This is a genomic window from Cytobacillus citreus (assembly GCF_018343665.1).
In the GTDB taxonomy this organism is placed as follows: Bacteria; Bacillota; Bacilli; order Bacillales; family Cytobacillaceae; genus Cytobacillus; species Cytobacillus citreus.
On the sequence record NZ_JAGYPM010000003.1, the window covers coordinates 796,539 to 911,881 of the forward strand.

General features: G+C 36.5%; 99 protein-coding genes and 1 other annotated feature (1 of these 100 only partly in view). Of the genes, 17 read left to right on the plus strand and 82 right to left on the minus strand.

Going from position 1 to position 115,343, the window contains the following annotated elements; genetic code table 11:
• Positions 1-14: 14 nt before the first annotated feature.
• A complete protein-coding gene (locus KHA94_RS15495) occupies positions 15-695 on the minus strand; it encodes a metal-dependent hydrolase (protein WP_213103020.1) in 681 nt (226 codons plus the stop codon).
• Positions 696-856: 161 nt separating this feature from the next.
• Here KHA94_RS15495 and KHA94_RS15500 point away from each other — a divergent pair, with 161 nt between their 5' ends.
• Complete coding sequence (locus tag KHA94_RS15500) at positions 857-1,954, plus strand: M24 family metallopeptidase (RefSeq protein ID WP_213103021.1); 1,098 nt, start codon at positions 857-859, stop codon at positions 1,952-1,954.
• A gap of 229 nt (positions 1,955-2,183) precedes the next feature.
• Here the strand turns inward: KHA94_RS15500 and KHA94_RS15505 are convergent, their stop codons facing one another.
• A complete protein-coding gene (locus KHA94_RS15505; protein WP_213103022.1) occupies positions 2,184-2,360 on the minus strand; it encodes a hypothetical protein in 177 nt (58 codons plus the stop codon).
• Between the two features lie 110 nt (positions 2,361-2,470).
• Between KHA94_RS15505 and KHA94_RS15510 the strand changes: the two genes are divergently transcribed.
• A complete protein-coding gene (locus tag KHA94_RS15510; RefSeq protein WP_213103023.1) occupies positions 2,471-2,923 on the plus strand; it encodes a universal stress protein in 453 nt (150 codons plus the stop codon).
• A 67-nt stretch (positions 2,924-2,990) separates the two neighbouring features.
• On the opposite strand, the gene KHA94_RS15515 is transcribed toward KHA94_RS15510, so the two are convergent.
• The 22 genes from KHA94_RS15515 to pbp4b form a co-directional block, all read right to left on the minus strand.
• Positions 2,991-3,383: an NUDIX hydrolase gene (locus KHA94_RS15515; protein ID WP_476695934.1), complete on the minus strand. Its 393-nt coding sequence runs from the start codon at positions 3,381-3,383 to the stop codon at positions 2,991-2,993.
• A gap of 50 nt (positions 3,384-3,433) precedes the next feature.
• Complete coding sequence (locus tag KHA94_RS26540; RefSeq protein WP_338030783.1) at positions 3,434-3,625, minus strand: NUDIX hydrolase; 192 nt, start codon at positions 3,623-3,625, stop codon at positions 3,434-3,436.
• Between the two features lie 88 nt (positions 3,626-3,713).
• The gene (locus KHA94_RS15520; RefSeq protein ID WP_213103024.1) at positions 3,714-6,491 is read right to left on the minus strand and encodes an NHL repeat-containing protein; all 2,778 of its coding nucleotides are present in this window, start codon (positions 6,489-6,491) and stop codon (positions 3,714-3,716) included.
• Positions 6,492-6,637: 146 nt separating this feature from the next.
• Positions 6,638-8,251, minus strand: a complete 1,614-nt coding sequence (locus tag KHA94_RS15525; protein WP_249365511.1) for an extracellular solute-binding protein — start codon at positions 8,249-8,251, stop codon at positions 6,638-6,640.
• 58 nt (positions 8,252-8,309) lie between these two features.
• A complete protein-coding gene (locus KHA94_RS15530) occupies positions 8,310-9,182 on the minus strand; it encodes a carbohydrate ABC transporter permease (protein ID WP_213103026.1) in 873 nt (290 codons plus the stop codon).
• 20 nt (positions 9,183-9,202) lie between these two features.
• On the minus strand, positions 9,203-10,168 hold the full coding sequence (locus KHA94_RS15535; RefSeq protein WP_213103027.1) for an ABC transporter permease: 966 nt from the start codon (positions 10,166-10,168) through the stop codon (positions 9,203-9,205).
• A gap of 113 nt (positions 10,169-10,281) precedes the next feature.
• Positions 10,282-10,899, minus strand: a complete 618-nt coding sequence (locus KHA94_RS15540) for a YesL family protein (RefSeq protein WP_213103028.1) — start codon at positions 10,897-10,899, stop codon at positions 10,282-10,284.
• Between the two features lie 31 nt (positions 10,900-10,930).
• Positions 10,931-13,177: a heparinase II/III domain-containing protein gene (locus tag KHA94_RS15545; protein ID WP_213103029.1), complete on the minus strand. Its 2,247-nt coding sequence runs from the start codon at positions 13,175-13,177 to the stop codon at positions 10,931-10,933.
• Between the two features lie 23 nt (positions 13,178-13,200).
• Positions 13,201-14,631, minus strand: coding sequence for an extracellular solute-binding protein (locus KHA94_RS15550; protein WP_213103030.1), 1,431 nt, complete (start codon positions 14,629-14,631; stop codon positions 13,201-13,203).
• Between the two features lie 89 nt (positions 14,632-14,720).
• Positions 14,721-15,767, minus strand: a complete 1,047-nt coding sequence (locus KHA94_RS15555) for an alpha/beta hydrolase (RefSeq protein ID WP_249365512.1) — start codon at positions 15,765-15,767, stop codon at positions 14,721-14,723.
• 39 nt (positions 15,768-15,806) lie between these two features.
• The gene (locus KHA94_RS15560) at positions 15,807-17,645 is read right to left on the minus strand and encodes a ligand-binding sensor domain-containing protein (RefSeq protein WP_213103032.1); all 1,839 of its coding nucleotides are present in this window, start codon (positions 17,643-17,645) and stop codon (positions 15,807-15,809) included.
• Between the two features lie 41 nt (positions 17,646-17,686).
• Positions 17,687-18,913: a DegT/DnrJ/EryC1/StrS family aminotransferase gene (locus tag KHA94_RS15565; protein WP_213103269.1), complete on the minus strand. Its 1,227-nt coding sequence runs from the start codon at positions 18,911-18,913 to the stop codon at positions 17,687-17,689.
• Between the two features lie 18 nt (positions 18,914-18,931).
• Positions 18,932-20,599: a polysaccharide deacetylase family protein gene (locus KHA94_RS15570; RefSeq protein WP_213103033.1), complete on the minus strand. Its 1,668-nt coding sequence runs from the start codon at positions 20,597-20,599 to the stop codon at positions 18,932-18,934.
• A 354-nt stretch (positions 20,600-20,953) separates the two neighbouring features.
• Positions 20,954-21,184 carry a DUF2087 domain-containing protein gene (locus tag KHA94_RS15575; protein ID WP_213103034.1) on the minus strand — a complete coding sequence of 77 codons (231 nt, stop codon included), beginning with the start codon at positions 21,182-21,184 and terminating at the stop codon, positions 20,954-20,956.
• A gap of 118 nt (positions 21,185-21,302) precedes the next feature.
• Entirely contained in the window at positions 21,303-22,790 is a 1,488-nt protein-coding gene (locus tag KHA94_RS15580; RefSeq protein ID WP_213103035.1) for an amidase family protein, read from the minus strand.
• A 24-nt stretch (positions 22,791-22,814) separates the two neighbouring features.
• A complete protein-coding gene (locus KHA94_RS26680; RefSeq protein WP_213103036.1) occupies positions 22,815-22,922 on the minus strand; it encodes a hypothetical protein in 108 nt (35 codons plus the stop codon).
• Positions 22,923-22,924: 2 nt separating this feature from the next.
• Entirely contained in the window at positions 22,925-23,065 is a 141-nt protein-coding gene (locus KHA94_RS15590; RefSeq protein ID WP_213103037.1) for a hypothetical protein, read from the minus strand.
• A 50-nt stretch (positions 23,066-23,115) separates the two neighbouring features.
• A complete protein-coding gene (locus tag KHA94_RS15595) occupies positions 23,116-24,027 on the minus strand; it encodes a phosphotransferase family protein (protein ID WP_213103038.1) in 912 nt (303 codons plus the stop codon).
• Positions 24,028-24,158: 131 nt separating this feature from the next.
• The gene (locus KHA94_RS15600; protein ID WP_420828163.1) at positions 24,159-25,724 is read right to left on the minus strand and encodes a glycoside hydrolase family 10-like protein; all 1,566 of its coding nucleotides are present in this window, start codon (positions 25,722-25,724) and stop codon (positions 24,159-24,161) included.
• Positions 25,725-25,899: 175 nt separating this feature from the next.
• Positions 25,900-27,282: an argininosuccinate lyase gene (gene argH, locus KHA94_RS15605; protein ID WP_213103039.1), complete on the minus strand. Its 1,383-nt coding sequence runs from the start codon at positions 27,280-27,282 to the stop codon at positions 25,900-25,902.
• Positions 27,279-28,487, minus strand: a complete 1,209-nt coding sequence (locus tag KHA94_RS15610; RefSeq protein ID WP_213103040.1) for an argininosuccinate synthase — start codon at positions 28,485-28,487, stop codon at positions 27,279-27,281. Before KHA94_RS15610 ends, argH begins: the two co-directional genes overlap by 4 nt.
• Positions 28,488-28,685: 198 nt before the next feature.
• Positions 28,686-29,963 carry a penicillin binding protein PBP4B gene (pbp4b, locus tag KHA94_RS15615; protein ID WP_420828172.1) on the minus strand — a complete coding sequence of 426 codons (1,278 nt, stop codon included), beginning with the start codon at positions 29,961-29,963 and terminating at the stop codon, positions 28,686-28,688.
• Between the two features lie 408 nt (positions 29,964-30,371).
• Here pbp4b and KHA94_RS15620 point away from each other — a divergent pair, with 408 nt between their 5' ends.
• Positions 30,372-30,686 (plus strand): hypothetical protein, encoded by a 315-nt coding sequence (locus KHA94_RS15620; protein ID WP_213103042.1) that lies wholly within the window; start codon positions 30,372-30,374, stop codon positions 30,684-30,686.
• Between the two features lie 247 nt (positions 30,687-30,933).
• On the opposite strand, the gene KHA94_RS15625 is transcribed toward KHA94_RS15620, so the two are convergent.
• From KHA94_RS15625 to sppA, 9 genes are all read right to left on the minus strand, one after another.
• Positions 30,934-31,446, minus strand: coding sequence for a MogA/MoaB family molybdenum cofactor biosynthesis protein (locus tag KHA94_RS15625; protein WP_213103043.1), 513 nt, complete (start codon positions 31,444-31,446; stop codon positions 30,934-30,936).
• Positions 31,443-32,285, minus strand: a complete 843-nt coding sequence (locus KHA94_RS15630) for an EcsC family protein (RefSeq protein WP_213103044.1) — start codon at positions 32,283-32,285, stop codon at positions 31,443-31,445. Before KHA94_RS15630 ends, KHA94_RS15625 begins: the two co-directional genes overlap by 4 nt.
• A 184-nt stretch (positions 32,286-32,469) precedes the next feature.
• The gene (locus KHA94_RS15635; protein ID WP_213103045.1) at positions 32,470-33,657 is read right to left on the minus strand and encodes an acetate kinase; all 1,188 of its coding nucleotides are present in this window, start codon (positions 33,655-33,657) and stop codon (positions 32,470-32,472) included.
• A gap of 208 nt (positions 33,658-33,865) precedes the next feature.
• Positions 33,866-34,849, minus strand: a complete 984-nt coding sequence (locus KHA94_RS15640; protein WP_213103046.1) for a class I SAM-dependent methyltransferase — start codon at positions 34,847-34,849, stop codon at positions 33,866-33,868.
• Positions 34,850-35,066: 217 nt separating this feature from the next.
• Positions 35,067-35,567, minus strand: a complete 501-nt coding sequence (tpx, locus tag KHA94_RS15645) for a thiol peroxidase (RefSeq protein ID WP_213103047.1) — start codon at positions 35,565-35,567, stop codon at positions 35,067-35,069.
• Positions 35,568-35,740: 173 nt separating this feature from the next.
• A complete protein-coding gene (gene ytfJ, locus KHA94_RS15650) occupies positions 35,741-36,211 on the minus strand; it encodes a GerW family sporulation protein (RefSeq protein ID WP_213103048.1) in 471 nt (156 codons plus the stop codon).
• 18 nt (positions 36,212-36,229) lie between these two features.
• Positions 36,230-36,916 (minus strand): DUF2953 domain-containing protein, encoded by a 687-nt coding sequence (locus KHA94_RS15655; RefSeq protein WP_213103049.1) that lies wholly within the window; start codon positions 36,914-36,916, stop codon positions 36,230-36,232.
• A 92-nt stretch (positions 36,917-37,008) separates the two neighbouring features.
• Complete coding sequence (locus KHA94_RS15660; RefSeq protein WP_213103271.1) at positions 37,009-37,476, minus strand: RDD family protein; 468 nt, start codon at positions 37,474-37,476, stop codon at positions 37,009-37,011.
• A gap of 89 nt (positions 37,477-37,565) precedes the next feature.
• Complete coding sequence (gene sppA, locus KHA94_RS15665) at positions 37,566-38,576, minus strand: signal peptide peptidase SppA (RefSeq protein WP_213103050.1); 1,011 nt, start codon at positions 38,574-38,576, stop codon at positions 37,566-37,568.
• A gap of 220 nt (positions 38,577-38,796) precedes the next feature.
• On the opposite strand from sppA, the gene KHA94_RS15670 reads away from it, so the two are divergent.
• The gene (locus KHA94_RS15670) at positions 38,797-39,597 is read left to right on the plus strand and encodes an NAD kinase (protein ID WP_213103051.1); all 801 of its coding nucleotides are present in this window, start codon (positions 38,797-38,799) and stop codon (positions 39,595-39,597) included.
• 332 nt (positions 39,598-39,929) lie between these two features.
• Here KHA94_RS15670 and rarD read toward each other — a convergent pair whose 3' ends face one another.
• From rarD to KHA94_RS15700, 6 genes are all read right to left on the minus strand, one after another.
• Positions 39,930-40,862 carry an EamA family transporter RarD gene (gene rarD, locus KHA94_RS15675; protein ID WP_213103052.1) on the minus strand — a complete coding sequence of 311 codons (933 nt, stop codon included), beginning with the start codon at positions 40,860-40,862 and terminating at the stop codon, positions 39,930-39,932.
• Between the two features lie 112 nt (positions 40,863-40,974).
• On the minus strand, positions 40,975-42,585 hold the full coding sequence (locus tag KHA94_RS15680) for an amidohydrolase (protein ID WP_213103053.1): 1,611 nt from the start codon (positions 42,583-42,585) through the stop codon (positions 40,975-40,977).
• A 75-nt stretch (positions 42,586-42,660) separates the two neighbouring features.
• Positions 42,661-44,244: an acyl-CoA synthetase MbcS gene (mbcS, locus tag KHA94_RS15685; protein WP_213103272.1), complete on the minus strand. Its 1,584-nt coding sequence runs from the start codon at positions 44,242-44,244 to the stop codon at positions 42,661-42,663.
• 200 nt (positions 44,245-44,444) lie between these two features.
• Positions 44,445-44,645 carry an alpha/beta-type small acid-soluble spore protein gene (locus KHA94_RS15690; protein WP_213103054.1) on the minus strand — a complete coding sequence of 67 codons (201 nt, stop codon included), beginning with the start codon at positions 44,643-44,645 and terminating at the stop codon, positions 44,445-44,447.
• Positions 44,646-44,770: 125 nt separating this feature from the next.
• On the minus strand, positions 44,771-45,976 hold the full coding sequence (thiI, locus tag KHA94_RS15695) for a tRNA uracil 4-sulfurtransferase ThiI (protein WP_213103055.1): 1,206 nt from the start codon (positions 45,974-45,976) through the stop codon (positions 44,771-44,773).
• A gap of 1 nt (position 45,977) precedes the next feature.
• Positions 45,978-47,120 carry a cysteine desulfurase family protein gene (locus tag KHA94_RS15700; protein ID WP_213103056.1) on the minus strand — a complete coding sequence of 381 codons (1,143 nt, stop codon included), beginning with the start codon at positions 47,118-47,120 and terminating at the stop codon, positions 45,978-45,980.
• Between the two features lie 343 nt (positions 47,121-47,463).
• Here KHA94_RS15700 and brnQ point away from each other — a divergent pair, with 343 nt between their 5' ends.
• Complete coding sequence (brnQ, locus tag KHA94_RS15705; RefSeq protein WP_213103057.1) at positions 47,464-48,798, plus strand: branched-chain amino acid transport system II carrier protein; 1,335 nt, start codon at positions 47,464-47,466, stop codon at positions 48,796-48,798.
• Between the two features lie 230 nt (positions 48,799-49,028).
• Here the strand turns inward: brnQ and ezrA are convergent, their stop codons facing one another.
• Positions 49,029-50,717 (minus strand): septation ring formation regulator EzrA, encoded by a 1,689-nt coding sequence (gene ezrA, locus KHA94_RS15710; protein ID WP_213103058.1) that lies wholly within the window; start codon positions 50,715-50,717, stop codon positions 49,029-49,031.
• 236 nt (positions 50,718-50,953) lie between these two features.
• Between ezrA and hisJ the strand changes: the two genes are divergently transcribed.
• Positions 50,954-51,745 carry a histidinol-phosphatase HisJ gene (gene hisJ, locus KHA94_RS15715; RefSeq protein WP_213103059.1) on the plus strand — a complete coding sequence of 264 codons (792 nt, stop codon included), beginning with the start codon at positions 50,954-50,956 and terminating at the stop codon, positions 51,743-51,745.
• A 32-nt stretch (positions 51,746-51,777) separates the two neighbouring features.
• Here the strand turns inward: hisJ and refZ are convergent, their stop codons facing one another.
• Complete coding sequence (gene refZ, locus KHA94_RS15720; protein ID WP_213103060.1) at positions 51,778-52,410, minus strand: forespore capture DNA-binding protein RefZ; 633 nt, start codon at positions 52,408-52,410, stop codon at positions 51,778-51,780.
• Positions 52,411-52,562: 152 nt separating this feature from the next.
• On the opposite strand from refZ, the gene KHA94_RS15725 reads away from it, so the two are divergent.
• On the plus strand, positions 52,563-53,042 hold the full coding sequence (locus tag KHA94_RS15725; RefSeq protein ID WP_213103061.1) for a GAF domain-containing protein: 480 nt from the start codon (positions 52,563-52,565) through the stop codon (positions 53,040-53,042).
• A gap of 51 nt (positions 53,043-53,093) precedes the next feature.
• Here KHA94_RS15725 and megL read toward each other — a convergent pair whose 3' ends face one another.
• From megL to KHA94_RS15740, 3 genes are all read right to left on the minus strand, one after another.
• Positions 53,094-54,281, minus strand: a complete 1,188-nt coding sequence (gene megL, locus KHA94_RS15730; protein WP_213103062.1) for a methionine gamma-lyase — start codon at positions 54,279-54,281, stop codon at positions 53,094-53,096.
• A gap of 193 nt (positions 54,282-54,474) precedes the next feature.
• On the minus strand, positions 54,475-56,358 hold the full coding sequence (locus tag KHA94_RS15735; RefSeq protein ID WP_213103063.1) for a sensor domain-containing diguanylate cyclase: 1,884 nt from the start codon (positions 56,356-56,358) through the stop codon (positions 54,475-54,477).
• 80 nt (positions 56,359-56,438) lie between these two features.
• Positions 56,439-57,038, minus strand: a complete 600-nt coding sequence (locus KHA94_RS15740; protein ID WP_213103064.1) for a hypothetical protein — start codon at positions 57,036-57,038, stop codon at positions 56,439-56,441.
• Between the two features lie 545 nt (positions 57,039-57,583).
• Here KHA94_RS15740 and rpsD point away from each other — a divergent pair.
• On the plus strand, positions 57,584-58,186 hold the full coding sequence (rpsD, locus tag KHA94_RS15745) for a 30S ribosomal protein S4 (RefSeq protein WP_213103065.1): 603 nt from the start codon (positions 57,584-57,586) through the stop codon (positions 58,184-58,186).
• Positions 58,187-58,279: 93 nt separating this feature from the next.
• Here the strand turns inward: rpsD and tyrS are convergent, their stop codons facing one another.
• A complete protein-coding gene (gene tyrS / locus KHA94_RS15750) occupies positions 58,280-59,536 on the minus strand; it encodes a tyrosine--tRNA ligase (protein WP_213103066.1) in 1,257 nt (418 codons plus the stop codon).
• 156 nt (positions 59,537-59,692) lie between these two features.
• Positions 59,693-59,913, minus strand: a binding site (T-box leader).
• Positions 59,914-60,113: 200 nt separating this feature from the next.
• On the opposite strand from tyrS, the gene KHA94_RS15755 reads away from it, so the two are divergent.
• Positions 60,114-63,029: a transglycosylase domain-containing protein gene (locus KHA94_RS15755; RefSeq protein WP_213103067.1), complete on the plus strand. Its 2,916-nt coding sequence runs from the start codon at positions 60,114-60,116 to the stop codon at positions 63,027-63,029.
• A gap of 157 nt (positions 63,030-63,186) precedes the next feature.
• On the opposite strand, the gene acsA is transcribed toward KHA94_RS15755, so the two are convergent.
• Positions 63,187-64,905 (minus strand): acetate--CoA ligase, encoded by a 1,719-nt coding sequence (gene acsA, locus KHA94_RS15760; RefSeq protein WP_213103068.1) that lies wholly within the window; start codon positions 64,903-64,905, stop codon positions 63,187-63,189.
• Between the two features lie 356 nt (positions 64,906-65,261).
• On the opposite strand from acsA, the gene KHA94_RS15765 reads away from it, so the two are divergent.
• The 3 genes from KHA94_RS15765 to KHA94_RS15775 are packed head-to-tail and all read left to right on the plus strand — an operon-like array spanning position 65,262 to position 67,745.
• Complete coding sequence (locus KHA94_RS15765; protein ID WP_213103069.1) at positions 65,262-65,894, plus strand: GNAT family N-acetyltransferase; 633 nt, start codon at positions 65,262-65,264, stop codon at positions 65,892-65,894.
• A 34-nt stretch (positions 65,895-65,928) separates the two neighbouring features.
• Positions 65,929-66,576, plus strand: a complete 648-nt coding sequence (locus KHA94_RS15770) for an acetoin utilization AcuB family protein (protein ID WP_213103070.1) — start codon at positions 65,929-65,931, stop codon at positions 66,574-66,576.
• Positions 66,573-67,745 carry an acetoin utilization protein AcuC gene (locus KHA94_RS15775; RefSeq protein WP_213103071.1) on the plus strand — a complete coding sequence of 391 codons (1,173 nt, stop codon included), beginning with the start codon at positions 66,573-66,575 and terminating at the stop codon, positions 67,743-67,745. The genes KHA94_RS15770 and KHA94_RS15775 overlap by 4 nt, the downstream gene beginning before the upstream one ends.
• A 19-nt stretch (positions 67,746-67,764) precedes the next feature.
• Here KHA94_RS15775 and motS read toward each other — a convergent pair whose 3' ends face one another.
• The 4 genes from motS to KHA94_RS15795 all read right to left on the minus strand — a co-directional run bounded on the left by motS (position 67,765) and on the right by KHA94_RS15795 (position 71,938).
• Positions 67,765-68,535, minus strand: a complete 771-nt coding sequence (gene motS, locus KHA94_RS15780; protein WP_213103072.1) for a flagellar motor protein MotS — start codon at positions 68,533-68,535, stop codon at positions 67,765-67,767.
• Entirely contained in the window at positions 68,525-69,343 is an 819-nt protein-coding gene (gene motP / locus KHA94_RS15785; protein WP_213103073.1) for a flagellar motor protein MotP, read from the minus strand. Before motP ends, motS begins: the two co-directional genes overlap by 11 nt.
• A 292-nt stretch (positions 69,344-69,635) precedes the next feature.
• A complete protein-coding gene (gene ccpA / locus KHA94_RS15790; protein ID WP_213103074.1) occupies positions 69,636-70,634 on the minus strand; it encodes a catabolite control protein A in 999 nt (332 codons plus the stop codon).
• 230 nt (positions 70,635-70,864) lie between these two features.
• Entirely contained in the window at positions 70,865-71,938 is a 1,074-nt protein-coding gene (locus tag KHA94_RS15795; RefSeq protein WP_213103075.1) for a bifunctional 3-deoxy-7-phosphoheptulonate synthase/chorismate mutase, read from the minus strand.
• Between the two features lie 248 nt (positions 71,939-72,186).
• On the opposite strand from KHA94_RS15795, the gene KHA94_RS15800 reads away from it, so the two are divergent.
• On the plus strand, positions 72,187-74,355 hold the full coding sequence (locus KHA94_RS15800) for a cell division protein FtsA (RefSeq protein ID WP_213103076.1): 2,169 nt from the start codon (positions 72,187-72,189) through the stop codon (positions 74,353-74,355).
• 338 nt (positions 74,356-74,693) lie between these two features.
• On the opposite strand, the gene ytxJ is transcribed toward KHA94_RS15800, so the two are convergent.
• From ytxJ to KHA94_RS15815, 3 genes are all read right to left on the minus strand, one after another.
• Positions 74,694-75,017 carry a bacillithiol system redox-active protein YtxJ gene (gene ytxJ / locus KHA94_RS15805; RefSeq protein WP_213103077.1) on the minus strand — a complete coding sequence of 108 codons (324 nt, stop codon included), beginning with the start codon at positions 75,015-75,017 and terminating at the stop codon, positions 74,694-74,696.
• Between the two features lie 196 nt (positions 75,018-75,213).
• Complete coding sequence (locus KHA94_RS15810) at positions 75,214-75,681, minus strand: YtxH domain-containing protein (RefSeq protein WP_213103078.1); 468 nt, start codon at positions 75,679-75,681, stop codon at positions 75,214-75,216.
• Between the two features lie 16 nt (positions 75,682-75,697).
• Entirely contained in the window at positions 75,698-76,183 is a 486-nt protein-coding gene (locus KHA94_RS15815) for a DUF948 domain-containing protein (protein ID WP_420828173.1), read from the minus strand.
• 253 nt (positions 76,184-76,436) lie between these two features.
• On the opposite strand from KHA94_RS15815, the gene KHA94_RS15820 reads away from it, so the two are divergent.
• Positions 76,437-77,552, plus strand: coding sequence for an aminopeptidase (locus KHA94_RS15820; protein WP_213103080.1), 1,116 nt, complete (start codon positions 76,437-76,439; stop codon positions 77,550-77,552).
• Positions 77,553-77,948: 396 nt separating this feature from the next.
• On the opposite strand, the gene murC is transcribed toward KHA94_RS15820, so the two are convergent.
• The 8 genes from murC to KHA94_RS15860 all read right to left on the minus strand — a co-directional run bounded on the left by murC (position 77,949) and on the right by KHA94_RS15860 (position 88,080).
• Positions 77,949-79,250, minus strand: a complete 1,302-nt coding sequence (gene murC / locus KHA94_RS15825; protein WP_213103081.1) for a UDP-N-acetylmuramate--L-alanine ligase — start codon at positions 79,248-79,250, stop codon at positions 77,949-77,951.
• A gap of 506 nt (positions 79,251-79,756) precedes the next feature.
• Complete coding sequence (locus KHA94_RS15830; protein WP_213103082.1) at positions 79,757-80,854, minus strand: nicotinate phosphoribosyltransferase; 1,098 nt, start codon at positions 80,852-80,854, stop codon at positions 79,757-79,759.
• A 185-nt stretch (positions 80,855-81,039) separates the two neighbouring features.
• Positions 81,040-83,514: a DNA translocase FtsK gene (locus KHA94_RS15835; RefSeq protein ID WP_213103083.1), complete on the minus strand. Its 2,475-nt coding sequence runs from the start codon at positions 83,512-83,514 to the stop codon at positions 81,040-81,042.
• A gap of 602 nt (positions 83,515-84,116) precedes the next feature.
• The gene (locus tag KHA94_RS15840; protein WP_213103084.1) at positions 84,117-84,920 is read right to left on the minus strand and encodes a DUF1444 domain-containing protein; all 804 of its coding nucleotides are present in this window, start codon (positions 84,918-84,920) and stop codon (positions 84,117-84,119) included.
• Between the two features lie 101 nt (positions 84,921-85,021).
• Complete coding sequence (locus tag KHA94_RS15845) at positions 85,022-85,339, minus strand: thioredoxin family protein (protein ID WP_213103085.1); 318 nt, start codon at positions 85,337-85,339, stop codon at positions 85,022-85,024.
• Positions 85,340-85,774: 435 nt separating this feature from the next.
• Complete coding sequence (locus KHA94_RS15850) at positions 85,775-86,281, minus strand: hypothetical protein (RefSeq protein WP_213103086.1); 507 nt, start codon at positions 86,279-86,281, stop codon at positions 85,775-85,777.
• A gap of 138 nt (positions 86,282-86,419) precedes the next feature.
• Positions 86,420-86,929, minus strand: a complete 510-nt coding sequence (locus KHA94_RS15855) for a DUF84 family protein (RefSeq protein ID WP_213103087.1) — start codon at positions 86,927-86,929, stop codon at positions 86,420-86,422.
• Between the two features lie 77 nt (positions 86,930-87,006).
• Positions 87,007-88,080, minus strand: coding sequence for a M42 family metallopeptidase (locus KHA94_RS15860; protein ID WP_213103088.1), 1,074 nt, complete (start codon positions 88,078-88,080; stop codon positions 87,007-87,009).
• A gap of 454 nt (positions 88,081-88,534) precedes the next feature.
• Between KHA94_RS15860 and KHA94_RS15865 the strand changes: the two genes are divergently transcribed.
• Positions 88,535-88,849, plus strand: coding sequence for a hypothetical protein (locus KHA94_RS15865; RefSeq protein WP_213103089.1), 315 nt, complete (start codon positions 88,535-88,537; stop codon positions 88,847-88,849).
• A 270-nt stretch (positions 88,850-89,119) separates the two neighbouring features.
• On the opposite strand, the gene KHA94_RS15870 is transcribed toward KHA94_RS15865, so the two are convergent.
• The 7 genes from KHA94_RS15870 to KHA94_RS15900 all read right to left on the minus strand — a co-directional run bounded on the left by KHA94_RS15870 (position 89,120) and on the right by KHA94_RS15900 (position 97,328).
• The gene (locus KHA94_RS15870) at positions 89,120-90,550 is read right to left on the minus strand and encodes an NAD-dependent succinate-semialdehyde dehydrogenase (RefSeq protein ID WP_249365513.1); all 1,431 of its coding nucleotides are present in this window, start codon (positions 90,548-90,550) and stop codon (positions 89,120-89,122) included.
• 97 nt (positions 90,551-90,647) lie between these two features.
• Positions 90,648-92,021: a hypothetical protein gene (locus KHA94_RS15875; protein WP_213103091.1), complete on the minus strand. Its 1,374-nt coding sequence runs from the start codon at positions 92,019-92,021 to the stop codon at positions 90,648-90,650.
• Positions 92,022-92,071: 50 nt separating this feature from the next.
• Complete coding sequence (locus KHA94_RS15880; RefSeq protein WP_213103092.1) at positions 92,072-92,773, minus strand: alpha/beta fold hydrolase; 702 nt, start codon at positions 92,771-92,773, stop codon at positions 92,072-92,074.
• Positions 92,770-93,942, minus strand: a complete 1,173-nt coding sequence (locus KHA94_RS15885; protein ID WP_213103093.1) for an acyl-CoA dehydrogenase family protein — start codon at positions 93,940-93,942, stop codon at positions 92,770-92,772. Before KHA94_RS15885 ends, KHA94_RS15880 begins: the two co-directional genes overlap by 4 nt.
• Positions 93,939-95,516, minus strand: coding sequence for a long-chain-fatty-acid--CoA ligase (locus KHA94_RS15890; RefSeq protein WP_213103094.1), 1,578 nt, complete (start codon positions 95,514-95,516; stop codon positions 93,939-93,941). The genes KHA94_RS15885 and KHA94_RS15890 overlap by 4 nt, the downstream gene beginning before the upstream one ends.
• Positions 95,517-95,706: 190 nt before the next feature.
• Positions 95,707-96,549, minus strand: a complete 843-nt coding sequence (locus KHA94_RS15895) for a 3-hydroxyacyl-CoA dehydrogenase NAD-binding domain-containing protein (protein WP_213103095.1) — start codon at positions 96,547-96,549, stop codon at positions 95,707-95,709.
• 14 nt (positions 96,550-96,563) lie between these two features.
• Entirely contained in the window at positions 96,564-97,328 is a 765-nt protein-coding gene (locus KHA94_RS15900; protein ID WP_213103096.1) for an enoyl-CoA hydratase/isomerase family protein, read from the minus strand.
• Positions 97,329-97,611: 283 nt separating this feature from the next.
• On the opposite strand from KHA94_RS15900, the gene KHA94_RS15905 reads away from it, so the two are divergent.
• Positions 97,612-98,412, plus strand: coding sequence for a hypothetical protein (locus tag KHA94_RS15905; protein WP_213103097.1), 801 nt, complete (start codon positions 97,612-97,614; stop codon positions 98,410-98,412).
• A gap of 167 nt (positions 98,413-98,579) precedes the next feature.
• On the opposite strand, the gene KHA94_RS15910 is transcribed toward KHA94_RS15905, so the two are convergent.
• The 4 genes from KHA94_RS15910 to trmB all read right to left on the minus strand — a co-directional run bounded on the left by KHA94_RS15910 (position 98,580) and on the right by trmB (position 103,364).
• The gene (locus tag KHA94_RS15910; RefSeq protein WP_213103098.1) at positions 98,580-99,395 is read right to left on the minus strand and encodes an enoyl-CoA hydratase/isomerase family protein; all 816 of its coding nucleotides are present in this window, start codon (positions 99,393-99,395) and stop codon (positions 98,580-98,582) included.
• Positions 99,396-99,655: 260 nt separating this feature from the next.
• On the minus strand, positions 99,656-101,026 hold the full coding sequence (locus KHA94_RS15915; protein ID WP_213103099.1) for a sigma-54 interaction domain-containing protein: 1,371 nt from the start codon (positions 101,024-101,026) through the stop codon (positions 99,656-99,658).
• A 335-nt stretch (positions 101,027-101,361) separates the two neighbouring features.
• Entirely contained in the window at positions 101,362-102,408 is a 1,047-nt protein-coding gene (locus tag KHA94_RS15920; protein WP_213103100.1) for an enoyl-CoA hydratase/isomerase family protein, read from the minus strand.
• Between the two features lie 317 nt (positions 102,409-102,725).
• Positions 102,726-103,364: a tRNA (guanosine(46)-N7)-methyltransferase TrmB gene (trmB, locus tag KHA94_RS15925; protein ID WP_213103101.1), complete on the minus strand. Its 639-nt coding sequence runs from the start codon at positions 103,362-103,364 to the stop codon at positions 102,726-102,728.
• A gap of 295 nt (positions 103,365-103,659) precedes the next feature.
• Here trmB and KHA94_RS15930 point away from each other — a divergent pair, with 295 nt between their 5' ends.
• A complete protein-coding gene (locus KHA94_RS15930; RefSeq protein WP_213103102.1) occupies positions 103,660-103,938 on the plus strand; it encodes a YtzH-like family protein in 279 nt (92 codons plus the stop codon).
• Here the strand turns inward: KHA94_RS15930 and KHA94_RS15935 are convergent.
• The 10 genes from KHA94_RS15935 to KHA94_RS15980 all read right to left on the minus strand — a co-directional run.
• Entirely contained in the window at positions 103,935-104,714 is a 780-nt protein-coding gene (locus KHA94_RS15935; RefSeq protein ID WP_213103103.1) for a phosphotransferase family protein, read from the minus strand. The two genes, KHA94_RS15930 and KHA94_RS15935, sit on opposite strands and share 4 nt — an antisense overlap.
• A 481-nt stretch (positions 104,715-105,195) precedes the next feature.
• A complete protein-coding gene (pulA, locus tag KHA94_RS15940) occupies positions 105,196-107,349 on the minus strand; it encodes a type I pullulanase (protein ID WP_213103104.1) in 2,154 nt (717 codons plus the stop codon).
• A complete protein-coding gene (locus KHA94_RS15945) occupies positions 107,336-108,313 on the minus strand; it encodes a diacylglycerol/lipid kinase family protein (RefSeq protein WP_213103105.1) in 978 nt (325 codons plus the stop codon). Before KHA94_RS15945 ends, pulA begins: the two co-directional genes overlap by 14 nt.
• A 20-nt stretch (positions 108,314-108,333) precedes the next feature.
• Entirely contained in the window at positions 108,334-109,329 is a 996-nt protein-coding gene (locus KHA94_RS15950) for a nuclease-related domain-containing protein (RefSeq protein ID WP_213103106.1), read from the minus strand.
• Positions 109,330-109,433: 104 nt separating this feature from the next.
• On the minus strand, positions 109,434-110,006 hold the full coding sequence (gene thpR, locus KHA94_RS15955; RefSeq protein ID WP_213103107.1) for an RNA 2',3'-cyclic phosphodiesterase: 573 nt from the start codon (positions 110,004-110,006) through the stop codon (positions 109,434-109,436).
• A gap of 158 nt (positions 110,007-110,164) precedes the next feature.
• On the minus strand, positions 110,165-111,031 hold the full coding sequence (gene dat, locus KHA94_RS15960) for a D-amino-acid transaminase (protein ID WP_213103273.1): 867 nt from the start codon (positions 111,029-111,031) through the stop codon (positions 110,165-110,167).
• A 75-nt stretch (positions 111,032-111,106) separates the two neighbouring features.
• Positions 111,107-112,525 (minus strand): dipeptidase PepV, encoded by a 1,419-nt coding sequence (gene pepV / locus KHA94_RS15965; RefSeq protein ID WP_213103108.1) that lies wholly within the window; start codon positions 112,523-112,525, stop codon positions 111,107-111,109.
• 114 nt (positions 112,526-112,639) lie between these two features.
• Positions 112,640-113,830, minus strand: a complete 1,191-nt coding sequence (locus KHA94_RS15970; protein WP_213103109.1) for an ABC transporter permease — start codon at positions 113,828-113,830, stop codon at positions 112,640-112,642.
• Positions 113,823-114,536, minus strand: a complete 714-nt coding sequence (locus tag KHA94_RS15975) for an ABC transporter ATP-binding protein (RefSeq protein ID WP_213103110.1) — start codon at positions 114,534-114,536, stop codon at positions 113,823-113,825. The genes KHA94_RS15970 and KHA94_RS15975 overlap by 8 nt, the downstream gene beginning before the upstream one ends.
• Positions 114,537-114,644: 108 nt before the next feature.
• Positions 114,645-115,343, minus strand: partial view of a M48 family metallopeptidase gene (locus KHA94_RS15980; RefSeq protein WP_213103111.1) — the 3' portion only. 576 nt of this gene lie beyond the right edge of the window; 699 of the gene's 1,275 nt are visible here — the last part of the coding sequence; its start codon lies off the right edge, out of view; its stop codon occupies positions 114,645-114,647.

The window sequence follows — 115,343 nt, forward strand, 5'->3', positions numbered from 1 at the left end:
AGCTGCGCTTTGGATTATATTTGTATGAACTCTCCCGCCTCAAGAACATGGCCAACACCAGTATCAAGCATCTCAACAAATTTATGTGGGTCCTGCTTAATGGGTGGGAATGTATTATAATGAATGGGAACGATCCGTTTTGCGCATAACAGCTTAGCAGCATATGCAGCATCTTCTGGTCCCATTGTGAAATTATCACCAATCGGCAAAAACGCAAGATCAATAGGATGGCGATCTCCAATTAATTTCATATCAGAAAATAGGCCTGTATCACCAGCATGGTAGATGGTCTTATCCTCCAAAGTGATAAGAACTCCTGCAGGCATACCTAAATAGATAATTTGTTTGTTCTCATTAACTAATCCTGTTCCGTGAAAAGCAGGAGTTAACTTTACCTTCCCAAAATCAAACTGGTAAGCCCCTCCAATACTCATTCCATGTGTACGGACATCCTGCCAGCTTAAGTATGTGGCTAATTCAAAGTTGGAAATTACAAGTGCATTGTGTTTTTTCGCAAGTTCCACTGTATCCCCAAGATGGTCTCCATGACCATGAGTAACAATAATGACATCAGGCTTCACATCATCAACCTTTACATCCGTTAAAGTATTTCCAGTAATGAATGGATCAATTAGAATGGTCTTTCCTTGGGACTCAATTTTTACAAATGAATGACCATGATAGAATACTTTCATTTCAATTCCCCCTTCAGCTAATCATTATGTAGAATAGTTCAACGAAAGAATAATTTTTCCTTCTTCCTACTCACTTATACCATTTTTCACATTGTTCTAAAAGTTTACATTTGCTCATTTCATTGCTAATCTTTTTATATGAATATATAGGAGGTCCTATCATGAATACTAGATTGAGAAAGTTATCCGAGTGGATGAAGGAAAATGATGTACAATTTTGCTTTGTATCATCGCCTGAAAATGTTTTTTATCTAAGTGGTTTTTTAAGTGATCCTCATGAGCGACTTCTTGGTATAGCTGTTTTTCAAGAGGAAGAACCCTTCCTTGTTTGCCCTGCATTAGATAAGACTGATGCAAAAAATGCAGGCTGGAACAACGAAATTATCAGCTACACAGACATTGAAAACCCGTGGGAATTTATCCATAAAGAGATTGATAAACGATTGAAAAAGATTGAGAGAATTGCTGTTGAAAAAGAGCATATGAATGTTGAAAGATATGAAGTGCTTTCGCAAATGTTTAATGGAGTACAATTTATTTCAGCTGAAGAAAAATTAAGAAAGCTGCGCATGGTAAAGGATGAAAAGGAGCTAAGCATTATTCGCGAGGCTTGTGCATTAGCTGATTTTGCCATTGAAACTGGTTGTGCTGAAATAAAAGAAGGAAAAACAGAGCTTGAAGTTCTAGCTGCTGTCGAACTCGCTTTAAAGAAAAAAGGCGTTCGTGAAATGTCATTCTCTACTATGGTACTTACAGGAGCGAATGGTGCTTCTCCGCACGGTAATCCCGGAATGACAAAAATCAAAAAAGGCGACCTGGTTCTATTTGATTTAGGTGTTATCGTTGATGGGTATTGCTCTGACATTACGAGAACGGTTGCCTATGGAGACATTGATGATAAACAAAAAGAAATTTACGATACCGTTTTAAAGGCCCAGTTGGCTGCTGTTGAAGCATGTAAACCAGGTGTCTCATGTTCTGAAATTGACCTAACTGCTAGAAACATAATTGCAGGAGCTGGATACGGAGAATACTTCCCTCATCGTTTAGGTCATGGACTAGGCATTAGTGTACATGAGTTTCCTTCATTAACCGAAACAAATCCTCTATTGCTTGAAGAGGGTATGGTTTTTACAATTGAGCCTGGGATTTATGTACCTGATGTAGCAGGTGTTCGAATCGAGGATGATTTAGTGGTCACAGCAAACGGGGTTGAAATCTTGACAAAATTCCCGAAAGAGCTGCAAATTATTAAATAAATAGAAAAGCGGAAGCGCCTTGGTCACCCTAAGGCATAGCACAAGACGAGCCTCACGGAAAGGTGTTCTTTACCTTTCTGGGAGGCTTGGCTTGTGACCTCGAGGTCGACAAAAACGCGACGTCCTTGTCGCATTGTCGACACTAGTACGTCCTGTACGTCGGGGGTAGGAGCTGGAGCAAGACATATAGTAAGAAGCTGTCAATTTAGCATGACAGCTTCTTTTTTACTTAAAACTGTTGATTTTCTCCTTCAACAGGAGCATCATTTGAATCGAGATCAAAATTAGCATTTGATTGGTCGATTACGCCGCTATTATAAACATCCATAATTTGATCTGATACCTGGTTCATTCCTTCCTCATTAAGAAATAGATTTGATTGCTTTTTAGGATCACGTTTTTCCATCGCTAGACAGCTCCTTTTTATTATTTTTTCTCACTACTTTATTGTTCGATAATTTGCTACAGATATACACATTTTGGTATTGTATAATTAAGGTAAAGGAGGAGATATCTATGGGAATGAAATATTCAAACATTTTAGTAGCTGTAGATGGTTCAACTGAAGCAGAATGGGCTTTTAAAAAATCAATAGAAGTGGCTAAAAGAAATGATGCACGAATCACAATAGCACATATTATTGACACTCGTACTTTTGCAACTGTGGAAGCTTACGACCGAACAATCGCGGAAAGAGCTGATATGTTCGCAAGAGAATTAATGGAGAAATACAAAAATGAAGCATTGGAAGCAGGCGTTTCTAATGTTGAGTATGTAATCGATTACGGCTCACCTAAAATTAGAATTCCAAAGGACATCGCCAAAAAGCATTCCGTAGACTTGATTATTTGTGGAGCTACAGGAATGAACGCAGTAGAACGATTCCTAATTGGCAGCGTATCTGAAAACATTGTCCGATATGCTCCTTGTGATGTATTGGTTATTCGTACAAATAAAGAAGATGAATAATTTTAAGACACTCAGTTCTTATTAATATTATTGATTTTCAAATAGAAAAAATGATGCATGGAAAATATTATCCATGCATCATTTTTATTTCTTTTTTGATAAGTTTAATGATGGTTTCGTAATATGATATGTCATGTGGTACAAAGTCATTTTTATCAACATTTTTCTTTAACAAGGTATTCTCTCCAGATTTATTTATTTTGAACCCTTCGATAGTAATGACAGATTTTCCCCCTAACCAAAGCTGACAAAAATCAGTAAATTTCGCCCTTACAATTCCTGATACTTCTTCTTTTTGCAACCGAAAGTCAGCAAATGTTTTTTGACTTTTGAATAAAAAAACATGAGCAATTTCATTATCAATTAATTCAGCTTTAATCACACTATAATCAATGATTTCTAATGAAATTAAATCAGTAAACCCAACTTCAATCCCTAGCTCTTCCTTAATTTCCCGCACTCCGTCATAAATAGTTTCATGAGCTAATAAGTGGCCAGCTGCAGTAATATCTAATAGATTTGGATGATCTTTTTTTTGCTGCTTCTTATTTGTAAGTAAACATAATCGACTCCATCCTCACGACGAACAAACCAACAATGAAAGGTTTCATGCCAAAGCCCGAGTCTATGTACTTCTTCCCGAGCAGCCACACCAATTGGCTCTCTTCTTTGATTAAAAATTTTTAGCTTTTCTTTCTCCAATTTCTTCTCCTACTTCCGTTTTTCTTGAAGTTGTTTACACCAAAGGCTTTTTTATCAATAGTTAACATTCACATAGCTATAAAATAAACTACTTTTCAGGGAATGGTCCTATTACTTGTAACATTATTGGATTGGAAGTTACGGTTACTCCATTTAGAGTAACAGTTACGGCTATCAATGTGCGTCCAGGATGTTTTGCTACAATCGTTCCATCTTTATCAATTTCTGCAACTTTTGAATTACTTAACTTATACTCAATATCAGCACCAGATAATTCTTTAGTCGTCATTCCATTTTCTAATATGGCAGAAATATTAATTTTTGTTGTTTCAGTTGGCTTCAATTGGCTATCCTCAATTTCAGACTTAACCTCTTTAAGTTTTACAACAAGCTTCGGATCACTATATTTCATTAATTCACTGCCATATTTAAAATAGAAATTCCCAAAATCATCTTGCGCTAACTTCTCGACATTTCCTTCGAGTAGAACCTCTACTTCTTTTGTAGCAGCATCAATTTTTATAAACTTGCTTGTGTATGTCTTTTCTGCAACGTATCCAATAAAGATGGACCCATAGACATTTCCATCGGTTCCAATCATTAATCTTGGATTTGAATGGGCAAAATCTGCTGTTGGAAACTTATCATCACGATAAATAACTTCTTTTGTATTAGGGTCAAAAATAAACAATGTCCCGAGTGCCATTCCCCATATATTCCCATCAGGACCCCATACAAAACCTGATATAGCCTTTTTCCCCTCTACAGGTATTGTTTCAAATTCGATTATTCCTTTTTTTGTAACATAAATAGCGAGTTTTGCAGATGCACTGTCATCCATTGCACCAGTACCCAAAAAAAACTTTCCATCTTTGTATAATATTGTGTTAATGGAGTGCTCAGGAACAATATTTCGTTTTACATCGAATAGTCCAGTTATAGGATCATAAATGGTAAGAGCACCACCTGTTTTTCCCGCGATTGGGTATGTTCCAATATATAGTTTGTTTTCTTCTTCTACTCCAACCATCGCTACTGGGCGATCTTGTTCATTCCCGAGTTGAGCAAGGCGTGGAGGATTATAAGGTTCGCTTGGATCTGTTCTATTCCATGGTTTTGATGGATCATATTCAAATATTGAAGCTTTAGGATAAACACCAAAATACACTTTTCCATTTAAGATTCCATACCCTTCTACCTGACCAAGTGAAGGATATAAAGTGGTTTGATCCTGAGTTGGAGAGTAGACTCCTAATCCGCCTCCAGAAATGAAGCCTGAGCTGAGTATCTTACCATCTACACTTTTCCCAATATTGTGCAATTCAACAAATTGTGGAGGCAATGGAAGCTCTGGCGTTTCCAAGTAACCTGTTTCTAAGTTATAGTAGAAGGCCCTGCCGCTATTTCCTGCTAATCCAACCAATGTTACGCCAGGGAATTTCGGATCGTTTAACTCAACATATGCGAACGCAATGCCCGCTCCTTTCACATCAACGCCAAGTGATCCATATTCTCCTGAATTCACATCATACGCATACAATGACCATTGGTTTCCACCTTCTTGCTTTAGCTCGTAATAGGTATAAAAAACCCTTCCATCTGGGGAGACTGGTGAAAATCCTCTTGTGTTGTATTCGGAATTTTCTTTCACAATTAGTGTATTGTTTTCTGGCGTATAAACATACATAATCGGTCCGGGATCTACGCGTATAAATAATTTGCCTGCAGTGTATTTTAAGTCATAAACAGATGTTTTTCCTCCGAATCCTATTATGAGAGATTTTTCCCCCGTTGTTAGATTATATTTATATAATTTCGCAACATCAGCACCGCCAACATAAAGTGTATTGCGTTCCTCGTCAAACGCAAGAGCACGAACATGCGATTCTTTTGATGATGTCTTAAAAGTAGTCAATACCTTTGACTGATCAGTAACTGGGTCATATTCAAAAATGGATTGTGAATACCCTGTTCCCCCATAAACCTTACCGTCCTTTCCAGGTGTCAGTACCCAAATGACAGTATCTGTTGGAACTGGTTTTCCAATTGTACGCATGGACTCTGTATTTGGATCATATTGAAATAATGTACCGTTAGGTGTGCTCCCGATATAAACCTTTCCATCAGAGGCTACTGTTATTGCCCATGCTGCTATAGCATGACTGCCATCAAGTGCAACTAATGGCTCTTGATCATAAATTTGCTTCGTATGAACATCACTTACAATAAACTTAGCTGGATCTCCTTGAGCAACTGTATACATCACATCACGGCCGCTTTTATCTTTACCATAGTCGCCAGTCATAATTGTAAGACTAGTCGATTGGGGACCAAGATTTGTTATTTTCCCTGGAGCTTTAGAAAGCGTAATTTTTGCATCATCTGCATAATATACCCCTACTTTTTCAGCGGGAGAATAGAAAGCTACTTTAAAATAGGCAGCATTTTTTGGTGAAGCAGCTGCCAGTCTAACATCTTGCCAATTTTCATTTTCACTTACTTCATTATCAATTAATGAGCTAACAACTGATAACAATTTCCCATCCTGATCAAAAAAACGAAAATCAATCTTTCCGCCAGAACCAGATTTTTTTAAGACTTTAACATTTAGGATTACATTCTTAAATGAATCCACTTCCATTGGATTACTGATAACACCAAGTATATCTTCGGGTGATGCATCTTCAATCACAAGACTGCTTTTCCCTTCAAAAAATACCTCTTGATCGACCGATACCTTTGTTGACGCTCCATCTGGATGCCAGCCAGGTACACTGCCATTCTCATCTATTTCAAAACCCCCGTTTTGCAGTAGCACATTTAATACTTCCGAACTCGCATTTGAAGAGGTTAGATACTTTTTCATTTATATCCTCCTTTGAAAGGGTCAAATTTTTCCTATTTAAGCTGTTATATGTTATCTGTCAAAAAAGCGGATAGACGCTCTAATGATAATTTTTTTATGAAAATGAATAGAGGAGCTTGTAACCCCTCTATTCATATTTTGACTATTTATTTCCACTCTTTATCTACTTTACCTTTAGCTTTAATCCCTTCATTCATCTCTTTAATAATTTTATCTCCGCCGCGTTTTAAGTACTCTTGAACAAGTTTATCCCAATCAGAAATAGGTCTTTGCCCAGCAATCATTTTTGCTTGCTCATTTATTACAAATTGCATTAAATCTATACCCATTTCTTGTTCTGCTTTGGAAATAATTCCATTAGATGGGTTAACATAAAGCTTGTTTGATTCAAACATATTTTGTAAAGAATCGATCAGATTTTTCATTGGTTCAAGATTATAATCATCTGCATATCGAACTTTTGCACCCTCAGGTAAATGTCCACGGTTATCTAAGAAATAAGTGGAAGGGGCTAAACCAGCAGAAGAGAAATCTGGAACACGTACAGGAATTCCATCTTCCATATTGTAACCTGTACCCTCTTTACCCCAGAAGAAGTCAAAATCTGCATTTTGTGGATTCATTTGATCTTGTGTATAGAACTTTTTACCGAAATCGACTAACTCTAGAGCACGATAGATTTTCCCTTCATCGTCAGCCATTTTTGCATTTAATGCTAGAATACCAGAGTTACCTGTCCCCATCGTAAATCCAATCGAACCGTCTGGTGCTTCAAACGGAGGAATGGCAACTAACTCAGCCTCAGGGTTTATTTCAAGCAGTCCTTCTAAGTAAGGCTCAGACATACCAGCAACTCCTCCAATGAAAATTCCAGCTTTGCCAGAATAAAACTCAGCATTCGTATCCTGCCAATTTAGAACGGCAAAATCCTTTGTCATTGCTCCATTCGCATATAAATCCGCAAAAAAACTAATCAATTCTTTTCTTCCTTCAGAAATAATTCCTGGAATAAAGTCTCCATCTTCATTTTGATGATACCATGCATTAGTATCCCAATACGTACCCATATTGAAATCTGGATTAATATTCTCTCCAATTGCTAAGCCATAAGTATCTTTCTTTCCATTTTGATCTGGATCGTCATTTGTAAATGCAATGGCTACCTTCTTTAGCTCTTCATAGCTAGTTGGAATCTTTAAACCTAGATTATCTAACCAATCTTTACGAATAAATGGTGTAACAGGATAAATTTGTGTATATCGAGGAATCCCATAAATTTTTCCGTTAACTTTAAATGCATCATAAATATGCTCCGGAATATTACCTAAAGTTTCATAATGTTTTAGATAATCATCTAATGGAAGAAATGCTCCTTCTTCAGCCCATTGATAAAATCTAGCATCTTCTGCTGGGAAACCAATTAAGTCTGGCATCGATCCTGATGCAACAATAGCGGAAGATTTCTCCACATAATCCCCTTGAGGAATAATTTCAGGCTTGTAGTCAATATTGAATCTCTCATTAATTAAATCTAAGCCAGGGCTTGATGATGGCGGCGGATCTCCAAAACGAAACGTCATACCAGTAATCGTATATTTTGTAGAATGATCAAAAGGATCAATTGCCGTATTTTTCTCTGTTTCCTTATCCCCGTCTTTTTCTTTTTCATTATTACTAACTTCATTCGTCTTGGATGTACACGCAGCCAATAAAAGCGATAAAATCAACATCATAATTAACAAAATTTTACCCTTTTTCATCATTTTCCCCCCATTTTTCGTTTTAAGTGCTTACTTAAACCAATTGAATGAATATAACTCACCCTTTAACTGATCCAAGCATCACCCCTTTAGCAAAATGCTTTTGTAAGAATGGATATACAATCAAAATTGGTAAAGTTGCTATCAATATTGCGGCCATTTGAACCGTTACTGGGGGTGGCATCGCTTGAAGCATTTCATTAGCGCCCAAAGCTGCGTTTGGTTCATTCACAATGACTATTTGCCTTAAAATAACTTGTATTGGCCACTTTGCAGGATCACTTATATAAAGAACTCCCGTAAAGTAACTATTCCAATGCGTGACTGCATAAAACAGCCCAAAGGCTGCTAAAGCCGGCTTCGATAATGGCAGGATTATTTTTCTGAAAATTTGTATTTCGTTTGCTCCATCCATGATTGCCGCTTCCTTCAATTCATCAGGGATGCTTAAAAAGAACTGTCTCATAATAATTAAGTAATATGGACTAATTGCTACAGGTATTATTAACGACCATATACTATTAATTAACCCGGTTGCCTTAACAACCATATAAGTTGGAATCATCCCTGCATGGAATAGTAGCGTAAAAATGACCATTAGTAGAATGGCACGTTGGCCGATGACCGCTCTAGTAAGTGCGTATGCCATTGTTGCTGTAAAGAATAAATTTACAGCCGTTCCTACAACAGTAATAACAATTGATACAAGAAGGGATCTTATAAATCGATCTGAACTAAATATATACTCATAAGCATCAGTCACCCATTCTTTTGGCCAAAATAGAAAATCGTTTTCAAGAAAATCACTGACAGACGAAAATGAAACCGCAAACACATAGAAAAACGGGAATAGCATCGTAAACGCAACAATAACTAGAATTACTGCATTAATGGTGTCAAAGATTTTAGAGCCAAGAGTATTGTTATACATTGAATGTTCTCCTTTCTCAATTAATACAAGCCTTCCTCACCAAATTTCTTTGCTAAACGGTTAGCAACGAAAACTAGCACTAATCCAACTAATCCCTTGAATAACCCAACTGCTGTTGCAAAACTATAATTTGCCTGCTGAATTCCTTTGAAATAAACAAATGTATCCAACACATTTCCCGATTCCATATTAAACGGATTGAGCATCAAGAAGATTTGTTCAAACCCTGTTTCCATCACATTTCCTAAACGAAGAATTAAAAGGATGATAATCGTACTTTTTATCGCCGGCAATGTAATATGCCAAATTTGTCTCCAGCGATTTGCTCCATCCATTGCTGCGGCTTCATAAAGCGCTGGATCGACTCCCGCTAATGCGGCTAGAAAGATGATTGTTCCCCATCCTGATTCCTTCCATATAACTTGGAGAATTACGATTGGCTTGAATAGATTTGGATCAGTTAAAAAGTCTATCGGGTTCATTCCAAAAGCATGGACTAAAAACGTATTCAATAGCCCCTCACTTCTTAGAAAAATAACCGTTATTCCGATTACCACTACCCAAGATAAGAAATGAGGCAGATAAACAATTGATTGAACAACCCTTTTAAAAAATTGATTTCTCACTTCATTTATCATAAGAGCCAAGACAATTGAAATTGGAAAAGCAAAAAAAATCTGCAAAAACGATATTTGCAATGTATTCCAAATGACTCTTAAAACCTCTGTATCTTGAAAAATTAATTTAAAGTATTTTAATCCAACCCACGGGCTATCAACAAATCCTCTGAAAGCACTATAATCTTTGAAAGCGATAACAATACCAACCATAGGTACAACTCGATAAATAAGAAAATATAAAATACCAGGTAAAAGCAATAAGATTAAATACTTATCCTTTACTATTCTTTTAACAATACGACTCCATTTGCTTTCCTTCGGGCTGATCGGAAAAGGTTCTTCTACATTTAAGGTCTTCAATTCCATAACTACATCTCCTTTCCGAGTATCTCCATCCAATAACTACATGTATTTAACATGTATTTATAATAAGAATAATATAACGTTGGGTCATTATCAATATTTTTTAAATATTGAGTCTATTGGTTATCGTTGAAATTATCAAATAATTTTAAAGACACCGATAACATGCAAAACGCAATGAAACTGCCACTAAAAAACAGCAATAAGCCCGGAAATTTAAACACTATGTAATAAGGAAGATAGAAAGAGATTACAAAAAGGATTGCTGCAATTGGTCGAGATAATGCCAGTAGTACAGAATTTTTCACAACTTGAAAGATTTTTTGATCATAATGAACATACATAGATAAGGAAATTAAGAACGAACAAATATAAATAACTCCGATTATAAAGGTAATATAAGTAAAGATTAGACTCATTACATTTGAAAACCCACGGAAAAAAAGCAGATCAAAATATAAAATAAGCCCAAGAATTACCCAAATATATCCGAAGGCGTTTCCTTTTAATAGTTCACTTTTGTAAGTTTTCCAGAAGAAGGAGGCTGCTTTCAAATCTTCCTCTTTTTGCAGCCATTTTCGTATGACTGCAAACAATGCAATCGTTGCTGGAAAAACTCCTGCAACAATAAAACCTGCTAATATGCCACAGAGCCAGAGTAAATTTACATATGCAAGTCTCGTTACCCATTCTAAAATTTCATGTACTTTCCCTTTCCATCCTGTCAGTATCATATATGTCCATCTCCTTCAAATTCAGCAAAAATCAATCTTCCTTTATTACCACTATGACATTCCTTCCTATCGGCAAAACAATCTCTATCTGTCCACTTTCTTTTCCTTTCCTATCATGTCTATTGCCATTTACTATGATCATAGATGAACGCTCACATGAAATATGAATAATCGTCTCTGCTCTTAATTCTATATCATAGCAAATGGAATCCTGTTTCATTTCAACCATTACATTTAGTTTTTTATTTGCAGTAATATATCTTTTACTTCTAAAATTTAATTCTGTACCATTAAAAAGGAAAAGCTTTACAGGACATTCAAGCTGATTATCAAAACAAACCCACGCGTGATCCCCTGTTATCGTAAGATCTCCCTGATTCGAAGTGATCGTGCTACTATCTTGCTCTTTAGCAAATAGGAAATAATCTGTTAAAAAATCTTTATTTCTATCAATCTTTAAATTGATTTCTCCCCTGCTAACATCACTTTCAAAGACAAGTTTTTTGTCCATTAACTGTTTATTTGAATGAGGATAAATCATTGTAATACCAATTTCATCCTGATTAGTGGCAGCTGGTTCTACGGTCATATAGGTGCCATATTCTTCTGCCCCTAAGAACTGTTCCAACTTCTTTTTTGTCTTTTCTGGATAATAGTGATATATGGTAGCACTTGCCCTCTCTCCAATTATGCTAACAATATTGCCCTTTATCGTATCATTAATCTCGAGCTTTTTGCCATCTTCAACGACCATTGATGTTGTATGATATAAAAAAGTTAGCTGATCCTCTTTATAATTTTTCAACACATGATCAAGCAAAATATAATACGATTGATCAATGTGGAGGAGTTTTCTCTCCCACTTTTTCACAGCCCCATTATATGCCCTGGTCGCATCTCCTAAACAATAGTCATAGGAAGGAGACAGAAACCAATCGACAATTCTGCTTTTTCCTAATTCCTCTTGCCCTTTCCCATTTACAAGCATAGAATTATGACCAATTGTTCCTAATGTAAAAACATTTCTTGGTCCTTCAACATAATCCTGATAACCTGGATTTGTAATTAACCACTCATCATTTACGTGCAAAACAAAATTATTTTGATCATAATGATTATGCCCTTTTGCAGAAGAACTCGAAGCGAATGCTAGAAAATGGCTTTTTCCCTCCCATCCACTTCTGAATGCAGCCCACCCAATAGTTGGAAAGACTTTTGAGTTCTCACCTTGATAAAATTCGTTAGGTGACATAGGTTTAACCATATTATCCATGCTTAAAAGAATATTTTGACTATTGGTTTTTGCTCTTTTGAAATACCAGCTAGTAACTGGATGCTTGTTTCGCTGTGCTAATTTTCCCATTAAGAAACTTACATCTAATATATAAAAAGAATCTGAAAAATTTACAAAGGTTTGCTTTTCAGCACTTCCTAGCATATAAAAGAAAAGATCAGGCAAAAAAGATTTGAAATACGGATGGCTAATAAGAGTGTTGTCTCCAGTTGTTCGGTATAATGCATCAGCTGCCATTAGAACATGGCGTATGGCTACCCCAGTATAAAGAAGCCCTTCAATTTCTGGACTTGTCAGCCTATCCTCTAAGTATGAAAAGAGATAATCATAGGCATTTGTCAAATACTTATCTACATCCCTTTCGCCTATGACGGAAAGGGCTCCTATGAGCATTGACACTCTTTTTGAAGCAATAATATTATGACTGTCGTAATTTTCAAAATCGATTACTAAAGGCTTTAAACCTTTTTCAACGATTGCCTCTTGTATTAATTCTTTTTCTAGGCCGTTCAATAGATGTACGATAGAATCATAGCCAATAGCCATTGCCAGAGTAAAGTGAGCATTACTTAAGTTTCCTTCAGCACCTCTGTTTGGAAACTCATACCATCTAGTAAATCTGCTTAGTGCTAATAGGTATTCTTTTACCTTATCTCCATAAATCCCCTTACCTGTTAAGGCATAAGCAATTGACAATACAGTCATTCTATCTTCTATTGCGCGAGAATACATTGTCCAATAAGGAAAATCGATATATCCATGTGCCTCTGGCAGCGGCTCTAATTGAATTAGTGGAAGACTCACGTTTAATTGGAAATCAATCATAGGATATGACACTTGAAACTCATCTTCATTTAAGAATTGATCTGCTTTTTCAAGAAAGGTGTCTATCTTTGGGCCATTTCCCACTTCTTCTATCTCCTGTTGAGTAAATAAAATACGCGGATGACTTTTAATTCTAGAATAATTTTTTTGATTATTCATAGATAATCTCCTCACCTTTCCGATCAATGATTCGTACTGTTCAACATGTCATTTAAAAGCTTCTCTATTCTTTTGCATGCATCCTCAGGTTTTTCCATGTTAGCCCATAAAAATTGCAATTCATTTTCTAGCAGCTCAATGTCATTATTCGTCAAATTTAAATCTCTTGTTGTATACGCAAATGGCATGACTTCTTTAAAAGCATTGTAGTTATCAGGATGAATGCCCGGCTGAAGCAAATGATTATCTTCTGCTACAACTCTTAGCATTGGAATGGTACATCCGTTTCTTTTTAATGTCGTTTGAGCTTCCGTGCTTACCATGTAATTTATAAGGGCTTTAGCAGACTCCTTCATTTCGCTATGCTTATTAATGCCTAATGAACCGCCGAGAAGTAAAGTTGCATTTTTCTTATTTTTTGGAACAGGCATAACATCCCATTTGATTTTATGATCCCGAAATTCATTCATAAAGAAATAAGTGGTTAATATCATGGCCGCTCGCTCACGCATAAATAGGTTTTCAGCCATATGATTGCTGCCATGTGAAAATATCGGTGAAACCTTATCTTCATACATCAAATCAACACAAAACGTTAATGCTTCAATATTTTCCTTGCTATTTAATACCGAACACGTTCGATTTTCATCAAAAAACCTGCCGCCATTTTGTAGCATAAAGACTGGAAAACGGTTTGAAGAAGCTGAAAAACAAAAACCGTATTGTTCAACGAGATCCTGAACAGTTTCATCCTTGGTACATTTTTTAGCCTTGTCAAGCAAATCAAGCCAATTTTCCAATTTATATGAATTGGAAATGCGAGCTTCTGAAAACATTTTTTTGTTGTAACAAATAATCACAGGTGAGAATAAGAATGGAGTTAAAATTGTCTTATCGTTTAAGGAAAACATCTCAAATAATTTTGGATAACTGTCTTTATCAGGATGCAAGTACTCTGGAACATAGGGATCAATGATATCTAATTGTTTACTTGCCGCCAATTGCCGAAAATGTAAATCTGATACCATAAAAACATCGGGTCCTTGCCCTCTTTCGATTAATTGAGTCAAAGAGTATACATAATCTGTACCAGGAAATAGTTGTAAATTTACTTTTACATATGGATTTAATTGCTCAAATCTCGCAATAATTTCCTCAATGATTTCGATTTCATAGGAATCAGAGTACCAGCCGAGAGTGATCGTTTGCTTTGAGGTTTCTTCTGGCAATGAAACCCGATTTCCTTTCCCAGGAATTTTCTCAATTAATCCTTCATCAACAAGTTCGGCAAGTGCTTTCCTAATTGACACTCTACTTAATTCGTATTCTTTACTTAATGTATTTTCAGGCAAAATAAATTCTCCTGGTTTCAATCTTCCTGATATGATTTCATCTTTTAATTCTGATAAAAATTTATAATATTTAATTTCAAATTCACTTCGTCTTTTCAACACCGCATACCGCTCCTATATAACTTGTTGATTTAATATTAAATGTGGTTGAATAGGTTTTGCAAAATACTAATTTAAGAACTATTTTAAATTTATTTTAGTTTTTCATCTAGAAAATTATAGGCTAACGTACGAATTTCACTTGGAAAATCATGCCCCGCATTCCCTATTAATGATTTAAAATGGATTTCTTCTTCTAAAAATGTATATAAATGATCAATATCATTAACCGCAGCAGCCATTTGTTCCCAATGAGGAAAAATTTTGTCCTTTTGACCAATCCAAATAAAAAAAGGAGTCGGGGCAACTAAGGCAGCAATTTCATTAAATTCAAACGGCACTTCATTATTTAATAGGTAATCACTTACCTTTGGAATGTGGGAAAACCAGCTCCGCCTTCCCCAGCGTTCTCTTTCCGGATCATTAGCAAAAACCGCAAAACCGCAGCTGCAAACAACTGCCTTCACACGCTTATCTATCCCTGCCAGGAAGTAAGCATTATATCCGCCGAGTGAATGACCGATTGCCCCAATATTATTTACACTCGTAATCTTTGACAACACAGAAACACCTTGACGATGGTCAACAAGCATTTTCGCCACCGCTGACCAATTAGGGTTTCTTTCATAAAAGGAGGCTGTATGATAAGACTCCTCAGAAGATTGTACCCGTTCGCCTGCAGTGATTGTATCCGGCGCAAGCACAATATATCCCCTCTTCACCAATTCTAATCCGTATGTTCGATTCACTCTTCCACTCGTGAGCGTCACATCATCCTTGCCTTCTGGTGAAGTGGGATGGAGTGCAAGAATTGCCGGCTTCTTCTTTGAAGCGCCTTTAAAAGAAAATAAAGCATCTTCCAAATTAGATAAAGTTAAATGGCCGTTCCCATCATTGGGTATCAATAAGTTTGCTGTTACCCAATCCTCATAAACCGTTTCGTATTTCAAATGAATACGAAAATGGTCAATCTCATCATCAATAGAAAGAAATATAACATTTACTGAATCACAAGCAGGGATCGGACCAATGGCTTCAAGCCAGCGATCTAGAATAGTTTTTCGTTTCACTTCCCACTGTTCAACAGTATGGATATCTTTTAATAAGGGCGGGATTCCTTTTTCTTGTAAATATTTCAAAGTATATGCCATCTTGACATCACACTTCCATCTGTAGATTTAATCTTGAACTTTCACACTAATCAAATGGCTTCCCGATCCATAATAAATGCTGCCCTTGTAATATACAATTCCACTTGTGGCTCGCTGCATTAATTGTAAAGAGAGAATTGGTTCCGTTAGTGGGCTCTCATTCAAATTAATCTTCATGATTGCTCTGCTTAATAAACAATAGAGTGCTGTATTATTTTCATTTAAAACAAAGCTATTTCGTACTGGTGCACCAAACCTTGATACATCTTTCTTATATAAAACCTCTCTTTTGCAGGAGTCAAAAACAAAATAAATTCCTTCCATTGTCAGGCCATGCGCCATTCCTTGCTGATCGATAAATAATTGTGAAATTTCTTTGCTCCCGGGAACAGCATTGATCGAATAAATAACTTCCTTATTTTCCCAATCAAACAAATATAATTTTCCTTCTTTTTCATTAGAGCTTGCCCCACCAGGTGTTTCAATACTTGTTCCTCCTAATATATCACCTGAACGAAATACACCTAAGCAAACAGTACTTTGGTTCGGTACAATGGAAGTATGAGAAATCACTTTGTTTTCTCTTGTATTAACATTATAAATCCCAAGACCTCCACCTGTCAGTCCGTAGTCAGGGAATCCTCCCCATATAATATTGACTCCATCTGGATGGGAAATAGCACATCTAGGTCGATGAATCCATTTGTGTTCGCTAATTAATTTTGGATTTCTACTTTTCTCTGTATAGTAAATTGGTTGTTCAAGATTAAATTCGTATATTTTTCCTCCAGCATAGGCAAATCCAAACATCTTCTTGCCTTGAACAGCATAAGCAACTATATTACCACCACCGCCATTTTCAATGACACTTCCACCATAGTTTCTTACAACATTAGATTCTAAATCAAAACCAAAAAGATGCAGCGGATGCATGGATGTCCCATAAATATGCTGACCACGAATGGAAAATAAGGTCGATAATGTAGCCCCTTCAGACTGATACGAAAACTCAATTCTCTTTTCCTTTTCTTGCTCCTTTTTTACTACTAAAAACCCTTCTGCTAGATTATGCTCCAAAACTTTATAACTGGCTTGGGCATTTCGATGAATTCGATTGAATCCATTGCCGGAATAAAGAGAAGGGGAAACATTTTGTACTTGTTGACCATATCCATCTAATAATACCCACCATTGCGAGGAGTCATTTACATCCTTTAGGTCCCGCGCTTCCCAATGCCCGTAAACAGAACCATCCTCACCTTTATACACATGCCCTGCACCTCGAGTTCTTTGATGACAAGGAACAAGTGACCTCTTTTCCTTTGTTTCAGGATGATAGGCAATAACATTTTTCCTTTCTGTTCCAATCCCTATATAAACCCATCCATGACGATCGACAGCAACACTTGCTGGATATTTTTCCGTTTCATCCATCGATCCATGATCTATAAGCGTTTTAGTTTTTAAATTATACTGTAGAAGGTGACAGCGAGGATAGGAAGTAAAAAACATATGCCCATACGAATGCTCGGCAAAGCTAAAACCAAAGATTTCATCTCCATTTTCAATCCATTTATAATCAATAATCCTTTCTTTAAATGGATCTATAACCATTAGCATTTTACCTGCACCAGTGTAAAAAAATCCTTCCTCACTGCTAAAAGAAGCAAATGGATATTCTACATACTTCTCCGGAAAGAATAACTGTCTTGTTTCATCTGTGCTAGGATTAATAATAAGCACGAATCCCTTTGCAGCTATAACGAATCTTTCTTCGCCTTCTTTGTTTATACATTGCGCTGCGGTCCGAGATTCTTCTGCATTTACTAGGATTCCGTGGTCAATGGCATGAATATTTATCGTCATTAATATTCCCCTTTTATGCGAACTCATTGCCAATTATTTATTTAAGAATAAAAATTTGCTACTTTTACAATGGCAGCAATTATTTCTTCAAGATCTTTACGCTCGTAAAATTCACTAAGATTAATTCGTATTGCAGTATCCAAAATTTCTTCAGCAACAGGACATAACCCTTTATGATAATCCTGCGATGAAAGACTAAATGGAAAGCTGCTATTTAAGTATGCTTGTTTATTTTGAAACATTGGTTGTTCATAAAGTACTTTTGGAATGTATCCGGCCTGATTAGGAATCCCTTCGGCTGCAAGTGCTACCGAAAATTGTTCATTTGTACACTTAATAACCTCTTTATCTAACCTGAACATGTAGAACCAGTAAGTGCAAAAATCTTCATTAGAAACAGCCATTGGATGAACACCTTTAATAGCCCCAAGTGCTTCTCCAAGTAATTCGCCATATTGGTTTCTCGTTTCACAAATCCAGTTTAGCTTTTTTAATTGTGCTATCCCAACTGCACCTTGAAGTTCTGTCATTCGATAATTCGGTGCTAAAAAATTTATATCTCTCGATACGTGATCATCTAAACGCTGATAGTTTTTATCGGCAAATGCATGTGTTCGATGATAATCATCTTGATTTCCGGAATTAATGGTAACAATTCCGCCATCCCCCGTGGAAATATGTTTAAAGTCATTCGTACTAAAGCATCCGTAATCTCCGATGGTTCCTACTAATCTTCCTTTATATCTTGTTAAATAGCTTTGAGCACAATCTTCGATTACCTTTAACTTATGTTTTATTGCTATTTCAATAATTGAATCCATATCACATGGATTTCCGGCTAAGTGAACGACAAGAATGGCTTTCGTTTTAGATGTTATTTTTTTTTCAATTGAAAGGGGATCTAAGTTAAATGAATATGGGTCAAGATCTGCAAAAACCGGAATGGCATTTTGATAGAGTATTCCTATAACAGTTCCTTGATCAGTTATCGGACTAGTAATCACTTCATCTCCCACAGTTATACCTGCTGCACCAAGGGCAACATGAATAGCTGCAGTTCCTGAAGATGTTGCTACACTATATTTTACTCCATGCATTTCATTAAAATTATGCAAAAATTGATTTACTTTTTTCCCGAAATGATAGAAAAGGGTATTTTGATTAAGTGCCTCAATTAATTCCTTCATTTCTTCCTCACCAAACCGATTACCCGATTTAAATGGCGTCGTTTTGGTTTTAGGCCCTCCATGAATAGCAAGTTGGTCCATTCCCATTATATCCACTCCTCATAATCCAACTTTATTTAACTGAACGCTTAATATTTTTCTTTTACCAGCCAAACCAAATTTATAAACAAGTTCATCCTCGGAATCTATATCTGAAGCTGGAATCCAAACCTTTATATCTGGCATTTCAATATCGCTAATAACCTTTAACCCGCCACTAATGAAAATTGTAAGTTGACGGCGTGCTCGCTCCCAATCATTAATTTGCTTGGAAGTCCAAAAGGTGAATCCCTTTGATTTTGCTTCTCTAATAAATTGAACAAGCGCATTCTTAACCTCGGGTAAATGATAGACGTGATACTGGTGAAATAAGAAATGCCCTACGCCGTTTACGCGCTTTACTTTTTCCAAAAAAGGCTCAATAATCGTTGTATCCGCCAATGACGGATGATTCATATCCTGGGTTAGAAAGCCAATCTCCAAAACATCATAGAAACGATTTTTTTCATCTGACATTGAAATAGGGAAAAACGGGTGACACGTTCCAAAAAGAAATCCCACATTTCCTTTTTTACTTGGCCCTCTCGTTTGATCAGCCTTAATACCGTTCTTCTCACACCATTGAAACAGCTCCCCCCAACCTTCAAAACGGGTATAATGGTTTTTATTAGATGTAAGATTTTTTTCACCTATTTCCTTTTTCAGCCATTCAAGCTGCTCGTTAAAGGCTGTTTCTGACCAAACTCCTTCTTCCGCGTCTAATGCATTAAAATGAAATGCAAGTTCATGTCCATTGGCTTTTGCTTTTTTATAAATTTCTGAACTGAAGCCAGGTGCGATCATACACCAAGTTGTCTGAACATCTTCTTCTTTCAAAACCTGTAACGTCACTTCTGCTGCTTGATTTATATTCATGTCACTATCAAAAGAAATTAATGCTACATGATTAACCTCAGCTGGCCAATATTCAATAACAGGCAATGTTAACCCTTTATCCAATGCTCTTCGGATAAGGTGTCCAATTATTGCTTCCCTCCATAAATCTGCATAGGGAATTGAAAAATATGGCATACCTGTTTCTGTGAATTCACGGTCAACTCCCCAGTCTAATTCAAAGCCATCATCTGCTTTTAGAATTCCCTCATCAATATTCGCCGTACCATCAGATGCAGGGATTCCATCCTCGATAATCGGTTTTGTTCCCTGTTGCAGACTGACAATTGTACTTGGTATATTGACAGCCCATCGATCGAAATGACCATCTCCCATTGGTATCTGAAGCAATGCAGCTGCTTGTTGTGTATCACTTTTTAATTCACCATAAACACGGACTGCATCTGAGGAAATGTTTTTCCATGGATGTGCCTGTAAAAACCGAAGAGGATTTTCCTGGTCAAGATACTTCATTAAATCTGCATACCCAGTATCCATTGTAGACATCTTTGTGCACCCAAGGTCTTGACAGAGAAAATCTAATCCGCCGTAACTTATTACAATTCCTCCAGAAGTAGCATACTTCATTAACGCTTTTTTTGTATCTTTATCTTCATTTGAGAAACCAACAATCAATAAATCAACCGTTTTAAATGCCGATATATCATCTATTAATTGATAAGGTACACGAGCATGCTCCAACACCTCAATTAAATATCTTTCAAAAATATTATTTTGATTAAACCAACAATCAAATTCTGCTTGTCTATCGAAAAACAGACCTATTCTAGCCATCTGCATATACCATCACCAATCTTTCTCCATTTCAAGAACATGTATTTTACCTGTATACGAAAATGATAAACTATTTTATTTTATATTTCAATATTTTTAGAATATTTTTATTTTCTTTTGAATCGATTAAGTAAAACTGTCTATTGGTGTGATAACACTTTTTCATCATTATTGAGATTAGAAAAACTTGGCGTTCGCCAAGTCCTTTTTGGCGAATGCTTTAGTTTTTATTATGCGATCTTATTAGCAGATATTTAATTGAGCACACTCTTTACTTTAGCGCGTTAATAGACTTAAACTTTCCTTTTAGCAAATAAAAAAACTCTGGTCTAATCTTCCAGAGTTTTATCTTCATTATTTTGCATAATTTTCCGAAGCTAATTCCTTATTAACCCAATACATTGTACAATCCTCGCTTATCTCAAGTAAATGATAATCGACTAGATACCTTCTTAAAATTGCAAAGTCCCCGTAAAAGCTTTTAATAATTTTATTCACTTCTTTTTCAGAATAAAAATTACCCTCTTCAAACTTTTTTATCAACTCTAATAAGATAATTACCTTTCGCTTTTCTTTGCTTGGCAATTCTCTTAGTACTCCATTTTTAATAAAAGCTTCAATCATCTTTTTCCGTTAAATATTCAATCGTTCGAAACATAAAGACTCCTTTTTCTCTCTTAATTTATGCATTTTACTTTGTATCTTATTTCATTTTTGGGCTTCTCCTATGTTTAGTCGCTTGTTCAAACGCAAAGGCAATCTTTATCAAAACCCCTTCGCTAAAAGCGGTGCCTGCAAACGTTACTCCAAAAGGTCTACCACTTTCCATATATCCTGCAGGTACAGCAATGGAAGGATAACCAGCTTTGGCACATAGTGTTGAACCAATATACGAAGGAAAAAGAATCGCATCTAGATCATACCTTTTTAAAGCATAATCAATCCCTTGTTCCTGTGAAAAATACAAATCTTCTAATTTGGCATTCAAATACTCAGGATTTCTTAATGTATTTGGCAAAGCTTCTCTCATTTCTAATTTATTTTGGCCATATTTTAAAGCCCTTTCTTCTAACTTCTTATTAAACTCAATCAATTCAGTAATAGAATGTACAGGCAAGTGTGAAGGCAACTTGGAAAGATAATTGTCTAAGCTATGCTTCAACTCATATAACGGCACTCCCCAACTCCATTCTCGATGGAAAGAGGGGATCTCGATATCATGAATGACTTTAGCTCCTCCATCCGTGAGAGTATGAATTACATTCTTAAATAAATCTTCATTGGTTTCTTTTGAAAAATAATGTTCATTAGCTATAAAGTATTCATTAGAAACAGGGTTGAATATACCAATTCTGGTCCCTCTCAAACCTTTTGTATCTAAATATTTCGAATAATCTTCTTGTATCTTTCCTTCACATTTAAAAGTAGCAGGATCATCCTGATCTACACCTGTTAAAGCTCCTAATAAAATAGCGGCATCTGTAACAGTTCTAGCAAATGGTCCCGCTGTGTCTTGTGAATATGTAAAAGGTATCAAACCAGTGCGGCTTATTAAACCAACAGTAGGCTTTATCCCGACAACTGAGTTTTGAATAGCTGGACTAAGAATCGAAGCATCTGTCTCAGTCCCTACGGATAAAACGGTAAAATTTGCAGCAACCGCAGCCGCTGATCCCGAGCTTGATCCCCCAACATATAGGTTTGCATCCCCATATGGATTTAACACTTGTCCCCCTCTGGAACTGTAACCTGCCCACATTTCAGTTGACATCCCATTTGCTATTTCAGTCATATTTGTCTTTCCTAAAATAACTGCGCCTGCTTTCCGAAGCTTCTCTACTAGAAACGCATCATGGCTGCTAATATTATTTTCAAGTGCAATGGTTCCTGCACTCGTATGCATGGAGTCATTCGTTTCAATATTATCCTTTAGCAAAACAGGAATGCCATGTAATGGTCCTCTAGAACCTTTCGTTTTTCTTTCAGCATCTAATGCTTCAGCAATAAAAATGGCATCAGGGTTTATTTCAAGAATGGAATTAATATTTGGACAAGATTGGTCATACTTTGCTATTCGAAAAAGATAATACATTACTAACTCTTTTGAGGTAATTTTTCCATCTTTCATAGCTGCTTGAATAGCTTGAATCGTAAGTTCTTCTTTAAAAAATTCATTAGAAATAATTCCCATTCAATCTCTCCTTTGCCAAAGTGTTCAATATAATGAATCATTCGTTCTCATAGAAAAAATGCTCTTCACAAATGCTTCCTTATGTTCTGTATATTCATTTATACCCGTAGCGTAATTTTTTACATAATCCAACTTTAGATTTTGATAGTCTTTCCTTGCAGCTTCACCTTTCGCTTTTCTTTACTTGGCAATTCTCTCAGTACTCCGTTTTTTATAAAAGCTTCAACCGTCTTTTTCCGTTCTTCTTCAGTAAAATGAAACTTTTCTATGTACATTTTCGACACCCTCCCTTACTTCCCATTTTCAAAAAAACAGTTAACTAGACCTATAAACCATTCATTATTTCTGTACTTAAATAATCAACTCGTTTTAAATAGTGCTCTCTTTTCTCCACGTCATTGACAAAAGAGATGAATAAAATAGAAAGCATTAATGCCGTGTCAAGGCGATAAATAAATTGAATAACCTTATCAGTTTTTTCAATAATACTCATATTGTTATATCCCTTTAAAAATTCTTCTACATGCAGCTCCTCTGTTTCAGCAATTCTCATTAATTCCATAATTGGATTACCAATAAAGGCATTATCCCAATCAATAATCGCTTTAATGCTTCCCTTTTCTCCAATTAAGTTCGGTCGCCTAACATCAAGGTGCAATAAGCAATTATCAGCTTGTGGTGTGTCCAAAATCTCCTGCAATTCTTCTAAACAAGGAAGAGCAATTTTTGAGTTTGTGAGTTCTCTTAGTGTTTGCACACGATTGATAATTCTATGGGATATAATTTGACTTAAAGTCTGCTGATGTTGATCAATAATTGACAAGCCACCCAATGGAACTTTATGTATCTTAGAAGTAAGTTGACCAATATCAAATGAGGAAATCGGACTATTATCTCCCGATATGAAATCAGATATTAGAAAGTTAATATCACTACTTAAATGCAGTTTATGAACTTTAGGGACTGGCAAACTATAATTGTGGCAATGTTCAGAAATCTGAACTTCCTTTTTAAGTGAGATAATTCCACTCGAATGCTTATCCATCATATTTTCTTCAGCTCGCCAAGGTGTTCTAACAGCAAGCTCACCTAAATTTTTCTCTCTTATAAGAAAAACAGCATTAATCACTCCGCTTCCGATTAATTTTATCTCTTCAAGCTGCCAATTCAAATCTTGAATAATTACATTTGAAATACTAGCTTGTAATTTTTCAATACTATTTTTTGTTAGAATCATTGTTTATGACCTCTTCTAATGTTTCCATTTAATTTGCTTTATTTTACCATATTATTTTGCTTTTCTCTTATTTTACTTCTTTTTAAAATATAACCTTCTTAAATCATCTCGATTCAAGAAGGTTTTGATAATTATTGTGTTTGTATAATTGCCTCAATACTAACTTCACTTTCGTTATGAAGTCGATCAAGAGCGGTTACTACATACGTATAAGTTTCTTCCGCTTTAGCTGTTTGATCAATAAAGACTTGTTCATTTCCTGTTTTTCGAACTGTCTTCACTAAATTTTCTGAGTCCTCAATATTTCCTTGTATATCTCCAGTAAATCGATAAATAGCATAGTATGTAGAGTCTTGATTTAGTGTATGATCCTCAATTATTACCTCGATCCCGTCTTCTGTTCGATTAGCACTTTTTATACTCGGTGACTGTGGTTTAATATTATCAAGCCATGGCATCGTTGGAATTAAGGCTGGCTGCCTATAAAGATCATTACTCAAACGATCTTTTATTCCGAGTGGATTTCGATTTAGATCTTTTAAGCTAAAATGCATACTGCCCATAAATGTATCATATTGACGATTTAAGAGAATTTGCTTTGGATACTCTTCAGCCTTCTTCCATGCTGAACTGGAATCATTATTGATCTTATAAGCTGCTTGTCCGATATAGAGGTGAACCGGCTTGCCGCTCGTTTCCTTACCCCACCAATCTAGTAGAATATCATAAGCTGCTGGCTTATAGCTGATATTCCAATAGATTTGTGGAGTGATATAATCGATATAGCCTTGGCGAATCCATTCTCTTGTATTAGCGTATAAGTCATCGTAATTCGTTACGCCGGCTGCTGTTTTAGAACCTGTTGAATCATTAGCACTGTTTCTCCATACTCCAAATGGGCTTATTCCAAACTTCACATAAGGCTTTTCTTTTTTGATCGCTTTATTTAGATCACGTACCAGCTGATTTACATTATCTCTGCGCCAATCTCCGACCGTTTTAAACTTGCCTTTTCCATACTTTTTAAATTCAGCCGCATCAGGAAAATCCTTTCCTTTCACTTTATAAGGATAGAAATAATCATCCATATGAACAGCATCAATATCATAGTTCTTTACTACTTCTAATACTCCGTCAATAATAAATTGCTTTACCTCAGGAATTCCAGGATTATAGTAAAGCCTTCCTCCATATGAAGCGATCCAATTTTGATGCTTTCGAGCTGGATGGTCAGCGGCTAAGCGTTTAATATTCGTATGGTTCATCGTAATCCGGTAAGGGTTGAACCATGCATGAAACTCCAGATTACGTTTATGGGCCTCCTCAATCATAAAAGCAAGTGGATCATAGCCGGGATTTTTCCCCTGTGTTCCCGTTAAATACTCTGACCACGGACCGTATTTTGAAGGGTAAAATGCATCTGCCGTTGGCTTTATCTGAACAACAACCGCATTCATCCCCATTTTCTCAACGTCATCTAGAAGCTTCACGAACTCTTGCTTTTGCTTATCTATTGAAAGTCCTTTTTTTGAAGGCCAATCAATATTCGCTACTGTAGCAATCCATACAGCTCGAAGCTCTCGTTTTTGGGACTTAGTTTGTATTTCCGCCTGTCCATCTTTAGGAGATTGAAAGATTACTATCCCCATTAAGGAAAAAATCAGCAATGACATTGCTGCCTTTTTTAATACCCTCATTAATTACCCTCCTAATAATTAAAAGAAACTCTATGCATCATCCATTTTCCTAATTATTAGAAAAATAGTCAAATATTATATTAACGGAACTGATTGATTGTTAATTATCTTAATCCTCTTTAAAAAAAGAAATAGAGTGCAAATCACAAATGATTTGCACTCTATTTCTTTTTATCTACTTGCTATTTTTCATCGATTCCTTCGCTTTTTCAATAGCGGACACAATTTGTACAAAGCCTGTTCCACCTGCACTATTTCGTCTTTTTACTGCAGTGATAGGATCTAGAACAACGTAAATATCTTCAGCAAATAATGGATGAGCCTTTTTATATTCCGCAATAGGCAAATCACCAAGGAAACAGCCTTGTTTAACACATGTAAGAACAAGCTTGCCAACAATTTCATGAGCTTCTCTGAATGGAACGCCTTTATCCGATAAATAATCAGCAAGCTCTGTCGCATTGGAAAAATCAGTTTTTGTCGCCTTCTCCATATGATTCTTGTTTACTGTCATTGTCCGAATCATACCTGCAAAAATTTTAAGGGATCCTGTAACTGTTTTTACTGTATCAAACATGCCCTCTTTATCCTCTTGCATATCCTTATTGTAAGCTAGAGGTAAGCCTTTTAAAACAGTTAGGAGACCCATAAGATTTCCATACACTCGACCTGTTTTTCCACGAATTAATTCTGCCATGTCAGGATTTTTCTTTTGCGGCATGATGCTGCTTCCGGTTGCGAAACTATCATCAAGCTCGATAAATTTGAATTCTTGACTAGACCAAAGAATGAATTCCTCACTTAATCTTGACAAGTGCATCATCAAAATAGAGCTGTCTGATAAAAACTCCAAGATAAAATCTCTATCGCTTACTGCATCAAGACTATTTTCGTAAATGCCTTCAAATCCAAGCAATTCTGCACTTAAATGACGGTCAATTTGGAATGTGGTTCCTGCCAATGCACCAGCACCAAGCGGGGATAGATTGATTCTTTTCACACTTTCAATGTAACGCTCTTTATCCCGTTCCAGCATCCAAAAATAAGCCATTAAATGATGAGCAAATGATATCGGCTGTGCCCTTTGAAGATGGGTATAGCCCGGCATAACTGTTTCAATATTCTCCTCAGCTTGTTCTAATAATGCTTGCTGCATTTCCTCAATTAGTTCAATGATTGCTTGAACCTGATTGCGTAAATATAAATGCATATCGGTCGCAACCTGGTCGTTTCGGCTTCGAGCCGTATGAAGCTTTCCGCCAACAGGACCTACTAATTCAGTTAAATAGCTTTCTAGATTCAAATGGATATCTTCTAGCTTGACTGAATAAGAAAGGTCATCGTTTGCTGCTTTATCTTTCAATTGTTCAAGGCCATTTTTAATCTTGGCTGCTTCTTCTTCGAGGATGATTCCACATTTCGCAAGCATAGTGACATGCGCGAAACTGCCTTCAATATCCTCCATGACTAATTCCTGGTCGAAGGAGATTGATGCACCAAATTCATCTACCCATTCCTCAGCTGATTTTGTAAAACGGCCGCCCCATAATTTTTTCACACTGTCACCTTCTTGTTTTGCTGAACAATGCTTTGAACCTTCGTTGGTAAGCCCCAAAGCTTAATAAAGCCAACTGCTGCATTATGATCGAATTCATCATCAGATGTATAAGTAGCAAGCTTTTCATCGTATAAAGAATATGGAGATTTTCTGCCTTCAACAATCGCATGGCCCTTAAAAAGCTTTACTCTTACAGTTCCTGTTACAAAGGTTTGTGTTTCCTCTAGGAATGCAGCCAATGCCGTTCTTAAAGGCGAGAACCATAGACCTTCATAAATTAACTCAGCAATTTTCTTTTCAATAATTGGTTTAAAATGAGCTACTTCTTTAACAAGTGTTAAATCTTCAAGCTCTTTATGTGCTTTAATTAATGTCATCGCACCTGGGCATTCATAAACCTCACGTGACTTAATACCAACAAGTCGATTTTCAACATGGTCAATACGGCCTACACCATGCTTGCCAGCAAGGGAGTTCAATTCCAAAATAAGCTCTGCTAAAGGATATTGTTTTCCATTCAAGCTAACAGGAACACCCTTTTCAAATCCAATTTCCACAACATCTGGTGTGTCAGGAGCATTTTCAAGGCTTGAAGTAAGTTCATACGCTTCTTCAGGAGGCGCAGCCCATGGATCTTCTAAAATTCCACATTCATTGCTTCTTCCCCATAAGTTTTGGTCAATCGAGAACGGAGAATCTAGATTAATAGGAATTGGAATATTCTTTTGCTTAGCATACTCAATTTCTTCTTCACGTGACCATTTCCATTCACGAACAGGCGCCAATACTTCTAGCTCTGGATTTAATGCATGAATAGCAACCTCGAAACGTACTTGATCGTTTCCTTTACCAGTACATCCATGTGCAACAGCAACTGCTCCTTCTTTTTCAGCCACTTCAACTAGTTTCTTCGCAATAAGTGGGCGAGAAAGTGCAGAAACAAGAGGATATACATTTTCGTATAATGCATGTGCCTGCATAGCCATTAATGCATATTCATTAGCAAACTCTTCTTTTGCATCAATCACATGCGATTGAACAGCCCCAACCGTTAATGCTTTTTGCTGAATAAAATTTAAATCCTTTCCTTCCCCAACATCTAAACAGCAAGCTACAACGGAATACCCTTGTTCCTCTAACCATTTAATTGCTACTGAAGTATCTAAACCGCCTGAATAGGCAAGTACGACTTTTGGATTTGACATGATAAAATCCTCCTTTATTATCGAATAAATATTCATATTATATTATGTTTATTCATTATATTGTATTATATTATCATAATTAAATTGAAAATCAATACTTATTCTTAAAAATGCATAAAAATTAATTTTAAAAATGGTTCCGAATCTATAAATTAAAAAAAGCAGAATTCCACTGAAGGATTCCGCTCTCTTTTTGCCCTAATTAATCATTGCTTCATATACAGCTTTTATTATACTTCCATATTGACTAATCTCATATGTGTCCCCTTGAAATCGATTAGAATCGATTTGCGGATTTATAACTGGTGAATGCTTTTTATTTGTTAATAAAGCGATCGCTAATTGATTGTCTCGATCAATAACTGTTATCGTCCCTGTCCAGCCTGTATGGCCTATTACATTATTATTAGCATATTCGCTGAACATCCATTCCATACTTTCATTCGCGTTAATCCTCCAGCCTAATCCATATGTAGGGTTCATATCCGAAGGTTTAACAAAAAGATCGATAGTTTCTTTATCAAAGAGTTTCACTTTACCGTATCCACCATTATTAAGCATTACTTGGAGCAATACTGCGAGATCGCCTGTTGTGGAAAATAAACCAGCATGTCCAGAAACTCCACCCATGGAATAAAATGATTTCTCATCATGCACTTCGCCTTGTAACGTATACGTCCTTATATTAGGAAATGAAATGACACCATCTCGTGTATTTCCCATTAATTCAGTTGCAGCAAACTCCTTTTCTTTATGACCTTTATTAAGCGGATTGAACATCGTAGAAGTTATTCCTAATGGTTTATAAATATGTGTTTCAACGTATTTGTCTAATTGCTGTCCTGTTACTTTTTCAATAATAAATCCAAGGAGCATATAATCGATGTCGCTATAAATTTGTGAAGTGCCAGGTTCATATTGTAGTGGAGTTTTTAAAATCATTTCCACAGTGGTTTTTCGATCTTGAGAATACAAATCTCCTGCTCTTGCTGGGTTATGGTAATGCACACTAGAAGGAAATCCTGCTGTATGGTGGAGAAGATCGATGATTCGTAAAGAATCTTTTCCCTTAATTTTGTCCGCTTCATTGTCTTTAAAAGATGGATAATAATGCTGGATTGTTTGGTATAAATCAACTTTTCCTTCGCTAACCAAATGCTGAAGTGCATAATTGACGGAATACATTTTGGTATTTGATGCCAAGTCAAACATAGTATCCACTTTCATTTTTTGAGGATGTTTTAAAGGAGTATGGCCATCATACTTTTTGGCGTAACCATAAGCTGAATTTTTTATAATTTTTCCGTCTTTAATCACAACAATTGCAGCCCCAGGGAATCCATTTTTAATTTCCTGTTCGATTAGCCTATCAACCTGTTGTAACTTTTCAGAAGAAAACCCTACTTCTTCCGGTTTACCAACTTTTTTTAAAGTAGGATATTTCAGTGTTTCTTTTTTATCATAATGATTGAACATGGTAGAGCTTGTTAAAATTTTTTCTGAATTGGAAACTATATCTGCGGAAGCCGTTGATGTCCAAGGCATTATTATGCCTAAAATCATGAAAGTAATGAGCATACTGTAAAATAGTTTTTTCATTATTCTCCCCCTCTTAAAAAGACTGAATATTCATAAATTTTATGATTAAATCATAAACTCACAATTTTCCCCTGTAAAGAGAATCCTCAACAAATAGTTCCTTTTGCGTAAGATTCAGTAAAAGTGGACCTAGAAAAGAATCATTCACTGATAAAATTTTAGTCCATTTATCTTAATCAGAAATCATAATACTTACACGCAATAAAAGAGAATTGGAAGAATCCATGGAATGAAGTACCTGTATATAGTAGAATGGAAGCAATATAATTCACTGGAGGATTTTTAATGAATGAGCATTTTTTATATGACGAACGCCTTGGAATTCCGATTCCATCATTCAAAGTGGATTGGGATCAATTTTCTAAAAAGATTCAGCAATCAATCTTATTCCAATGGGAAAAAATTAGAGGAACAATCCCTGATCGAATCACTGAACTTGAAAAAAAAATCAACGTAAAACAAGATCAGCTCTCAGATGAAGAAAATTTCATTAAATCTTGCGAGTTGAATAGTCAAATATCTGAGCTGGCTTCCATCATAAATGACCTATGGCTATGGTATCGAACTAATCAGGACATATCTGAGAAAGTTCATATGTAAAGAAAACTCGCCGATTGGCGAGCCTTGAAAAGGCGAAGACAGAGGCGTAGTTGCGCTTATCGCGCTCATAAATGCCACGTCCTGTGGCATTCGCCCGACTAGGACATCCTGTCCGTCGTACTTAATTCCTAAAATTGGCAACTGCGTCGAATGACCTTCTACGCTGACAATTTATACTTACTTAACGTATAAAATAAAAAATCCTTTCAATCTGAAACTGAAAGGATTTTTTTTCGCAGAAATTAAGTTATAGATCCTTTTTAAGCTCACGTACGACATGTCCCAGTTCAGGCAAGATTAGTTTATTCATAGCTAAGCGAACTGCACCTGATGAACCTGGAGTTGAAAATACAGCTTTATTGTTTACAACTCCCGCAGCTGCCCGTGAAAGTATTGCGGCTGAGCCAATATCTTCTTGATAACTTAGCATTCTAAAAAGCTCGCCAAATCCGGAAATTTCCTTATCAAATAAGTCCTTGACTGTCTCAATTGTAATATCTCGAAGTGCGATTCCTGTTCCACCATTCGTGAGAACGACATCAATTTCTGGATCTTCACATCCTTTAAACACTTCGGCACGAAGCTGATCTGCCTCGTCTTTCACAATGACATAATCACGTATTACATGACCTTTTTCGAATAAAAGATCGATCATTAGCTTTCCGCTTTTATCTGTTTCTTTATCCCTTGTATCACTAATCGTTATAACTTTACAACTAACCTTTTTCGGTGCTTCATTTTTATGCTGGGTCGTACTCATATCATGACCCCACCCTTCCTATGTAAATATCTAAATTGATAATACTTATGGGCGAATTCAGTCACATTCCGTGTCAGCCGATAATTTGTTCCGGCTCCGATGGATATACTAATGAGAGGAATTCCTTGAATTGACTTTTTCCTGAATATAAAAATAGCTATTCCCTTTAATAACTGTTGTATTGGCTGCTCAATCCAAGCTAAATTAGCGAGTTCCTCATTTCCTTCATAAAAGTAAAAATCCTTTTCACTATTAAGCTCTGACATTAATTCATCCCAAGCTCTGCTTTGCATACGCCTTGGAAGTGTAGCTGCATGAAAAACTTTAAGCGAACACATCATCTCATAAGGAGTATTAACCTCAATACCGTATGTCATTGCGATTAGCTGGACGACCCTAAGATTAATAACTGCCATTGCTGGTATATCCGCCCCTAGCATAATGGAGCTTCCTGTTCCAGCCAATCCTCCTTGTGCTAGTGAATACACCCTATGGCGAGAAATTTGCTGCTGTGCGATGTACTGAAGCTTATCAATATCTAAAGAAATTAATTCTTCAATTGTTTCTATTTCTGGGTTAAACACCCGCCCGGCTGTTACTATCCGTTCTTTCGCATCAAGTTGCAGCTGAGATCCTTGAATAAGAGCATGAAGATGAAACAGCCAATTGTCCAATACTGAAAAAAACTGTTGCTGAATGTTTTCTGGAAGCAGCGAAAAAGATCTTTCCAAATATTTTTCATATGTTAACTCAAAATCATTGGGTTCATAGCTATAAAGTTTATTCACCCAATCTTGGATCTGGGCAAATACAAATTTCTCCCGTTCGGACATCGCCATGCTGTAATCCTCCATTTCAATTCCTTTTGATTCAGTATAGCATAATCAAAATGGTAATTTCCCAAGAAATGTGCAAGTGCCTACGGAACAATCTAAGCCCTGATTGTTCCTCCTATCCTTGTGAATCTAGAATTTTCTCTAAACAAAAAAGCCACAGCCTTTTAAAGAACTGTGGTCTCTCAAATTAATTTGTTAGTCTTATTACATCACGTGCAATCATAACTTCTTCATTTGTTGGTATTACCATAACTTTTACAGGTGAATGAGGGTAATTAATAAATGCTTCTTCTCCACGAACTTTATTTAGTGCAGGATCGCAATAAACACCCATGAATTCAAGACCTTGAATCACTCGTGCACGAATGACATCACTGTTCTCTCCAATTCCTGCTGTGAAAATGATGGCATCAACTCCGTACATTCGCGCAGCGTATGAACCAATATATTTATGGATTCTGCCTGCAAATACTTCAAGTGCTAATTTCGATCGTTCATCTCCTTTTGATGCCTGGATCTCTATATCACGCAAATCACTTGAAAATCCTGAAACCGCTAGCATTCCACTCTCTTTATTCAGGACATCTAATACTTCGTCTGCCGTTTTATTTGTTTTTTCCATTATAAATGGAATTAAGGCAGGGTCAATATTCCCTGATCGTGTTCCCATTGTAACACCAGCTAACGGTGTAAACCCCATTGAGGTGTCAATGGATTTACCGCCTTCAATCGCAGCAATACTTGCACCATTGCCAAGATGGCAGGAAATTAAGCGCAGTTGATTTAATGGGCGGCCAAGCATAGCAGCTGCCCGCTGCGAAACATATTTATGAGAAGTTCCGTGGAAGCCATATTTTCGAATTCCATACTTTTTGTAATATTCATAGGGCAAGCTATATAAAAACGAGCTTTCTGGCATTGTTTGATGAAATGCAGTATCAAAGACAGCAATAGCCGGAACATTTGGAAGAACTTGCTTAAAAGCTTTAATTCCCGTTATATTAGCAGGATTATGTAGGGGAGCAAGCTCTGAAAGTGCATCAATTTTTTTCAGAACCTCTTCATTAATTAAAACAGAATCAGAAAATTCTTCACCGCCATGAACGACTCTATGACCAATTCCTTCTATTTCATTTAATGAATGAATAATTCCTAAGGATGTTAATTTCTCTAATAATAGCTTAACCGCTATTTCATGATTAGGTATTTCCATCGTTTCTTTTATTTTTTCACCATTTGCAACAATGTTAAATATCGAATCATTTAATCCAATTCGTTCAATTATTCCCTTCGTAATTACCTCTTCGGTCGGCATTTCAAATAGTTGGAATTTCAATGAAGAGCTGCCGGCATTTATCGCAATTATTTTTGCCATATATATAATCGCTCCTTTTAAAGGATTTCTTAATATTCATACTTGTTTTCTTTTATTTGTACTTCAAAGCCTATTAATATCTCTCGAGTATTCATTTAATCATTATTAATCAAAGTTTTCAAGAATCACCATATTTTTTACCTACTATTAGAATACTACACTTTTGAAAATAAATAAGAAGGAAGCCGCAATTTTGTCGGCTTCCTTCCTATTTATTTTCTTTAAACCAAATTTCAATTTTATTCAATATTTTCTCTACTTCCGCAGTTTTTGACAAGCTAGGCAGATGCACAAGAAGAACTTGTTTCGGAGGCTTTACACCTTCCCCTTTCCTTTGCAGGATCAATATACTTTTTGCAGCCTTTTCATTTTTAAATATTGAATGAGGCAGCTGTAATAACCCCTGAATATTTGTATATTTCTTTATGTATTCATGAAGCTTTGGAGCCTGCTCACTTTCAAAAAGACTATTCGGTACAATAAAGAATAAATACCCGCCCTCTTTCACATGCCGAACGCTTTGTTCAATAAAAAGATGGTGAGCAAATGTATGCCCATGATCTGCCTTCATTTCATATTCTGATGCTCTAAGATCATTTGGATAATATCCTACTGGCAAGTCGCTTACAACCACATCTGCCTCGTTTATAAATAATGGTTCTAGGCTATCTTGATTAAAAAATTGAATTGGGTGCTGCTGCAGATTTGCATTAACATAACTCAGTTTAATTAATATATCATCAATATCGATCCCCGTAGCATCAACCATTTTGTTTTGCTGTTGATTAATAACGGTTGTTAGAAGGTTTCCTGTTCCCACAGCAGGGTCAAGTAAACGAAACTCGTTTTTCTGTACAAACTTATTAACTAAATAGCCAATGAGCAGTCCAACAGCATCAGGTGTCATTTGATGATTCGGCTGAATAAGCTCGTTCATTCCTTTAAGAATGGCAAGCTGAATGGATTTTCGAATTTCTTCCTTAGAATAATTCTCAATTTGAATCGTTTCATAATTTTTCCTTAATCTTTTTACTGTCAATTCGCTCAATTCTTCCTGAAGGATACTTCCATGAAAAATATTTTCCCCTGTTTCAGCTAGTGCTTCTAAATATGTACATGCTAGTTCTTCTTGAATAATCATTGCCGTTTCATTAAAAACAGTAAACAATTCCTCAACCGGTGTACTATTCATTATAAATTCCTCCCGATTCTTTTCTATTGTCCTATTTTAACGAGGTTTTATTGTTATCACAAGTATTAGAGGATAAGAATTAACAAGTATTCATTTTACTTACTCCAGTAAATCTTATCCGTTTGAAAAAAAGAAAAGAAGCTCAAAATTGAGCTTCCATTCAAGACGTGACGGTCTTTGGTCGACCTTCCGTTTCAAGGCGCTTCCGCTTTTCTACTTACTTCGCTTGCTTTGCTGCTTCAACTGCTGCTTCGTAATTTGGATGATCTGTTGCTTCGCTCACATATTCTGCATATGTAACCGTATCATTAGAATCAACTACAAATACAGCACGTGCTAGAAGACGCATCTCTTGAATAGCCACTCCATAAGCTTCTCCAAAAGAAAGCTCGCGATGGTCTGAAACAGTTTGAACATTTTCAATCCCTGCTGCTGCACACCAGCGTTTTTGAGCAAATGGAAGATCAACACTAACAGTTAAGATCTTCACATTATCTAATTTAGATGCTTCTTCATTAAAACGGCGGGTTTGCGCATCACAAACACCCGTATCGATTGAAGGAACTACACTGATTAAACGAACATGTCCTTTGGAATCAGCTAAAGTAACTGCAGATAAATCATTTGCAAGAACCTTAAAATCTGGAGCTTTATCTCCTACTTTAACTTCATTGCCTAATAAAGTTACTGAATTTCCTTTAAAAGTAATTGACGCCATTATTTCTTCCTCCTTAAACAACATATGTACAATGTAAATCATATCTTTTCAAAATCTTTTTTGCAATTATTTCATTTTAATTCGTATTAAAATTTTCTTCTAATTTTTCATTACTCTAATGGCCAAGAAAAAAGTTAACCTCTCCTAGCTGTTGGAAAAGTTAACTTTAATACTTAAATATTTAAATCATGCTTTGGTCCATTATAGTCTTGGTTATTATGATGAACTTGATCGCAGCTTCCTTGTTTGTTTTTATTGTTAAACATCTGTTGGATCTTATCGACTGCTTGAGGAGCAAGATCGAGAATTCTCTCGTATAAATGAGTGCTTTCATCAAGATGAACCATTTTCACGCCACTAGAGTTGACGATAAGAAATGCGATTGGAGTGATCGATACTCCGCCACCACTACCACCGCCAAATGGATTTCCACTCGATTGACCCTGTCCGCCGATATTGGACTGGCTGTCTAGCTTGAATTCGCTGCCTCCTGCTGCAAAACCGAATCCAACCTTTGAAACAGTCAATATTACACTGCCATCTGGTGTTTCAACTGGATCACCTATAATTGTATTAACATCAATCATTTCCTTCAGATTTTCCATAGCAGTTGTCATTAATCCTTGAATTGGATGCTCAGACATCTACTAAAACCCCCTCTTCTATACTGATTTTGTTTTATTATTGGAAAGAGCGGCTAACGGCTTTGTTCTAAATCTAGCCCTTCCGCCTTTCCAATATTTCATTAATTTGATTCCTGCAAACATAGCATGTCCGATACGAAAATAAATCATACATGAAATGGTTGTTTGTGATACGGCAACTTGGAATTGCGGGGTAATCGTGATGTCCGGGAATGATTTCAATCTCATAAAATGACTAACCACTCCAACAATGCTTCCTTTTACAGCCCAAAAAGCACCTGTTAGCATCCCCGTATACGCTGCATCTCCAATCCCAATTGTTGTATGCCACTCCAGTGTATGAATCGTCACTTTTCTCAAGAACTTTTTAATAATTCTATTAAGCGATACTACAATATGAAGTAATTCCCTCATATCATGCATGCTATCCAGCATATAGTTTGCACTATATTGCTTCGTATCCTTAATTGAATCACTTTCCTTCCCCTTCTTTTGCTTCACAACAATGGTTGGGGAATCTTCATCAATTTTAATAAGAGGCATTTCAATTTTATATTTAATTAAGCCAAACCAAGCTTTGAATTCAATTTTCAAATGATCATTATCGTTAATATGAGTATAATGCAATAAAATTTTTAATTTCGTTATTATGAGGATAATAAAAAGTAATATTAGAATTAATAAGGCTATAAGCACCCATTTCATATATATTCACAACCTTTCAGCCTATTATTATAGCCTGAGCAAAAAAAAATAAACCTGTAAGCTCTATTGAGTCGAACAGGTTTATTATGAAATCATGAATTCTCGTGGACAACAGTTGTATCTGTAAAGATATCATGTAATCCTTGTTTTTTCGGTAAAAATGCAACAATGACATACCCAATGACGATTGTACCTGATATAAATCGTCCAATCCATTCTCTAAAAATAATGGTTCCCCATGTCAGCTTTTTCCCTTTTAGATCAACAACCTTCAAGCCAAATACCATTTTCCCTAAAGTTTGGTTAAAGAAACGTGTCATAAGAACGAAATAGGCATAAAACGTAATAGCTGTTGCAATTGAAATTGGTGCAAAGAAATTATATTCAATTAGAGAAATATCTAATAGCCTAAAAACTGGGTTAATAATTAATCGATCAATACTGCCTATAACAATTAAATCAAATAGAAAAGCCCAAAAACGCATCCAAAATCCAGCAAATCGAACCGGATTAGAGTTGCTATTCGATTCACTCTTTTCTATAGATGAACTGGCTATCATTGTATCAGTATGATGGACATCTTGCTCATCTTCTTCCACAATTGAAAACTCTTTTTCTTCAGATTGATTTAAAGTCATCTTTGCACCTCCTACTCAGCATATAAATACATCAGACGCGGAGAATTAGGCTGTGACAAGAGCTTCATCAAGCCTGCCATTTCGATGTCTTTGCCGATAATCTTTTGCGTTCCCATACTAAATATTGAGCTAAATCCAAGATTCTCTGTGTACTTTACAACTTTTGCATCATTAAGTTTATGATCCTTCTTCATTGTTTCAATAACGTCATCAAGATAACCGAATTCATCAATTAAATTTATCTCTTTCGCTTGACGACCATCATAAACTCTTCCATCTGCAATTTCTTTTACTTTTGCAGCAGGAATATTACGCCCTTCAGAAATCACCTTCACAAAGCCTTCATAAGAATTATTGATCATTGTTTGTAGAATTTTTCTTTCTTCTTCTGTCATTTCCCTTGATGGGCTCATGATATCCTTATATGGACCACTTTTAATCGTTACGAAATCTACACCGTACTTTTCAGCAAGACCAGAATAATTGATTCCTTGCATAATGACGCCAAGTGAGCCCGTTAATGTCTCTGGACTTGCAAAAATTTTATCAGCTGGTGCTGAAATATAATACCCTCCTGAGGCAGCCATTGAGCCCATTGATACATAGACAGGCTTCTTTGTTTCCGTTTGAATTTCTTTAATTTTATCGTGTATCTCAGCACTTTCTACGACTCCACCGCCTGGGGAATTCACTCGAATAATAACCGCCCTAACAGTATCATCTTCCTTTACTTGCTCGAGCTTTTTCATAAAGCCTTTATGATTATATCCTGCTGAAGTAAAAAGAGAAGTGGGCTGGCCTGTATCTTGGATGACACCATCTACCTCAAGGACTGCAATTTTTTTGAGATTGTTTCCTTCCTCAATTACTTCCTCTACCAATGCATCATTACTGCTAGCAAACAATTCTGTAACTGAGCTTTCAACATCCTTGAATGCAAGCCCCGAAAGAAAATTTGTAAAAACTGAAAAAATAAATAATCCAACCGCAATCCCTAATGCGGCCCAACGCTTTCCATTCATTTCTTATTCCTCCCTTTAACAAAAACAAACTTCTGAATCTTTAAGAAGATAATATAATATCCCCTAAAGATGTCTCGCCCAATCTTAATAAGTCATAAACTTTTAAATTGTTTAAAAAAAGTGTAAACTAATTTCGATGAACATTACATATCATACCAAATAATCATGAACTTGGGTCGGTCTATATTTTTTTATTATTTTATTGTTTGGAGGAAAATAGATGTCTACTCGTCGTAACATATATTTTTATCATAAAAAAGATTCGGACATGAATCTCAAGGTAAAACCTCTTTATGAGCTTGCTAATATTCATAATTTTACAATTGTCAATGATTATAAAAAGGCCAATGTAATCGTTAGCATCGGCGGTGACGGAACATTTTTACAAGCAGTTCGTAAAACGGGGTTCCGGGATGATTGTTTATATGCAGGGATATCTACTCTTGGAAGTCTTAGCATGTATTGTGATTTTCATATAGATAATACAGATAAAATGATTGAGGCAATGACAAATGAACAGATTGAAGTCCGCCGCTATCCTACAATTGAAGTGACGATTGATGATCAAACTTCATTTTATTGCTTAAATGAGTTCAGCATCCGATCAGCTATTATTAAAACATTTGTATTAGATGTATTAATTGATGACTTGCATTTCGAAACTTTCCGCGGAGACGGAATGGTTGTTGCAACGCCTACTGGAAGCACCGCCTATAATAAATCTCTCAGAGGTTCAATTGTCGATCCGCTTCTTCCATGTCTTCAAGTAAGTGAAATGGCTTCACTTAATAATAATCGCTATCGGACACTTGGCTCGTCCTTCATATTAAGCGGAGAGAGAAAACTAACATTAGCAGTCGTACAAGACGGAAATGATCATCCTACCATGGGAATGGATAATGAGGCATTAAGCATTCAGCATGTTGAGAAAATTGATATAAAGCTAAGCGACAAAAAAATAAAAACGGTAAAATTAAAAGATAATTCCTTCTGGGAAAAGGTAAAAAGAACATTCTTATAAAGAAAACTCGCCGATTGGAGGCGTAGTTGCACTTATTGCGCTCATACATCGCACGACTAGGACATCACGTCCGTTGTACTCAATTCCTAAAATTAGAAACCGCGTCAGATCATCTTCTGCGCTGGCAATTTATACTTTCTAAACGTATAAGAAAAGTGCAAGCGTCTTCGGAACAATTAAATGACATAGTGAATGCGATGAGAACTCCCATAAGCTTTCCTTGTGAACCTTGATATATCTACAATTTAAGAAATCTATGCCCGTTTATTCAAAAAAGTGCTAACCTTCTTTGGTCAGCACTTTTTTTTGGAATCTTTACTTTTTAATTCACATTAAGCTCCAAGACTTTTTCCTTTCTTCCTCTTTAGATCAAAGGAGGAAAAAATCTTTGTTTTAGAAAGAGAAAACAGTGTAATAGCCAACCAAATAAACAGAAATGAGATGAAATGTACTTTTGAAAAAGGTTCATGATAAATAAAAATACCAAGAATTAATGTTAAGGTTGGCGCAATAAATTGTAAAAAGCCAAGAGTCGACATTGGTATCTTTTGTGCTCCTTTAGCAAAATACAGAAGCGGAAGAGCCGTGGCAGCTCCTGCACCAATCAAAAGCAAATCCGTACCGACAGATACTGTTAAAAATGATTGTGTTCCCTTAGCAAATAGAATGACTATATATAATAATGATATAGGCATAACAACAAGAGTCTCAAGGGTTAATCCGATTGCTGAATCTACCTTTATCATTTTTTTTGATAAACCATATAAGCCAAAGGACAATGCCAGAATAAATGAAATCCATGGAAATCTTCCATAGGATATCGTTAATATTAGAACCCCTATTATTGCTAAAGCAAAAGAGAAATACTGGGCAGGCGACAATTTCTCCCTGAATACAATCATTCCAAGTAAAACACTTACTAGAGGGTTAATATAATATCCTAGACTAGCTTCAATTAACTGATCTGAATTGACTGCCCATATATAAATAAACCAATTGCAGCTTATTAACAGTGAAGCAAGCACTAATGCAAATAGCTGTTTTTTATTCGAGCGGAAATTCTTCAGTGTATGAATAAATTCTCCCCATTTTCTAGTAACTAGAAGAACACCTACCATAAAGAAAAATGACCAAAAAATCCGGTTTACCAATATTTCATCAGCACTTACGTGATGAAGAAGCTTCCAATAAATCGGCAACAATCCCCATATAAAATAGGAAAAGCCTGCATAAAAGACCCCCATCTGGACTTCGTTTTTTTTCATTTACTTTTCCCTCAATTCGTTCTATTATCGAAATAATATTATTATAGATTGAACCAAAAGAAGCTGGCAATCTTTTATGTATAAAATCGAGGCAGAGGGACAAGATAATCGTTTAATTTTCAACCTCTGAGTCGTAAACAATTTCCCCCCCAATAGCCGTTTTTGAGATTGCTATATAAGGAATTTTTTCAGGGTTGATATTAAAAACATCTTCATTCATAATTGTAAAATCTGCCAAATACCCTTCTTTCATAACACCTCTGTCATTTTCATGACAAGCTGCATAAGCACTTCCTTTTGTAAAAAGGCTAACAGCTTCAAAAACTGATAAACACTCGAGCGGATGATACACCGTTTTCGCTGGATCATCAACATTTGTCCGAGTTACTGCAGCATGGATGCCTAGAAGTGGATTTAGCGGTTCAATTGGTGCATCAGATCCACCTGCACAATGTAATCCATTTTGTAGTAATGTTTTCCATGCATAATAACAACCTACACGATTCTTTCCGATGCGATCGATTACCCAAGGAAAATCTGAAGCTAGGAATCTAGGCTGAATATCAAGTATCACCGGTAATTGTCTCACTCGATCGATTAATTCTTCCCGTAAAATTTGCGCATGGATGAGTCGGTCTCTTCCATCTCCCTTTAGTGGATGCTTTTCAATCGAGTTTAAAACCATTTCAAATGCCAAGTCTCCAATCGCATGAACAGCTACTGGCAATTTATATTCTCGCGCTTTTTTAACAAGCTCATCTAACTCTTCCTGTGTAAAAATCGCTACCCCTGAAGTTGAAGGATCATCTGCATAAGGATGACTGAGTAAAGCGGTTCGCCCCCCCAATGCCCCATCGGCAAAAATCTTCATAGCTCCAAATTCAATCCATTCATTTCCACTCAAAAAGTACTCACCAGCAGATTTCATATCATCAACAACTAGGTGGTGGACAAGAAGATGCGCTCTGAATAAATAGCCCTCCTCTTCGATAACGTGCCTAAATGCATGATATGTCTGATTGTATCCGCCATAATAGCTTAAATCTTCTGTATGGGCGCCTGTTATACCTAATTGATGTGCATCCTTTATTGCTGCACGAAGGGCATTTTTCAAATAAGTATCTGACACTTTTGGAAGGACATTGTAGAACAATTCCTGGGCCTGATCTTTCACAATACCGGTTAACTTTCCATATCCATCCTTTTCGATTACGCCACCAGCTGGACTTATCGTATTTTCATCAATATTGGCGGTTCTTAATGCTGAATTATTCGCTACGAGAGCATGACGGCAGATTCTTTTTAGGAGAACAGGGTGATCGGGCACAATCTCGTCCAATTCATGGGCAAAAATAGGCTCTGCATCTGGCCCCCATAGATTTTCATTCCAACCTTCCCCTATAATCCAATCTCCTTTTTCTTGTTTTCTAGAATAATGTTTTACGGCCATTAGTACTTCTGCTTTCGATTGACAGCCAGAAAGATCTAATCGAATAAGCTTTTCACCATGACCAATTAAATGCATATGACTGTCAACAAATCCTGGGATCATCGTACCACCAAGCAAGTCCATTCTCTTTGTAATCTCATTGTTATATTTCTTTTCTAAGTCTTGTAGTGTACCTAACTCAATGATTCGATTCCCGCTAGTAAAAACAGCTTCTACGATATGATTTTCAGATTGCATCGTATAAATATTTCCTCCATACCAGAGTGTACCCAATTTCTTGATCCCCTTCCTTCAATTTTTATCACAGAAAAATGCAGGTGTTGTATTCACCTGCATAAAAAAATACAATTAATTTGTAGTTGCTTCCATTTCTTGTTTCCTAAGTTCAATACGTCTAATTTTTCCTGAAGTTGTTTTCGGAAGTTCAGATATAAACTCAATTTTTCTTGGGTATTTATATGGCGCTGTCAATTCTTTTACATGGTCTTGAAGTACTTTAATAAGATTCAGATCATCTTCATCTACCCCATCCTGTAAAACAACAAATGCTTTTACAATATGCCCGCGAACTTCATCAGGACTTGCTACAACAGCGCATTCCTTAACAAAAGGATGCTTGACAAGTGCATCTTCTACTTCGAATGGTCCAATCGTGTAACCAGAGCTAATAATAATATCATCTCCACGGCCTTCGAACCAGAAATAGCCTTCTTCGTCCTTTTTTGCTTTATCTCCTGTGATGTAGTAATCTCCTCGGAACTGCATAGCTGTTCTTTCAGGATCTTTATAATAGTTTTTAAATAACGCTGGCGTTTCGATATGAACAGCGATATCACCAACTTCATTTACTTCACAAGGTTCTCCATCTTCATTAATGATTTCAACTCTGTTTCCCGGTGTTGGCTTGCCCATAGAACCAGCCTTTAAATCCATGCCTATCGTAACACCAATAAGCAGTGTGTTTTCGGTTTGTCCATATCCATCTCGTACATTCACATTAAAGTGTCTTCTAAATGTATCGATCACTTCTCGGTTCAATGGCTCTCCTGCCGAAACAGCACTTCGAAGGTGAGGTAGTTTGTATTCATGAATATTATCCGCTTTCGCCATAATTCGGTACTCTGTCGGTGTACAGCAAAGAACATTCACATCATAATTCTGGAGAAGCTGTAAATACTTTTTCGGTTCAAACTTTCCATTATAAACGAACCCTGTAGCGCCAGAGCCTAGTACAGATAAGAATGGACTCCATATCCATTTTTGCCAGCCAGGTCCTGCTGTTGCCCAAACTGTATCGCCTTCTTCAATGCATAGCCAGTTTGGAGCAGCCGTACGAAGATGGGCAAATGCCCAACCATGAGTATGAACGGCCCCTTTCGGATTCCCCGTTGTTCCAGATGTATAAGATAAAAAGGCCATATCATCCTGTTTCGTCTCTGCTATGTCTAGCTTATCAGATGCAGCTTTCATTGCGTCATCTAGATCTATCCAATTTTCTGCTTGACCACCGATTACAAACTTCGCAAGTTGCTCCGCTTCCTTTACTTCCGTAAACTGATCGGCATATGGATAATAGCTAATAATTCCCTTCACATCACCGTGAGTAATTCTATATTGTAAATCTTTTTCTCGCAGCATTTCAGAGCTTGGTATAACGACAAGTCCAGCTTTTAAAGCAGCTATATATACTTGGTAAGCTTCTATTAATCGTGGAACAATTATGAGCAGTACATCACCTTTTTTTAACCCATGATTGATAAAAACATTTCCAATTTTGTTTGCATTATTAATCAGCTCTTTGTAAGTGATTTCTCTCTTATCCCCTTGTTCACTTTCCCATCTGATCGCAAGCCTCTGAGAATCACAGGCAAAACGCTCTATCTCCGATACAAGATTATACTTCTCTGGAGCCAATAAGTCTTCCCGCTTCATCATATCTCCCCCTATAATGTATGTATTGTACTACTTAATTCGATTGATACCTGATACTATTAATAATTATACTAAATTATTTTAAAATTTTAAATTATTTATTTTCACCAAGGTTGTTTAAACCCATTTTTACTTGAAAACATGAATAAGGAGCAGGAAAGATATCCTGCTCCTTGTAGCCATATTATTTATTTTTTATATTATCTTTGGAAACCACCTAATTGCTGTTCAGCCATTTGTACTAAACGCTTTGTGATTTCTCCTCCTACTGAACCGTTAGCACGAGAAGTTGTTTCTGCACCAAGGTTAACACCAAACTCAGTAGCAATTTCATACTTCATTTGATCAAGAGCTTGCTGTACTCCAGCAACTAGAAGTTGGTTTGAACTGTTGTTTGCCATGTGACTTCACCTCCTTGTGAGTATAGAATGTGTAGAATCACATGGCCATATTCAGTTTTTTATTGGTAATTGTTTCTTTGAATGGTAAAGCAAATTAAGCTGTATTTCATGCAGACAAGTCTTAACTAAAATAAATCTTCAAACGATTCTTGCTTCACAGTTTGAGGAGTAATTAGGATTGTTTCGGTATTTTCTACTGCTTTTGAAATATACGGATCAAAATCTGTATAGCTCTCAAAGTACCTCACTTTATCCCGTTTTGGTTTTGTTTTTGGTGATGATGGTACAAAAACAGTGCAGCAATCCTCATAAGGGCGATTGGAAATTTCAAATGTATCGATTTTTTCTGCTATATTAATGATCTCAGATTTGTCCATTGTAATTAACGGCCGCAAAATCGGTGTGTTTGTAACATCATTGATCGCAAACATACTCTCAAGGGTTTGACTTGCAACCTGACCGAGACTTTCCCCAGTAATAATCGCTAACCCTTCGTTCTTCCTTCTAATCTCATCTGTAATTCGCAGCATCAATCTTCTAGTAGTTGTCATTGAATAATTCTCAGGAACCTGCTTCTGAATTAACTGTTGTATTTCGGTAAATGGAACGATATGAAGGACGATACTTCCACTAATATTCGCCAGTTTTTCAGTCAGATCAATAACCTTTTGTTTTGAGCGCTCACTCGTAAAAGGCGGACTGTAGAAGTGAACGGCTTCCATTTCAAGCCCTCTTTTCATGGATAAATATCCAGCTACTGGGCTATCAATTCCTCCTGAAAGCATTAACATGGATTTTCCGCTCGATCCAACTGGAAGACCTCCTGCCCCTAGAATATTTTCACAGGACAAGTACACCGCTTCCTCGCGAATTTCAATTTGAAGATTAATATCTGGGTTTTTAACATCAACCTTTAACCCTGGAATATTTTTAAGTAAAAGTGCGCCGAATGTATGATTTATTTCATCTGTATTGAGAATAAATTTTTTATCTGCTCTTTTCGTTGTAATTTTAAAGGTATTTCCATCTTTATATTGATTTTTGAACAGGGTAAGTGCAGCATGCTTCATATTTTCTAGATTCTTATCTACTTTTATTGCTGGACTAAAGGATTGTATGCCGAAAACATTCTTTAAGTGGTCAATGATTTCAGACCCGTTTTCCCCATTCAAAAGAACAAACATTCTTTCTCTATTTCCTTCAATTTTTACATTTTCAAAATTACGTAAAACTTGCTTAATATTTCTCTTCAATTTATCAATAAAATGTTTCCGATTTCTTCCCTTTGTTGATAACTCGCCATATCGGATTAAAATGCGATCATAATTCATATTATTTCATTACCTCTCTTAGCCTTATAACTGTTTCTTTAACCGCTTCAATAAACTGAGCAGCCTCTTCTAGTGTATTTTCATAGGATAAACTTATCCTAATGGCACTCATCGCTTCATCCTCTGGGACTCCTATTGCTAGTAAAGTGCTGCTAGCCTTTTGTTTTTTAGATGAGCAAGCACTTGTCGTGGATACAAACATTTCCTTTTCCTCAAGTGCATGGACAAAAACTTCAGCCTTGAAGCCTTTAATTGAAAAATTCAAAATATGAGGAGCTGAATGGTTAAGTGGGGTATGAATTGTAACCCCTTGTATCATTTCCAATTCTCTCCTTAAACAATCCTTTATTTTGATCATTTTATCTAAGTGTTTTTCTTGCTGCTGAAATGTTAATCTTAGTGCCCTAGCCATTGCTACCATTCCAGCCACATTTTCCGTTCCACTTCTAAGCTTCCATTCTTGGCCACCACCAGAAATTAACGAAGAGATTTTTACACCATTTCGGATAAATAGTGCGCCTGTCCCTTTTAAACCGTGAAATTTATGGCCTGAAATAGTACAGAGATCTACAAAACATTCAGAGATCGAAAGTGGAACCTTTCCAATACCTTGAACATGATCAACATGAAAGAGTACTTTCGAATACTTCTTTAGGAGCTGGCCGATCGCTTTAATTGCCTGAATAGATCCAATCTCATTATTAACATGCATAACAGAAACTAAAATCGTTTCATCAGTGATTGCATCCGCAATATCGTTAACATTTATGATTCCGTTATGATCAACTGGGATATAGGTTATACTAAATCCAAGCTCTTTTAATTGTTCCATTGATTCTCTTACGGAAGGATGTTCTATTTCCGTGGTTATTAGATGACGGCCTCTTCCTCTATGCATAAGAGCTGTCCCTTTAATAGCAATATTATTGCTTTCCGTTCCACCTGATGTAAATAAGATTTCATTTGTATGAACCTTTAGTAGTCTGGCCATTTGCTCTCTAGCTTGAAATAGAAGCTTTTCTGACTTGGCACCCATGCTATGCAAAGAAGAGGGATTGCCAAAGTACTCTAAAGAAACTTTGCAAAATGAATCCATAACTTCTTGATAAGGCTTGGTTGTAGAACTATTATCAAAATAAATCATTTTTTATCCCTCTCATTCCAAAAACGGATGGCAACTGCATATATTATCATAATTTTACTTTTATTAAAATGATCATTTTTATCTTACCGCAAAAACTGACCAAAGATGAAATGATTTAATCTGTTTATTGTAAGAATTAATTTATTTATTTTAGATTATTTTCATTAAAAATCTATTTTATTATTGTATGATTATACAATACAATTAAAGATTACACTGATTACATATTGTTATCTCAATATATTTAATATTCAAACTTTAGTCATATTCGACAATTCTGTTACAACCTATGTTACTATGTAAGCGTTTGAAATAATTTGATACGGATTCAGGGGGATGAAGTATGAATAAAAATTTATCTTCGAAGCAAATCATGGCCGTTGGTCTTATGTTATTTGCTTTATTTTTTGGTGCTGGAAATATGATTTTCCCACCATTTTTAGGACAAGAGGCAGGAACCAATATGTGGACTGCTATTATAGGATTTTTAATAACTGGGGTAGGATTACCACTACTTGCAATTATTGCTATCGCAAAAGCGGGTGATGTTCAAACGATGGCCAGTCGTGTACATCCCGTATATGGGATTATATTTCCAGTCGTGATGTATTTAGTCATTGGACCATTATTCGCGATTCCAAGGACTGGGACTGTTTCCTATGAAATCGGTGTTTTACCGTTTCTATCTGAAACCGCTTCCAGCAGCAGTTGGCCATTACTTATTTTTTCGATTGTTTTCTTTTTCGTTACAGCATTACTTGCGATGAATCCGACCAAGCTAGTAGACACAATTGGAAAAATTTTAACACCAGCTTTATTAATTATTTTAGGAATCATTGTTGTTAAAAGTCTAATTACTCCATTAGGAGAGCCGCATGCACCTGTAGGTCCTTATGCTGATGGTCCTTTATTTAAAGGGTTCGTCGAAGGCTACTTAACAATGGATACGATTGCCGCTCTTGTATTTGGGATTATTGTCATTAGCTCAATAAAAGGGCTGGGTGTTACAAATAAAAAAGCATTAACAAAGATTTGTGTACAAGCAGGTGTAATTGCTGCAACAGGTCTTGTCATAGTTTATCTTTCTTTAGCTTATATCGGTTCAACTGCACCAGATACTCTAGGAACTCAGGAAAACGGTGGAGCTATTCTCTCCGGAGCTGCTAATTACTTATTCGGATCATTTGGATCCATCATACTTGGATTAGCGATTTTATTTGCTTGTCTAACGACTTCAATCGGTCTTGTGTCAGCTTGTGCAGAGTATTTTTCAAAGCTTATGCCACGTTTTTCTTATAAATCTATCGTTATAATTTTCTCAATCTTTAGTACAATTATAGCAAATGCTGGTTTAACACAGCTTATTAAGTTCTCAGTTCCTGTGTTAGTTATTATTTATCCATTAGCAATTGTTTTAATTGTCTTAACCTTTTTGCATAATGCATTTAAAGGTTCTTCAATCGTATATATATGTGCCTTAATTCCAACAGGTATCATTAGCTTAATTGATGGTTTAAGCTCAGCAGGATTAAACATGACAGCGATTACAGATGCACTTAGTTTCTTACCGCTATTCGCTCAAGGAATTGGCTGGATTGTACCTGCTATTATAGGAACGATTGTCGGATATGTTTTTTCTTTAGCTTCTGGATCTACTGAGGAAACGATTACGAATTAACGTAAAAAAAAGCAATCAGCGAAAATGCTAATTGCTTTTTAATTTGCCTTCACTCAATAAAGTGAAACTTCCATCAGTGGGGGTTTTTCTTCATCCCCCACTGATGGTTAGTTGAACCAATCGGGCCTTTACGGGCAGTTGATCCCCCACTTACTCTTCTTTGCAACGCGAATCCTTGAAGTGGGGGTCTTACTGCCCGTTAATCTGCGATAAAAAAGCTGAGTTTTCCTTTAAAGTTCACTTATTATTTCTTCTATTTTTTGCATTGCACCAGGATCGATTTCCTCAATTGCTGTCGCTGCCTGTTCTAAAGCTATTTTGTAATCAAAGCCTCTGAAAGAGATCTCAGCATCTCGCAAACCTTGCTCAACAGAAGGATATCTTCTTCGATATCTATTTCCATATTGAATGACTGTTTCTACAAGTATGACTGTTTCAATCATATCATTTGTCATGTTAACCATCTTTTCTACTGTAAGGACAGCAACCTCTAAATATTGTTGTACAACTGGGATATTTAATGGCTTCTCATCCAACTTAACAAAGACGTTTTCAATACTTTCCTTGGCATCTTCCATTAAATATTTATAATCTTGAGGAAGACCTGGCACATTACTTTTTGAAACAAGCCTTATTGTATCAGCTAATTTTTTTCTTAAGTCATGAACACTTTCACGTACAGCCATTTCGTCTTTTCTTAATGCTTGCAGCTTTTCAGCAAACTTAGCATGTTCCTCTTCAATTTCTTCTAACTGTGTTTTTATTTCTCCAAGTTCTGCCCTTAATATAGAGTGTGCGGTACTTTTTACAATAATATTATGTTCAAGGACTTCGAATCTCTTAAAAATTTTCGTTAACTTCTTTTCTAATTCGCTTTGAATGTCATTATCCTTATCTGAAATGTGATAGCTTTGACGAACAAGGGCTAATTCATCTTTTAGTTGTTTGTTAATTTCTTTGTTAGAATATAACATATTCTTTGTAGTCTCGTTCTGTTGGCCAATATAATGCTTTGCATGAACTTCTTCCTCAAGTAAATCATAGAGCAAATCAATATTGTCTTTAATTTCAACTATACCCTTTTCAGCATCTGTAATTTCTGCATTTTCAACACTACTTAAATAATTTGTTATTTCGTGCTCAATTCTTACCAGCTCTTTATCAAATTGGATATGATCAAGGATAAAGCCTTGACTCGCCATTTCTTTAAAGCCCTCTGTTAGCTCTTTTAATTGAGTTGGTATTTTTGATTGACATTCAACGAGGAATGTCGGTATTACATCCATTTTACTTTTAATCTCTTCCAGATTTCCTTTTATTGTTAAGACAACTTCTCTTGCTTCAAGATAGTTGCCATTTCCTGTTTTCTCATCGTAATCTTCGAACTTTATGAAGGTATCATCTAATTGCTGTTCAAGAATTTCAGCGACTTTTCCATACGTATGGTGATGAGCAAGTAATGTTTTCTTGCTTTCACGGTATAAATCTTTAAGTTCTTCAATCTCCGTCCTATTTTTCTCTTCGCTTCCAACAAGCTCATTCAATTCATTTAATAAGTTTTGTATACTCTCTTCAATTTCATTTAAATATTTTATAATCGATCTTTGAACTTCTTTTGCTCTTTTAAAACGATATTTATCGATATATTCCTCCGCATCGAATAAATATTCTTCAACATTCGGCAGCTGAGCTGTAACAATATCATCCCATTCCGTTCTCCAGCGCTCAAATAGCTCTTCCGTCTGACCTGTCATATTTAATTGCTTTACCTTCGACAATTCATCGAGAACAGGGCGATTCACAATATCCATCTTCCATGTTTCTAACCGATCAATTTCTTTATAATGTTTTTTCTTTAATATAAATCCTGTAGAAAATAGTCCTATTACAATGACGATTACGCCAATTATGTATTCCATTTTTTCAAAAGCCCCCTGTTCTTTTCCGAGCCAGAATTACATTTTATATATTTTTTAAATATCATGTTCAGTTCAATGTTTTTATGATACCATGTATACGACAATTTTTGACTATTTATTTCATTTTTTTATCTAATTTATTGTGAAAAAATTGGTATTATATCCTTAATTGAACACTAAGCATTTAATATTTTCAAATATTTCGCTCTTTTTAACGGAAAGAAGGCAGCTATCAAATGATAAAAGATGGTCACATTCATACATCATTTTGTCCTCATGGCACACAAGACTCGTTGGAGGGGTATGTGGAAAAAGCGATTGAACTCGGTTTTAAAGAAATTTCTTTTACTGAGCACGCCCCATTACCTGAAGGGTTTCAAGATCCAACCCCTGCAAAAGACAGCGCTATGAAAATGGAGGATTTGGGATTTTATTTTGAGGAAATTAGCAGAGTGAAATCCATTTATAAAGAAAAAATAAAAATTAATACGGGTCTTGAAGTCGATTTTATCGAGGGATTTGAACGCGAGACTGCAAATTTTTTAAATCAGTTTGGCCACCAATTAGATGATTCATTATTATCTGTGCATTTTTTAATGTATGATAGCGAATACGAGTGTTTGGACTATAGTCCAGAATCATTTGGCGTGATGATTCAGAAATATGGCTCTATTAATGAAGTATACAGTGTGTACTTTAAGACATTGCTTCAATCCATCCATTGTGAACTAGGTCCTTTTAAACCGAAAAGGATAGGTCATATTACATTGGTGAATAAATTCCAAAAGAAATTCCCTGCCGAAAAGGACTATACTCCAGAGATATTAGATGTGCTTTCAGCTATTCAAAAAAAAGGCTATGAAATTGACTATAATGGAGCTGGGTATTCCAAGCCTCTTTGTAAAGAACCATACCCTCCTAATTGGGTGGTAAAGGAAGCGATGCATAGAGGTATTAATCTTGTCTATGGTTCTGATGCTCACCAAATTAAAGAACTCGGCCAAGGTAAACATACCATGTTATTTTGAGGGGAATCCATGTTTTGGATTTCCTTCTATTTTTATTTTACAGCAAGATAGAACCTATCAATTTCTCGATTACATAGAACTCCATCGATCCAATGGAATATTTCTCGAATGTATTTTTCTGCAAAATATTTTTCATTAGGTAACACATGGAGAACCTCAGTCATATATTGTGTATTTAAAAAAGGCATACTTAATAATCCCTTTAGCTGCAATATCATATAATTAGATGCCAGCGTCCGAAACTCTCTTGTTTTTACTCCTCTTTCCATTACCTTACTTAAATAAAACCTTTCTTTCATCAAATAGGTAGACATTATTTCACGAACAATTTGAGAATCAATCGAAATTTCCCTTAAAATCATCCTTGTAAGTTGCATGTTTTCATACTGGTAATACATGATGTTTTCTGCTATTTTTTTTAAACAATTGGCTGCACCTTGATCTAGAAGAGATAAACCCTTTTCAATACTTTCAACATACCCTTCAAAGAAAGCAGTAAAACAATGCTCTAGCAAACCGTTTTTACTCTCGAAATAATAGGAAATATTTGCAGGATTCACCTTTGCCTTTTTAGCAATATCACGTATGGATGTTCCATCAAAACCATTTGAATTAAATAAAGCGATTGCAGCTTTAACAATTGCCGCCTTACCATTTTCACCCATGTTATCACCTTCTTTCATTCGATATCTTGTTATATAAAAACATTCTTGTTAAAATCACCTTATCCTTTATAAAAATCTCGACAAAGTTTCTCTAATTTCTGCGAATTTTTGCAAATTACAGCCTATTTTTTGAAAAAGGAGGTTGCTTTAAGATGTTTAAAGTCGAAAATTATCGTGGCAGCCGAGAAGAAAATTATTCAATAGTGAAGAAACAGCTTGCTGCATTGCTTGATGGTGAAACGAATCGAATTGCGAACTTGAGCAATGCATCTGCTTTATTAAATCAATTTCTAGATCGAATTAATTGGGTTGGATTTTATTTACTGGAAGATTATGAGCTCGTATTAGGGCCTTTCCAAGGGCTTCCTGCATGTGTCAGAATACCGATAGGAAAAGGTGTTTGCGGTACGTCGGCGAAGAATATGGAAACAGTGCGTGTAGATGATGTACATCTATTCCCTGGCCATATTGCCTGTGATGCAGCTTCACAATCAGAGATTGTTGTACCGCTCATTAAGGATGGAAGCCTTATTGGTGTATTAGATATAGATTCTCCTGTGAAAAAACGCTTTGATGAGGTTGACCAAAGGGGATTAGAAGAGTTTACGAAAATACTTGTTTCATACTTATAATTTCAGGGGAAAGAGCGCAATGATCAAACTTCTAATCATTGCGCATTTTTTTTAAATCTTTTCCAGTGCCTGTTCTAAATCATCCCGTATATCCTCCCATGATTCAAGACCAACTGATAGTCTTAATAATGAGTCATCGATTCCCATATTTTTACGAGATTCTCTTGGAACGACTGCATGAGTCATTGTTGCAGGATGCTGGATTAATGTTTCTGCATCACCTAGGCTGACGGCTATTTTTATCATTTCTAAATTGTTCATGAATGATTGAGCTGTGTCTTTATTCCCTTTCAATGTAAAAGAAATCATCCCACCCGGTTTTCTCATTTGTTTTTGTGCTATTTCATACTCAGAATTTCGGAAATCTCCTGGATAATATACTTTTTCTACTTTAGGATGTTGCAATAAATAGCTTGCTAATTTCTCAGTATTCTCACAGTGCCGATCCATTCTAACAGCAAGTGACTTTAATCCTCTCAGTAATAGCCAGGCATCGAATGGAGAAATGACACCGCCAATATCCTTTTGTGTAGTGATTGCTACTTTGCTAATAAACTCCTTTGTTCCGACCACAAGACCAGCAATGACATCCCCGTGACCGCAAATATACTTTGTCGCACTGTGAATAACAACATCGCAGCCAAGAGAAATTGGGTTTTGCAAATATGGGGAACAGAATGTATTATCCACTACAACTGGAAGTCCTTTTTCTTTTGCAACCTCAGCCACTATTTGTAAATCTACTAACTTCATTGTTGGATTTATTGGTGTTTCAACATATATACAAACCGTTTCTGGACGTATCGCCTCTAAAAGCTGCTCTCTCGTTTCCATTGCTGAAAAATCATGGGTAATTTTATATTTTTCATTCATCATTTCCAGCAATCCAAAGGTACAGCCATATACACCTTGTGAGCATAATATATGATCTCCCGTGTTGGTCATAGCAATCAAAACAGCAGATACAGCAGCCATTCCAGACCCAAATGCAAGAGCAGCCTCTCCATTTTCGAGAGCAGCGATTCTTTCTTCTAACATTTTAACCGTTGGATTTCCAAGTCTAGAATAAATAAAGCCTTCTTCTTCTCCTGCAAAACGCTTTTCCCCTTGCTGAGCTGACTCGAAGATAAATGTTGAAGTTTGGAAAATAGGAGGAGCGAGACTTCCGCTATACTTCTCTGCATCATAACCTTCATGGATTACTTTTGTTTCGAATTTTATAGCCTTATTTTCTTTCATAACACTCTCCCTTTCATCGGAAACGCTTTCATAAAAGCGTAAAAAAATCTTCTATTTATAGATTATGATAAATAAGAAACTTTTGAAAGTTATTTATTTTATATACTTTAAGATAAATCCGATAAATTATCGCATTTTAAACAGCTCATGAACAAAGTACGAAAAAAGGCCAGCCGAAGTAATAAAACTACAGCTAAGCCTTTTCTAATACAATGTCATTCTCTTGGACGATAACCTTATTTTTACCAGTTTGCTTCGCAACATACAATGCTTTATCTGCCCGTTTAAATAATGCAGCATAAGAATCTTTTCGCCCTTTGGACCAATGTGAGACACCACACGATATGGTCACCTGTGGTTCAGAACTTTCAAACACTTTATTTACTAGCCTTTCAGCTATTAACACACCTGCAGTTAATGACACTCCTGGCAAATAAATAGCTAGCTCTTCACCACCCCATCTTGCACCAATGTCAGAGCCCCTTATATTTGCGTTAATTAAATTTGCCACTTGTATAATGACATCGTCCCCGATTTGATGGCCAAACGTATCATTTATCATTTTGAAATTATCGATATCAATCATGATAAAGGTTCCTTCTTGATCTTCATTCAATGATTTATGAATCTTCTCATCTAGATAACTTCTAGAGAACAATTTCGTTAAATGATCCGTGACAACCATTTTTTCCAGTTCCTCTCGCAGCATTGTATTTGTGAATGCGAGAGTTGAATGATGGATAAGTGATTGCAAAAGTTTAAATGTTTCAAAAGAAAAATGGTATGGCGCTTTACTCATAACTAGTGCAAATCCCTTTAGCACACCCTCCTGCATCATAGGAACTGCCATTATAGATTTATAATGTTTAACAGGCAGATTATCTGGTAGATTATAATCGCCAATAAATAATGCTTCCTTCTCTTTTTCAATTTTATCTTGCACAATTTCAATATAAATTTCAGCATCCGTTTTATAAAAGAAATCTGTACTTCCTCTTAATATTTCTTTTTGTGAACCATTTTTAGAAAGCAGGATAAAACCGATTTCTTCTGCATCAAAGGAGCTTGAAATTTGTTCTGTCATGTATGCAATTGTTTCTGTCAATCTCATATTTGAATTTAAACGATGTGAGGTTTCATTAATTAATTTAAGATCAGCAACTAATCGCTTTGATTGCTGGTAAAGTTTAGCATTTTCTAATGCACTTCCTGCTGTATTCGCTAATAGAGCAATAAATTCTACTTCATTGTTAGGAAAAACAAGTGTATTTGGAGCAATGACTTGCAAAACTCCATACACTCCCTGTTTTCCTTTTAATGGTGCATACATAACCGACCTTTTGTTTTGAATGGAATCTTCTAATTGGATGTTGCCTGTAACATATGCTTGCATGGCTGCAATGTTTTCACTGTCATATTCTAAATCTTTAATTGGCAAATCGCTTAGCTTGTTATTATCATGAGAAAGGAGTAAATAGTATGTAAATGTTGGATAAACCTCCTGAAGTGTATAAATGATTTCTCCTAAAACATCATCCATGTTCATCGTAGAATGAAATTTCTCCGTAACACGAAACAGCTGTTTATACCTTTTTTCTTCTGAAGCAGTCTTAGTCAAAAATTGCGCTTTATCTAGAAATTTCGCAGACTCCAAACTAATCGCCGCGAGAACTTGATCCGAAAATTGAACAAATGCCCCACTATTACCCTTTAAAGCAATAACACCTAAAAAATGGTCATTTCTTTTAAGATTGAGTAGTAAACCATCTCCCTCAAATCCAGAAAAAACTCGCTGCACATTCCTTTTTTCTTTTACCTTTTCTGTAATTTCTAAAATGGAGTTATTCGATATCTTCTGTTGGTCATCAATTAATTTGGTTGAAGCTTCTATCAACAATTGCTGTTTACAATTATTATAGCTATACAGAGTTGCTTCCTCAGCATTTATCAATGATTGGATGGATTTGAGCATATTAAGTAATAAATCTTCATATACCAAAAAACCATTTTCTGTATCAATGATATCCAAAAAATGACTTTTTAATTTTATTATTATTTTATGCTCTGAGTGTACCATCTTTATCATCACCTATTATGAATACTGTTTATGGATCTATAAGTTGGAAAAAAATCAAATTCTCCCACACCTATTTATGTCTATTTCGTTTCAATTGCCGCAATTTTTATACTTGTCTTAGTCAGAACTAACCATAATAACCCATCCTCTGATAGTGAATGTAAACCAACTGGATGAGAAGTTCCTGCATTTAATGATATTGATTGGTTGTTGTTTATTTTTATTAATGATTTGCTCTTATCAAATTCATACTGTGTTTCATAAGGACTATAGAGGCTTCTATTTTGCACATGCCTTTTTTCTTCTTTTAAACTTGAATTAAAGTACAGCCATTTTCCGTCTATAAGAGCCCAAATTCCACTTTCCTTTCGGTCAGGTGATAATTGAGTTGGAGCACTTTTTAATTTTATAGCATGAAGGGTGCGAAATTTAAAGCGGTCCATTCTATCAATTTTATAAATAGCTAAAATGTGCTCGTTATTTTTATTTTCATATAATGCTACAATCGGATCATCTGTCGCATGTACACTTGGCTTCAATACAATTGCAAGAGGTTGTTGTGGCTCTTCCTTTTGTGCTGATTGCCGATCATATCGATATATAAAAGCAAATATCGTCACAAGAATAAAAAAACCGATTAACACAAATCGGATAAACTTCTCTTTAGTCGTTTCATTCACAAAAAATCACTCTTATTTCAAATTATCTTACTTTTTATTATATCATATCTACATAGATGAGATAGTATAAAGTGAAACTTTAATCAGTGGGGGTTTTCTTCATCCCCCACTGATTATTAGTTGAACCAATCACGCTCAAAACGCCACGTCCTGTGGCTTTCGCCTGACTAGGACATCCTGTCCGTCGTCGGGCTTTTACGGGCAGTTTATCTCCCACCTAACTTCTTTGCTTTCGCTGAATTTTGAGGTGGGAGTATTACTGCCCGTTAATGCGGGATAAAAATACAAGGTTTCTTTCAATACACTGTAAAATTCCCCTTGACTATTTATGTTTAAAAACGATATAATATTCTTTGTGTAAAATATTGCAGCCTATGTGAACTCTTTAATGATTTCATTTTGTTCCTCAATCAGACATTTCTGATGACGGGGTACTGTGTAACCCTTAGCTGCTAGGGCGAAGGTACATGAAAACAAAATGTTCATCAAAGTTGAGCACATCTGTTTTTATTTTACAAAATAAAAACATAAAGGAGGAGTCTTAAATGGCTCGTTATACTGGTCCAAGCTGGAAACTATCTCGCCGTCTAGGAATTTCCCTAAGCGGTACAGGTAAAGAATTAGAAAAGCGTCCTTACGCTCCTGGACAACATGGTCCAAATCAACGCAAGAAATTATCTGAATACGGATTACAATTACATGAAAAGCAAAAGCTTCGTCATATGTACGGAGTAAATGAGCGCCAATTCCGTAACTTATTTGATATAGCTGGTAAAATGACTGGTAAACATGGTGAAAACTTCATGATTCTTTTAGAATCTCGTCTTGATAATGTTGTTTATCGCCTTGGCCTTGCTCGTACTCGTCGTCAAGCTCGCCAAATTGTTAACCATGGTCATATCTTAGTTAATGGTTCTCGCGTTGATATCCCATCATTCCGCGTTCAACCTGGTCAAGCAATCAGCCTTCGTGAAAAGTCTCGTAACCTTGACATCATTAAAGAAGCTATCGAAGTAAACAACTTCGTTCCTGACTTCTTAACTTTCGATGCTGACAAATTAGAAGGAACTTTCACTCGCTTACCAGAGCGTTCTGAACTTCCAGCTGAAATTAACGAATCTCTAATCGTTGAGTTCTACTCTCGTTAATCTCTTTAAAAAATCCTGCCAAATTCTTGGCAGGATTTTTCTAATTATAATCGTATCAAAAACAGGCTGAACTTCCTTCAGCCTGTTTTTTTCTTAGTATTTGATTAAGAAATATTTCTTTTTCCCACGACGAATTATGGTAAACTGATCTTCAATCCGATCATTAGAAGATAATACATAGTCTATATCCGTCATTCGCTCTCCATTAATTGAAACCGCTCCATTAGCAACATCTTCTCGCGCTTGACGTTTAGATGGCGAAATTTTTGCAGCTACAAGCAGGTCAACAAGACCGATTTCCTCACCGGAAGTATGCTCATATGAAGGCACATCTTTAAAGCCTTGTTTAATTTCTGCAGCTGATAGATTTCTCACTTCTCCGCTGAAGAGAGCATCCGTAATTTTTATCGCTTGATTTAAGGATTCTTCTCCATGAATAAGACGAGTCATTTCCTCTGCCAGCGCTTTCTGAGCCTTGCGAAGATGTGGTTCATCTTGGACAGATTGTTCTAAAGCTTCAATTTCTTCTCGGGATAAGAATGTGAAATATTTCAAGTATTTAATAACATCTGCATCAGCTGAATTAATCCAGAATTGGTAGAATTCATATGGAGTCGTTTTTTCCGGGTCTAACCAGACAGCACCGCTTTCTGTTTTACCGAACTTTGTTCCGTCAGCTTTTGTAACAAGAGGAATTGTAAGTCCGTATGCTTTAGCGCCTTCCCCTGTCATTTTGCGAATCATCTCAAGACCAGTTGTGATATTTCCCCATTGGTCACTGCCGCCAATTTGCAATTTACATTGATAATTCTCATATAAATGTTTAAAGTCCATTCCTTGTAAAATCGTATAAGTAAACTCAGTAAATGATATGCCTGTTTCTAAACGAGAGGCAATTGTATCCTTCGCAAGCATATAATTAATCCCGATATGCTTTCCGAAATCTCTTAAAAAGGTAATGATATTTAATGGCGCTGTCCAATCATAGTTATTTACCATCGTAGCACCATTTTCACCATCAAATGAAAAAATTCTCTTTAATTGTGCTGTTAAGCACTCTACATTGTGTTGCACAACTTCAATCGTTTGCAGCGTTCTTTCCTCAGTTGCCTTAGGATCACCGATTAATCCCGTTGCCCCGCCTACAAGAACAATTGGACGATGTCCATGGTCTTGAAATCTTCTTAAAGTTAAAAACGGAAGCAAATGACCTATGTGCATACTGTCACCAGTTGGGTCCATTCCACAGTATAAAGAAATTTTCTCTTTATTTAATGTATCCTTTAAGCCCTCTTCATCTGTTTGTTGATAAATAATTCCTCTCCATTGCAATTCTTCAAGTAAATTCATTTCTCATTTCCTCCTTTTTAAAAAATGGCTCTGTTAAACTTCCCTGTTGATTTCCGCTGAGGGAGCTCGCGCCTTCCGCTCCAATCAAGAACAAAATAGCATTATCAGCACTGAGCATTAACACAGCAAAAAAAATAAAAAGCGCCCCTGCTAAATTGCAGGGACGCATATTTTTGCGCGGTACCACCCAAATTTGAGGACAAATGCCCTCCACTCAACATGTTAACGGTTTAACCGTTCACTGCTATAACTGGAACACAGGTTGACAGTGAAAGCTCAGGGAGGTAATTCATCCTTCAATATGTATCGGCTCACAGCAACCGCCGACTTTCTGAAACAGAGATTGAAGCATTACTAATTCCCATCAATGCTTATATTTTTTTTGTATTAAAGCATTTTTATCATACAGTGCAAAAAATGTCAAATACCTATTAAAATATTTTCGATGACGTGCTGGAAAAGCAAGTAGGTTATTTTCCCATTACGAAAAAAGGAAATTTCAGAAAAATTGCGAACCAAACCATATTAATATCTCTGTTTATGCTATAATGTATGTGATTTTAGGGGGATGATGTGCATGAAAGAAAATCAACGTTTTAAGGATAAATTGAGGTCGTGGTTCAGCCTATTAACGAATAAAAAAACAGCAAAAGGAGCGCGTATCTCCTTTCAAGTTGTTTGGAACTTAATTTTACTTTTTATCGTGGTTGTCGTTATCGTCGGTTCATTTGCCGGGGGAGTCGGTGCAGGTTATTTTGCCTCCCTCGTAAAAGACGAAAATGTCCGTCCATATGAAGATATGAAAAAAGATATTTATAACTATGAAGAAACCTCAGATTTATATTTTGCAGACAATGTATATCTCGGTAAGCTTAGAACGGATCTAGAACGTGAGGAAGTAAAGCTCGAGAACGTTTCTCAGCATTTAATTGACGCAGTCGTAGCAACAGAGGACGAATATTATTATGAGCATAATGGCGTCGTACCGAAAGCGATAATGCGTGCCGTGTTTCAAGATGTGACAAATTCTTCTGTACAAAGTGGAGGAAGTACACTAACACAGCAATTAATTAAAAACCAATTATTAACGAACGAAGTATCCTTCGAACGAAAGGCTAAAGAAATATTACTCGCTCTCCGTTTAGAAAAGTTTTTTGATAAAAAGGAAATCTTGGAAGCCTATTTAAATGTATCAACATTTGGAAGAAATTCATCAGGGAGAAATATAGCAGGTGTTCAAGCTGCTGCTAATGGAATATTCGGTGTTAATGCTAAGGACTTAAATCTTGCACAATCCGCTTTCATCGCTGGTCTTCCGCAAAGTCCATTCGGCTACACGCCTTATACACAAGCTGGAGAACTAAAAACACCAGAAGGGCTTGAACCCGGCCTTTTGAGGATGAAAACAGTTTTAAAAAGAATGTATGATAATGGAAAAATAGATCAAAAGCAATACGAAGAGGCATTAGCCTATGATATCACAAAGGACTTTATTCCACGCGTTGAAAGTACAGTTGAAAAGTATCCATACTTGACCATGGAAATAGAGAAGCGCGCTGTTGAAATCATGACAGAAATATTAGCAAAAAATGACGGATACACTGAGCAGGATTTAAAAAATAATAGTGAGCTTCAAAATGAATACGAGATCTTAGCAGACCGTAATATACGTCAAAATGGTTATCAAATCCATACTACCATCCATAAAGGTATTTATGATGCCATGCAAACGGCAAAAGATAAATTTCCTTACTATGGAAGCGATAAAGTAGAAATGGTTAAAGACGCTGAAACCGGTGAAATGAAAGAGATTATTGAACCCGTACAACTTGGGGCAATTCTGATCGATAACAGTACTGGAAAAATTCTATCATTTGTCGGTGGAAGAGACTATAATTTAAAAACTGTAAACCATGCAACGGATACAAAACGATCTAATGGCTCAACAATGAAGCCTTTAGTTGTATATGCTCCTGCCCTAGAGTTAGGAAAGGTATCTCCAGGGACAGTCATACCGGATGTCGAGGTCTACCTAGATCCTCACCGTCCAAATGTACCATATCCAAGTAACTATGATAAAACATATAGTGGATTAGTTTCTGCACGCCATGCATTGGCAATGTCCTATAATGTGCCTGCCATGCTAACCTATCGGACAATTATTGATCAACGACCAGCACAATATCTAGAGAAGATGGGCTTTACCACTGTTATTGAGAATGACTACACAACAAATTCATTAGCACTCGGCGGCATTACAAACGGTGTAACAGTGGAAGAAAACGTTAATGCTTATGGCACATTTGCTAATGGCGGAAAATTTATAGATGCTTACATGATTGAAAAAATCGTAGACAAAAACGGTAAAGTCATCTATCAGCATGAAGTAGAGCCAGTTGAGGTTTTCAGCCCTCAAACTGCTTATCTAACCATTGATATGATGAGAGATGTTATTAGTAATGGAACAGCAAGCTCGCTAAAAGGCCGATTAAAATTTAATTCCGATTGGGCTGGAAAAACAGGTACAGGCCAAGATTTAAAGGATTCATGGTTTGTCGCAGTTAATCCAAAGGTTAGCTTTGGTGTCTGGAATGGATACGATACGCCTAAATCATTGGAGCTTCGATATAAAGGTCTTCACCATGGAGCTAGAAATGTTTATTTATGGGCAGATTTAATGAATGCTGCCTATGATGCGGCACCTGAACTTGTAGCATCCAATGAACAATTCCAAATGCCTAGTGGAATTGTACGCAGATCATACTGCGCTGCTTCTGGACTTCTTCCATCTGAAGCATGCTCAAAAGCTGGCCTTGTTGAAACAGATTTGTATAACGCCAAGTTTGTTCCTACAAAGTCTGATGACAATTTTGCAGATGGAAAATTTGTGTATATTGGAGATAAACGATATTTAGCATTGGAAAGCACGCCAGAGGAATTTACTAAATCTGGCGTCATTATCAGTCCTAAGCTTTTTGAGGAGAGGTATGGAATTCCAATTAAAAATGTATCACAGCTAATACCAAAACGAGAGAAATGGTCTAACCTCTTTGTAGCCGATTCAAAATTAGAGGAAAATGGAAAAAATCCGGCTGCACCAAGTGTCAGTCTATCTAATTCTACTATCTTATGGAAACACCATCCTGAAAATGATGTAATAGGCTACCGTATTTATCAAAAATCTGGGGACACAGTCAAAAAGGTTGGAAGCATAACTGCTGGTGATAAACTATCTTATAATGCGTCAAATGGAGAATATTATGTAACAGCAGTTGATATTGCAGGTAAAGAATCTGCCCCATCCAATACTATTCAAATTGGGCAGCCTGAACCACCACCTGATAAAGATAACCCTTCTAAACCACCTAAAGAAGACAAAGATCCACCTGATGATGGGGATGGTTCAAATCCAGGATCTGGAACGAGCCCTGGCGATGGTGATGGAGGTGGCGATGGAGATGGTGACAATCAGCCACCTATGGACAGTAATTAATCGCTTTTAAAGTAATTAAAGAGGGAACTGTTCTAAAATGGCAATTCCTTTGTAAATAAAAATTATGTTAAATCGGCATTTAATACATGATAAAGGGCAGCTATAAGTCGAGAACTCGACTTATAGCTGCCCCTCTTTTTGATCTATTTTGCTCAGGTTAGTCTTCCATTGTTGAAAGATCACCTGTAGGAAGGTTTAATTCCCATGCCTTTAAAACGCGGCGCATGATTTTTCCACTTCGTGTTTTTGGAAGCTTATCACGGAATTCTATTTCACGAGGTGCTGCATGCGCTGCAAGACCTTTCTTTACAAATTGACGAATATCCTCAATTAACTCTTCAGAAGGTTCATACCCCTCAAGTAGGGCAATAAACGCTTTAATAATTTCTCCACGGACTGGATCTGGCTTTCCAATTACACCTGCCTCTGCCACAGCTGGGTGCTCTAATAGCTTACTCTCTACCTCAAACGGCCCTACCCGTTCTCCGGAGGTCATGATCACATCATCAACACGTCCTTGAAACCAGAAATAACCGCCCTCATCCATATAAGCTGAATCACCTGAAACATACCAGTCACCAGGCATGAAATAGGAATCATATTTCTCATTATTATTCCAAATGGTTTGCATCATTGAAGGCCAGCCCTTTTTGATAGCGAGATTGCCCATACGGTATGGAGGAAGTTCAGTCCCTTGATCATCTACGATTGCAGCGATTACTCCAGGAATCGGCTTACCCATGGAACCAGGCTTTATTTCCATACAAGGATAGTTACAGATCAATAGTGCTCCCGTTTCAGTCATCCACCATGTATCATGAATGCGTTTTTGGAATACTTTCATTCCCCACTTAATAACCTCTGGATTTAACGGTTCACCAACACTGACAATATGACGCAGAGTGCTAAGATCAAACTTCTTTACTATCTCGTCCCCAGCTCCCATAAGCATCCTAAATGCAGTAGGGGCACTATACCAAATCGTCACTCCATATTCCTCAATTATTTTATACCAGGATTCTGGATTAAATCTTCCTCCAACAATCACATTAGATGTACCTGTAAGCCAAGGTCCAAATATACCATAGGAAGTTCCAGTCACCCAGCCAGGATCAGCCGTACACCAATATACATCTTCTTCCTGCATATCTAGCACCCATTTTGCCGTATGATAGTGCTGAATCATGGCGTTATGAACATGTAATACCCCTTTAGGCCTTCCTGTAGAACCCGAAGTATAGTGTAGAATTAACCCATCTGTACGTTCTACCCATTCGATGGAAAGCTTGTTGCTTGCCTCACTCAATCTTTTATTAAAATCAAAATAAGATCCTTCTTCCTCAATTCCTTCCCCAACAAGGAAAACAGTTTTTAGTGCAGGAAGTTCATTCACTGGAACACGATTTAATAATTCTGGTGTCGTAATCAAAATCTTCGCTTCGCTATCTTCTAAGCGATCTCGAACAGCACCTTCCATAAACGCTTCAAATAATGGTCCAACAATCGCTCCAAGCTTAATCGCACCTAATGCAGCAAAATAAAGCTCAGGAGAACGTGGCATAAAGATAAATACTCGATCTCCTTTTTCAACATCTCCATAAGATTTAAGGATATTACCAGCCTTGTTGGAAAGCTCCTTCATTTCCTTAAAAGTATATTTTTCATTTCTCAAGCCTTCACGAAAATATAAAGCTATTTTATTCTTTCTAAATGATTCTGCATGTCGGTCAATCGCCTCATAAGCCATATTCACGCGACCTGTATCATACCAAGAAAAAGCCTTCTCCCCTTCAGCCCAATCGAATTGATTGTACATTTCATCATAGTTTTTTAAATTATTATTCCCTCTTGTTGCCGGTAACGCTTCCACTTTCATATATCAATATCCCCCTTTTGATAATGTACAGCTTAGCATCTGAATATCCACAACAAATTATTCAGTGTGCTTTTACTGTGGTAGTTTGCTAATATTATAGTATAAGTTTGTTCTTTTCTCAATTTTTAAAATATTGTATTCGAATTTCCCATTATACTAGAAATTAAGAAACTACCATAAAGATAGGAGACTTTTTAGTCATTTGAACTTTTCAACTCTTTTATCGCTTAGTTCATCTGACAAAAATGTCACAAAATGTTTTCGAATAATACAGAAAATATCGTGAAAGCGCTTAAAATCAATTAATTTTATGTATAATAGTATTCATAATGAACATGTCATTAGGCGGTGGATAAATGGAACATCGAAAAACGTATAATGCAAAAGAAATAAAAACACCTAAGGGAAATTTAATTATTGAAGGACCCATTTCTGCTCAAAAATTAGCAGACTTAGAGTTTCATAAAGATTTAGTCGCATTTCGTCCCCCAGAGCAGCAGAAAAAAGCGCTGATCGAAATTGCTGGCCTTCCAGAAGGTAGAATCATTATCGCCAGGTATAGAGACACCATTGTCGGCTATGTCACATTTGTATACCCTGATCCACTTGAAAGATGGTCAGAAGGGAAAATGGAGAATTTAATAGAGCTTGGTGCCATCGAAGTTATTCCTGAGTTTAGGAGTACAGGTACTGGTAAAAACCTTATAAAGGTCTCGATGATGGATGATGCGATGGAGGATTATATCATTATCACAACAGAGTATTATTGGCATTGGGATTTAAAAGGAACTGGCTTAAATGTCTGGGAGTATCGGAAGATAATGGAGAAAATGATGAATGCAGGCGGCTTAATATGGTATGCAACAGATGATCCAGAAATCAGTTCTCATCCTGCAAATTGCTTGATGGCAAAGATCGGTAAAAGGGTTGACCTTGACGCCATACAAAAATTTGACCGCCTTCGTTTCATGAATCGTTTTATGTATTAGATTGTTATTTATCATTTTATAAGGGTGATATGAAGTGATTGTAGAAGAAATTATGAAAACAGATTTAACTGCACTGTCAATGGATGACTGTATTGCAGATGCTATCAAGTTAATGGGTGAAAAAAAAATCCGCCATCTTCCAATAATCGATCATGAACATCATCTAGTAGGACTTGTAACCGATAGAGATATTCGCGATGCAACACCATCCATTTTTGATACTGATAAATTTAAAGAGGGATTACAGAACCCGTTAAAAATGATTATGAAAACAAACATTATTACGGGGCACCCTCTTGATTTTGTTGAAGAGATTTCAGCCATCCTCTACGAACATCGAATTGGATGCCTTCCAATTGTAAAAGATGAAAAGCTGGTAGGAATTGTAACTGAGACAGATCTACTAAGGACGTTAGTTGAATTAACAGGTGCACACCAGCCAGGATCACAAATTGAAGTAAAAGTTCCAAATAAATCAGGGATGCTGTATGAGATCGCTACAGTAATCAGAAACCGTAAAGCAAATATTCAAAGTGTACTAGTTTATCCTGATAAAAGTGATGAAAAATACAAAATCATCGTATTAAGAGTACAAATGATGAACCCTCTATCTATTATTGAAGATTTAAAGAAAGCAGGTCATCAAGTGTTATGGCCTAATCATCCGGGGCAGTCTTCATGAAACAAAATTCTGTATTTATCTTTTCAGAAGACTTGCTGAACTATAAATTCAGTGAGAATCATCCCTTTAATCAAATAAGAATTAAACTTACACTTGATTTGCTTCAACAAATAAAGGCAATTGAGGATCACCACATAGTTCCTCCTCGTATTGCCTCCGATGAGGAGCTTCAACTCATTCATGACCCAAGCTATGTGAATGCAGTGAAGCTGGCTGGCAACGGCCAGCTCCCCTCTGAAGTAGGGGAAAATTACGGCCTTGGTACTGAGGATACACCCATTTTCAAAAATATGCATGAGGCAAGTTCATTATTAGTTGGAGGAACACTATCTGCTGTCGATTATGTCATGAGCGGTCGTGCTAAGCATGCTCTTCATCTTGGAGGCGGCCTTCACCATGGCTTCAGAGGAAAAGCTTCTGGCTTTTGTATTTATAATGATAGCTCGGTAGCAATAAAATATATACAAGAAAAATATAATGCTAGAGTCCTTTATGTAGATACCGACGCACATCATGGGGATGGGGTTCAATGGTCATTTTATGATGATCCTAATGTTTGTACACTTTCTATCCATGAAACTGGGCGATATTTATTCCCTGGAACTGGTAATGTAAATGAACGTGGACAAGGAAAAGGGTACGGTTATTCATTTAATATTCCGGTTGATGCGTTTACAGAAGATGATTCATGGCTTGATATTTACAGAACATCATTAAAAGAAATTGCTGAGTTTTTCAAACCCGATGTCATTTTGACACAAAACGGGGCAGATTCTCATTATTTAGATCCCCTTACACATCTTTCTTCAACTATGAAAATTTATCGTGAGATTCCAAAGATTGCCCATGAGATTGCACATCAATATTGTGATGGAAGATGGATTGCAGTAGGTGGAGGAGGATATGATATATGGCGGGTCGTTCCCCGAGCATGGGCGTTTATTTGGTTAGAAATGACCGAAAACTCTAACTGTTATGGAACTTTACCGTTAGGATGGTTAAATAACTGGAAAGATATTTCTCCTGTTCCGCTTCCTATGCAGTGGGATGATCCTGATGACTTGTACAAGCCTATTCCAAGAAAAATAGAAATAACCGAAAAAAACAAACAAACATTAGAAAAGACTCTATATCCTATTAGAAATCAGAGCAAGAGGGAAACAAATTAAAAGGACCTTATAGGTCCTTTTAGTTTGAAACGAGATCATCTTTACTATATTTTGGATCAGAAATAACAATTTCAACGCGACGATTTTTTTGTCTATTTTCTGGTGAATCGTTAGGCATTATTGGTCTAGTATCAGAATAGCCAACGGCAATAAATCTGCTGCTATCCAATTGATGCTCTTCTATAAGATAGTTGATAACACTGCTTGCCCGTGCAGCAGATAGCTCCCAATTGGAAGGATATCGAAAACTATTCATAGGACGGTCATCTGTATGTCCTTCAACCTTTACTAAATTAGGCAGTTTTGTTAAGAGCTCGCCTACTTTATCTAGGAATAGATGAGCATCAGCAATTACATTTGCTTCCCCTGGTGCAAATAAAACCTTTTCCTGAAGGACCAGTACAACACCACGTTCAGTTCGATTAGCGATAATTACATCATCCATACCGTTTTTATCTAAGAAGCTCTGAACTTCTGTTAAAAGATTATCTAATGACTCATCCGTAGAATCTTGATCGCTATTTTCACTTGATTTTCCTTCATTCTTGTCTTTCACAGGCATATCCGCCTCTAATCCGGCTGGATTATCAAGAGGCACAATAGAAGGATAGAAATCAAAAAATTGCTCCCTAAATGATTCTGTAATTGCCTTAAATTTTAGCATATCAATCTGAGACATTGAGAATAGCAAAATAAAGAAAACTAATATTAATGTAACTAAGTCAGAGAATGTAACCATCCAGCCAGGAGCGCCCTTAGGAGCTTGAGATTCCCTTCTCCTAAGCTTCATTTTTTAAATCCTCCCCTGATTGCATCAATGACGCTGCTGCTTTTCTCTCTTCTGAAGATAAGAAAGCACTCAGCTTTTCTTCAAGAAGCTTAGGGTTCTGACCTGCTTGTACACCAAGTACACCTTCGATAATTATTTGCTTTAAAAAGACTTCCTTCTCTGTTTTTAAAGCTAGCTTTGAGGCGATTGGAAGAAATACTAAATTCGCTAGTAATGTTCCATATAAAGTGGTTAATAGAGCAATTGCCATATTGGGACCGAGGCTTGATGGATCATTTAAGTTTCTTAGCATGAGAACTAGTCCAATTAATGTACCAATCATCCCCCATGACGGCGCGTATTCCCCAGCTTTTTCGAGAATACTTCTTCCCTTTCGATGTCTCTCCTCCATAGCTGTAATTTCCGCATTCATAATATCGTTAATCATATCAGGCTCAATTCCATCAACAGCAAGCAATATTCCCTTACGAATAAAAGGGTCTTCAACCTTTTCTAACTCAACTTCCAATGAAAGCAGCCCTTCACGACGCGCACGCTCAGAAAGAGTGACAAACGTCTTAATTAATTGGTTCAAATTTTGCTCATTTTGGCTAAAGCCTTGTTTAATAACAGTAAAAACATGTTTCATATCTTTTGGTGGAAAGCTTACAAGCAACCCTGCAATTAATCCACCTAAAACAATTAACATGGAAGCTGGATCAATAAAGGAAAAAAAGCCACTTATTCCTCCATTTGAAATAATCCCAAAAATAAGCATAACTAAGCCAACAATCAAACCAATTGGCGTTAGTGCATCCAACTTTTTCATATGGTCCTCTCCCGATCTTTTAAAAATAATGAAAAGTGCATCCGCTAGGGGCTCGAGGTCTTAAGCCGTTCCGCCAAAAAGGTTAAAGAACAACCTTTCTGTCGGCCGTCTTAAGATTGTCGCCCCAGGCAAGCCGCTTCCGCTTTTCTCTGTCTAGCTACAGCACCTAGCCCCTCGAGGTCATAAGTCATTCCGTCAAGAAGGTTAAAGAACAACCTTCATGCCGGACTGTCTTATGCTTGTCGGGGCTGAACAAGGTGCTTACGCTTTTCTACTTATATCGGCATTTCCATTATTTTGTTGAGCTTCGTTGTTCAATTCGGTGTGGGAGAACGACAATATGATCCCTTACTTCTTCTTTGTTCATATACTTAGTTAAGAGCCTCATTGCAACTGCTCCGATATCATATAGTGGCTGTACGATAGTTGTTAGCTGAGGACGAACCATCAATGATAATCTTGTATTATCTGAACTGATTACTTCGAAATCTTCTGGAATATTAAATCCTTTATCTTCTGCTCCATGAACAATGCCTAGTGCCATTTCATCGGATGCTGAAAAAATTGCAGTTGGCTTCTTATCTGCTTCGAGAAGCTTTTCAAATGCTTCAATTCCAGAATCATATGTGTAATCACCTTCAGCTACTAACCCTTCGTTATAAAATATTCCTTCATCTGCTAATGCTCGCTTGTAGCCTTCAAGTTTTTTCACGCTATTAATCGGCTCATGCAAAGGTCCTAAAACGATTGCTACTTCTTTATGGCCATTTTTAATAAACGATGTGACAGCATCATATGTCGCCTGCTCATAATTAATATTTACTGATGGGATTGTTTCAGATTCCTCAATTGAACCTGCCAAAACAATTGGTACTGGAGATTTTTCAAATTCCTCAACTAACTCCGGGGTAATATTCCCTCCCATAAAAACAATTCCATCGACTTGCTTTCCAAGCATTGTATTTAATAAATGGAGTTCTTTATCTAAATTTTGATCCGAATTACTAAGAATAATATTGTATTTATACATGGTTGCAATATCTTCAATTCCTCTAGCCAGCTCCGCAAAGAAGATATTCGAAATATCTGGTATGATTACACCAACTGTAGTCGTTTTTTTGCTCGCAAGACCGCGTGCAACTGCATTTGGACGGTAACCAAGTCTTTCAATCACTTCGGATACCTTTTTCCTAGTTGCGGGTTTTACATTTGGATTCCCATTTACAACTCGGGAAACCGTTGCCATTGATACATTTGCCTCTCTAGCAACATCATATATTGTTACATTCATTTTTTTCACTCCTTATACTCTTAGATGATTCATTTTATTATAGTTTACTACAAGTTTCTAAACCTTATCACGATGATAATTGTGATTGGTTACACATGCATAATTATGTAATTAATCATACGACAGTCAACGAATTGCCGCAATGTCAAGACTCATTTTTTTACAAAAACGACACTCAAACATAGAAATAAAAGAAGCCTTCTGTCGAAATGCAGAAGGCTTTCCAGCAATTATACTTTAACAAAGGCAGACGATCGCAGCTCTTTCATAAACTCATCAAACTGTTTTAAATCCATTTGCTGAGCATTATCTGATAATGCAACTGCCGGGTCTGGATGAACTTCAGCCATAACACCATCCGCTCCAATTGCTAATGCCGCTTTTGCAGTAGGAAGAAGTAAATCGCGTCTTCCAGTTGAATGTGTGACATCAACCAGAACTGGTAAATGCGTTTCTTGTTTTAAAATTGGCACTGCAGAAATATCTAAAGTATTGCGGGTTGCACGCTCATACGTACGTATTCCTCGTTCACAAAGTATGATCTGCCCATTTCCTTGAGCCATAATATACTCCGCTGCATTTATGAATTCTTCAATCGTAGCTGAAATTCCACGCTTCAGTAACACTGGCTTTTTGACTGCACCTGCTGCTTTCAATAATTCAAAATTTTGCATGTTTCTTGCACCGATTTGGATAACATCAATGTAATTTACAGCTGTTTCTATATCAGCAGGACTTACTATTTCACTAATGACAGCTAAATCATATTCATCTGCTATTCTTTTTAATATTTTCAGCCCTTCGATGCCTAGACCTTGGAAATCATATGGTGATGTTCTAGGTTTAAATGCACCTCCACGAAGAAGCTTAAGACCTTTTCCTTTAATTGCATCAGCAACGGTAGCTACTTGCTCATACGATTCTACCGCACAAGGACCAAATACTAAATGTGGATTTCCATCGCCAACTTTTTCTCCTTTAATATCCACAATCGTATTTTCGGGCTTTTTCTTCCTAGAGACTAAAAGAGCCTTTCGGTGATCATCCTCTTGCAGTTCCAATCCAGCCTTAAAAATCTCCTTGAACACATGTTCAATTGTAGAATTTTCAAAAGGACCATCATTATGCTCTTTAATTAAATTCAGCATATGTCGTTCGCGGACAGGATCGTAACGATGAACCCCTTGTGTTTCCTTTGCCTTCCCAATTTCCTGAACTAATTTAGCTCTCTCATTAATTAATGAAAGGAGCTGCAAATTTAACTCATCTACTCGATTTCGCAATTGATTAAGTTCATTACTCAATTCAATCCCTCCCCTTCAATAGTTAATTAAGATCGATATGAATGAGGTAACCATTAAGAATAAGTTATCCTATCCTAATACACATGATTCCTCTCATTCTTCTTTATCGCCCCTTAAATATATGATACATTTTTAATAATTAGAGTTATTATATATGAAAATAACCTGCATGTCACGAATTTTTTCTTTATTAATTAAACGCTTTTAAGTAATAAAGTAAAGTATCTTGTTAAAGAAGGTGTATTCACATGCACGAACAAAAAAAGCTATTTGCTTTAGATATAGGAACGCGTTCAGTAATAGGAATCATATTAGAAGAAAATCAAGGTCAATATCATGTTGTCGACTTCCTTCTGAGAGAGCATACAGAACGAGCGATGCTTGATGGGCAAATTCATGATGTTTTGTCTGTTTCAAAGATTATATTAGAAATAAAAGAAATGCTTGAGAAAAAACACGGGCCTTTGAAAAAGGTTTGTGTTGCAGCAGCTGGGCGGGCTTTAAAGACAGAGCGAGCAAAAGTAAGCATCAATATTAATGGGAAGCCATTAATCCAAAAACAAGATATTCTTCATCTAGAATTAAGTGCTGTACAGCAAGCACAGGCTTGTGTAGCAGAAAGGTTTCAATCAGAAAAGACTTACTATTATTATTGTGTAGGTTATTCTGTTCTTTATTACCGGTTAGATGGTGAAGAGATTGGTAGTTTAATTGACCAGCAAGGGGAGGAAGCCTCTGTTGAAATAATAGCAACCTTTTTACCAAAGGTTGTTGTTGAATCACTCTTATCTGCCCTTCACCGAGCAGGACTGGAGATGGAAGCACTCACTCTAGAACCTATTGCAGCTATTAATGTGTTAATTCCACCCACCATGCGCAGATTAAATGTCGCTTTAGTAGATATAGGAGCTGGTACTTCAGATATTGCCATAACAGATTTTGGAACAATTATCGCATACGGCATGGTTCCAGTAGCAGGAGATGAAATAACGGAGGCGCTTAGCGACCATCTGCTATTAGATTTTCCACTTGCTGAAAAAGCAAAAAGAGAATTACATAATAATGACACAATAAGGGTCACGGATATTCTTGGATTTGAAACGGAAGTAAAGAAAGATGAAATTATTCAGAGCATTTCTCCTGCATTAGAAAAATTAGCAAATTCTATATGTGATGAAATTCTGAGTTTAAACAATCATCAGTCTCCAAAGGCGGTCATGCTCGTAGGCGGCGGCAGCCTGACACCAGAATTGCCAATAAGAATGGCAGAAAAACTCAATTTGCCAAACAATAGAGTCGCCATTAGAGGTATAGATGCGATTCAATCTTTATCCTTATCTGATCATATAACGAAGGGGCCAGACCTCGTTACACCTATTGGTATTGCGATCGCCGCTCATAAATCACCTGTTCAATATAAAACAGTATATGTTAATGAACAGCCTGTGAGATTGTTTGAGGTAAAAAAACTTACTGTTGGTGACTGTCTTCTTGCTGCTGGTATAAAAATGAATAAACTATACGGTAAGCCTGGATTAGCTATGATCGTAACAGTAAACGGACAAAATATTACCATTCCTGGCGGTCATGGAAAAGCTCCTCTGATCTTATGCAATGGAACATCATACTCATTAGATAACGAAATTGGAAACGGTGACCATCTCATTGTTGAAAAAGGGGAAGATGGCAAAAAAGCTGAACTGCAAATCAAAGATTTAGTTGATGAAATACCTAGTAAAGAAATTAAAATAAATGAGGAGCCATATACAATATCAGCCTCCTTATCATGTAATGGAGCACCAGCAAATCCAGACAAGTATATAGAAGATCGAGATGTCATAGATTGCAAAATCTCAGAAACGATTGAAGAAATGCTTATTTCCTTGAAATTACATGAGCTAGTCTCTGGGATTAGACCCTTTAGCGTTAAAATAAATGGAAAAGAAAACTTTATCCCTCAACTTTCAGGGGAAATTTCCCGAAACGGAAAAGAAGTTAAACCATATAATGGTTTTGAAAATGGCGACCATATCATTATAGAAAATAAACAAACAATTTCAGTAAGAGATCTGGCAAGTATGAAACAAATGATGTTATCACAATACCTCCCAGTTTCTTTTAACAACAAGAATATTAATCTAAAAAAACAAATTTCAGTCATGAAAAGAGATGGCGTAGTATTATTAGAAGAAGACATCATCCGAGATGGGGATCAACTTTTCATTGAACAAGGTAAAATAGAACCATTCATTTTTCAAGACGTATTTGGCCATGTAGATGTTGAAATACCTGCAGAATCTAATGGTAAATTTGTGTTATTAATAAATGGAGAAGAAGCCTCATTCCATAGCAAAATTGAACCAGGTGATGAATTAAAAATAGTGTGGCCTACAAAATCAAATACTTTGTTAAATTAAAAAAACATCCAAAATTGGATGTTTTTTTATACGTTAAGCGAAAGTATAAATTTCCAGCGCAGAAGATGATCCGACACAGTTGTCACTTTTAGGAATTAAGTACGACGGACAGGACAAGGAAGGCTTCGATAGCGATTAACATTGCACGAAGGAAAAGCGATAGCTTTTACGAGGATGTCCTAGTCGGGCGAATGCCACAGGATAAGGAAAGCTTCGTCAGAGATACATCGCACGACCAAAAGAGAAGCTTTTGGGAGGTCGTGGCATTTATGAGCGCGATAAGTGCAACTACGCCTCTGTCTTCGCCATTCCAAGGCTCGCCAATCGGCGAGTTTTCTTTATGCATTTAGAGCCTTTTTTAATGAATCATATGTAATTTTCCAGTGAGAAGCATGCCAAACGGCGTTACCATTATTAAATAGAATTGCTTGAGGAGACTCATGCTTAATATTGAACTTTTCTGCAATATGGTTAGACAAAGGACGGTCTTCTTGAACAATAAGATAGTAGATGGATAAGTTTTCATTTTCGCTAGCAAAGCTTTCATATTCTTCAAAGGCTGCCTGACTAATTGGACATGTTGAACTATGCTTTAAAACCATGATCTGCTCTGCAGCTTGTACAGTTTGATCAAACTCTTCAATCGTATTGAATTTATGCATTATTTGATTCCCTCCTAAATAGAAAAGCGAAGCGCCTTCGGAACAATCAAAGAACAGATTGTTCCTGCGATGATTACGCTGCCGGAGCCTTCCTTGTGTAGCTAGACATTTCTTAATCTCAAAAAAAGTTATACTTATATTAAATAAAGGTGAAGTAATCTTATCACTTCACCTTTATGAAAACAATTTAATAAGCTTATTGATTATATTTAGATTCTGTGTCATCAAATGCTTTTTTTGTTTCTTCTAGCTTCCTCTGGATATCATCACTTATAGCTTGATCGCTTTTATCAATTTCACTATTTTCAACTATTCCAATTGTCTTCACTGTTGGCGTCAGGTTTTTTACTTTATTTACGATATCGGTTGACTGTTTGGAAACTGTTTGTGCAATTACATTTGATTTCTCTTTAGCCACTACAGCCAATTGTGTTCCTTTTGCCTTTGCTGTATCTCGAAATTGATCTGTCTTTTCCTTTAAAACGATTGCTTGTTCATTAAGATTACTTCTCAATTCCTTACCAGATTTAGGGGCTAGGAAAAGCGCTGCAGCTGCCCCTACCATTCCACCGATTAAAGCACCGATTAAAAAGTCCTTTGTGTTAATACTTTCTTCCGATTTCGTTTGGTTTTGTTCATACTGCCCACGCTCTTGACTGCTCATGTTCTTTCTCCTCCTTTTAATTTCTACTTCGAATCCATTTTTTCTGAGGCTCTTGCTTGCCCATTTTTTGGGGTTCACTCTTGTCTTCTACAATTTCATGAGCCTGCTTTCTCATTTTCCACTTATCCTTGAGCTCCAGGATAACTTGCCCCCATTGAACGACTTGCGATATTCTATCTTGATTTTCTTCTAGCTGCTCGTTAACAGAGCTAGTAATCCTTTTAATAGAATTATTAAATCCTCGAACAGATTCTCCAACATCTTTAACAGCATGAACAACACTATTTAGATTTTCAGATTTTTGTTGAATATCCTCTGCTAATGCATTCGTTTTTTGGAGTAAAGCGGTTGTTTCTCTCGTTACTCCATCTAACTGACCCTCTAAACCACTTAATGTTTTAGAAACACTTTCTAAAGTAATTTGCAAGGATTTCAATGTTTTTGATAAATAAATGACTAGAATTAAAAACGCAATTGCGATTACTGCTATACTTAAATACATAATAATTTGCAATTTAATAACCTCCGTTTGACTGCTATTATCTTTTTACCTAGATGTAATGGACATAAACCTCCCTCTTAATAAAATACCATTTAATAGAACAAAAATCCTTCTTCTTATTTCAAAGATTCTATGTACACTGGACATTTTAACATATTTGTCAAAAGTGAAAATATATTATTAAACAAAAAAGAAAAATTAGGATACAATATTTATTGTAAATCGAAATAGTTTTATCGGAGGGATAGATTAGATGAAGGATCCTCGTATTGAAACACTTGCAAAAAATTTAATTAACTATTCTGTACAACTTCAAAAAGGTGAGAAAGTTCTTATTGAAAACTTCGGATTACAAAGAGAACTTGTTACAGCTCTTGTAAAAGAAGCATATGCTGCTGGCGGATTTCCATTTGTTTTATTGAAAGATCATCAAGTTGACCGTTCACTCCTCCTTGGTGCACAGGAAGAACAATTTAATATGATGGCGGATTTTGAAGCAAATGTTATGAGTCAAATGGATGCATACATAGGTCTCCGCTCTGGGGATAACATTAATGAACATTCTGACGTACCGGATGAAAAAATGAAAATCCATGGATCAACGATTGGGAAGAAGGTCCATCGTGAAATTCGTGTACCAAAAACAAAATGGGTTGTTCTCAGATACCCAACCTCCTCAATGGCTCAATTAGCGAAAATGAGCACAGAGGGTTTTGAGAACTTCTATTTTAATGTATGTAATCTTGACTACGGAAAAATGGACAAAGCAATGGATAATCTCGTTGAATTAATGAATAAAACAGATAAAGTAAAGATTACTGGTCCTGGAACAGATTTAACCTTCTCCATTAAAGATATTCCAGCAATAAAATGCTCTGGACAGATGAATATTCCAGACGGAGAAGTCTATACAGCACCAGTTCGTGATTCTGTAAATGGAGTCATCACATACAATACACCATCACCTTATAATGGCTTTACGTTTGAGAATGTGAAGTTATCCTTTAAGGATGGAAAAATTGTTGAAGCAGTAGCCAATGATACTGAGAGAATAAACAAAATCTTTGATACAGATGAAGGTGCCCGCTATATCGGAGAATTTGCCATCGGTGTAAATCCATATATATTACATCCAATGCAGGATATTTTATTTGATGAGAAAATTGATGGAAGCTTCCATTTCACGCCAGGCCAATGCTATGACGAGGCTAATAATGGCAATAAATCAAATATTCATTGGGATATGGTCAACATCCAGCGACCAGATTACGGCGGCGGTGAAATTTATTTCGATGATTGTTTAATTCGCAAAGACGGCCGTTTTGTCATTCCTGAACTTGAAGCACTGAACCCAGAAAACTTGAAATAAGAAAAGCGCAAGCGCCTTCGGAACAATCAAAAACCAGATTGTTCCTGCGATGATTATTCTAAGGAGCTTTCCTTAGTGCTCACCCCCGACAAGCATAAGACAGGCCGACAGGAAGGATGCTCTTTAACCTTCTTGGCGGACTGCCTTATGACCTCGAGGTCGACAAAAACGCGACGTCCTGTCTCATTGTCGACACTCGTACGTCCTGTACGTCCGGGGTAGGCGCTGGTCGACTAAGAACGCCACGTCCTGTGGCAACGTCGACACTAGTACGTCCTGTACTTCGGAGCTAGACATTTCTCTAACTCGAGAAAAATTATACCTTCTTATTTTACAGAAAAAAGGATGCAGTCAGTATAGCTGCATCCTTTAATATTGATTCATTCATGGTCAATTTTATAATAATAATTGACTCTCGTATGCCTCCTGAAACTTCTGAACATCTCCAGCTCCCATAAAAATAATTACGCTATTTTCATGAGATTTTAAAACAGCCGTTTCTTCTTCTATTATTTTTTCAGCACCAGGAATTTTCCCTATTAAATCCTTGATTGATAATTTTCCATGGTTTTCACGGGCAGAACCGAAAATTTCACATATATAAACTTTATCAGCTAAATTTAAACTCTCTGCAAAGTCATCAAGAAATGCCTGTGTTCTTGTAAATGTATGTGGCTGAAATACGAAAATAATTTCGCGTTCAGGGTACTTCTGTCTTGCCGCATCAATGGTGGCCTTAATTTCAGTCGGATGATGTGCATAATCATCTATGATTATTTGTGTTCCTACCTGCTTCTCTGTGAATCTTCTTTTCACTCCACTAAAGGATTTAAGGTAATCCTGGACAATGTGTGCATCGATTTCTTCATATTGACAAAGGGCAATAACTGCCAAGGAGTTTAATATATTATGATCTCCAAATGCAGGAATGAAAAAAGTTTCAAAAAAAGTGTTTCTCACAAATACATCAAAAGTGGTTCCTTCAGTCGTTTTAATAATGTTTCGAGCCTGAAAGTCATTTTCTTCTCCAAAGCCATAAAAAACCACTGGTACCTTTGCTTGAATCCTTTGCAATTGCTCGTCATCACCGCATGCAAAGATACCCTTATTAACCTGCCATGCCATTTCCTGAAATGCAGAAAACACATCATCAATATTGGCAAAGTAATCAGGATGGTCGAAATCAATATTCGTCATAATTGCATAATCAGGAAAATAAGACAAAAAATGCCTTCTATATTCACAAGCTTCAAATACAAAAAACTCAGCGTTCTCGTCTCCGCTACCAGTTCCATCACCGATAAGGAATGAAGTTGGTTTAGCACCTTTCATTACATGTGCCAGCAAGCCTGTAGTTGAAGTTTTCCCATGAGCACCTGTCACAGCGACACTCGTGAATCTTTTCAAAAAGTCACCAAGAAAACGGTGGTAACGAATAACAGGCAATCCAAGCTCCATTGCTTCTTGAATCTCTTCATGAGAATCCGGAAATGCATTTCCAGCAATTATCGTCATACCAGGCTTAATATTTTCCTTTTGAAAGGGAAGGATCTTTATTCCTGATTGCTCAAGGGCCCTTTGTGTAAAAAAGTGTTTTTCATAGTCTGAGCCTTGCACCTCAAATTTCATATCATGAAGAATTTGTGCCAAGGCACTCATGCCGGACCCCTTAATACCTACGAAATGGTAAATAGTCATATAAAGAACCTCCAACCATCGTATATCTGTAAAATAGTATATGACATTTATCTAGTTATGCGCATATCCCATTTATGGACATCAATTTGAAATAGGACTGTCGTTCTTATTGATTATAGAGTATAAACTTTAAATATTTTTAAGTGTAACTCTAACTTCTCTTAAAGCTTTACAGCCCACTGATCATCATATTCAAACATTATAGCACTATTTATTTTTAAAAACTATGTAATGAAATCCCAGCTTGATCTATTCATGCCGTTTTGTCTAGCATCTTGTGCCATCGGCTCGAGGTCATAAGTCAAATCCTCCATGAAGGTTAAAGAGCAACCTTCTTGGAGGCTCGCCTTATGCTTGAGGCCCGCAGGATGCGGGTCATGCAGACGTTGCCACAGGACAAGGAAAGCACCGTCAGCTATAATACATCGCACGACCAAAAGCAGAGCTTTTGGGAGGACGTGGCGGTTTTAGTCTGCGTTCCTTTTGCACATTACTCTTTTCTTTGTTTAGTCTACCTTTTCAAGGCGAGGGTTTGGACGGTACCGTCTACCAGCCTTTGCAGCATGTTTGCCATTAATTAATACATTATCTCCTGTAAATCCTATATTAATTTTTAATAAGTTGCTGCCTACTCCGTACAAGTCTACAGGAACGCCACGCTCTTCAAATTCAAGTATGCGAGATTCATTAAAACCTCCGCTTACAACAATTTTCACATGATTAAACCCTTCATCATCCAGTGCTTTTCTAAGGGCAAAAATTAATTCTGCATTAACTCCTCGCGGGTCAAACGTACCTAGTAAGTGCTGGTTTCTAAGGAAATATTGGTCAATCATTGTACGAGAAGTATCAATGCGTACACCTTTCAAATCCTTCCCAAAAGTTCTTGCTACTTTTAGAGAGTCAGTGATTGCATCATTATTATAATCAACTAAAGCAACTAATTCATCTTCCGGAAATGTATCCTGATAAGCCTTCGTTGCAGCAACAAGATCTCCGTTGAACATCTGAATAAGTGCATGAGGCATCGTGCCCATGCCCTTTTTCCCCCACCATTCATTCATAGCATGAGTGGCTTGTGCTGTTGCTCCACCTATGAAAGCCGCATATCCATCCCCTGCTTGAGTGGTATAGTGGTCATCACGGTCACCCATGAAGATGACCTGCTTCTGTTTCCCAGATACGCTTGCAGCTTTCACAACATTATACACATTTGTAGCGACTGAAGTTCGACGAGAGAGAATCCCATCTATCACTCCCTCTAGATAACCAAAGTCTTGATATCGCCCCATAATGGTTAATACGGTTTCAAATGGTGAGATTTGGTCACCATCCTTTAAAGAATATATTTCAAGTTCATCCGGATTATCAGCAAAAGTTTTTATAAGAGCAATTGCTTCATCCGTACCACAAAGAACAGCATGATTTTTTTGAAAAAATTGCATCGTAACAATATTATCTTTATGATATTTATTTACAATATCTCTAGTTTTTAAAAAATATACCGCAGAAAACCAGCCATCTCTGACCCTTTCGTCAAATTTGAATGTCTGATTTGTGAGGCGTTTTATTTCCCCTTTTACCTTAAGTTCAATTTCCTTCATTCCTAAAGCTCCTCAAATACATAATTAGAAAAATTGGTGTTCGCCATGTCCTTCCGGCGAAAGCTATGTTAACCTTATGTGATCTCATAAGCTGAATCTATATCGAATGTTCGTAACCATTTTAGTTAGCTATAAACTAAAACTTTTCTATTAGCTTAAAACATGCAAGTAAAGGATACCATTTATTAATTTATTGTACTAGTGTCTAAAATAGATTCAAGTTCTTCATCTGTTATCAGAACCTCTCTAGGCTTGCTTCCACGTGTTTCTGAAATATACCCTTGTTTCTCCATCATATCAATCAGCCGTGCTGCTCGATTATAACCGATTTTAAATCTTCTTTGGAGACTCGATGTTGAAGCAGCTCCTTGATCAATAACAAACTCGCAGGCTTCATAGAAAAGTTCATCCTCCTCTTCAATGGCCTGTGTCTTTTTCAGTAACTCCTCTTGTTCAAATAAATATTCAGGGGCTCGTTCCTTTCTTACATGGGCAACGACAGCATCAATTTCCTGATCGGAAACATATGTGCCTTGAAGACGAACAGGCTTGGATGAGCCATTTTCTAAGAATAGCATATCTCCTCGTCCAAGTAGTTTTTCAGCACCACTAATATCAATAATTGTCCGAGAATCGATTTGGGATGATACAGAGAAAGCAATTCTCGTCGGAACATTCGCCTTTATTAATCCTGTTATGACATCAACGGATGGTCTTTGTGTAGCAATAATTAAATGTATTCCACAGGCTCTTGCTTTTTGGGCAATCCGGCAAATCGCTTCCTCTACATCTGCAGGTGACATCATCATTAAGTCTGCGAGCTCATCAATAATGATAACCATATATGGAAGCTTGTCAGAATAGCGCTTATGTTCTTCAGCAACCTCATTAAAACGGTTAATATCCCTAACGCCCGCATGGGCAAACAACTCATATCGACGCTCCATCTCATCCACAGCCCATTTTAAGGCAGCAGTTGCCGCCTTCACATCCGTTATAACAGGGCTAACTAGATGTGGAATTTGATTATAAGGAGCCAGTTCAACCATTTTTGGATCAATTAATATTAGCTTTAATTCGTCAGGTGTGGCTTTGTATAAAAGACTGACAAGAATTGAATTAATGCACACGCTTTTCCCTGATCCAGTTGCACCAGCAATTAAACCGTGTGGCATTTTCCTTAAATCTGTTACGATTGGATTCCCGCCTATATCTAATCCAAGAACAGCCGTTAATGGAGATGCATGATCATTAAACACTGGGCTATTAATGATTTCACTAATAAATACCGGCCTGCTTGCTTTGTTCGGCACTTCAATCCCAATCGTATGTTTTCCTGGAATAGGTGCTTCAATTCTAATATCCCTTGCTGCTAAGCTTAATTTAATATCGTCAGTGAGATTTGTAATTTTATTTACCTTAACGCCTGGTTCTGGCTGGACTTCAAACCTTGTAACCGATGGCCCTTGCGTAACATTGACAACTTTCGCTCGAACATTAAAGTTTATTAATGTCGAGTTCAATAATTCTTCTTGCTCAATTAGCCAGTCAGAGGATTTTTCTTGATAGACCGGAGGATTAAGCAAGCTTTTGTAAGGAAATTCATAATATGAAATGTCCTCATCCAAGAATGGTTTTTCAACTGAAATTGTATCTGACTTAGTTTCCTCATCGCGTAAGAAATTTTTTTCTATTGTAGATGATGGAATTGTTTCTGTTTTCTCGGTAAACTTTTGTTTATCATTTTTGAGCATTATGACATTAAATGGTATATGCTTTCTAGTAGGAGATGAGATTTTCTCCTCTAATTTACTTTCTTCATTTGGAATCCTGCTCTCGTTTTGTTCTTCTTTTCTTTCTTGGTCAACAATTATCTTCGAATTTTCACTGACCTTCTCTTCATTATTTATTTCAAAACCACTATTCCAGGTTTCGAGGTCTTCTTTCTCTTCTATCACTTGAAAATGATCTATAGAGTTTGATGATTCTTCAGATATACTCTCTTGAGTCTCCAATACTGAAGCTGAGAAATAAGGTGCTTCTTGCTGATTTTCAACTAACTGATCCGCTAGTGCTTCTATCTTATTCGTGTTTTCATGTGAAGAATGATCCATTAACTCTTCATTTATAGATCTTAGCCCCTCTTTAAGCACGAGCTCTCCTTTCATTTCTTCAGAGACGCTATCAGTTAGTTCATATTCTATCGGTTCTGTCTCTACCTGCCTATTAGTAACTTCTGTCTTAGGGCGATTATACCCATAGATCGGAGATGGAATTTCCGTTGGCTGAAAAGGCCTTTTTCTTTTGGAAACTTCCTTTTCATTATTATTTTTAGGTGTAGCAGCATTTTGATGTTTTGGATTTCTTATAGGCTTTTCTTCTTTTGTTTTTGGTGAGAATGACGCTTTTTCTCTTTCATTGCTTCGTTTTCTTTCACCTTTTGTTTTTTGCTCATGGTTATCATCAGGGATCAGTGGAAAACGGAATTGTCCTTTTGGATATTGATAAACAACCTTTGCGTTTACATCTTTAGAAGAACCTTTTTGACTGTATGTTTCAGATTCATAATCTTGATGATTATGAATCATATTTTCTTGATTATATTCATTCTGATCCTCATCATCTCTGAACATTTGAAATAGCTTTTTAATCCAACTCATTTTATACCAACTCTTTCTTCGATTCTATCCCATCCATTTTATCGCAGTTTTACAAGCAGTAAAACCCCTACAAAATGTTTGGGAAACCCAATTAGTATGTTTAATACGGTTAACTGTCTGTTAAAGCCCGAGGACGAACAAAACATGAAAGACTTCGATAGCTTTACAGGAATGTCCGCCAAGCGAAAGCCACAGGACAGAGAGCACTTCGTCAGCAATACATCTCTCGACCAAAAGAACAGCTTCCGGGAGGATGTAGCGTTCTAAGCGTAATTTACTCAACTAACACCCATTGGGAATAAAAAAATCCCCAACGGGTGAAGTTTTATTTTATCAGTATTTCTCGATTTTTGAAGAAAAAATAAGAGATTGTTTTTAATGGTTAAATATTTCGATAAAAATAAAATAATTTTGTCATAATCGAAGGGAATTTTTGTAATAAATAAAGTAGGGAAACCACTCTCATGGCTTCATCGAAATGACGTCTCTGTCAAATAAAGAAAAGAAGAGTGTTGACTAGTCAACACTCTATGCGACTGTCCGTCGCACAAAAAGACCACAGCTGAACTTTGTGATCCCTAAAACTTTTTGTTATGAATTATCTACTTCTTTCGATTTTGGCCAAGGATAAATATTGGTTCAAGCTCACTGTTTTCATATAAAAAGGACAAAGCTGTAATTGGTACTCTCCCGCTTGCGAAAAAGCTCATTGTCATTTCAGCGAGAATGTCATAGCCTGTATCATTCATTATGTCTGCAATAATAAGAACATCCTGATGAGGGACTGCCACTGCCATTGTACCAATTATTTTCTTTTCCACTTCCTTAAGAAAAGAATCATTTAAAAGTCTGCTTGCATCATATCCGTCATTTTTATTTAAAAAATAAAAAGTATTTCCAGCAACTGTATCACTTTTCAAATCTGTTGAAAGCGAGCGTACATTAAATAAAGCAATTTCTTTTATTCTTTCATGGGCCCATCCTTCTTTTTGCATAAGCTTTGTATCAATAAGCCGGTAGGTTGTTCCAAGATCGAGTGCATAATAAATTCTTGTTTCTGCTGTATGTTCATCTGTTAAAAATGGAACATCTTCCTCAGATTCAGTCGGGAATGAAGTTGAACGAATAACTGGAAATATATTCTTTTCATATCCTGATAACTGAATTGCTCTTCCTTCCATTGCCTGTAATCCTTCTTCAACGTAATAGACGACCTCGTCAATTGCCTTCACGTTTTGTACTTCCCATTTAGCAATAATTCCTGGCAATGAAATTGTAATTCCTTTTCCAGTTTCTTTGTTTTCAATGCGAAGTTCATCCTTTTTCTTATCAAATAAAAAAACTCGATTGGAATTTGTTAATCGTTTTTCTAATTCTTTTTTCATTTTTATACTATTCATTTTCATATTAGTCCCTCCTTAGAAGAAAAGCTGAAGCTAGGCAAGTATTTATCTATAAAAATTGTACACTAAAAGCCCCCCATCTAAAAGGATGGAGGGTTATCATTTTACTGATCCAGTTGATTAATAAAATTCTCAATTTCTTCTTGTGTTTTTCGATCTTTGCTGACAAAACGGCCAAGTTCTTTCCCATCTTGGAAGCCAATAAAGCTTGGAATGCCGAACACATCAAGCTGAATACATAAATCAATAAATTGGTCGCGGTCAATATAGATAAAGGTATAATCTTGATATTTCGCTTCAACTTCTGGAAGAATTGGTTCAATTATGCGACAATCCGGACACCAATCAGCAGAAAACATAAAAATATGCTTTCCATGATCTCTAAGCTGTTCAAATTGCTCCATTGTTTCAAGCTTTTTCATTTCGATCTCCTCCTGTGTGAATTTCTATATCACGATATTTAAATCGACTTTTTTCTCATTTCATATATTTTGATAATAACAAACTTATTATAGCTAAGCTAATAAAATGCGCTAAACCACCTTCAAGAATTGGGAGCTGATCTTTTGGTTACTTAAGTACGCTTCTAAGGCCTTAGGAATCATCTTTTTCAGCGTATATTACCTCTTTGTATTACTTTTGACCTATTTTTACATATTGTCATTATAGAAAATAAGTTCTATAATTAAATAAAATTAAATTTTATGAATATTTTTCAAACTAGATGATGTTGAAGAAAACACAGATGATAAAATCGTACAAAAATCAAGTAATCGTTTACTATCTACTCTCCAAAAAATAAAAATACGAAAAAAGAAGATGAAATAAAAAAGCGAAAGGGCAACCTTCGCTTTTTCTTATTTCATCTTAACGGATTGAACGATATCGATCATTGAACTTGCTTCGGTTGATAAACTTTTTGTTTTTGTATTGGTCGTAATTTTTACTCCACCAACACCGATTGTCATTTCATTCATTTTTTTGTCATTATTTTTTATTAATAGAAATCCAAACTTTCCATTTTCATTATATGTTTCTTTTAAATCATACTCATTTTGCTTTAGTGTAGCATCATACACAACTTTACTATCAGGGCCTTCATGCTGATTATAAAATAGTATATATTTTTTCGAGCCATTTTTTAGAATGATATTGTTTGGTGACTCTTCTTCTACTTCAAAACCAAATGGTAAATAGAACTTGATATCTTCATTTTCATTATTTGTCTCTTTTGGTTTATTGTTGAAGGCTTTATTTACAGTATCCATTGTCACTTTTTGCTCTTCTTTTAATGAAGCAGAACAAGCACTCAGCAGTATAATAGCAAAAAACAAGAGCAAGGCAGCTTTATAATGGCTTCTCATACTTTTTTCCTCCTTGCCAGGAAAATCTATAATCCTTTTCTATCATACATTTCTTATTGATCATCTGGCAACCCTTTGACTAAATTGTAACAAGAAACCATATTTTCACTACCTTTGTATAGAAAACCACCCTAAATCCTATTTAGATCTATACTCGTATTGGCCAACAAGAAGCTTAACCACATGTGTAAACATTTCAGACCGGCTGATTTTTCCATTTGTAAAGATTCCTACTGCCCCTTCTTTTTTCCTAACATCCTCTTTATCTGTAAATCTATCCATTACTGGACCAAGTTCTTCTCCGGAATGCAATCTGTCTGCAATTTTCTTTGGGAGAGGGATTCTAGCACCACCAGAAATAATTGGAGGCTTTCCCTCCTCTGCAAGTGCTCCCCAATTACACAAAAATAACCCATATTCCGTCTCCTGAACCCCACCTTCGAGTCCAATCCCAATATCCCCGCCACCTTCTTTTAAGGCACTGTAAGCTCTATTAATGGCACCTTTCATTGTCTCTTCATCTGAAAATGGCTGATTTCTAACTCCGGATGGAACATTGACTGATATAAATTCAGCTTGATAGCTATGAAATACGGTTTCAACTGCTTTAATCTTAGCTGGATTCTTAGAACCAATTATTATTTTCATAATACGCACTCCTTAAAAATGGAACCGAAAAGAGGCAACAAAATGGCTGCCTCTTTGCTAAGAAAGTATTTGCTTTTTTAACTATTTTGACGAATAGATTCAACCGTTGTACGGTCACACGACTTGACAAGCTTTATTAGTAATTCCTTCGCTGCAGCGTAATCGTCTACATGTACAATCGAAGCATGTGTATGAATATAGCGAGAGCAAATACCGATTACAGCACTTGGAACACCTTCATTGGATAGATGAACTCGTCCTGCATCTGTACCTCCTTGAGATACAAAATATTGATAAGGTATATTATGCTTTTCAGCCGTATCAAGGATGAATTCTCTCATTCCTCGATGAGTCACCATGGAACGGTCTAAAATTCTCAAGAGAGTCCCTTTACCTAGCTGCCCGAACTCATCTTTGCTGCCTGACATATCATTTGCTGGGCTAGCATCCAATGCGAAGAAAATGTCTGGATTAATCATGTTGGCAGCGGTTTGGGCGCCTCGAAGACCAACTTCTTCTTGGACGGTTGCTCCTGAATAAAGGATATTAGGCAGCTTTTCATCTTTTACTTCTTCTAGAAGCTCTATCGCTAATCCACAGCCATAGCGATTGTCCCATGCTTTTGCCATAATTTTCTTTTCGTTGGCCATAGGTGTAAAAGGACAAATAGGGACAATTTGCTGACCAGGCTTAATCCCAATTTTTTCAGCATCCTCACGATTATCAGCACCGATATCAATTAACATATTTGTTATTTCCATTGGCTTACTGCGTTTAGCTTCATCCAAAAGATGTGGTGGAATAGAGCCAATCACACCAATGACAGGCCCATTACTCGTCATAATCTGTACTCTTTGAGCCAATAATACTTGGCTCCACCAACCGCCTAACGTTTGAAAGCGCAGCATGCCATTGTCAGTAATTGAAGTGACCATGAAACCAACTTCATCCATATGGCCTGCAACCATAATAGTTGGACCATTTTCGTCACCTCTTTTTATTCCAAAAATACTTCCTAGTTTATCCTGAACAACTTCATCAGCAAATTGACTAAGGTGTTCTCGCATGAAATTACGTACTAAATGTTCATTTCCCGGCGCACCTGGCAGCTCAGTTAATGTTTTAAAAAGCTGTCTTGTTTTCTCGTTCATCTTTATGCTCCTTTATTTTCATTAAGAAATTTATGTTATTTTTATTTTACAGAACTTTAATTCTACTTACCACTCTAAATGTTTTTATCCGAGCCTGTTCTTTGATAAGATGGTACAGTAGACAGAAAAGCGCAAGCACCTTCGGAACAATCAAAGTTCAGATTGTTCCTGCGATGATTATTCTAAGGAGCTTTCCTTAGTGATCACCCTAAGGCAAGCATAAGACTGGCCGACAGGAAGGTTGTTCTTTAACCTTCTTGGCGGACTGGCTTAGACCCGAGAGGTCGACAAAAACGCGACGTCCTCCCAAAAAGCTTCCTTTTGGTCGTGCGATGCTTACGCTGTCGAAGCCTTCCTTGTGGAGCTAGACATTTCTTACCCGACAAAGCTTATACTTAATTTTTAAAATGTATGTATTATTCGTGTTTATTTATTCTCATCTGGGGGAGTGTTTATGAACTGGAAATCATTTATATTAGGTGTGGGAGTTGGATTAGCTAGTGGATATGCAGCTAGAGAGTTGCTTGCACAAAAAACTACCGTCTCACCTGAAAAAGCATTGGCTAATGCAAAAAATGCTTTTAAGAAAGCGGGGCCAATTAGCGGTTCGTGGATTCAAATGCAATCAGAGAAATACGAAAAGGGCCACCTAAAATACGATATATATCGTGGCGGAATATCTAGACAAGAAGGTGATCGTGTAGAGCAATATGAATTTATTGCAGATACAGGTACTGGATTGATTTTGGATGCATACAAGCTATCCTAGGTAGAGCCCATTTTAAAGAAGATTAAATTTAATAGCAGGCGGGAGCGATTTTGCTATCCTAGAGCTTTTATTTACGAAATCATCACTCATCTCGAGAGATTCATCGAACCCGCCGCTCTATTAATAACTCTTTTTACATTGGTAGGAAAGTAAATAGTTTTTAAATTTTAATATTTTAAGAATTGGCTGTGTTAAACTTCCCTGTTGATTTCCGCTCCAATCAAGAACAAAATAGCATTATCAACACTGAGCTTTTACACCATCTAAAAATTAGATAGAAAATCCGCCAAGCTTCGTTTCTAAATACTCTTCGATTCCTTCTCTTCCACCTTCTCTGCCTAACCCGCTTTCATTCATACCTCCGAAAGGCGCGGCAGCAGATGTAGGATTTATATCATTTATCCCAATAATTCCGAAGTTCAATTCTTCAAATGCTCTCATCGCTCTTGATAAATTATTAGTATAGACATATGCAGCGAGTCCATAATTCGTATCATTTGCCATCTCCATTACTTCTTCGTCAGAATCGAAAATGATAATGGGTGCAACTGGACCAAAGGTTTCTTCACTAAATATTTTCATCTCTTTATTGATTCCCGACAAAATAGTTGGGGCATAATAATTTCCTTTGCCTAGTCCATTTTCTATCATTCGATTGCCGCCAATTTTCAAGGATGCCCCCCTCTCAATAGCATCCTTTACTTGATCATCCACCTTTTCGATTGCGGCTTCATTAACAAGCGGGCCAATACTAACCCCTTCTTCTAATCCATTGCCTGCTCTTAGCTTATTAACTCGTTCAATAAGAGTATTCGTAAATTCTTCAGCAATTGACCGATGAACGAAGATTCGATTTGGACTTATACAGGCTTGCCCTGTATTCAAAAACTTCACTAATGAAACGCCTTTAGCTGCATGGACTGGATCAGCATCATCATAAACAATAAATGGAGCATGTCCCCCTAATTCCATGGAGATTCTTTTAACATATCTTGCTGCTTTTTCTGCTAATAGCTTTCCAACATTCGTTGATCCGGTAAACGTAATTTTTTTAACCGCCTTGTTTGATAATAATTCCTCGCCAATCTCCTCTGGATTAGCAGAAGAAACTAAATTTATGACTCCATTCGGAATTCCTGCGTCCGCTAAAACCTTAAACACTTCCTTTGCACATAAAGGAGTTTCCTCAGCGGGTTTTAATACAACTGTGCAGCCTGCAGCAAGAGCAGGAGCTAGTTTCCTAGTAATCATAGAAACTGGATAATTCCATGGAGTAATAGCACCTATTACACCTACTGGCTGTCGGATTGCCAAAAACCTTTGATCTCTTCTCTGCGCTGGTATAATCTCTCCGTAAACTCGTTTAGCTTCTTCCGCATACCATAATAAAAAATCTGCGCCATATTGGACCTCATTACGTGAAGCTTTTAATGGTTTTCCTTGCTCGATTGTCATTAAGCGAGCAAGTTCTTCTTTTCTTTCCATCATGATCTGATAGGCTTTGTATAAGTAACTTGAACGTTCATATGCTGTTAATTTAGACCAAGTCTTAAAGCTTTGGGCAGCTGCTTCAATAGCCTTTTTTGTATCATTTCGATTCCCATCGGCAACTTCTCCGATTTCTTCGCCATTGGCAGGATTATATACAGGAAATGAACGATTAGTTTCAGATTCGACCCACTCTCCATTGATATATAGCAATTTATATACCTCCAACTCTTTTTAATAAGAAAGAGAGAAGAAACATTTTCTTCCCTTCTTTCGTATCATAACATTCTGAATTTTAATTCTACAATAATTAAGCAGTTTTTGTTTCGCTTGTATCTTCTTTCATATCTTTAACCCAGTTTTTCTCAAGAAGGAGCCATAATACAATACCGACACCAAGGCCCCATGCTGCCCCCTTGGTTGCAAGGATTGCACCAATAATAACTGCTATTCCTTTTTCTAAATTTCCTTTTTCCTTTAACACTTCCATAGCTAAGTAGCCGCATAAATAGCCTTGTATTAGCATAGTTAATGCCATTCCAATATTAATACCAGGTTTGAACAAGGATACGATTGGTCCAAGCATAAGCGCAATGCTCATTCCCCAGAATATCCCTGTCGCACCTCCCCAATAACTATCTACTTGCTTGCGGCCGTTGTTCATATATCGATTAATGACCAATACTTGTCCACCAGTCCATTGTGGACCTGATAAAGGTAAGTATGGCATAAATATTCCTTGTATAAAGTTTCTAATTGAAACGATAATACTATTTCTACTAGCACTAAAAATAATTTTCTCGTCTTTGCGAACCTCATTAGCCTCATCAATGAGAGAGTTAACTACTAATATATCACCAAAAGCGATAATATACGCTGCAACAGCCAACGGAAGCGCTTTCATGAAATATTCAAATGGAGGAAATCCTAACCCAAACACACTATAATTGGAAATAATTTCGCCGATTGGTAATGGTATGAAATTCCATGTTATCTCTGGTACCTTAACCTCGCCGATTAGCATACCAATTAAATAGGAAAGGGCAAAGGGAATGGCTATTCCAAATTGAGCAATATAACGGAAAAGAGAGTATTTCTTTCTTAAAGGTTCTGCTGTTTTCGAAAACATCATGAAAAAACAAAAGGCAGCACCTAATAGAATCGTAATAGGCATTGTCCAAACTCTACCATTTAGGGAGAACTCTCCAAAGATTGCTGCAAATCCTGCACCAAGGAGTATTCCAGCTTTGAGGGAAATAGGTAATCGCTTGACAAGGGTATCTGCTCCTTTAAAGATTCCCATGAGCAAAAATAAAAGGGCAACAGTTAATTGTAAGGCGATGAGAGCAAGAATTCTTGCTTCTCCCTCAGGAAAACCTTTTAAAAACCCTACATACAAGGGAATGCCAGCAGTGATCCATCCAGCAATTGAAGGGTCACCAAAATGGGTATGAAGAAGGTAAAGAAAATTGTTAATAATAACAAAGGCAATTGCTAATTCAAATGGAATCCCCAGTACGTCCATCATGACTGCTGTAATTCCCATAGGAACCACACATAAAATGGCTCCTTGAATCCAGTCAGGATATTCAAATTTATAATGAATAAATGGAAGTCTAAACTTTAGAGGTCCAAGCGCATAAGGTTGTTCACCACCGTCATTCCTTTTCCTATATAATCCCATTTCCCTTTCACTCCCCTAGATTATCGATAATCATTCAATTTTTGCTCAATTTAGACTGTTTGTTGCTCTAATTCTTGAGTAAACAATGTCAATGCTTCAAAAAATTCCTCTGGTTTTTCTAGCATAATATAGTGGCCAGAGCCATCGATTTCGACAATACTCATCTCTCGTTTTATATTTTTCAGCAATTTTTCCGGTTCACTTGGCAAAAGCCTATCCTGTTTTCCTAAAATGGCACAAATCGGAATGTCTAAAGCAGAAAGTCTTTCAGCTCCTTCTAAATAGCTATTACATGCTTTAAAATCTGCATAAGTAATTTCAATTGGAACCTTATTCATCTCTTTCTTTTCTTCCTCAAGCAACGACTCGGCAACATCACTGCTGTATGACGCATGAAACAATGAGCTTGGAAACTCACCATTAGCCAGCTTATCAAGTATTTTTGGGTGCACAGGCAATTCATAAAAGCTTGCTGCGAGGACAATTCCCTTTACACGTTTGTTTCTTGCAGCCAATTCAAGCGCAATTAACCCACCCATTGAATGGCCAACGACAATCGTGTCTTCCTGAATAGATTGGTCAATATAGGCGGCATGATCTTGAATGGAAGTAATAAGATTAAACTCATTTTCTCCATGTCCTGGAAGATCAATAGCTTCATAAAGTGCCTCTTCACAGTAATCTTTCATGGCACGCCATTTGTTTTTTGTTCCGCCTGCTCCATGAATAAACATGATCTTATATTTTTTCATTGCCTTCCTCCTAAAAGATTTCTCGCGATAATTAATCGTTGAATTTGGTTTGTTCCCTCATAAATTTGTGTTATTTTTGCGTCTCTCATCATTCTTTCAACCTCATATTCATGGATGAATCCATAACCCCCTAAAAGCTGTACTGCATCTGTTGTCACCTTCATCGCAACATCTGAAGCGAACATCTTGGCCATTGAAGAGCTTTTCGTTAATTCTGGATTTTTTCCAGTTGAAGTTATTTCATTTACTTTTGAAGCTGCTTTATATACAAGACCCCGTGCAGCCTCTATTTGTGTTGCCATATCTGCAAGCATGAATTGTACCGCTTGGAATGAGGCAATACTTTTGCCAAACTGTTCTCTCTCTTGTACATATTTCACTGCTAAATCAAAAGCACCTTGTGCAATCCCTAAAGCCTGAGCTGCTACAGTTGGCCTCGATTTATCAAAAGTCTTCATCGCAATCAGCCAGCCTTCTCCCTCTTCACCAATTCTATTTTCCACAGGTACTCTGCAGTTTTCGAAATAGAGCTGGGCTGTTGGTGAGCCTTTTATTCCCATTTTCTTTTCTAATTTACCGACATGAAAACCAAGGGTATCTTTCTCAACGACAAAGGCCGTAATTCCTTTTTCAGTTTGGGCAAACACTGAATAGATGTCTGCTACCCCACCATTGCTGATAAACATTTTCTGTCCGTTTAAAATATACGAATCTCCATCACGCTCAGCACGTGTTTTTAAGCTCCTTACGTCAGAGCCCGCGTTCGGTTCAGTTAATGCGTAGGCGGCAATTTTTTTCCCTGCTGCTAAGTCTGGAATAAATCTTTTTTTCAAAGCATCATTTCCGCCAATAATGATTGGCAATGTTCCTAGTTCTTGAACAACAGCTACTTGTGAAGAGGATGCACAAACACGTGATATTTCCTCTACGACTAGACAGAAGCTTAATAAGTCAAGTCCCAAGCCACCATACTCCGCTGGCATATTTGCACCAATATAACCATACTCAGAAAGAAGGTGTAAAATATCCATAGGGTATTCGGCTTTTTCGTCAATTTCCATTGCCCTTGGCTTAATTCGCTCTTGTGCTAAACGATGAATTTCCTGTTTAATTTCGAGATGTTCATCAGATAAATCAAAATCATTGCTTATTAACTTTTCTGCTTTCATTTAACTCCCCCCTCTTCTTTGGAAAGCTCCTTCGCAAGAACAAATTTTTGCAGCTTCCCGCTTGTCGTTTTTGGCAGACTTTCTACAAAGTGATATTCCCTCGGGCGCTTATACTTGGCTAATTTCTTCCCATCTATTAGAAATTGATCTAAATCTTTTTCCGTTATCAAACTTCCTTCTCTTTTTACAACAAAAGCGACAACGGTTTCACCCCAATACGGGTCAGACTTTCCAATAACAGCTACCTCTAGCACATCATGATGCTCTTGAATCGAGTCTTCTACTTCTCTCGGATATACATTTTCTGCACCGGAATTAATCATGTAGTCCATTCGATCTTTAATCCAGACATATCCATCTTTATCTACATATCCCATATCTCCAGTATGATACCAGCCATATGCCAGTGCTTTTTCGGTTGCCTCAGGACGCCTGTAATATTCCTTCATCATACACGGGCCTTTAACAAGGATTTCACCTATTTCACCAATGTCACATTCATCACTAGGATTAGTTGGACCTCCATCTTCTTGTACACGTGCAATTTTCATTTGATGTGTAAGAATAGCTTTTCCAGCCGAACCCGCTCTTTCTAATTGCTCATCCGCATATAAGACACTCATTACCGGACCCATTTCTGTTGTCCCAAACATTTGCACTAGATCTGCATTTGTCTTTTCTTGAAATCTTCTAATCAGTACTGGAGCCATGGAAGCGCCTCCATAACCGAGAATCCTTAATGTTGAAAGATCGTAATTCTCAAACTCTTTAACATTCAAAAGCATGTTTACCATTGTCGGGGCGGCAAATATATGGGTAATCTTTTCTTCCTCAATGGTCTTTAATACCTTTTCCGCTTCAAAATGATGCTTAATTATAGTAGTTGCTCCTACCATTACTCTTGGAAGAAAAGATGTATGTAATTCTGCTGTATGATTTAATGGTGCAACAGAAAGTCCTACATCATTTTTACTGAGTTTCATACATTCAATCATCAAAAAATTATGATGAACCATATCTCTATGCTTATGAATGACTCCCTTTGGCCGTCCAGTCGTCCCGCTCGTGTACATCATGATATATATATCATCTTCGGTTACGGTAACATCTGGCTTTGATGAGTATCCTGTTTCAAGCAGCTTATAAAAATCCATTGCGTATTGTGGCACATATTCATCTGTGTAAATACAATGTGAAACATTGACACCCAGATTCGTTGTTTCTTCAACGACATTAGCTGTATCTTTTTCAAAAATAAGAACCTTGGAGCCAGCATCATTTAATATATATTGAAGCTCATTTGGTGTTAGCCGATAATTAATCGGATTGAAAATAGCACCAAGTTTTGCTGAAGCAAATAAAGTAATAACAAATTCACTCGTGTTATAAAGGAAGGTTGAAACAACATCACCTTTTTTTACACCTAGTTGTGATAGGGAGGAAGCAAATTGGTTTACTTTTTCATTTAATTCTTGAAAGGTAAAGCTTTGCTCCTTTTCCCGATAAATTAGCCCAGTTTTATTAGGGTAATTTATCGCTGACCATTCAATTAATTCTCCTATGGTGCTACTCATCTATTTACCTCCTTTTCTATAATCCAATAAAGTGAAACTTCCATCAGTGGGGGTTTTCTTTCATCCCCCACTGATGGTTAGTTGAACCAATCGGGCCTTTACGGGCAGTTGATCCCCCACTTAGGTTTCTTTGATTCTCTCGCAAACTTGAAGTGGGGGTCTTACTGCCCGTTAATCTGCGATAAACCTATCAATATTCGAAAAAGCCTTTTCCAGTTTTTCTTCCAAGATGCCCTGCTCTTACTAGCTTTCTCAATAGCGGAGCCGAACGGTATTTAGAATCCTGTGTTTCTTCATAAAGTGAATCCTGTACAAATAAAAGTGTATCCAGTCCAATTAAATCTGCTAGTGCAAGTGGTCCAATTGGATGATTTGCACCTAGTCTCATACCTTTATCAATATCCTCAGCAGTTGCCACACCTTCTTGTAAAACAAATATTGCTTCATTGATCATTGGAACTAAAATCCGATTAACCGCAAACAATGGTGATTCCTTTACAGAAACCGCTTCTTTTCCCAGTGATTCAACTAATTCTTTTGACTGCTGATACGTTTCTTCTGTCGTATCATAACCTTTAATAAGCTCTACTAATTTCATGACCGGAACAGGGTTAAAGAAATGGAATCCCATAACTCTTCCTGGATTATTCATCACACTTGCTATTTCTGTAATACTCAAGCCTGATGTATTGCTTACTACTATCGCCTGTTCATTCACTATTTCATCAATTCTCTTAAATATTTCCTTTTTTAACTCTATATCTTCACTGACAGCTTCAATAACGAAATTAGCATCCGCAATCGCTTCCCATTCCGTAGAAGTTGTAAGTAATTGCTCATATTCCTCTCTCTTTGCTTCATCAATTCTTCCTTTTTCGATAGACCTATTCCAGTTTTTCTTTATTAGCGCAAGGCCGCGATCGAAATAAGATTTTTCCATTTCAATGGCGATTACTTCATAGCCTGCTTCCACACATACTTGTGAAATGCCAGATCCCATTGTTCCAAAACCAATCACTGCAATTTTCTTCATGTTAAAACTCCTCCTTAATTTCCTGTAAATACTGGTTCTCTTTTTTCAAAGAAAGCAGCTACTCCTTCTTCTTTATCTTCCGTTGTACATAAATCTCCAAATAATTTTGCCTCAAGACTTAATCCTTCCTTTAAAGAAACTTGCATCCCCTTCATGACCGCTTCTTTTGCAGCTTTCACTGCAATTGGGCCCCTTGATGAAATGGAATTTGCAATCTCGAGTGCTTTACTCAGAGCATCAGTTTCTGTCACTTCTTCAACTAGCCCAATCTGATAAGCCTTTTCAGCTGAGATGAAGTCTCCAGTAAAAATTAACTGCATCGCTTTTCCAATACCAATCAGCCGCGGTAATCTCTGCGTACCTCCATACCCAGGAATTATGCCTAGCTTAACTTCTGGAAGTCCAAATTGCGACCGGGCAGTGGCGATCCGAATATCACAAGCAAGTGCAAGCTCTAAACCTCCTCCTAATGTGAAACCATCAATTGCTGCAATGACAGGTTGCTTTAATTCAGCCAACAAATTAAAAATCGACTGTCCTCTTGTACATAGTGCTTCTCCTGCTTCCGGAGCTAATCCTGGAAACTCCTTTATATCTGCACCAGCTACAAATGCCTTTGTCCCAGCTCCTTCAATGATAATCACGTTTACATTTGCACCAATTTGTGTGACAACACTTTCCAGCTGATCAAAAACTTCGCGATCCAGGGAATTCACTGGAGGTGAATCAATTGTAATGATCCCAATTCTGTTTTTTTCTTCATATTTTACTTTCGACATCCTCTTTTTCACCTCTATTATTTTGACTTATTTCTATATTTGCAATTTTTATGCCAAAAGCTTAAGATTGATTTACTGATTTTATAACTGAATTTTTAGAACATTTTGTTTCCAAAAGAAATACACTTGTATCCTTTGGAAACATTTGTTTCAAAATGAAACAGCTCAGCTAATTAGTGAATTTTAGCTAAAACAATAAAAACCTCTTCCAACATTACGAAGAGGTTTTATAACATAATTTACAAACAATTTTTTAACAATGAGCAGAAATGAGGAGGATAATATGGAAATATTTTCGCTAAGCGGCCCAAGTGGAACTGGAAAAAGTACAATCGCCTTATCATTTGCATACAAAAAAAAGATTACCGCAATTATTGATGATGGTCTGTTAATTTTAAACGGACAGAAAATAGCTGGAACCTCTGCAAAATTTGAGAAAAACGCAATATCAGCGGTAAAGCGAGCTACCTTCTTTGATGAACAGCATAAGCAAGAGGTTCAGCAGGCTATTTGCAATCATTTCATCAGCAGGATTCTTATTATCGGAACATCTGACAAAATGGTCAAACTAATTGCCAGCCGCTTAGAAATAGGGGAAATAAAACAAGTCAATCATATTGAAGATATTCGCTCCTCCAGTCAGATAAAAATTGCACAATATATAAGAAAAACCGAGGGAACGCATGTTATCCCTCTGCCTTATAAACAAGTGGAACAAAACTTCTTCAAGAGAATGATTCAAAAAGGGGTAGAAATATTTTCGCCTAAAAAAGAAAGAATAGGTGAAACGACAATCGTCCACCCTGATTTCCATAAGGGATCTATCAAGATTTATAAAAAAGTTTTTCAAGAAATGGTAGAGTTTATCTGTTTGAATCATGAACAAATAGTGAAATGTGAATCAGTTGTGATGAACTTGCAGCAGCTACCGACCTTTACTATTAAGGTGAACATAAAATATCCAATATGCGGCAGCTTATACGAGAAAATTGAAATTCTTCAAGAGGATATCTACAACCATTTTTTGCGTAATTTACAAATTGAACTTCACGCAATAAACATCTTGATTAATAAAGTAAAATAAAATAAATAGGTAAATGAACTCGTTTCCGTAGTTGATACATCGGGAATTTAGGTAGGGACTCATCCAGCCTAATTGGAAATCACATCTACACAAACGTTTGCAGCTATAAGTCATATTCTCTAAATGAACAGGAATTAAAGGAAGTTCCTGCGCAAAGTGATCTTCCTTTACTTTACTTGTTCCCCATTTGTTGTCCTGCGCGAAAATCTTGGTATCCTTTTTTCAACAAAAGCGGACACACCTTCCGGAAAATCATAAGTATCTACAAATCTAGAAGTTCCTTTCCATAATTCAGGGACACTATTTACACATTGGCTTACCGACTTCTTTATAGAAAGTAATGAAGCTGGCGACTGAGATGCAACCAATTTTCCCATTCTAATCGCATAACGATCAAGATTATCCTCATTTACTAAATAATTGATCATTCCTAATCGGTATGCTTCCTCAGCTTTTAATACCCTTCCAGTATAAACCAAATCTTTGGCAAGGCTCGGTCCAATCAAATCAACTAGCCGCTGTGCGAATTTATTATTTAGTGTGATGCCCAATTTACCAACAGGAATTCCTAATTTTGATTTTTCCGAGCCAATTCTAAGATCACATGCAAGTGCTAGCTCTAGCCCTGCCCCCATTGCTGGGCCATTAATGACTCCGATTGTAGGGATTGGCAAATTTTCAAATGTTGAGATAGCCTCTTCCATAAGGACGAATGATTCTTCTGCTTCCTCTAATGTCATTTGATGAAATTCCTTAATATCCGATCCAGCTGTAAACTGTTCCCCCGCTCCTCGTAATAATACAACCTTATTTTTCGGATTCTCTAATATCTCTCTACCTACTTTTGATAAATGCTGCCACATATTTGCTGTTAATGCATTTCTTTTTTGAGGTCTGTGAATAGTGATGATCGCTAAACCTGCTGTTTCCTGAAGAATGATTTTTGCTTGCTCAGCTTCCATTCTCTCAATATCTACTTTCATTAACTCTTCCTCCTATGCCCATTTTTTTAATCCCATTGTTCCGAAAGGATGGCTTTTCAGAAGAATATAATGCAAGTTTTATGCCAGCATTATTATCTTTAAATATTTTATCGCAGATTAACGGGCAGTAAGACCCCACTTCAAGGTTGCGGAAGAATCAAAGAAACCTAAGTGGGGATCAACTGCCCGTAAAGGCCCGATTGGTTCAACTAACCATCAGTGGGGGATGAAAGAAAACCCCCACTGATGGAAGTTTCACTTTATTGAATTTGGTATTTTTTTATTTTAGCATAGAAGGATTTTCGGCTCATTCCTAATTCTCGGATGGCCTCTGATTTATTTTTGCTGCTTCTCACTACAAATTCAATATGCTCCTTTTCTGCATTTTCTAAGATCATATCCAACCTATTCGTTTTTTTCGGAGTTGAAATAGAATGAACAGAAGGATTGGAGCTAGGCATGGAAAGAGGCTGTTCATTAAATAGATACTCAGGGAGATCTGTTAGGTCAAAATATGATTTAGTACAGACTGCAATCATTCTTTCTAACACATTAACAAGTTCTCGTACGTTTCCAGGCCAATCATATTGTTTCATACGGGAGATGACTTCTTCTTCAATCCTTACATGTTTTCCATACTTCAAACATAAATCATGCAAAATATTATTCGTCAAAAATGCCAAATCCTCTTTCCTTTCACGGAGCGGTGGAATATGGATTGGGACAACATTAATCCTATAAAATAAATCCTCTCTGAACTTGCCTTCTTTAATCATTTCCTTTAAGTTACGGTGAGTTGCACAAATGATCCTAACATCTAAGGGATTTAGTGTTGTGCCACCTACTTTTTGATATTGACGTTCTTGAATGACTCTAAGCAACTTCGCTTGAGCATTTAAAGACATTTCACCGATTTCATCTAGAAAAAGCGTCCCTCCATTTGCCATTTCTAGAAGACCTTTTTTTCCCCCTTTTCTTGACCCTGTAAAGGAACCGTCTTCATATCCAAACATTTCACTTTCAAATAACGCATCTGGGATTGATGCAATATTTATGGCAATATAAGGATTATTATTCCTTTTACTGGCCTCGTGAAGGGCGGTAGCAAAGATCTCCTTACCAACTCCGCTTTCACCGTAAAGGATTACCGTTGCATTCGTGTCGGCAACATTTTTTGTTAAATGAACGGATTTTTTCATTACCTGTGATTGACTTTCGAGTTTAAAAAAGTTTCTTCTATCCAATTGCTCTTGAAGTTTCGTAACGTCGCTTTTATACTTCGTTAATTCATCCTCCATTTTTGTTATTTCTGAAATGTCCTTCATGATTGTAACGACACCAATCATCTCACCATTTTCTATTAATGGAGTTATGTTTGCACATACGTCTTTTTTGAGAGAATGGACGTAGCTGCAATCATTTATTCTCGGTTTGCCATCTTTTAAAACCTCTAAAATTCTTGAGTGTTCCTCAATCTGCTTTAATTTTTTTCCGATTATTTTCTTTGCAGGAACACCAAACTGTAAAGAATAAGCTTTATTTACATAGACAATTGTACTGTCCATAATAATGACAATTACTGCATCATGAAGTGATTCTAAGATAGATAACAAATGCTTTTCTAATCTCATTCGATCTACTCCTTAAATTCAAAAATTGTCTTCTTTACTAATTTTATGGCTATGTTAAACTTCCCTGTTGATTTCCGCTGCAGGCACTTAGCGATCGCGGGCGGTCCGGAAGCCTCCTCGTCACTATCGCTCCTGCGGGGTCTCCCTTTGACTCGCTTCTCCCGCAGGACGTTGAATAATCTTCCCCGAATACTCACCGCACGAAGAAAATGCGAATGCATTTTCGAGGATCTCGCGCCTGCAGCGAGAATCAACAACAAAATATCATTTTCAACACTAAGCATTAACACAGCCAATTTGAAAAAAATATCAATTACATTTCCCCATCATCCTGATCAAAATAAAAAAAAGCTATTAACATATTCATTGCTTACATTATTCAATGAATCAGGATTCCACTTAGGGGAATGGTCTTTATCTACTAATACAGCTCTTACTCCCTCATGGAAATCATTTGTATGTAAAAAGTTTTGAGCAAGTATTACATCCGTTTCATAGCTCTCTTCCAAAGTGTACTCTATTCCTCTTTGCATTAATTCTAATGTGACTTTTAGAGAAGTCGGGGATTTCTGCAACAGTAAACTTCTTGTTTCTTCCGCCCATTTATCACCATTCTCTGTAGCCTCATCTAAAGATTCGATAATCTCTTCCATAGATTTGTATTGAAAATGTTGATTAATCCTCTTTTCATCTAGTGAAATGGATACCTGCTCCTGTTTCATACAAATACTTTCTAAAAAAGAAGTGAGAGGTTCTTCTACTGTCCCTTTTCTCCAACTGAAGCTTCTTATAAAATCCTCCACTTTATGTAAGTCCGAACTCATTAGATAATAATTCGCTGCATTTGTGTAAAGGATATCTCCTGCAGTCAAGACCTTAGCAGTCAAAGCTAGATATGTACCAACCTTTCCAGGCATTTGATTGAGAAAATAACTCGCACCCACATCAGGAAAAAAACCAATATTCATTTCAGGCATGGCCCATTTTGTTCTTTCCGTCATAATTCTAAATTTAGCTCCTATTGAAAGGCCGACACCACCGCCCATAACAACCCCCTCCATAAAAGCAAGAATTGGCTTAGGGTATTCATGAACGAGTAAATCCATCTTGTATTCTGTTGAAAAATACTCCTTAAAAAATGTGCTCGACTTATTTATTTTAGCCATCTCACAAATGGAACGAATATCCCCGCCAGAACAAAAAGCCTTTTCAATTTGGCTTTTAATGCAAACAAGCGCAATGCTTTCGTTTTCTGACCATTCTTTTAGTTTGTTATAAATATCCGTTACCATTTGCAGTGATAATGCATTTAATGCTCTAGGACGATTTAATATGACCCAGCCTGTACCTGAATGCTCTTGAAATATTACATCCTTATCCATTGTACAAACCTCCTGTAATTTCAATATAACGAATATTCAGTTTCTATTCCGATTATAGCATAGTGTATTATCCAAAATAAGAAAAGCACTTTTTAAACGTATTTATATTAGGAAATAAAATTAAAGCATAACAAAAAAACGCATTAAACATAATGCGTTCCAGAGTGTAGACAAAGTTTTATTCATTACTTTTTAGGCTGATTGAAAACACTTGTCTTTCGAGGCACGAAGCCTTACGAGGAGCGGAGTTACCATGGATGGGTAATGAGCACCGCGGAAGGTAAGTAACGAAGAAAGCGAGCGTTTCAGGCTGTCACTTATATAAACTGAACCTCACAGCGATAAATGCGATTGCCCTTGTTTGAAAACTTCTCTTCATACTCAGTCATAATATTTCCTTCAAAATCACTATTATGAAGATCTAAACTCACATATTTTAGCAGCATTCCATATTCAGAAAAACTCATAAGAGAAAATTCAAATAAACCTTGATTATCGGTCTTAAAATGTATTTCCCCATTATCGATAAGAATATCCTCATATATATTCAAGAAATGCTTAAAAGTTAATCTCCTCTTTGCATGGCGAGTTTTTGGCCAAGGATCAGAGAAGTTTAAATAAATTCGATCTACTTCCCCTTTTTCAAAAAACTCTCGTAACTCTTCTGCATTAACATTCATCAATTTAATATTGGGGATTTCTTCCTCAATAATCTTTTCAAGTGCCGTTACAATAATACTGTCCTGTAATTCAATGGCTATATAATTAATATCAGGATTAGCTTTTGCCATACCTGTTAAAAAGCGGCCTTTACCTGTTCCTATCTCTATATGAAGGGGTTGCTTCTTCTCAAAAACATCATGCCATTTCCCTTTAAATCGATCAGGTGAAGCTATTACATATTGCGGGTAGTCGGCAAGTTTTTCCTTAGCCCATGGCTTATTCCGTTGTCGCATGCTTGACACTCCTAAAAATTAATATCAGTTCAAACAATATCATGCAAATACTATAGATGGCAACTATGAAATGCGGTAATACCCCTACGTATTTCTTCTAAAAGTAAACACATTTTGTCGTGCAGCTTTGAAGCTGCCAAAGTATAAGCTGAAGCGCTTATTTTCAAGGATTAAATCTTATTATTTTATTTGTAAGCATAGGTCATGCATAAATGAAAAAAGGAATTCACAACCTAGATATGAATTCCTTTTTTGCTTCTGCCTTATTAAAAAGGAGAAAGGTGGCACCTCTATAATGCCAATTAGTCATCAAGATAAATTAAACTTATTAAAAGATATATTAAACAACCATCAAATGGATTGTTGTGGATCAGTTTCAGAATGTGAACAATTGAAACGGTTAGTTAAATCATTAATGGTTCATCCAAACCTGGATGAACATGCACAATCAGCATTAGAAGAAATATATAAATACAGTCAACATGGTATCAATTCTGTTCATTTGGATAATCACATTGAATCCCATCAGAATAACCTTTCACAATGGGTAAGTGATATTAATCAGTTCACTTAATGATCATGAATTTCATTTAAAAATCCAAGCAATTTTTTCATTTCCTGAAAACGAAGCTTATTTTTATGCCATTGTATTGAATTTAATGTTAGAGCAATTACATACCATTTCATCCTAAGAATTAAATCTTTGGTAAGTGTTCGTCCATATCGCTCAACCCAATCAGACCACTCATTTTTTGGAATATACCAATATAAAATACTTCCAAGATCGATGGCTGGATCTCCAATAATTGCCCCATCCCAGTCAATTAAGTACAGCTGATTGTTTTCAGTGAGCAGCCAGTTGTTATGATTAACATCACAATGGCATACGGTTTTTTCATCACAGCGTATATTCAATATCTCTTTTCTAAGAAATTCAATAGAATGAATCACTGTCTTATCCTGCTTTAGATCCCCATCAAGTTGCTCTTCAATGATGCGAAGCAGCATTTCAGGGGAAAGCGGCGATTTTCCCAATCTCTTAAGCATGCCAAGCAAAGGCTTTGAACTATGGATTTTCTTGAGCAACTTTGCCACACGTACATTATTCATTTCCGTATGATTCAGTTCTCTCCCATTAAGCCATTGCTGGGCAGTTATGACGTCACCGTTTTCTAGTCTTTTTGTCCAAACAAGCTTAGGAACTATTCCCTCTGCAGATAACACTGCAAGAAAAGGAGACGAGTTCCTTTTTAGGAATAATTTTTGCTCTTCGTGCTTTGCAAAAAAAGCCTCTCCAGTCGCACCACCAGCAGGAACGATTTCCCATTCTTGTCCTAATAAATGTTTCAAAATTGTTCACCTGCAATTTAGTAAGCCATTTATGCTAACAGCTATTATAAAAGCGTACACTCTCCTCGTGATGATAAACATAAAGGCTACCAACTGCATTCATAGTAAGCAGAGATTTTCCCTGCTCGAACTACCAGATGATGATAGTTACTTCGCCTATAATTACAGTTTATAAAATGTGGTAGCGTGAGTACGCCAAATGGAAACAGAAGGCGGACTCAATGAAAAGCCCACCAAAAATATGATGTATTCTAATAATGAATCGCAAGGTTATCTTTTGATATCCCTTGCCTCTTTACTTTCATTTTTATTAATAAATGAAAAAAGCTATTGAAAATTCCTCACAATAGCTATCAATATAAATTTTATCTCTTACTAGCTTTTTTCGTCAAGCTTATTTATTTTGGTTATTAAAACAGATTCGTGAATTCTCTTTTTATATGAACGTATATTTTGATCGAATCTATTGAAGTATTAAAAATTATTTACATACTAAAACATACGAGGAAATTGGCATGAGTAAAAGGGAATATTCATAAACATACTTAATTGGTGACGTTCCCGCTTTCTGATCATCTGCAAGTACCTCCCAATTTCCCTCAGGAATCATGACAGTTTGTTTATTTTGGGTAGGATTAAATAATACCATAATCCGATTCCAGGGACCAAAACTTCTTACATCTTCAATAATATAACAAATAACAGGCTTATCAGAGGAGAGAAACCTTAAATGCTTTCTTATTTGTTCAGAAGTGGAAAACCGAAAAGCTTTATGTGCCTTTCTTATCCTAATTATTCCTTTTATATAATTGACATTCTCAGAATATCGAGCTTTTCGATCCCAATCTAAACGGTTTATTTCATCAGATGCCAGGTAACTATTGCCAACTCCTTCTTTTGTCCGGAAAAACTCTTGGCCGCTATGCAAAAATGGAATTCCTTGTGCAAGCAATACCATCACTGTAGCTAGACAATGCTGCCGCTTCTTTATATTTTCTTCCTTCGTAGATGAACAAACATTTAATTTATCCCATAATGTATGGTTATCATGTGACTCCACGTAGTTCACTGATTGGACTGGTGATAGAAAGAGCCCTCTTTCTTTCTTTTCTAACCCGATGCTGCCCGTAAGAACCTGCTTGGCTGCCTCATAATAATGTTCATTCCCAAGAGCATATCCCTTATCATATAAATTAAATGTACTTCCTTTTATCGTATCCCTAAACCAATCATTAAAATGGCCGATTTTCGGCAGCTGCTCCTGATTGCTGATATTCGCCTTTTGATTCTTCTGAATTGGTGTATTCAAATCCCATCCTTCACCAATAATAATGGCTGTTCGATCTACTGAATCAACCGCCTCACGAACTTTATTCATTGTCTCGATGTCCAGGATACCCATTAAATCGAAGCGAAATCCATCTATTTGATACTCCTCAAGCCAAAACTTAACCGAATCTAAAATAAATTTTCTTGCCATTAATCGTTCTGAAGCAAAATCATTCCCAACACCTGTTCCATTTGAAGGCATTCCAAACTCATCATGGCGAAAGTAATAGCCAGGTACAATTTTTTCAAATGAAGAATTTTCTCGTATATAGACATGATTATAAACAACATCCATGATGACTCTTAATCCTTGTGAATGGACAGCATTAATCATTGCTTTCAATTCCCGAATTCTGGCATATGGATTAACTGGGTCGGTAGAATAGCTCCCTTCTGGAGCATTAAAGTGCAGAGGATTATAACCCCAGTTATATTCCTGATTCAATCCCCTTTCATCAATACCTTCAAAATCCTGAAGTGGGAGAAATTCAATATGGGTCGCACCAAGTTTCTTAACATATAATAATCCGGTTGGAGCTCCCTCTTTATCTGTCGTATTCAATTCTCCTGCACCAAGATATGTCCCTTTTTTTGTCACACCGCTGTTTGGATGAATGGTAAAATCTCTAACATGGGTTTCGTAGATAATTGCATCTGTTGGGTTTTCAAGAGGGGGAAGAGGAGGTTTTGCCATTTTCGTTTTTAGTAAATCGACGATGATGCCATATTCGCCATTGACACTAACAGAAAAGGCATATGGATCCACTGCCTCCCGCCATTCTAGGTTTATACAAACGAGAAAAGAATAGCGGTATTTTTCCAAGTCTCGATTGACGTATGTGCACCAAATGCCATTTTCTTTTCTTTCCATCTCAACGGTTTCATGCGTAGTTTCTTTTTCAGGCATCAATTTAAGCTTTACACTTGTTGCAGTAGGTGCCCAAACTGTAAAGCTAGTTCCTTGATTTGTATAAGAACAGCCAAGAGCTCCTTCATAATAAAATGCTTCATCGAAAGCGGGTGTTCGAATAACTGCACCTATTTGTAAATCGGTTCTTCCGCCAAATTCATCTAACACCAAATACTGCTCGCCAATAATAGGTTTCCTTTCGATCTTGCAAACATATTTCATCGAATCTTCTATAGCTGTTCGATTAAGTATTTTTACCTCAGAAATGACTTGATTATGTTCATCTATTAAGGAAAAAAAAGCAGAATTTCCACCGTGATAGTCATAAGGAAGTAAAACAGTCATGATGTTCATCTCATCTAAATATGCAAAGAATTTACGATTAATAGAAATCATTCATGTTTACCTCCTCTTCTTTCAAGTTACCGTCTAATATGACAGGAAGTGCTTTATGGCACGCCGAAACCTCTAATGGGGTATAGCCGATATCTTCCCCATCTGCATGAGCAAATAGCGCACCGGAAGAATGTATTTTAATGCTTCTGCCAGTTAATGCTGTTACTTCCTTAAACTTAGTATGTCCACCCCAAAATACAGTGATAGAAACAAATAATAGCTTGATTCTTGATAAATCGTGGACAACTGTAATGTTTAATAATCCATCAAAAGGAGATGCATCTGGAGAGATTTTCATTCCTCCACCATAAAAAGGCTGATTGGACACAGTTACAAACCAGGCAGAATCAAAGGAATATTTTCTTCCATCAATCTTTATATCCATCGAAACTGGTTTATACGTAAACATATTTTTTAATAAAAAATATACATAAACAAATTTTCCGAGAGAAAAGCGGTTTAAAAGCCGCTTAATTCTTGAACGATTCACTTCTCTAGAAATAAGCGCATCAAACCCTGCCCCCATATTATTAATAAAATATATATCTTTATTGTCTTTTGTTACTATCTTCCCTGTATCAACAAATAACGGATTGTGTTGATCTAGTTCCTTTAATAGTGAAAAGAGGGCTTGAGATGGTTTTTTGGGAATACCAAATCCTCTTGAAAAGTCATTACCTGATCCGCATGGAATAAAAGCTACTTGAACATTGCTAAATAATGCAGCCCCATTCAAGACCTCATGCAGCGTACCATCACCACCAACTGCAATGATCGTAGCCCTATTTCCTTCTGCTTTTGCAGCAATGGTTTGTGAAATTTCCTCGGCGTGCCCACTGTATTCTGTAAAAAAAGCCATATAAGAAATTTTTTGTTCCATTAATATTTTTTCTAATTGGCTCCATACCTTTTGACAATAGCCATTTTTTGCTTGTGGGTTAATGATAAAATAAATATTATTCATAGGATCAACCTTCAAAAATATTAATCTTCATCTGGCAGTTCCCATTCAAGCCTTCTAATTGATGTTGTTTGGCAAAATTGAAGTAAAGCTTGAGCCCCTTTGAGTTGGTTGTGTTTTAATGGTGAACTAAGATTTCTCATACTATTAAACCATTCTTCATAGTTTCGTTTTTCTATAAGCTGGACATCAAATGGTAATGCCGGATAATCAATATATCCGTTTCTGGATAAGACTATTTTGTGAATAGGCAGATCTATTTCATTCATTTGAAAGATTTGCTGAACAATTTTCCCCGTTCGATTTAAGGCGGGTAATGGATTCAAGACTTTTTTCTCCTTACCTTTTCCGCGCTTCAGCCAGAATCTCTCTTTAGAGCCAATAAAAACGGCAAGATCCTCACTCTCAAGAAAACTGATGCACCAAACACCAGTTGGACCCAAGATAATTGTTTCTACTTCTACAGGAGCTTTTTTTAATAAAAAAAGTGGAAAATATAGAACAAGATAAGTATCCGGAAATCTTTGAAGAAAATATTTGAGCCTTTCATCATAATAGTATTTTCTTTCGACGAATGATTTTTCCGTTAATGTTGAGCTGGCCCATTTCATTTGAAAGCTGAAGAGCTGATCAAGAAACTGATGCTTTAATTCTTCAATCGAATCCGGCCGATAAGTAAAGTTTGTTTTGAAATCAAAATTTACTTCCTCATCATCTTCTTCATCCTCCGATTTTTCGGGTTCTTCTAAAATCATTTCTTCTTCATCTATTTCATTTTTTCCTATTTTTAGAAAACCCTTTAATTTGTTCATAAAGGGCTGTTTTTCTTCTATAAACCAGTCAGTTGTATCTTGATTTGCTTGATATTGATCCATAAAAAAACTGGGATCGTTATTTTCCCATGCAGATTTCAATTTTCCCCATTGCTGTTTTTTCAATCTGACATAGCGCGAAGGGTATAAATAAATATTCTGTTCATAACGTGAAACATAATCCTGTATTTTAATTAATTGTCCCATTTCTATTTGCCTGCCTTGTTTGTTCAGAGTTTACCCTAAATTTTCTAAATATAATTAAAAAATATAGAATATTCACTGAACTGTAAGATTATTGTATGATAAGTTTATTCGTCCAGCAACGGAAAGATTGCTGTTCTTTCATATTTAGGAATTTGATCTAAATGAGTCTGATATAAGACTACCTCACTTGCCTTAAAAGTTAGAGGTGAAGGATGAAAAGGATTGTTTTCCCCTAATAGACTTGTGTGAAAAGAAGAGCTGCCTGCCCATTTTCTCGCTAATGTGATATGAGGTTTGAATGGTCTAGTTTCTAATTTAAAGCCTGCATTGACACATGCCTGATATACAATATTATGTATTTCTGTTAATCTTTCCTCTTTTAAAGTATCTGCCCAAAATATTCTAGGCGCATCTCCTCTTCCGAACACTCCAAGCTGATTTATATGTAATGAAAAAGGCTTCTGTTCTTTTAATCTTTCTTGAACAAGGATTTGTGCTTTACGCAGCATATCCTCCTCAGCCGCTCCTAGAAATGCCAAGGTAATATGAAAATCTTCAAAATGAACCCAACGCTGAAACGGAAGATTCTCTTTTATTATCGAACATACTTCCTTTAACTTTAGCTTTGTTTCAATTGGTAAACTGATCGCAAAGAAAAAATGAGTCTTTTTATCCATTTTAGCCCTCCATTAAGTAAGTGAGTGACATATTAACTTATTTTAGCAAATAAAAAAGCCATGTTCTACCTTAGCTGAGGTTCAAAAAAAGCAAGCCTAAGCATCAAAAATGATGTTAGCTTGCTTTTTTACTAAATCATTATTTTTTTACTTTAAAGTTAAGCTTCTACACTTAAATGGCCGCATTCTTTCTCAATTTCCTTCTCAAAAAGCTCCTGAAGCTTTTTCGTAATAGGCCCTGGTGTGCCATCGCCTACTTTATTTCCTTCTATTTCACTAACAGGAGTTACTTCTGTAGTCGTACCAGAGACAAACACTTCATCTGCTGCATTTAGGTCATCTAGAGTGAAGGCCGTTTCTTCATAAGACATATCATTATTTCGGCAAATTTCTAATACTTTCTGTCTTGTAATTCCATTAAGGATTAGATTATCAGCTGGATGAGTGATAACCTTGCCGTCTTTCACAATCAGTACATTCGATAGACTTCCTTCTGTTACTGTTCCATTACGATGCTGAATTGCCTCGAAGCAGCCTGCTTCAACAGCCTTTTGCTTCGCCATTAAATTTCCTAGCAGGTTCAAGCTCTTAATATCACAAAGAAGCCAACGAATGTCTTCGTTTAAAATTGTTTTTACACCCGATTTCATGATTTCTATCGGTCTTACTGCTTCCTTCGTATTTGCTACAAAGGTTGGAAGAACATGATCTCCTGGGAATACATGATTTCGAGGTGCAGCTCCTCGAGTAATTTGCATGTAAATGGTGCCAAGATCGAGATTATTTTTTTGGATTAGCTTGTTTAACATTTCCTTCATTTCTTCAACAGTATATGGAATATCCATTTTGATTTTCTTGCCGCTATCAATTAGACGATTAAGATGCTCATTTGCAGTGAACATTTTTCCGTTATAAACTCGGATAACTTCATAAACTCCATCTCCAAATTGATAGCCGCGGTCTTCCATATCAATCTTTACTTTTGACCGTTCGATGAATTCCCCATTTACGATCACATATTCCATTTCCACATGCATCTCCTCATTGTGATATCTCATTTTTAGAAAATAACTTCGGAGCAATCTTAACAAATTTTCATATTATTTTGCAAGTTCAAAAATTGCTTGAGCATAAATTGCCGTCGCTTTTAGCATATCTTCAATATACATATATTCATCCTTTTGATGAGCGATGTCCTCTCTGCCAGGAAATAATGGTCCAAATGCTACTCCTGATTGCAATGAACGAGCGTAAGTTCCTCCGCCAATTGAAATCAGTTCAGCTTTTTCACCTGTTTGTTCTTCGTATACTTTCTTTAAGGTCTGAATTAAAAAGTCATTCTCGTCCACGTGATGCGGCTTCGAGTCAGAGAAATTTTCAATGATAAAGCTTTCCTTTTGCAGTAAAACTTCAAGCTTTTCTTTTGTCTCTTCCATTTTGCTTGTAACAGGATAGCGAAGATTCAGGCAAAGTCTGCCCCCTTCTTGCTTTGTGTAGGATAACTTCCCGACATTGATCGTTAAATCTCCCGTAATATCATCAGAATAAGCAATCCCCAGCTTCTTGCCTCTTGAATCTTCTCTGAAAGAATCGGCAGTAAATTGAAAATAATGCTGTGCTTTCGCGTCTATATTCAATGTTGATAAAAATTCTGCCATATATAAACCAGCATTTTTCCCATTATTAGGTTCCATTCCATGTGCGGAAATACCCTCAGCCTCAAGAATTAAATCACCATTTTCGATGTAATACTTCCCTTTTAAATCATGCAATTTTAGGAAATCTGCATATTTTTGAATGACCTCTGTGTGTTCATATTGAACAACTAATATGGCCTTAGCAAAGTCTGGAACCATATTATATCTACGTCCTGAATGGAATGAAATGACTTCTACTTGAGATTCTTCATCTTCATTTAAGCTGTCAGCCTTTTGAACAATATCAAAATCAGAAATTCCTTTTTCAGCATAAATAATCGGAAAATCAGCATCTGGAGCAAATCCCATAGCTGGCATTTCTTCGTGCTTGAAATAATGATCTACACAGCGCCAATCGCTTTCTTCATCCGTTCCAATAATCATGCGGACGCGTTTATTAAGGGGCAGACCAAGCTCCTTAATAATTTTCATCGCATAATAAGCTGTCATGGTTGGGCCCTTGTCATCAATCGCCCCTCTTGCATATATTTTCCCATCACGAATTTCAGCACCAAAGGGATCACTGGACCATCCGTCTCCTTCAGGGACAACATCGACATGGCAAAGAATTCCTACAATTTCTTCTCCTTGTCCAAACTCCAAATGCCCCGCAAGATTTCCTACATTTTTTGCTATAAATCCGTCTTTTTCTCCTATCTGCAGCATGAAGTGTAGTGCTTCTTTAACACCTTTTCCAAGTGGAGCATCCTCTGTAGCATTTTCTTCATCTAATACACTTTTTATTTGTAGAAGCTTTTTTGTATCTTCGATCAATGCATCTTTTCTATTCTCAACTTCCTGTGTCCAATTAATTGTACTCACTGCTTTTCCTCCTGATTACGTTAATGGAATTTTAAATATGTATTCCTAGGAAAAATTATATCAATTTGCAATTAAATATGAAAACCTATAGAAAATTATTAATCATTTGGAACATTAACGCCCCAGCATACCAATACTGACTCCAAAATAAGATAGAAGCAAAAACCAACCTGTGATAAATAAGCTTAGTATAAGGATTGCTGCGATAAATAAGGTTGTAACAGCCCTTTTTCTTGCAGAAAAATAGGAAGGCATTTCTCTATACTTATTGCTTATCGGATTTGATGCCGTAATCTTATCCCAAATTAATGAAAGCCAGAAATGCATCATTATTAGAAACCCTATGAAAATAGTCGCCTTAATCCACAGTGGCGGAATAATGATCATTGCAGCTGTCGTTACAGAGATAATTTGAATAAATCCGAAAATATATGAGTAATTTCTGATAAAAATCTTAATAAATAGTTCTGTATGCCCATTCACCTTTGTTCGTTTCTTAAAAATACGTTTCGAGCGGCGAAATAGCAACGGCTTCGTTCTTTTAGAAACAGCAGGTTTTTCTATATCATAAGAGAGGCTAAAAATTATATTAATGTGCTTCATTTTGTCTTCAAGACCCATCGCAATTTCATGATCAATTGAAGAGATTTTTTTTAATGCCTTCAAGCTTTGAAAAACGGATGCAGCCATCAGAATAGCACCACATATATAAATAAATATGAATAAATCTTTTTCCCATAGTAAATAAATTAGTTGGCTAAACAAACTAAATACAATAAATAATAGAATTCCGGCTGCGATTTTTTTAAATTTTATTTCTATTCTTCTTAAATAAAATTTCACAAGCAAAATGGTTGTTTTTAGTGAGAAAAAATAAAAAAACAAAGTAATTATTTTCTGCCAATCTAGAAGATAGTGGTTTCTCAAGAATGGAAGCAAGATTAGTATGGAGACCCCTGTACTAAAAAACTGAACTAGCAGTGAATAAGCATATCCCCACTTCTTCATACCAATAAAGATTGGCCCATTTTTTATAAGGAAAACTTTATCAGCTTCCTGAACATATGTACGAATACGGCCGCTCCATGAAAATAAATAGATAGAGAAGAATATTAAAGAAAAGGGAAGAAATTCAATCCAAGCAGGCGTCTCCTGCCACCACGTTCGGTACATCATGATAAAGATGGCAGCAGATGGAATGATTAAGTATAGAATGATTGTCCAATCTGCTATTGATCGAATGACTCCATATTGATATTTCCACGCTCTTATCAAACGGTTCATAAATATCTTTCTACTATTCATTTGTTTTACCTTCCGCAATCAAATGGAAGCAATCATAAAGTGATCCATTTGGAAGATTGCACTGAGCTCTAATTTCATCTAATTTTCCAGCTGCTTGGAGCTTTCCTTGATGGATAATTAAGAAGCGATCACATACCTTTTCTGCTGTATCCAATACATGTGTAGACATAAGGATGCCAGCACCTCTTCTTCGTTCATTCTGTATCGATTCTAGAAAGAGCTTCATCGCATTAGGATCCAGCCCTATGAATGGTTCATCAATGATATAAACATCAGGATTTGTAATTATCGACATAATGAGCATCGCTTTCTGCTGCATTCCTTTTGAATATTTACCCGGAAATTCATGTGCATGATCTGCTAGATTGTAATTTCCTAGTAATTCTTTTGCTTGTTGAAGGTATTCTTTATCAGGGATCCCCTCGACTGCCGCAATAAAGTCAAGATGCTCCCATAAAGTCAGCTCATCATAGAAAATGGGTCTTTCCGGAATATATGAATATTTGGCTTCTTGCTGAAATATTACATCCCCCTTCATATTTTCCAGCAATCCAAGTATCGTTTTAATTGTCGTGCTTTTTCCTGCCCCGTTCGGTCCAATGAGCCCGATAAGCTCACCCTCCCGGACATTGAACTGAATATTATGTATGACTGAATTATCTTTTTCATAGCCTGCTTCTTTAATATCTACATTTAATAGTTGCATGACTTCTCCTCCTAGCTAATATTACGGATAAAAATTGGAAAAGGTTTCTTTTAAAATCTTTAATAAAATTAAAAAATGAACTGCTCTAAAGCTAGAGCAGTTCATTTTTTATGGTTTAAGTATTTCCATTAAGTCTACATTGCCGTATTCTTCTGCATATTTGTAGGCAGTATAGCCTTCAGAATCCACAAATGCTGGATCGGCACCATTTTGTAAAAGCAGTTCAGCCATTTCAATGTCATCATTAAATACAGAGCTCATAAGAGGTGTAGATTCATATATATCGACTGTATTAGGATCGGCTCCATTTTCAAGTAAAATACTTGCCGCTTCCGTATTTCCATTGTAAACAGTCCAATGAAGTGCTGTCGAACCCTCTTCATCCAATTCATTCACATCGGCACCGTCTGCAAGTAATTTCTGGATTGTTTCTACATCATTTTCACTTGCAGCATTCATTAATGGCGTAGCTCCTTCTACGCCTAGCGCCATTTCCGCCCAGAAATCCATTTTTTTAAGAGTTTTATATCCACCCCATATTCCAGCAGACAGAATAACAACTGAAAGCATGGCACCAAAAAGACCAATCCATACCTTTCCTTTTGGTTCATGAAGTTCAACCGTGGAATCCTCAGAGAAAAATCTCGACAGTGCATATATTCTCTTTGGCAGATGAGGGTGAGTTGATAGCTTTTCATTCAACCAGACAAAAAATCCATGTTCCGTTTGCAGCTGTTCCATATATGCCTGCTTATTGACCTTAGGGTATAATTCTTTTCCGATTGCAAGCATTGTTAAAGCATCTTT

Bases quoted from the DNA above. Each gene is read 5' to 3' on its own strand.
- KHA94_RS15495 (WP_213103020.1), bottom strand. From the start codon at position 695: ATGAAAGTATTCTATCATGGTCATTCATTTGTAAAAATTGAGTCCCAA.
- KHA94_RS15500 (WP_213103021.1), top strand. From the start codon at position 857: ATGAATACTAGATTGAGAAAGTTATCCGAGTGGATGAAGGAAAATGAT.
- KHA94_RS15505 (WP_213103022.1), bottom strand. From the start codon at position 2,360: ATGGAAAAACGTGATCCTAAAAAGCAATCAAATCTATTTCTTAATGAG.
- KHA94_RS15510 (WP_213103023.1), top strand. From the start codon at position 2,471: ATGGGAATGAAATATTCAAACATTTTAGTAGCTGTAGATGGTTCAACT.
- KHA94_RS15520 (WP_213103024.1), bottom strand. From the start codon at position 6,491: ATGAAAAAGTATCTAACCTCTTCAAATGCGAGTTCGGAAGTATTAAAT.
- KHA94_RS15525 (WP_249365511.1), bottom strand. From the start codon at position 8,251: ATGAAAAAGGGTAAAATTTTGTTAATTATGATGTTGATTTTATCGCTT.
- KHA94_RS15530 (WP_213103026.1), bottom strand. From the start codon at position 9,182: ATGTATAACAATACTCTTGGCTCTAAAATCTTTGACACCATTAATGCA.
- KHA94_RS15535 (WP_213103027.1), bottom strand. From the start codon at position 10,168: ATGGAATTGAAGACCTTAAATGTAGAAGAACCTTTTCCGATCAGCCCG.
- KHA94_RS15540 (WP_213103028.1), bottom strand. From the start codon at position 10,899: ATGATACTGACAGGATGGAAAGGGAAAGTACATGAAATTTTAGAATGG.
- KHA94_RS15545 (WP_213103029.1), bottom strand. From the start codon at position 13,177: ATGAATAATCAAAAAAATTATTCTAGAATTAAAAGTCATCCGCGTATT.
- KHA94_RS15560 (WP_213103032.1), bottom strand. From the start codon at position 17,645: ATGACGATAAATATTCATGCCATTGACCACGGAATCCTAGTAAATGCA.
- KHA94_RS15565 (WP_213103269.1), bottom strand. From the start codon at position 18,913: ATGGACCAACTTGCTATTCATGGAGGGCCTAAAACCAAAACGACGCCA.
- KHA94_RS15570 (WP_213103033.1), bottom strand. From the start codon at position 20,599: ATGGCTAGAATAGGTCTGTTTTTCGATAGACAAGCAGAATTTGATTGT.
- KHA94_RS15580 (WP_213103035.1), bottom strand. From the start codon at position 22,790: ATGGGAATTATTTCTAATGAATTTTTTAAAGAAGAACTTACGATTCAA.
- KHA94_RS15590 (WP_213103037.1), bottom strand. From the start codon at position 23,065: ATGTACATAGAAAAGTTTCATTTTACTGAAGAAGAACGGAAAAAGACG.
- KHA94_RS15595 (WP_213103038.1), bottom strand. From the start codon at position 24,027: ATGATTCTAACAAAAAATAGTATTGAAAAATTACAAGCTAGTATTTCA.
- KHA94_RS15600 (WP_420828163.1), bottom strand. From the start codon at position 25,724: ATGAGGGTATTAAAAAAGGCAGCAATGTCATTGCTGATTTTTTCCTTA.
- KHA94_RS15610 (WP_213103040.1), bottom strand. From the start codon at position 28,487: ATGTCAAATCCAAAAGTCGTACTTGCCTATTCAGGCGGTTTAGATACT.
- pbp4b (WP_420828172.1), bottom strand. From the start codon at position 29,963: ATGTTCAATCATTATGATAAAAAAGAAACACTGAAATATCCTACTTTA.
- KHA94_RS15620 (WP_213103042.1), top strand. From the start codon at position 30,372: ATGAATGAGCATTTTTTATATGACGAACGCCTTGGAATTCCGATTCCA.
- KHA94_RS15625 (WP_213103043.1), bottom strand. From the start codon at position 31,446: ATGAGTACGACCCAGCATAAAAATGAAGCACCGAAAAAGGTTAGTTGT.
- KHA94_RS15630 (WP_213103044.1), bottom strand. From the start codon at position 32,285: ATGGCGATGTCCGAACGGGAGAAATTTGTATTTGCCCAGATCCAAGAT.
- KHA94_RS15635 (WP_213103045.1), bottom strand. From the start codon at position 33,657: ATGGCAAAAATAATTGCGATAAATGCCGGCAGCTCTTCATTGAAATTC.
- KHA94_RS15640 (WP_213103046.1), bottom strand. From the start codon at position 34,849: ATGAATAGTACACCGGTTGAGGAATTGTTTACTGTTTTTAATGAAACG.
- tpx (WP_213103047.1), bottom strand. From the start codon at position 35,567: ATGGCGTCAATTACTTTTAAAGGAAATTCAGTAACTTTATTAGGCAAT.
- ytfJ (WP_213103048.1), bottom strand. From the start codon at position 36,211: ATGTCTGAGCATCCAATTCAAGGATTAATGACAACTGCTATGGAAAAT.
- KHA94_RS15655 (WP_213103049.1), bottom strand. From the start codon at position 36,916: ATGAAATGGGTGCTTATAGCCTTATTAATTCTAATATTACTTTTTATT.
- KHA94_RS15660 (WP_213103271.1), bottom strand. From the start codon at position 37,476: ATGATAGCCAGTTCATCTATAGAAAAGAGTGAATCGAATAGCAACTCT.
- sppA (WP_213103050.1), bottom strand. From the start codon at position 38,576: ATGAATGGAAAGCGTTGGGCCGCATTAGGGATTGCGGTTGGATTATTT.
- KHA94_RS15670 (WP_213103051.1), top strand. From the start codon at position 38,797: ATGTCTACTCGTCGTAACATATATTTTTATCATAAAAAAGATTCGGAC.
- rarD (WP_213103052.1), bottom strand. From the start codon at position 40,862: ATGAAAAAAAACGAAGTCCAGATGGGGGTCTTTTATGCAGGCTTTTCC.
- mbcS (WP_213103272.1), bottom strand. From the start codon at position 44,244: ATGAAGCGGGAAGACTTATTGGCTCCAGAGAAGTATAATCTTGTATCG.
- KHA94_RS15690 (WP_213103054.1), bottom strand. From the start codon at position 44,645: ATGGCAAACAACAGTTCAAACCAACTTCTAGTTGCTGGAGTACAGCAA.
- thiI (WP_213103055.1), bottom strand. From the start codon at position 45,976: ATGAATTATGATCGCATTTTAATCCGATATGGCGAGTTATCAACAAAG.
- KHA94_RS15700 (WP_213103056.1), bottom strand. From the start codon at position 47,120: ATGATTTATTTTGATAATAGTTCTACAACCAAGCCTTATCAAGAAGTT.
- brnQ (WP_213103057.1), top strand. From the start codon at position 47,464: ATGAATAAAAATTTATCTTCGAAGCAAATCATGGCCGTTGGTCTTATG.
- ezrA (WP_213103058.1), bottom strand. From the start codon at position 50,717: ATGGAATACATAATTGGCGTAATCGTCATTGTAATAGGACTATTTTCT.
- hisJ (WP_213103059.1), top strand. From the start codon at position 50,954: ATGATAAAAGATGGTCACATTCATACATCATTTTGTCCTCATGGCACA.
- refZ (WP_213103060.1), bottom strand. From the start codon at position 52,410: ATGGGTGAAAATGGTAAGGCGGCAATTGTTAAAGCTGCAATCGCTTTA.
- KHA94_RS15725 (WP_213103061.1), top strand. From the start codon at position 52,563: ATGTTTAAAGTCGAAAATTATCGTGGCAGCCGAGAAGAAAATTATTCA.
- megL (WP_213103062.1), bottom strand. From the start codon at position 54,281: ATGAAAGAAAATAAGGCTATAAAATTCGAAACAAAAGTAATCCATGAA.
- KHA94_RS15735 (WP_213103063.1), bottom strand. From the start codon at position 56,358: ATGGTACACTCAGAGCATAAAATAATAATAAAATTAAAAAGTCATTTT.
- rpsD (WP_213103065.1), top strand. From the start codon at position 57,584: ATGGCTCGTTATACTGGTCCAAGCTGGAAACTATCTCGCCGTCTAGGA.
- tyrS (WP_213103066.1), bottom strand. From the start codon at position 59,536: ATGAATTTACTTGAAGAATTGCAATGGAGAGGAATTATTTATCAACAA.
- KHA94_RS15755 (WP_213103067.1), top strand. From the start codon at position 60,114: ATGAAAGAAAATCAACGTTTTAAGGATAAATTGAGGTCGTGGTTCAGC.
- acsA (WP_213103068.1), bottom strand. From the start codon at position 64,905: ATGAAAGTGGAAGCGTTACCGGCAACAAGAGGGAATAATAATTTAAAA.
- KHA94_RS15765 (WP_213103069.1), top strand. From the start codon at position 65,262: ATGGAACATCGAAAAACGTATAATGCAAAAGAAATAAAAACACCTAAG.
- KHA94_RS15775 (WP_213103071.1), top strand. From the start codon at position 66,573: ATGAAACAAAATTCTGTATTTATCTTTTCAGAAGACTTGCTGAACTAT.
- motS (WP_213103072.1), bottom strand. From the start codon at position 68,535: ATGAAGCTTAGGAGAAGGGAATCTCAAGCTCCTAAGGGCGCTCCTGGC.
- motP (WP_213103073.1), bottom strand. From the start codon at position 69,343: ATGAAAAAGTTGGATGCACTAACGCCAATTGGTTTGATTGTTGGCTTA.
- ccpA (WP_213103074.1), bottom strand. From the start codon at position 70,634: ATGAATGTAACAATATATGATGTTGCTAGAGAGGCAAATGTATCAATG.
- KHA94_RS15800 (WP_213103076.1), top strand. From the start codon at position 72,187: ATGCACGAACAAAAAAAGCTATTTGCTTTAGATATAGGAACGCGTTCA.
- ytxJ (WP_213103077.1), bottom strand. From the start codon at position 75,017: ATGCATAAATTCAATACGATTGAAGAGTTTGATCAAACTGTACAAGCT.
- KHA94_RS15810 (WP_213103078.1), bottom strand. From the start codon at position 75,681: ATGAGCAGTCAAGAGCGTGGGCAGTATGAACAAAACCAAACGAAATCG.
- KHA94_RS15815 (WP_420828173.1), bottom strand. From the start codon at position 76,183: ATGTATTTAAGTATAGCAGTAATCGCAATTGCGTTTTTAATTCTAGTC.
- KHA94_RS15820 (WP_213103080.1), top strand. From the start codon at position 76,437: ATGAAGGATCCTCGTATTGAAACACTTGCAAAAAATTTAATTAACTAT.
- murC (WP_213103081.1), bottom strand. From the start codon at position 79,250: ATGACTATTTACCATTTCGTAGGTATTAAGGGGTCCGGCATGAGTGCC.
- KHA94_RS15830 (WP_213103082.1), bottom strand. From the start codon at position 80,854: ATGAAGGAAATTGAACTTAAGGTAAAAGGGGAAATAAAACGCCTCACA.
- KHA94_RS15835 (WP_213103083.1), bottom strand. From the start codon at position 83,514: ATGAGTTGGATTAAAAAGCTATTTCAAATGTTCAGAGATGATGAGGAT.
- KHA94_RS15840 (WP_213103084.1), bottom strand. From the start codon at position 84,920: ATGAAAATGAATAGTATAAAAATGAAAAAAGAATTAGAAAAACGATTA.
- KHA94_RS15845 (WP_213103085.1), bottom strand. From the start codon at position 85,339: ATGAAAAAGCTTGAAACAATGGAGCAATTTGAACAGCTTAGAGATCAT.
- KHA94_RS15850 (WP_213103086.1), bottom strand. From the start codon at position 86,281: ATGAGAAGCCATTATAAAGCTGCCTTGCTCTTGTTTTTTGCTATTATA.
- KHA94_RS15855 (WP_213103087.1), bottom strand. From the start codon at position 86,929: ATGAAAATAATAATTGGTTCTAAGAATCCAGCTAAGATTAAAGCAGTT.
- KHA94_RS15860 (WP_213103088.1), bottom strand. From the start codon at position 88,080: ATGAACGAGAAAACAAGACAGCTTTTTAAAACATTAACTGAGCTGCCA.
- KHA94_RS15865 (WP_213103089.1), top strand. From the start codon at position 88,535: ATGAACTGGAAATCATTTATATTAGGTGTGGGAGTTGGATTAGCTAGT.
- KHA94_RS15875 (WP_213103091.1), bottom strand. From the start codon at position 92,021: ATGGGATTATATAGGAAAAGGAATGACGGTGGTGAACAACCTTATGCG.
- KHA94_RS15880 (WP_213103092.1), bottom strand. From the start codon at position 92,773: ATGAAAAAATATAAGATCATGTTTATTCATGGAGCAGGCGGAACAAAA.
- KHA94_RS15885 (WP_213103093.1), bottom strand. From the start codon at position 93,942: ATGAAAGCAGAAAAGTTAATAAGCAATGATTTTGATTTATCTGATGAA.
- KHA94_RS15890 (WP_213103094.1), bottom strand. From the start codon at position 95,516: ATGAGTAGCACCATAGGAGAATTAATTGAATGGTCAGCGATAAATTAC.
- KHA94_RS15895 (WP_213103095.1), bottom strand. From the start codon at position 96,549: ATGAAGAAAATTGCAGTGATTGGTTTTGGAACAATGGGATCTGGCATT.
- KHA94_RS15900 (WP_213103096.1), bottom strand. From the start codon at position 97,328: ATGTCGAAAGTAAAATATGAAGAAAAAAACAGAATTGGGATCATTACA.
- KHA94_RS15905 (WP_213103097.1), top strand. From the start codon at position 97,612: ATGGAAATATTTTCGCTAAGCGGCCCAAGTGGAACTGGAAAAAGTACA.
- KHA94_RS15910 (WP_213103098.1), bottom strand. From the start codon at position 99,395: ATGAAAGTAGATATTGAGAGAATGGAAGCTGAGCAAGCAAAAATCATT.
- KHA94_RS15915 (WP_213103099.1), bottom strand. From the start codon at position 101,026: ATGAGATTAGAAAAGCATTTGTTATCTATCTTAGAATCACTTCATGAT.
- KHA94_RS15920 (WP_213103100.1), bottom strand. From the start codon at position 102,408: ATGGATAAGGATGTAATATTTCAAGAGCATTCAGGTACAGGCTGGGTC.
- trmB (WP_213103101.1), bottom strand. From the start codon at position 103,364: ATGCGACAACGGAATAAGCCATGGGCTAAGGAAAAACTTGCCGACTAC.
- KHA94_RS15930 (WP_213103102.1), top strand. From the start codon at position 103,660: ATGCCAATTAGTCATCAAGATAAATTAAACTTATTAAAAGATATATTA.
- pulA (WP_213103104.1), bottom strand. From the start codon at position 107,349: ATGATTTCTATTAATCGTAAATTCTTTGCATATTTAGATGAGATGAAC.
- KHA94_RS15945 (WP_213103105.1), bottom strand. From the start codon at position 108,313: ATGAATAATATTTATTTTATCATTAACCCACAAGCAAAAAATGGCTAT.
- KHA94_RS15950 (WP_213103106.1), bottom strand. From the start codon at position 109,329: ATGGGACAATTAATTAAAATACAGGATTATGTTTCACGTTATGAACAG.
- thpR (WP_213103107.1), bottom strand. From the start codon at position 110,006: ATGGATAAAAAGACTCATTTTTTCTTTGCGATCAGTTTACCAATTGAA.
- dat (WP_213103273.1), bottom strand. From the start codon at position 111,031: ATGGAATATGTGATCGTAAATGGGGAATTCATCGAACGGTCAAAAGTA.
- KHA94_RS15970 (WP_213103109.1), bottom strand. From the start codon at position 113,830: ATGAATAGTAGAAAGATATTTATGAACCGTTTGATAAGAGCGTGGAAA.
- KHA94_RS15975 (WP_213103110.1), bottom strand. From the start codon at position 114,536: ATGCAACTATTAAATGTAGATATTAAAGAAGCAGGCTATGAAAAAGAT.